Consider the following 115,343-nt stretch of genomic DNA (forward strand, 5'->3'; position numbering starts at 1 on the left):
CCCTGCTCGCGGGGGTCGGGGTTGCCGCACCGGCGGCCGCGCAAGGTGTTATAGGCACCGGCTCCGGGCGAGCCGGGGCCACCGTGGCCGCGGTGGTGGGGCTGCTCGGCGTGGTCATCGGTGGGCTGGCTCTGGCCCGCTCCGTCGGTCGTACCGGCGCCGGTAGCGGGCGAGACAGGGCCATCGTGGCCCTGGTGCTGGGGCTGCTCGGCATGGTCCTCGCTGGGCTGCACCTGGCCACCTCCACCGGTGGTATCGGCACCGGCAATGGGCGAGGCGGGGCCATCGTGGCCCTGGTGCTGGGGCTGATCGGCATGGTCCTCGGTCGACTGGCTCTGGCCCGCTCCCACCGCAGCGGCTGACCGGCTGACCCGGCCATGGTGCCGGGTCAGCGCCCGTGTTGCGGTTCCTGCCCCTCCAGGGCGTGTTCCGGCGGCTTAACGCCAGTTCGGAAGCTGGTCCGGTGAACTTCGCAGCCCGAACGGGCTGCGAGCGAAGGCGTACATCAGGAGCAGGGCGCGCTTCTCGAGCTCGACGAAGCGAGAATAGCGCACGAGCCGAGGGAAGGCGTCGGCCAAGTGTTCGAAGACGTAGTCCTGATAGCTACCCCGCCGATGGCTCGTGAAGCTCGATCGGGTTGCCGTCGGGATCTTCGAGTTGAATCTGCGCGCCCCCCACGCCGCGTTCGATGTCGTTTCGGAAGGGTGCGCCGGCCGCGCGGAGTCGTTCGATGATCGCGGCGAGGTCGTCGACGTAGAGGACGATGCGGTTCCAGCCGCCCGCGACCTGAGCGCTGCCGTCGGGCATCGGGCGCGCGCCGGAGCTGCCTGGGCCGCTCAGGAGCAAGCGCAAGTCACCGCGGGAGACCGTCGCGAACGCCGTGCCGGCCTGCAGGTCGAGCGTGAAGCCCAGTTGCTCGGTGTAGAAGCGAACGGCGCGATCGACGTCCGTGTTCTGGTAGCGGACGACGGCCGAGTTGGCATCGGGGCCTTCCGCGGCCGAGGTCGATTCCTCCGGCGCCTGGTGAAGCTCGACCGGGTTGCCGTCGGGATCCTCGAGCTGAATCTGCGCGCCCCCCACGCCGCTTTCGATGTCGTTTCGGAAGGGGGTCCCGGCCGCGCGGAGTCGTTCGATGATCGCGGCGAGGTCGTCGATGTAGAGGACGATGCGGTTCCAGCCGCCCGCGACCTGAGCGCGGCCATCGGGCATCGGGCGCGCGCCGGAGCTGCCGGGGCCGCTCAGGAGCAAGCGCAAGTCACCGCGGGAGACCGTCGCGAACGCCGTGCCGGCCTGCAGGTCGAGCGTGAAGCCGAGTCGCTCGGTGTAGAAGCGAACGGCGCGATCGACGTCCGTGACCTGGTAGCGGACGACGGCCGAGGTGGCATTGGGGCCTTCCATGGCCGAGGTCGATTCGGTGGTACGGGACATGCAGCCTCCGAGAGAGAGAATGACGAGGATGAGGATGATCTTGACGATGATCTTCATGCGCCGATTCTGTGGCCCGCGCGCGCCGCCGTATTGGACAAATTGGAAGCCGCGGGCCCGAGCGACTGCGACGTGGTCCTCCTTCACCGGTAGGTGTCAAGGTTGGTGCTGCGTGAGTGGGTGAACCGGTGATCTTCACCGGCATCCGGCGTGGTCTTCACTGGCATCAGCTTCGGATTTCAGCGCCCCTCGACCACGTGGCCGCCCGCCGCGCGTCGCGCGACCCGGCTCGGCACCAGCAGCTCCGCGAGCGCGGGGAACGGCCTCGCGAACACCTGACGGACCCTCGTCAGGCAGGTAGGCCCCTGCCAGCGCGGCGGCCCCCGCGCCGATGATCAGCGACTCCGTCGGCTGCCTCATCCCATCCAAGGGACCGCGTTCGTTCCAAGGCCTGCGGGGCCGACCTGATTGCCCCGGGCATGATCATCTGACGTACACTGTCCCCCGGCCCAGCCCCGACCTCACGCCAATCGCCCCGCTCGCGGACGGAGAACGAGATCCGTCGGGCTCAACCCTTTTCCGCCAATCGGCCGTCCCACGGCTCTCCGGCCAATACGCGTACTTCCGCCGCCGCTTCGAGATGAGGCATACGTGTTGCAGTCGCGTCCCGTGTGCGACAACTGGGCACATCGGATGCGCCCCTCCGACGACGGTGCCCAAGAACCATGGGGAGCTGTCATGCGTAGTCTGCTCATAGGTGTACTATCCAGCATCGCGCTCGTGTCCGCCTGCGCTGCTGAAGTGGACGTGACCGAGCCTGATCCTGGCGCGCAGGAGCCCGAAGCATCCGATCGTGACGCAACGCAGGACGAGGTCGGCGTCGCGACCGCGGCGTTCTCACGATCTGACGCTCACGTCCGGATGGCGTACCGCGGTGGCACCGGGGGCAGCTGGTTCGACATCCCGTGTGCGCACGACGAGGTGGCGATCGGATTGTACGGGCGGAGCGGCGCGCTCGTCGACCAGGTGGGTCTCGTCTGCGCGCCGCTCCAGGCAAATGGCAGCATCGGTCCCTACTCCACCCGCGGCTCCGCCGGTGGCTACGGCGGCGGGCCATTCTCCACGCTGTGTCCAAGCGGGGAGGTGCTGGTCGGCCTCGAAGGACGCTCCGGGAAGTATGTGGACCAGATCGGGATCCAGTGCGCCCCGGTGGACGACTGGTGCAGCTGCGGCGGCGTCCGAAACGGCTATTACGCGGGTGGGGGTCCGGGCGGAGGCGCGTTCACCGATACCTGCCCGAAGGGCTACGTCATTACCTCGCTTTCCGGTCGAAGCGGCAGCCTCGCCGACGCCATCCAAGGCGTTTGCACGTATTTGCAGCAGTAGCTCAGCCCTGCGACGGACCGTGCGCTCTCACGAGTCCTCCCCGGATGCCCCGGTCGAAAGGGCGCTGGCCTGAATTCGTCCCTGAATCCACGACAGCCGTAGGCCCTTGGCGAGGGTGCACGAAGGCGTCTTCAGCTCGGCGAAGTCGTCGGTGTACCAGGTCGCTCCTCCACGTGCTGCGCGCCAACGTTTGATCATCCCGGGAGCCGCAAGGAGGTGGAAGGGTGCTGCGCCGTGGTGTCCGCGGTCGCAAACCGGGACGTTCAGATTGCGATTGCTCGGCGCGCCCGGGTGCGCTCTCCTTCGATGCAGGAAGCGGGAGACTCTCCCGCGAGCGCGCCGCGATGAAGCCCTTGTACGAAGCTCGTGCGCCAGAGATCGTGACGGAGCCCGAGCAGGTGGACCAGCTGCCGGCGCTGATCGAGCGGATCGCGGAGCAGACGCGGCGCGACGCCGAGGGCCGGCGGGTGGAGCTGCCGTCGGGGCGCGTCGTCGAGGTGCGATCCGCGGCAGGGGACGAGGAGCGGGTGACGATCCGGAGCGCCTCCGGGGAGATCGAGCTCGACGTGCGCCTCACCGAGCGCGGACCGGTGCTGCGGATCCGGGCGGCGGAGCTCGAGCTCGAGTCGGCGGGCGCGGTGCGCGTCGACTGCGATCGTTTCCACGTGCGCGCCGAGCACGGGATCGTGCACGAGACCGGCGGCGACCTCGCGCAGACGGTCGCCGGCGACGTGACGACGCGGGCGCGCGGCGAGCTGCGCGCCGAGGCCCGTCAGGTGAACCTCGAGGCCACGCGCGGCGACGTGCAGATCGCGGCGAACGATGACGTGCAGCTGCTCGGCGAGCGGATCAAGCTGAACTGCTGAGCGCCGCACGCGGACGCCGCGCGGTGGGCGGCGCCCGCGCTCACCGAGGGCGTACCGCGGGCGGCGTCTGCGCTCACCGACAGCGTGCCGCGGGCGGCGAGGGCGGGGTCGACCGCGCGTCAGAGGGCCGAGAGGGCGCGCTCGACCTGCTCCGCCAGCGCGGACTGCGCGGCGACGCGCCGCTGCCACACGCGCTTCAGCCGCAGGCCGAGCGGCGCGTCGAGCCCCTGCTCCGCGATCTCGAGCGAGAGCTTGCCCCGCCGCTCGGCCCTGACGAGGCGGGCGTACTGCTCGGCCCCGAACCGGTCCGGGTGGCGCCGCTCCCAGGTGCTCGCGTACGCGTCGTCGAAGCGCTCGCGCAGCGCGCGGTCCCCGTGCTTCAGCGCGCGCTCGAGCTCGTCACGCCAGCGCCGCTCGGCCTTCCGCCAGGTGCCCTCGTCGAGGTCGTGCGCGGAGAGCACCTCGCCGCGCAGCGCGCCCCGCTCGGCGAGCTCCGCGCAGACGGTGGCGTACCGCTCGATCGTGACCGACTCTTCCGGGCGCGCTGCGCTCGGCGCCGGCGGCTCCTTCAGCGGGGCTGGTGGTTGCGGCGCCGACGCGGGGGCCGAGGCGCGCGGCGCGGCCCCCGCGGGGGCGGGCGGCTGCGATGGAGCTCCGGCGAAGTCGAGCGCCGCGAGCACCGCTCCCGCCGCTGGGCCGGGCGTCGTGGCCGCGGGCGGGGTGGCGGGCAAGGTGCCCGACCCCGGTGCGCTGCCGGGCCCGTCGAGCGCCAGCGTGCCGCCCGCGGACGCCTCCCGCCGCCGCGGCTCGCCGGAGCGCGACGGCGCGGCCGGCGCGGCCGGCGCGGCCGCCGCGGGGCGCTGGACCGGCGGGCGCCGCGGCGGGACCGCTGGCGCGCTCCCGATGCCCACGCCGGCGACGGCCACCAGGCGCTCCCGCTGCGCCGGGTCGCGCAGCTCGACGTGGGCGCGCCAGGTGATCGTGCAGAGCCGCCGATCCGCGTCGACGTGGAGGCCGTCGGCGTGGAACGCGAGCCGCGCCGGGGCGTCGGGATCGGCGTCGTCGAGGCCGTACACCGCGCCGGCGACGCGCGCGTCCGGCAGCGCGCTCTCGATGCGCGGGCGATCCGGGTGGAAGCCCTCGAGCACGACGACCGTGTCCGGCTGCAGCGCGGAGACCCACTGGTCGCGCGGGGCGCACTGGAAGTACGACCAGTCGAAGGCGCCCGGCACCTCCATCACCTCGGCGTCGAGCCTGGCGCGGGCGCCGGCCGGGAGGCGGCGGCTGCGCGCCGGCCACGCCGCCGCGAGCGGACCGAAGCCGGCGGGCCTCTGCGGATCGACGGGGTCGAGCACGTTCGGCAGCTCGCCGTCGCGCTCGCTGCACCCCAGGGGGTTCTCGGGCACGCCGACGCCGCCGGCGGCGCGCTCGTACACGATCGGCATCCGCACGAACGGCTCCGGCGCCGCCCCGGCCTCCTTGCGGCGCCCGACGACGCGCACCGTCTTGTCGAGGCCCGGCGCCTCGCGCTGGACGAGCGCGAACCGCGCGCTCATCTCCGCGACAGGGCGGCCGCCCGGCGCGGCGGCGTGCCCGAGGGCGGTCACGTCCACGTACTGGCGGTACGGCACCCGATCGCTCGCCGCGGTCACGTGGGTCATCGGGCCGCGGCGGTCGTGGACATCCTTCGTGTGGAACGGCGCCGCCACCTCCGCCGGCCGCATCGGCGACGCGTCGAGCGAGAAGCTGGCCTTCACGACGACCGTCAGCCGGAGCTTGCCCTCGTGGCGCCAGGGGACCGTGTCCACGGTCGCCTGCGCCGCCGCCGCCGACGCCGCCGGCGTGAGCGACGCGCACGCGACGCCGCCCGCGGTGCCTGGCAAGAACGGCAAGGCGCGCGCCGCGAACTGCGCGGCCTGCGCGTCGTCGACCGGGAGTGTCCCCTTCGGCTCGCTCATGTCCCCGTCGTGCACGGTCGCAACCGCGCCTCCCGAGGTCAAGGGCTCTTCCAGCGATCGCGGGCCGCAACGACCCTTGGAGTCGTCGCCGGTGTGTGGCGGTGCGCGGATGGCTTCATCACCTGGCCGCCGAGCTCGGCCAGAGGCGCGCGCCTGCGGCGGGAGATCCCAACAAAATACCGAGTCGCCGCCCGCGCGCGCCACGTACCATGACCGCATGACGAAGAGGCTCACCGACCCCTTTCACGTGCTGCCGGAGGCGCAGCGCCACGAGCTCATGCGCGACACGGTGATGGCGATCTTCGGCCCCGCGGTGGGTCAGGGCTTCTGGGATCAGATGGAGCCGCTGCTGACCGACACACGGCGCCAGCCAGGCGACGCGGAGGAGCCGGAGAAGAACTTCTGGCAGGGCCGGTGGCGCATCTACGAGGCAGAGTGAGCGCGGAGCAACGGCCGTGAGCGACGACCCGACGCCGCCCGCCGCGCGCGCGCCTGCGCACAGACCGCGCAGGCCGCGCCGCAAGACCGAGCTGCTCCTGCAGGGCGAGCCCGACGGGCGGCGGTGGATCGCCTGGATCTCGAAGCGCACCTACCGGATCCACAACGGGCGCTGCGAGCTCGACGCCCCCGGGCAGCAGGAGGTCCTGCACGACGACGAGATCCCGTACAGCGAGGATCGCAAGCCGCCGAGGGTCTCTCCGCCGATCGCCGTCGACGAGATGCTCCCTTTCCGGCGCGCGACCGACGTCGTCATCCAGGCCTTCGCCCACGCCTACAAGCCCGACACCCGCACGCTCACCGCGAGCGTCCGGTTCGGCAAGCACCACCGCGAGATCGTCGTCCACGGCGACCGCGTGGGTGAGATCGACCGCGCGGGCCGGCCGCGCTTCTCCGAGCCTGCGCCGATCGAGGTGGTCCCGATCCGCTACGACTACGCCTACGGCGGCGTCGATCTGACGGCGCTCGGCCGGAACGGCGACCTCCTCGGCCAGCTCGTCCAGGAGGCCCGCCGAGGCATCGACCGGCTCGCCGACACGGTGTACCATTACCCGAGAAATCCTTGTGGTTACGGGTACTTGATGGAGCTCGACGCCGAGAGCTTCGCGGGGCGGCCGATCCCCAACCTCGAGTTCCCGTTCGACCCGCTGACGCCCCAGCGCCTCGCCGTGGGCAAGCCGTACCGGTGGATCCATGCGCCGCTGCCGGCAGGCTGGGATTACCAGTCCATGGCCTGGTTTCCCAGGCTCGCTTACCTCGGGCTCGCCCCCTATTGCCAGAGCGACGGCAAGCTCCCCGCCGAGGTCGAGCGCGGCTGGGCCGCCCGGGATGTCCTCTCGATTCCGCCGCTCTATCAGGACCCCGGCGGCCCGCTCCGGCCGGAGTACGCGCAGGTCGCGTCGCCCGGGATGAGCGTCTCCGACCTCGCGCCGGACGAGTACTTCGAGCTGCATCACGTGCACCCGAACCGGCAAGTCTACTCCTTCCACCTGCCCGGCGAGGTGCCCCGGGTGATGCTGGAGCTCGCGCCCGGCCGGGCGCTCACCGAGGCGGAGTCCCACCTCTGCTCGGTGCTCGTGCGGCCGGTCCCGGGCGAGGTCGTGGTGGTCTGGAGCGCCCGGGCCCCCGTGGCCCCGGATTTCACCGAGGAGCAGATGATGAACCTGCGGCGCGAGGTGCGCTGGACCTCGGCCGCGCGATCGGCTCGATGATCGACCCGATGAAGGAGCGCGGACAATGTCGTACGGCTGCCTGACCGTCACGCGGTGGAACGTGTTCCTCGGCCTCTCGTGGCACGAGGCCCTGTTCTGGTGGCCGATGCCGCCGCCCGGGGCCTACGTGCCCCAGAAGTACTGGCCTCATTTCCAGACGGGGCTCGTCAGCGGCACGCACCTCTTCTCGTTCTGGTCGGAGCAGGACAAGCACGAGATACAGCTCGACGGCGTGCACTGGATGGGGCGGGGGAGCGACGCGAGCCTCGTCGTCCCGCACGTGGACGTGGTCCAGGGGTGGAATCCGCTCCTGCCCTGGACCATCCTCTTCGGGAGCTCCATCTCGGTCTGGGGGACGAGCGGGGTCACGATCGGATGCGATAACCCGATCTTCGGCGAGACGACCTGCGATCTCGCGTGCTCGCCGTTCAAGACCGTGCCGTTCTCGCTCCACCTCGCGTGCAACAGCCCGATCAGCCTGCCGCTCGATTTCACCATCGTCTGGGGCACCGCCAAGGCCGGCTTCACCTGGACCGATTTCATCGCGTGCCTCGTCGACATCGCGATCGAGATCGCGATGGACATCCTGATGAAGTTCGGCGGCCAGATCGCGGGCAAGCTGTGGAAGGGCGCGAAGGCCGCGGGGAAGGGGCTGGTGAAGGGCGCGAAGATGGCCGCCGCCAAGAGCGCGGATCTCGCGCAGCCGTTCTTCAAGCGGGCCGGCAAGGCCCTCGCGCGGGAGAGCGCCGAGGGGACGCTCGCGAAGATCCTCAAGGAGTCCGCCGAGGAGGCGGCCGACGACGTCGCGTCGAAGGTGGGCAAGCAGGCGGCGGAGAGCTTCTCGGACTCGCTCAGCCGGCTGCGATCGCAGAGCGACGAGCTGCTCGAGGAGCTCGCGGAGGCCGCGGACGGCAGCGTGTGGAAGTCGTTCAAGCAGGGCGCCGCGGAGCTCGGCGAGAGCGCCGCCGATCGCATGAAGAAGCTCGGGAAGAGCCTTGGCGCCGCGGCGAAGTCGGTGAAGGACACGATCATCGCCGTGAAGACGTGGAAGAAGGTGACCGAGCAGAACCTCCTGCAGTCGCGGAAGGTGAGCAGCATCCTCAAGTACACGGCGCTGGCGAACGGGTTCAAATACTCGAAGAAGGTCGGCGGGAAACTCTACAGCTCCATCGACGCGCAGTACCACGACCCCGGGGATCTCGACGCTGGGTCGGACGGGTACAGCTTCGGGCCGTTCGCGCTCGGGAGCAGGAGCGGCGTCTACGACGACCTCGGGGACCCCGTGGGGGACACGGATGATGACGACGACGATGATGGCAAGACCAGCAAGACCGTGGTTGGCGATCGGTTCGCCTGGAGGGGCGACGCGAGCGCGAATGTGCGCGTGAGCGAGCGCTTCTCGTGGTCCGATCAGAGCGCGGAGAGCGGCGGGAGCGCGGGTGTGGACGACCGCTTTGCCTGGATCGTGAGCGACGCCGCCACGTCCGGCGCGTAGCTCCACCCACCCGGAGTCAGGCCAGGGATCCGGGCGAACGGCACCACAATTGCCATCAGCTCTTCCTCGACCAGTCCTCGACCCGCACGATCACGGTGACCATCACGGCCGATCATGCCGGCTACGCCGCGAACCATGGGCGCAAATTCGGAGATAAAGGGACGATCACCTACGCCAATGGCGTCGCGACCTACGGTTAGAGCGGCAAACCGTTAGAAAAGAATCCAATCCTCCGCCGCACCATTGCGGAGACCACGCCTTCGGCCGAGCGCGGCCCGTCCCATCACGCCTCCACCCCGTACTTGGCCAGCCACTGTTTCAGGCGCTGGTAGCTCCTGAAGCCGATGAGCGCCGCCGCGCGCGTCTTGTTCTGGTTCGCTTCCTTCATGGCCCGCTCCAGGTAGTGCCGGACGACGTGGGCGATGGTCTCCTCGAGGCTGAAGCCCTCGCCGAGCGGCTGGCCCAGCACCGCATCCCGCGGCGTGTCTTCGCGGACGAACAGCGCCTCGCGGACCTCGACGACATCGATCACCGGCCCGCGCGCCCAGACGAAGGCGCGCCAGAGGGTCCCCTCGAGCTCCCGGACGTTCCCCGGCCAGGGGTGACGGAGCAGGTGGTTCCTCGCGGCGGGAGAGAGCTTCTTCTGGGTGCCTCCGGGGCCCGCTTCGTTGTTGAGGCGTTCGAGGAACTGGTCGATCAGCAGGCCCACGTCGCCCTCGCGTTCGCGGAGGGGCGGCGTGTGCAGGACCAGGATCGCCAGCCGGTAGAAGAGATCCTCGTGGAATCGACCCTGGCCGACCTCACGCATCAGATCCCGGTTGGTCGCGGCGATGACGCGCACGTCGACGGGGACCTCCTGCCTGCCGCCGACGGGGCGGATCTTCTTCTCCTGGAGGGCGCGGAGCAGCTTCACCTGCGCATCGGGCGGCAGCTCGCCGACTTCGTCGAGGAAAAGCGTCCCGCCGGTCGCGCGCCCGAGGTGCCCCTGGTGGTCGGCGACGGCGCCCGGGAAGGCGCCCCGGGTGTGCCCGAAGAACTCGGAGTCCACGAGCTCTCGGGGCAGGGCGCCGCAGTTGACGGCCACGAAGGGGCCCTCGGCGCGCGGGCTCGCCTGGTGGATGGCGCGGGCGAGGAGCTCCTTTCCGGTCCCGGACTCGCCCTGGATGAGGACGGGCGCCATGGTGCCGGCGGCCCGCTGCGCGCGGTGGAGCAGCCGCTTCATCACCTCGCTCCGGTGGACGATGTCCGAGAACGCCGGCTCGTCGGGCCGGAAGCCGTCCGAGAGGCGGGCGAGCTCTTCCTCGAAGGGGATCAGCTCCGCGGCGAGCTCGAAGGGCACGTCGGCGGTCTGGACGCCGGTCTGGGGCGATGACTCGATGAGCTCCGCCTCGAAGCGCGTCTTCGCGACGAGGATCCAGATGGCCGCCATCGCGGGCGTGCCCGGGCTCAGGTGGAAGGTCCGCTTGGCCCTCTTCCCGTACTGCTCGATCGACCAGGCCACAGCCTCCATGACGGCGCGGTAGATGTCCGCGTGGCGCGCCGGGGTGGAGAGCGCCTCCTGCCGGAGGACGATGCTCGCCTTCGTCTTGGTCCTGAGCCATCGCGTGAACGGCGCGACCTCCTCTCCTGGATGGTTGTTCAGCAGGACGAGGTGGTCGAACGCGCGCTCGGCGACGGCGTGCGCGATGGGGCCTTCGCCGACCGTGGCGTCGCCCGACGCCGCCTTGATATCGGTCTTCCCGATCCATGCGAGGAGAACACGGGCCATCGTGCTCGCCAGCGTAACAAACCTTCTGGCAGCGGAGCAACGCGCCTTCTGCTCGCTGCTGTGGTTCCGACGGGAGGCCCGGCCGCCCGGTCGCGCGGCGCTGCTCCGGCCCGGCCTGGAGCGCGACGGTCCCGCGCAGCGCGCCGGGACCGGCTAGCCCTGGCTCGATCGGGACGCGCGATCCGCCGGGTACGGACGTACGTTCAGGCCGGTCCAGCGCATGAGGTGGCCGAGGACGGAGCCGAACACCACGTGACCGATCAAGCTCAGAACGAACGTCTTCGGCGTGAGCCGGAAGAGCAGCTCCTCGCCATGGGGCGCGGCGAGCACCGTGATGATGAGGCAAGTCCAGACGAAGACGCCGTACTTCACGGCAGCCTGGACGACCTCACGCCCTCTGGCGAAGACGGGGTAGACCATGAAGAACGCGACACCCATGCCACCCCCGTTTCCAAGCCAGCGCCAGGCATAACCGAGCGGCGCGTGGCCCTCGTGTCGATGGAGCAGCTGCGCGCCGATGTTCGGGATGAAGTCGTGCCATTGTCCGGTGAGCATCCAGGGCGCCCTCGTGACGTCGTACATCCACACCGCAATGAGCGCCATCAGGTACCCGCGGGCGGCGAGCCGGCCGTAGCGCGGGAAGCGGACGCCGAGGGCGATCGCAGCGAACGCGGCGGGGAGCGCCACGCCAGGACCCGAGAGGTGCAGCGGGACGATCTCGAACATCGCCAGCGCCAGGCAGACGATGGGCATGAACCCGAGCACCCCGAAGCTCAGAGGGACCCAGATGTCCCGGCGAAGCTTGACCCGATCCAGGAGCGCCGCGAGGAGCAGCGACACGTCATCTTGCTCCGCGATCGGAACGCCCGCGCCCGCGTGCGCCGCCACGCCGCGCGCGTCCAGATTCTCCAGCGCTCGCCGCCAGGGAGAAGCCTCGTCGCCGCCGTGATCGCTCCGCGCCCGCTGGCGCGAATCGCCGCTCGCTTCGCGCGATCCCTCGCGCTGAAGTTGCTTGTTCGAGTCCGGGTCGGTCGTGATGAGCAGCATGATGCGACAAATCCACGTGAGCCGGGTTCGCCGCTGGATGTGCTGGTTGTCGCGAAGTCCTGTCAAGGGCTGGTGAGGCTCGTTTCCCTTCTCTCCGTCGATGTATGATATAGAGTCTTCCATGAGACTACTCCAGTGTTGGCGATGGACGTCGCGGGCGCGCGAGCGCTCCGCGTCGCGGCGCCGAGAAAGCTGCGGCAAACCGACCCACCACGAGACGGGCAGCGATTCGATGCCGCTTGTGCGATGCGTGGCGCCGCTGCTCGCCTCGAAGGCGCTGCGAGCGCACGTCGAGATCTTTGCCGCTCGACCCTGACGAACCCCGCGTCGGGAACCACATGGCGATGGCTGCCTGCCTGCCTGCCCGCGTGTCGTTCTGAACAGCGCAGCCGCTCTGCCTCTTCCGGAGCCTGATTCGTTCGATGGCCCCGAGACGGCAGTCCCGGCGAACGAGCAGGAGCAGCAAGCGCGTCGCCCAGCTCGATGCGAAGCTGACCAGGAAGGACGCGGTGATTGCCGAGATCTACGAGGAGCACGCCGGAGTGGTTTTTTCTGGAACCAGGGTGCATTGATCCGGTTTTGAATTTATTTTCCGGATTCAGCCGTCGATTGTCTGGGTCCCAGCGGCGAAGTTCTCGATGGATCCTGTGTTTGCATAGAATCTAGAACGAATTTCTAGATTTCGCCTTATCCGCGTTCTGCGGCCGCCGCACGACGCACGGCCGCGAGCACCTCGGGCGAGGAGAACGTCGGGAGACGCATGCTGCGACTCCGAGACTCCAATGACTCAAGCATCTTACACGCACATTGCGCCCCCTCGAGCCCGGACCCCGAAGCTCCAGGCGCTCGCGCGCGCCGGAGGATCTCGGTAAACTCGCCTCCGTGGCTCAACGCGGCGAAGGGCTCGTGCCCCTGGTTCCCTCGGCCCTCCTCTCGAGCCGCTGGTCGCGGGATAACCTCATCACCCCCGATCCGTCTCGCCTCTACACCGGGCTCTTCTCGGCGCGCGTCGGCGTCGAGCAGCTGCAGGAGCAGGTCGACGCGCTGACCTCGGTGCTCTGAGGCTTCGAGGTGGAGGAGGCGAACCTCGGTGTGCTGTCCTGGAACGTCCGCGGCCGGGATCGGCGCGGCCCCGTCCACCTGGTCCTGCCGCTCGGCATCGACCAGGCGGGCGTCGGCGGACGCAGCAAGGCGCGCGTGCCTGAGCGCTGCTTCGAGCACGCGCGCACCTTCACCGAGCGCCGGCTGGATCGCTATCTCCTGGCTCCGGACCAGCTCGTCGAAGCGCGGGGCGCCGGGGAGGGGGCCTGTTTTCGGCTGCCGAGCGGCTATCTCCCTCTGACCTTCGGTATGGGTCGCGCCCGAGTCGACGTCGTCGGCGAGGACGGTGCCTGGGGGATCGGCCTCGGGGCACGCTCGACTCGAGAGATCCTCGTCGAGCTCTGCGCGGCCATGGCTTACCATTACGACCTCGAGAGCGGGACGATGATCGCCGACGTCGTGATCAACGACGGCGACTTCCTGGTGAAGCGGGATCGCGACGGCAGCTTCGCGCTCCGCTGGACGACGGCGCGCACCCTGGAGAGCGGCGTCGGCCCCGAGCGGTTCTTGCTCTATCTCATGCAGCTCATGGCTTACGAGGACTGGGAGGTCGGCGGCGATCTGCTCGGGCTCCCTGTTCCGCTCACCGATCCCGAGGCCGTGTTCGCCGGCTTCACGCGGGGAAGGGGCCTGCGCTGCTTGGACCTCGGCGAGGGGCCCGCGCGCGGCGTCGCGCAGGCTCAGGCGCTCCTCGATTCGTTTGCACGTTCTCGAGAAGGCAGGGCCTATCGCCCCTGGGTCGAGCGCTACCGCGATCCCCATTCCTCACCGGCCTTGGTGTCCGATGATCCGCGGCGGCCCTGGTGGAACCTTGTCGAGCTGCGGCAACGCCGCGACCGATTGCGGCTAGAGCGCGGCGAGGAAGCTGCCGCGCCGCTCAGCACGCTCATCGAACGGTTGCTCGGGGTGGTCGGCGTCGCGGAGCCCGCGGACACCGGCACGGCGCCCTCGGTCAACGACGTCGATCGCAGGGAGGTGCTCGACCTGCTCGAGAGCGCTGGCGTCAGGGCCGATGCGCGCGCGTCCGCTGCCGACACATGGTTCGAGAGCTGGCCTTACCGGAGTCGCGCCGAGCTCGAAGCGCGCCTGCCGGGCCTCGCCGCCTTGCCACCGAGCCGGCTTCTTTGTCCAGGCGTCGCGCCGGCCGAGGAGGAGGGCACGCTCGCCGCTCTCGATCGCTGGTCCCGCGCTCGCCCGGCCCGTGAGCTGGCCAATCCGGAGCTCTTCGGAGGACGGCGCCTGCCACCGGACGCCCTCGCCACGGCCGCGTCGCTCCTGCCCAGCTTCGAGGCCTTCATGGACGACGCCCTCCACGACCCGCGCTGGGGCTACTACGCCAACCGAGTCGTCATCGGACAAGAAGGTCACTTCTCGACCCATCCCGAGAACCTGACGCCGCACTATGGCCGCTGGGTGGCCGTCTGGGCCTTCGAGGTGTGGAGAGAGCTTCGAGCGAGCGGCAAGCTGCGGCAAGATGAGCCCTTCTCGCTCGTCGAGCTCGGCGCGGGCAACGGACGCCTTGCCCGCGATGTCCTGGATGCGGTCCGGAGCCTGAGCCGATCGAGCGACGACTGGCGGCGCTTCCGGGAGGTCCTCGAGGTTCGCATCTACGAGATCTCGGATCCCCTGCGCAAGAAGCAGCAGGCGCTGCTCGGCGCCGACGCCCGCGTGCTCGTGGGAGACGCGCGGGCGCCGGCAGACTGCCTGCGCCGCGACTTCCCCGAGGGGCTCGTGGGGCTCGTCGTCACCAACGAACTGCCGGACGCCTTCGGGGTCCACAAGGTCCGTCTCTCGGCCAGCGGGGACGCCGAGGCGGTCCTGGTCGTCCCGCGCATCGAGTCACGGCTCCTCGAAGCGCTCCGCCCGGAGCTCCGAGACGCGTGCCGTGAGGCCGACGCGCGTCTGCGTCAGCTGCTCGGCGAGACCCGCCACGGCGGTGAGCTCCTGCTCGATCGGAGCTGTCTGGGAGATCTGATGACCGCCCTCTACCAGCTCCCCGCGGCCCGGCGCGAGCCGCTGATCGACCAGGTCTGGTTCGACGAGGTGCTCGTGCCGGCCGCCTGCTTCGGCTCGCTCGCGGAGGTCCTGCGGCGTGGCGCGTCCGAAATGGCTCGCGCCCTGGCAGCTGAGCCGTCCGGGGTCATCACCTATGTGAACGTGCACGCGACCCGCTTCATCGGCGAGCTCGCCAAGGTCCTGCGCCTGGGCCAGATCCTCACCATCGATTACGGCGACACGACCTGGGGTCTGATCCAGGGGGCCAGGCAGGGCCAGTTTCCTTTCCGGATCTACTGCGATGAAGGGAGCTATCTCCCGCGCCCCAACACCCCGTACTCGCGTCCGGGCGCGCAGGACCTGACGGCCGACGTCAACTTCACCGATCTCTCGCTGGCGGCTCGCGAGGCCGGGCTCGAGCACGTCTACTTCGGCCCTGAACGCGCGATCGCCGGCCGCGAATTTCCTCGAGTCCTCGCGTCCACCGATCAGCGCCCGTTCGCCGAGCTCGTGGGGAACTCGGTCTTCAAGCTGCTCGTCGTGGGACGCGGAGTGTCGTACTTCCCGGAGCTGCGAGGGCTCGAGCCGCTCCCGCTGCTCGCGCACGCCCGAGGCGACGCTCGATGACGGATCCACGCTCGGAGCCTTTTCCGGGATGCCCACGTTCGAAGAGCTTCGACTCGTCTTCACGGACAAGAGCAGGCCGCTCAGGGGGACCGTCCGATGATCTCCACGAGCGCTCGCTCCCTGGTCGCGCCCCGGCAGACGGCGCGCCCGGTGAGGCGCGAGGCGCAGCAATTTCACCGCGTCCGCAGGCCTTGCGCCCGCGCCCCGGCGACGTGGCGGCGCAGCGGCTCCGGGGCGCGGGTGCACGCTGGTCGGCCTCTTGCATGCTCCGTCGAGCGGGCACGGGGGAGCGGAGCTCGCAATGGGGGCGGGCGTACTCATGCGTGCCGAGAGCGCAAGGAGCCTGTTCAATGAAGCCCAAGAAGAACTGCAGGGTCGAGGATTACATGAGCACCGCGGTCATCACGCTGAAGGAGGCCGACACGATCAGCGCCGCAAACCTCGAGATGAAGCTCGCGGAGATCCGGCATATTCCCGTGGTCGACGCGAAGGGGCACGTCGTCGGGATCGTCTCCGATCGCGATTTGCTCCGCCACGTGAGCCGCCTCGACGGCAAGCCCATCCCGATCGAGTCGATCATGACCCGGCGTGTCCGCACCGTGCGAGCGACGACCCCGGCCGCCGATGCAGCCCAGATCCTCCTCGATCACAAGATTGGCTGTCTGCCCGTGGTCGGCGACGAGGAGCAGCTCGTCGGGATCATCACCGAGACGGATTTCCTGAGCATCGCCCAGCAGGCGCTGCGAGGCATCGACGTGACCCACGGCGCCGGAGATCGCTAGGCCAGCGACGCTTCAGAAAGCCGGGGAGCAGCTCTTGCCGTCGGTGGTGATCGGCTTGTCCTCGGGCTCGGCCTGCGTGAGGTCGATGGCGTGGAGATCCGTCACGTCGTCATGGCGCAGGCAGTAGACGAGGGACGTCGCGTCGGGAGCGATCGTCACGCTATCGATGTAGGTGCCGGGCTCGGCGAGCACGAGGGGGGACATCATGGCTGTGGCCATGTCGTAGACCAGGAGGGCGCTTGTGGCTACCGTGGTGTCGTCGGCCGGGATATCGATGGTTCCGGCGAAGACAAAGCCGCTTCCGTCGCCGAGCCAGCTCGCTGGCGTAAGGGAGGGCCGCACCTGGCCTGCGCCGTAGCCCTCATCGACGAGCTTCACGGGGCTGGTGCCACCCGCTCTCGGATAGAGAAAGATGCCCTGATCTTCCGAATTCACGCACACGCTGTGAATGAGGAGGATTTCGCCGGTGGCCGGGTTGACCGAAGGTTCTATCACCGTGCAGCTCAACACCGTGGGGAAGGGCTCCGGCAAGCCACCCCCCGCCGCCACGCGCCACGGGAACGAGCCTCCTTGGAGGCTCGTTCCCTCGTACCACCAGTTGCCAAAGTCGTAGATGATGCCGGTGCCGTCGGCCGTGAACATCGGTGCGTCCACCGAGATTTGGAAGTTCGTACGGCCCTCGCCGTCGTTGGGAAACACCGGCGTGAGGCGGCGGAAATCGGTCCCGTCGGTGGCGAGGCTCCAGAGGCGGCGGGTCGCGAGGCGGGTGTCGTTGTCTTCCTTGGTGGGGCCGTAGAGCGAAGCGAGGACGATGCGGGTGCGGTCGGGCGAGAGGGTGTGGCCCCAGATCTCCCAACCTTCACTGCCGTCGCCGCGCAGATCGGTGACCACGCGCTCGGCGCCGGTCGCGAAGTCTCGCGCGATGAGGTGATCGTGATCGGCCGTCTCCGCGCGCACGTAGAGGAACGTGCCGGCGGGGAGGGCACCCGCGCCGGTGGACGAGCCACCGCTGCCGGAAGCGCCCATGCCGCCCGATGTGCCGGTGCTGCCGGAGGAGCCGCTCGGACCAGCGCCCCCGGCGCCGGAGGTGCCCGCGCCGCCGGAGGTGCCCGCGCCGCCGGAGGTGCCCGATGTGCCGGTGGGCGACGCGGTCTCGATCGTGCACGCCGACGTCGAGCCCGCGGCGATCGCAACGAGACTGAGAACTAGCCAACTGTTCTTCGTTGGAATCATGCGACCAGCCTAACAAACTGTACTCACGCGCATTCGCCTTTCGATCCGGCTGGATCTCAGGCTCGACCAGGTGCGCTCGACGCCTCCCCGGCGTGCGCCCTCAGTCCTCGATGCGCAGCACGCGCCGAGCTGGATGCGGGAGTTCCGCACGTCCGGATCTGTGGAGGGGCCGGGGGGTAGTCGACCCCGGCCTACCCGACTAGGGGATTTCGGGGTCGGTGTGCCTTCGCCACTCGTCCCGCGCGCTTGAGTAGGCGGTCCGGGCGGCGAGCTCGCGCTCCACGCCGGTGATGGCGGGCATCTTGCGATGGCACAGCTCCCCGGGAAGGGTGATCTCCACCTGCGTTCGTGCTTCACGCAGCGTGCCGGGCCATCCGCCGGCGGCGGGGCGGCCTTCTCGATGGAGGTCTTGACGCCAACGCCTGGCCCACGCCTGGCCCAGCGCGTTTGCGCTCTGCTCGATGAATCGTTGCCGTACGGCCGCCTGCGCCGAGCCGTCCTGGTCGGCTCCTGGCTCGGACGGGGCGCGCTCGGCGCCCTGGCTCGGCGCTGCGCGCTTCACTCGGTGACCGCAGGCTGAGGCCCCGGGACGATCCCTGCGATGTCCGGATCCTCTCCCGGCGTCCCGCTGATGGCGGAGCCCTTTCCCGTGCGGCGCGCGAGACGGTTCGCGTCTTTCTCGCGCTGCTTCTCTTGCCTCTCGCGTTCCTTCTGCCGCTTCAATGCTCCCTGTCTCTGCATGCCGAACCGGCCTTTCGGCGCCTCCGGGCGCGTTCTTCAGCACCTCATGGGTGCGTCCTGAAAGCGCAGGCGTGGCGGCGCACGAGCGCCGCCACGCCGCGCCCGTGATCAGTACCGGCCGCGACCGCCGCCGCCGCCGCCGCCGCCGCCGAAGCCGCGCGCCGGACGCTCCTGCGCTTCGTTGACCTTCAGCGCGCGGCCATCGAGCATGGCGCCGTTCAGCTGCGAGATGGCGCTGTTCGCGGCCTGGGCCGTGCCCATGGTCACGAACGCGAAGCCGCGCGGCTGCCCCGTCTCGCGGTCGGTCGGCATCGCGATCTCACGGACCTCGCCGGCCGCGGCGAACGCGGCCTCGAGGGTCTCGCGGGTGGTGTTGAACGAAAGATTTCCTACGTAGAGACGATTTCCCATGCCATCCTGCTCTTTTACGGCCTTCTGGTGCGCTCTGCGGCGCATTCGGCCTGCCATCCGACGAAGCCGTGACGGATCGAACGGAGACGTGCGGCGCGGAACTCCCGCGCGAGCACACGGTGCGTCGTCCAGTCGTCCGAGCGAGCTGCAATCTCCCCCACGAGAGAGGGAAGAGGGAAAGCGTCGTTATAGAGGGCCAGGGACGATCGTGAGGAGGGCATCCTAGCCCGGTGCATCGTCGTCCGCAAGCGCGCCGTTCCGTCTTCGAGTCGGGTCCTGAAACGGGCCCGAACGCACATGCCAGGCTGCGCCGTGACACCGTCCACCTCTTGCGCCTCGAGACGAGCCTCGACCGCCGGCCTCACCGGTCGTGCGCGATCCGGTAACTCCCCGGGATCACCGCCGGCGGTGGCCCGTCGTACAGCGTCGCCGTGCGCCGCTCCTCCTTGCGGACGTGGTACTCGAACACGCAGCGCAGGGAGAAGAACACCCGCCCTTCCCCCGCGACGATCCCTATCTGATCGAGGTGCATGGGAAAGACGACCTCTCGCTCCTCGAGCTGCACATGGATGTGCATCCGCAGGTCGGGCATCGCGAACGCGAGCTCCCCGCCGCGCAGGCCGTGCGTGAGCCGGATCCCGTCGCCCGGCCTCGGCTCGCCGCCTGCCTCGATCATCATGCCCGGGTGCCCCATGTTGAAGAACGTGGGGAGGATGTCCCTGTGCCTCACCTTGAATTCAGGCGCCCTGTCGGGCGTGAGCCGGCTCGGGTCCGGCGCGGCAGCGCTCGTCGCCGCCTTCACGCGGAGCGCGCCCTCGCCAGGGTAATACCCCAGGCCGACGGGATCGGGGGAGTCGCCGAACGAGCGGAGCAGCCGGTTCGGGTCCTCGAGGTTGGGCAGCGGCTTCCCGAGCGCGCTCTTCGCGTCGAGGTAGAATCCTCGCCCCGCCGGGTTGGGCGTGAAGGGCATGTCGAGCCCGTAGTCGGTAGGGCAGGTCCCGCCGAAGGCGCGCCCGTAGTCGAGCTCCATCGAGACGAACGACTCCGGCTCGCTCGGGACCAGGGCGCCGCCGGCCCCGGGCACCCAGGAGCGGTCGCCGAAGACGGCGATCCGCCGCCGGAAGCTCCGCCCCACCTCGAGCTCGACGTCGAGGCGCGGCCTCGCAGCGCCGCCAGGCTGGCGCACCTTCCCGCCGAGCAGCACGTCGATCCCGCCCATGTAGAACGGCTTGTCCCCCGGCATCTTGCCGAGCGCCGTCGCGACGGGCTCGCCCGAGATCGGCCACGGCTCGTCGGGCGTGGCGACGAGCGCGCCGCCGGCGACCCGGAAGGTGGGCCGCGCGATCGCGCAGCCCAGCATGTGGTCGTCGCTGCGCGCCGACGCTGTCCTGAGGAGCACCGCCGGGTGCCTTGTCTCGTTGCGAAGCTTCACGGATCGAGCCCTCTCCGCCGCGGCGCCGCGCTCAGCAGTTCAGGCGCACGGTGCCGCCGTCGAGCTTCTCCGTGGCGCTCCCGTTGGTCACGTAGATCCCGTCCGAGGTGATCTCGATCTTCGCGGACTTGCCCTCGGCGTCGGTCGAATTGCCGATCTCGAGGACGATCTTCTTCTGGGCGCGGATCCGGATCGTCGAGTCGGCGAACAGGGCGAGATCGGGTCCGCCGATCTGGACCTCCTGCTCGGACTCGACGCGCACCTCTCCGGCGCACGTCATCTCCAGCGCGCCGTCGGTGACCGCCCACTCGAGCGAGCCCGCGCTGAGCGTGCAGTGCCCGTCGACGACCTGCTGCATCGTGCCGCCGACCGAGAGGGTGAGGTTGCCCGCCACGCGCCTCGACTCGTCGTCCAGGGACGAGATCGCGTGCGCCCCGGTGACGATGACCGTCCGATCACCGCTCACCTTGACCGACTCGTCCCCGCCGACGCACGCGCTGCGGTCCCCGGCGACGATGTCGCGGCGGTCTCCGACGACGCTCGCCGTGTGATCGCCTGCGACCGAGAGCCAGCTGTCGGCGCCGACCGAGGTGGTCCGATCCGCGGCCACCGTCCTGGTCTCGGCCGCACCCACGGTCACGGTGCGCGCGCCCGCGACCGTCACCGTCTCCGCGCCGCCGACGGTCTTCGTGCGGTCGCCCGTCACCGCGAGCGCGTCGTCGCCGCCGACGTTGCGGCGCGCGTCGTTCAGGGCCTCGACCTTGAGGTCGCGCTGGGCGCGGAGGTAGACCTCTTCCCGGCCTGACTGGTCCTCGAAGCGGAGCTCGTTGTACCCGCCGCCTCCCGGGGTGGTCTGGGTCCGCAAGGCCGACTTGGTCTTCTCGGCAGGGAGCGCGTACGGGTAGGGGCTCACGACCGTGTACACCCGCCCGGTCACGATCGGCCGGTCCGGATCGCCGTCGAGGAACTCGACGAGCACCGCGCTCCCGACGCGCGGGATGTGCATCGCCCCGTAGCCGGCCCCCGACGCCATCTGCGCGACGTGGACCCAGCACGCGTTCTCCGAGGCGCTGCCGTTGCGATCCCAGTGCAGCCTGACCCTCACGCGCCCGTCGCTGTCCGTCTCGATCTCGGCCCCCTGCGTCCCGACCACGGTCGCGGCCTGCGGTCCGGCGATGCGCGGCTTTGGCGTCCTGCACGGGGGCCGGAAGGCGACGCCGGCCGGGACGCACTCGAACGTGCAGCGGTACCCCTCCTTGCTGTCGAACCGGGCCGCGTGCTGGAGCCGGGTGACGAGGTACTCCGCGTTGAAGCTCTCCCTCGGGTGATCCTCGAGCCGGAACCGCGCGCCGGGCGCGAGCCGCACGGAGAAGGCCTCGCCCTGCCCCACGGCGGCGGTCGCCTGGAGCGCGTCGAGGCGCACTTCCGCCGCGGGGCTGGCCGGGTACGCGAACACGGCGAGGTCCGTGTGCCGCCCCTTCTCGGCCGCCGTGTCCACGACCGAGGCGGGGTTCTCGAACGGCACGTCGCGCGTCGTGACCTTCCCCGGCCGGACCCGCTGCGCGAAGCGGAACGAATCGATGCCTTCTCCGGTGTGGATCGCCCCCGTCACCGGCCGATACCGGAGCTCCTTCGGGGAGATGGGCGAGTGGACCTGCGCGGTGTCGGAGATCATCAGGGTCGCGCCAGCGTCGGTGTGCTCGAAGTAATAGAAGATGCCTTCTTCCTCCATGAGGCGGCTGAGGAACGCCCAGTCCGATTCGCGGTACTGGACGCAGACGTCGCGCGCCTCGTAGCCGCGCTGGAGCACGATCTGGTAACGCCGGACGCCGCCGAGCTTCAGCACGCGCTCGATGACCTCGGCCGTGGTGACGCCCTGGAAGATGCGGCAATCGTACCGCTGGTCGAGGAGCCAGACCTCGGGCACCAGCGTGGCGCGGTAGGCGGCGCGGTGCTCCGAGGTGTGGACCTGCTCGAACCGGCTGACGATCCCGTGCAGGTGGCGGGCGACGGCGCCGTGATCGAGCGTCAGCACGGCCGACTCGGCGACGAGCGCGTCGAGGTCGAGGTCGGTGTCGGCGCACTCGACGGTGATATCGAAGGTGTAGAGCTCCGACATCGCCTCCGCGCCTGAGAGCTCCTTCACCTCGAGCGAGGTCTTGAGTCCATCGATCGTGAGTCGTGCGCGGACGAGGGGCGGGGCCACGGCCATGAGAACCTCGGAAGAAGTTCGGCCATCAGACCCGATGTCGCGCCGATGTGCAAACACGTTGTGCGGCCGCCCGCGCCGGGCGAGCTGTGCGGTGCAGGTGCGAGCCCGGGGTTCCGCGCGGTCGCGCCGGCGCTACCGAGGGGGCGGCGTCTTCGAGGCGCAGCAAGTGAACTTTGCGTAGGTCGACTCGTGGGCGGCGCAGCGACCGTCGTACCCGGTGTCGAACGCCGCGAGCTCCGCGCCGTCGCTCGCGCACGTGGCGTAGGCCCGTTCCTTGAGGGCGGCCGTGTCGATGCACGAGGTGCCGTCGCCCAGCGAACCACCCCAGCAGGCCTCGGGCGGAGGAGGCGGCGGCTCGGCGCCGCAGCACTCGAAGAAGGCCTTGCTGGTCTCGTAGCCGGCGCAACGCGGGTTGTTCTCCTCGTACGTGAAGGAGGTGAACTCGGCGCCTGCGCTCACGCACGTCGCATAGGCCCGATCCTTCATGGCCGTGCGGTCGACGCAGGAGAGGCCGTCGCCCAGCTCGCCCTTCCAGCACGTGCTCGGCGGAGGAGGCGGCTCGTTACCGCAGCACTCGAAGACGGCCTTGCTGGTCTCGTAGCCGGTGCAGCGCGGGTTGTCTTCCTCGTACGTGAAGGAGGTGAACCTGGCGCCTGCGCTCACGCACGTCGCATAGGCCCGATCCTTCATGACCGAGCGGTCGACGCAGGAGAGGCCATCGCCCAGCTCGCCCTTCCAGCACGCGCCGGACGGAGGCGGCGGAGGAGGAGGCGGCTCGCTACCGCAGCACTCGAAGTAACCCCAGGTGGTCTCGTAGGCTGCGCAGCTCGGGTTGTTCCGCTCGTAATCGAAGAAGGTGAGGTCTGCGGCCGAGCGCGAGCACGCCGCATAGGCCTGGTCCTTGAGCGCGGAGGGGTCGACGCAGGATCTGCGATCGCCCAGCTCGCCCTTCCAGCACGCGCGCGGCGGAGGGGGCGGCGGCGGCTCGCCGCCGCAGCACTCGAAGGTGGCCTTGGTGGCCTCGTTCGGACCGCAGCGCCCGGGGTCCGGCAGGGCGTCGAGCCAGGTGAGCCGGGCGCCCGCGCTCACGCACATCGCGTAAGCCCGATCCTTGATGGCGCCCATGTCGATGCAGGAGGACCCGTCGCCCAGCTCGCCCTTCCAGCACGAGTTCGGCGGCGGAGGAGGCGGCGGCTCGCCGCCGCAGCACTCGAAGACCACCTCGCTGCTCTCGTGGTCGGCGCAGCTCGGGTTGAGGGTGTCGCTCACGAAGCTCGCGAGCTCTGCGCCCATCCTCGCGCACCTCGCCTGGGCGTGATCCCGGAGCGTTGCCGTGTCGTGGCACGTGAACCCGTCGCCCATGTCCCCGAGCCAGCACGCCGACGGCGGGGGAGGCAACGGTCCCCCGCCGCCCTCCGACCCCGGGTCCTCGCCGCCGCCCGTCCCAGGATTGGCGTCCCCGCCTTCCCCGCCCGTCGAGCCCGCTGGTGGATCGGGATCCGGCGCCAGGGTGATGGTGCACCCCGAGCCGACGAGGAGACTGGATATCGAGACGCTGAGCAATAGACCTATCGCAAGGGAAGTCCGCATCGTGATCCTCCGTGAAAGCCGGCGTTGCGCCGGACAGCTCCGAGCGCGCGCCGCTCGAGCTCGGGTCAGCGCGCCCTCTCCGTCGTGTCGCTCTCCATCTATCAACCGCGACGAGGCCGGCGGTTTCCTCGGGCGGGCGATTTCGCGATCAGAAGGGGCAGCAGGTGTAGCTCAGGCTCGTGGCCGTGGCGTCGGTGCAGGCGACGTGTTTGTCCCCGAACACGCGACGGAAGAGATAGTGGCCATTGCCCCTGCAGAGCGCCGTGGCCTCGGCATCCAGCTTCTCGTACGGCTGGCATGCCTCACCGAAGTCGATCTCGCTCGTCCAGCACGACGGCGAAGGCAGCGGATCCCCCAGGGGACAGCACTCGTAGTAGACCCTGGTCGTCTCGTGATCACCGCAGGCCCCGTCGGGCTGCTCCTGATCGAGGGAGCGGAGCTCCGTGTCCCTTTCCCTGCACATCATGTAGACCTCGTCCTTGACATACGTCGTGTCGAAGCACGTGACGCCGTCGCCGAGCACTCCTTTCCAGCACGTGGTCAGCGCCATCCTCCCGCACGTGTACTCGGCGTCGAGGTAGCTCCCGTGATCGCAGGGGTCGAGCAGCGTCAAATCCGCGACGATGAGGCCCTGCGCCTCGCACCGTGCCCTGGCCTCACGCCGCAACGCGTCCGCGGTCTGGCAGAGCGCCTCGTCCCGCGGGGCTGCCGGATCTTCGGTCGCGGGTCCTTCGGCGTCCGTGGCACGGGTGCCTTCTCCGCTCTCGCCCTCGTGCGCGGCAGCTTCCGCGGGGACGCCTCCGGAGCCTCGGCGCAGCGCGGCGTGAGGGCCGCGCTGCGCGAGAGGAGATAGCCCTTCCGGGCCATCAACCCATCTCCGTCCCAGCGTCTGCGGGGGGGTCAGCGGCTCGACGCGCCCGCGCGCCGGCGGAGGCGAGGCGCGGTCGACAGGGAGCCGGCTGTCGTCCAGGAGCCCTGGGGTGTCGTTCGCGTCCCGCGGCGGCACGGCGCTGCGCGGCACGGGCGGCGCCGGAGCGAGCCGGCGGGGAGGTTCCTGGAGGAGCGGGGCGCGGATCCGGGGAGGCGGCGCTGTCGGGCCGTGGGCCGGCGTGCGCTCCAGGAGCCCGCCGTCCGCGGGAGGCGGATCGCCCGCGAGCTCGATCGCTTGTTCGACGGGGCGCTCTGTGAAGATCGAGCCGGGTGTGAGGCCCTGGAGCGCGGTGCCGAGGGCGACGATGCTGGCGCTGGCGCCCAGCGCCAGCACGAGCGAGCGCCCCCCGCTCCCGCCCATGAAGGGCCGCCGCCCGCGCCGGTCGAGCTCCGCGACGAGGCGCGCCTCGAGCCGAGGCGACGGCTTCACCGCGGCGAGCTGCTCGTCCACCTCGCGCAGCAACGCGAGCAGATCACGGTTTCGCGTCATGGCCCACCTCCCATCCGGCGTCGCGGAGCTGCGCAACCGCCTTTTGAATCAGCTTGCAGACGTATCCCTTGGAGTGGCCGAGTATCTTCCCGATCTCCTCCTGCTCCTTGCCGTCGAGATAGAACATCGAGAAAGCGACCTGTTCTTTGGGAGGCAGCGTGCCCAGCGTCTCGAGCGCGCGGCGCAGATCGTCGCGCGCGATCGTCACTTCATCGAGGGGGCTGCGCTCGCCCTCGCCTTGCCCGAGCAGCCAGCGGATGGGCGGGAGCGCGAGGAATCGGTCCCGTCGCAGCCGGTTCAGGCAGCGATTCGAGGTCGTCCTGTACAGCCACCCCTCGAGGTTGTCTCGCTCGGTCAGGGTCTCGAGCGCCTTCATCAGGTCGAGGAAGACGTCCTGCGTCACGTCCTCTGCCCAGGCCACATTGCCGCGGCCGTAGCGGAGCGCGAGGCGGTACACCTGGCGATGGTGGTTGCGGTAGAGCGCGCCGAGTTCGTGCGCCTCTTCGCCGGAGCGCTGCGTCACGGCGGGTGGGAGCTTCCGCTCCGGAGGCACGGCGATGTCGTCCGGCGGAGCGCTCCGGCCTCCGTCCCCGGGAGGGGGGAGCAGCTCCTCCGCCCGGGTCTGGCCCTCGAAATGAGGCCGCGCGGCGAGGTTCACCGGCGCCTCCGAGCGAGGGTCCCGTCCGCCGTGAAGCCCCACGAGCCGACCAAGGGTTGCGCCATCTGACACCCTACACAATCGAGGTCGGCGCTGGTTTCCTGTCGGCGGTCTCAGGCGCCGATTTCCCCTCCACGGGGTGCTCCTGGTACCCTCCTGCAACGTCCGCGGTAGAATCGGCGGACGCCACGAGAACCGCTGCGGATCGGTGTCGTCGGGCCCTCGAGGCTCCGCGAGCGCGCCTCGCTCACCCGGTGCGCAGCGTCTTCATCGCTCCGGCCCACGCGAGCAGCTGATCGAGCAAGGTGCCGACGGACTTCTCGTGGCGGGGGCGGGGCTTGAACACGCTGAAATTCTCGAAGTCGTCGAACAGAGAGAGCATGACCTGCGAGCGCACGTCGGCGATCTGGAGCTCGGCCATGACGAGCCGGAGGTGCTCGACGGCGCGTGAGCCTCCCGCGCTGCCGTAGCTCACGAAGCCAGCCGCCTTGTTGTTCCACTCCTTGTACAGGTAATCGATCGCGTTCTTGAGCGCGCCCGAGGTGCCGTGGTTGTACTCCGGCGTGACGAACACGAAGGCGTCGAACGAATCGATCTTCGCCGCCCACGCCTTGGTGTGAGGCTTGGTGTACTGTCCCATCGACGGGGGCGCCGGCTCGTCGAGCAACGGCAGGTCGAAATCCTTGATATCGACGAGCTCGTAGTCGGCGCCGCCCTTCTTCGTCGCCACGTCGTGCACCCACTTCGCGACAGCCTCGCCGTTGCGGCCCGGCCGCGTGCTCCCCAGGATGATCGCCACCTTCAACATGTCTGCTCTCCAGGGCAATAGCCACTCTCCGCTCGAGCCAGCAGGCGGCGTGATGCGCATTCCCACGACGCCGCGGTGGAGAGGAGGGGGCTCACGAGGTTGCTACCAGCTCGGCTACTACCAGCCAGGCAGGCTTCCCGCCAGCCAGGTGTCGTGGGAGCGCGCGATCCCTGGACCCGCACCGCCGCTCGCGCGGCCGCATGCGCCAGGGTCGTGCGCCCTGGTACGGGCAGGCTGGCCCCGCCATGGGACTTGCTGCGTTATCGTCCAGGCTCGTCCCGGGGGTGGGGGTCGGACATCACGGGGCGGGATCGCCGGCGCCGAGCCCCGAGATCGCCTGGCGTACGATGCCGCCCGGGACCCAGACCCAGACCTCGCGGGAGTCCACGTGAGCGATGTTCTGGATGTCGAAGAGCTCGGGCGGCGTCGTGAACGACCAGTGATGGGCGTCGGACAGGCGGTAGACGTGGATCACCTTCTCGCCGATCGCATAGACGGCATAGAAGCCCTCCCCGGCGGCCGAGATGGGGTATCCGATGATCGGGCCCGGCCGGCGCTCCTTCGGAGCGAGAGCCGCCTTCGTCGCCGCGAAGGGGCTGGTCCAGAGGCTGGACGCCCCGTAGAGCCCGTCGTCGGAGTAGGGCTCCGCCTCCAGCCACACGAGCGTCTGGCCGTCGCTCTTGATGTCGGCGATGACCCGAGGCGACTCCGCCCGGAGCAGCGGTTCGATGGTGTGGGTCTGGCGGCTCCAGATCCACCCCTCGGACGTGGCGTCTTCGAGGGTCGCCAGGCCGAGCGCATGATCGCCGACTGGAACCATCTGGCGGAACGATGGCGCGTCGTTGCCTGGCTGGCGACCGAACCTCTTGGCCTGGCCGCTGATCCTGTCGTAGATGTTGACCGTGCCGGACGCGGGCCCCGATAGCGCGAGGGTGTCGTCGGTCGTGTAGAGGCCGTGGCTCGGCGCGTCGACCGGGATGGGTTGGCTCGCGGTGGCGAGCGCGTCGTAGCCGGAGACGAGGTAGGCCGAGCCGGGCGCCTCGACGCTCACCCTCTGCGCGCCGAGCCAGACCCGCTCATGACCGACGCTGGGCACCGTCGGTACGCAGTACTCCTGTGTCGGGTCGGCCTCGGGCACGGTCGGCTCGAGGTCCTTGTAGCGCCATGCGGCGAGCGGTGTCCCGTCGGCGTCGTAGACGCCGGTCCGTCGCTCACCCCGGTACTCGAAATACAGCCCGACGCGGTAGCCGTCGCCCCATCGAACGACGGTCGGCGAGGCGGTCCATGGATACTTGCCGGCGTCCCAGTCGACGACGAGCGACGTGCAGCCCGGAGCGCTGCCCGGGCACTGCTCCCAGCGCAAGGACGGCAGCGCCTTGCTGGGCTCGTCGGCGACGTCGACCTGGCACCTTTCGAGCCAACCCGTGGCTCTCCAGGTGCTGTCGCCTGGATCTTCGGGCGCATCAGGGGGAGCGTCCGGGCCAGCGTCACCCGGGACGCCGGCGCCGGTCGCCGCCTCGCCTGCAGTCCCGGACCCGTGCGTGCTGGCCTGGGTCGCGTCAGCGGTCGCCGGATGTCCGTCGGTGCCGCCGGTGCCGTCGACGCTCGGAGGCTCGGGCGCGCCGCGAGAGCAGCTCGCCGAGAGGGCCGAGAGGGAGAAGAAGAATGGCACGGCGCGCGCCGCGAGACGGGCAAGGAGGTCGTGTTGCATGGCTCAGAATACCGTGGAAGCGCCGGTCAATCCGCTTCCTGAACTGTCGTCAGCAGCGTTAGCAACCGCGTTGGCAACGGCCGTGCCGGCCGTGGCTCTCCTCGGCGGCTCTGGTGCCTTGGCGGACGCGCTCGGGGCGCCGCACGCCGCAGATGCTGTGGATATCGACCGAAGAAGGCGCTTTCCATCCCGCGCGCAGGGCCAGGGCTCTGCCGGCGCCTCGGGGGTGACCGCGGCGCTCCACGCGCCACGCCCGTGACATGTCACGCCGCGACCGTGACGTGTCACGCCGCGACCGTGACATGTCACGGGCGTGCGACGCTACCGCGCAGAAAAGATCAAGGCGATTCATGGCAGCTGATCTCAAGCCACCCCCCTCCGATTTATCGCGTCCGGTTCATGGCATGACACGGCGCGCGCCGTCGCGAACGCGCCGTCGCGCGGCCTGTCTCCTGCGTGGACACGCCCCGGCGTCGGAGATTTGCTTGTGCCGTTTATAATTTGTATTTACTTGCGGCCTTGGTCCGTTCGTGAACAATCTGCGCGACGGCGCGGTCGAGATGATCGTCAATCCGGGCGATCGCCGCGGTCGCGTCGAGACTCTTCCTTTTGGCTGTGGCAGCGTGTGATCGAGGGGCAGCCTCGCGCGCGGCCGGCAGTGGAGATCAAGAGCCATGACCGACAAGAAGCAAGCAGCACCTTCGTCCAGCTCGACCCGTACCCGTCGCCAGGTGCTGAAGCAGGCGGTGGGCCTCGGCGCGGGGCTGGCCGCCACGAGCTTGCTCGGTGGCGAGGCGTCGGCCGCGCCGCGCATCCGCTCCGGGACCTTCACGACGAGCGACGGGGTCGCCCTCAACTACCTGGAGGCGGGGAGGGGGAGACCGCTGCTCCTCCTGCACGGGTGGTCCCAGTCGGCCGCGCTGTACAGGGCGCAGATCCTCGCCTTCGCGCGGCACCACCATGTCTTCGCGCTCGACTGGCGCGGACATGGCGAGTCGGAGAAGCCCGAGCACGGCTACCGCATGGCGCGCTTCAGCAGGGATCTTTACGAATTCATCCGCGGGATGGGGCTCAAGCATCTCTCCGTCCTCGGTCACTCGATGGGCTGCGGCGCGCTCTACGGCTACTGGGACAACTACGGGGGACGCTACATCGACCGCCTGATCCTTGTCGACGTGGGCCCTGCGATGACGGCCTGGCCCGACTGGTCCGCGGAAGAGGCGGTCGAGGCGGGGGCCCTGTTCACCCCGCAGACGCTCCACGAGACGGCGGCCGCGCTGCGCGGTCCCGACGGGATCGCCACGACCTACGGGCTCGTGGCCACCATGTTCACCCCCGGCTATCCGGCGGATCAGCTCGCCTTGGTCGTCGAGCAGAACCTGAAGCTCCCGCGCGAGTACGCCGCCAAGCTGCTCGTCAACCAGGCCGAGCAGGACTGGAGGGACGTGATCCCGCGGATCGACGTGCCCACGCTCGTCGTCGGCGGAGAGGCGAGCATCTTCAACCCCATCTCCCAGCAGCGGGTCGCCGACCAGATCCCCGGCGCCGAGCTCCTCCTCTTCGGCGCGGACGAGGGGGGCAGCCACTTCATGTGGCTCGAGAACCCCGAGAAGTTCAACGAGGATGTCCTCGACTTCCTCGGCTGAGCCGCGCCGCCCTTGAGCGGCTGTCGCGCGCGGCTGCGCGGCGGCACCTGCCTTCGCTGTCGATACGATGACTCGGCGCCTACTGCTTCTTTCTGCTCGACCAGTTCTCGATCGGCAGGCCCTGAAATCGCCGAAAATCTCGGGTATTCACCGTTACCAGGATCAGGTCGTTGCTCTTCGCGATGGCGGCGATTTGGCCGTCCACGAACGGTGCCGGCGTTCCCCTTCCATCAAGCCGAGCGCGCTCGTCGGCATGCCATGCCGAGGCCGCGGCATCGTACGGCAGGATGGGAAGAGACAGGTAGACGACCTCGCGCAGGTACGCCTCCAGCGCCGTGCGCCGCTTGCCTGAGGGCAGGAGCCGACAGCCGTACCACAGCTCGTGCCACACGGGGGCGGCGAGCGCGCTCTCGTGCGCGTGGGCCTCGATCTTCGCGAGCATCGCCTCGTCGGGCGCCTGCTTCATCGGCTCCGAGATCGTGGAGGTGTCGAGCAAGAAGCGCGGGCTCACAGCTTGACCTGTCGACCCGGCGAACGGTCGCGAACGGACGCGGCGAAGTCGCGCTCCAGGCCCACCTCATCGAGGTCGTGCCTCTTCCGGAATGCACGGTACGCGTCGCCGAAGCTCGGTCGATCCGAGCGCAGCCGCTCGAACTCCTCCCGGGACAGGACGACCGCCACGGGGCGACCTCTCCGGGTGAGCTCGACGACCTCACCCGCTTCCGCTTGCTCGATGATAGAGGGGAGATGGGCCCGAGCTTCTGCGACGGAGTAGCGATGCGCCATTCCATAGATGTACACCAAGTTGTACATTCGTGCAACCGGGCGAGATGGCTCGGGTTGCGCAGCTCGGCGGCAGGACCGGTCTTGGCGCCGGAGCACTCCCTCCGACGATCCCGCCGACGATACGTGGGTCGCGACCAACGAGTCGGCACAGGGGGCCACGGGCGTGTGCAGTCAGCCTGCATGCGCGTGCTGCCAGACTGGAGATGGCGGCGGCTGTGCCATTCGCGTCGCCACACGTCGCGAGCGCCTGCCGTTGCCCCTGCGCTCCCAGCCTGGTATGGGTAGGGTGGCTGCCATGAGCTGGACCGAGGACGACCAGAGCAAGCTCGACCGCCTCCGTGACAGGGAGCTTTCCGGCACGCTGACACAGCCTGAGCAGGAGGAGCTCGCGGCGCTGATGGCCCGGATCGAGGCGGAGGAGGCGGCGGTGCTTGCCCCGGAGATGGCTCGGTTGCGTGCCGAGGCCGGCGAGCTGGCGGTCGAGCTGGCCAGCGTCGAGGGCGAGAACGAGCAACTGGCCCAGCTCATGGCACAGCAACAGGCCCTCGTGACCGACACGCGCAGGTTCCTCGAAGAGTTCGATCGGCGCCGCGCGTCCATCCTCGACGGACTTGCCCGCGTCGCCGGCGGGCCGCTCCCCGCTGCATGAATGGCCGTCTCCACTGAAGCGCGCGCAATCGTGCGGGCCACCTTCGGTGGACGGTGTGGTTACTGCGGCGTTTCCGAAACGTCGGTGGGGGGGCGAGCTGGAGATTGATCACTTCTACCCGCTCGCGGCGGGTGGTTCCGACGACATCGAGAACCTCGTCTACGCTTGCACCGCGTGCAATCGGTTCAAGGGCGATTATGCCCCCGCACACGGCGCACCGGACAGCTTGCGGCTTCTTCGCCCTCAGCGTGACGATCTCGGCGCGCACGTCGAGGAGACCGTCCACGGTCGGCTGATCGGGCTGACGCCTCGCGGCTGGTTTCACATCCAGCGTCTTCATCTGAACCGCCCGCTGCTCGTCGAACGGCGCCAGTTGCACCGCGTCCTTCAACAGCAGAAAGCCGACCTCTCGCGGTCACGAGAGGCGGAGTCGCGTCTGCGGCGGGAAAATGATGCACTCCAAGGCGAGATCGCTCGCTTGCGGGCAGTCGTGGTCGCTTTGCTTGGTGGAGGCGAGAGGTGAGACGACGCGACCGCGGCGCCCGTCCCGGCCTCGCCGCTGGCCGCATTGGACATCCAGTGAGAGCGCGCGCATCGTGGCGGCCATGAAGGTCTTCGTTACAGGGGGCTCGGGGTTCATCGGAGGCCATCTCATCGAGGGGCTCGTGCGCGCCGGTCACGAGGTGAGCGCGCTGGCGCGCTCGCCGAGGAGCGCCGACGTCGTGCGACGATATGGCGCGACGCCGGTCGCGGCCGACCTCGGGACGCTGAAGGGCGGGGACCTCGCGGGCGCCGAGGCCGCGGTGCACTGCGCCGCGGTTGTCGAGGAGTGGGGGACGCGCGCGCAGTTCTGGGAGGGCAACGTGGAGGGGACGGCGCGGGTGCTCGCCGCGGCGCGCGCCGCCGGTGTGCGCCGGTTCGTCCACGTCGGCACCGAGGCGGCGCTCTTTGATGGCCACGATCTCATCGATATCGACGAGACGCACCCTTATCCCGAGAGGCAGCGCTTCCTGTACTCGGAGACGAAGGCAGAGGCGGAGCGGCGCGTGCTCGCCGCGAACGAACCCGGCGGCATGACCACCGTCTCCATTCGCCCGCGCTTCGTCTGGGGCCCACGGGACGCGACGGTGCTGCCTGTCGTGCTGCGCATGGCGCGGGAGGGGAGCTTCGCGTGGCTCGACGGCGGCGGCGCGCGCACGTCGACGACCCACGTCGCGAACCTCGTGAGCGCGCTGCTGCTCGCCCTGGAGCGCGGCCAGGGCGGGCGCGCCTACTTCGTCGCCGACGACGGCACGCGCACGTTTCGCGACTTCCTGACGGCGCTGGCGCGGACGCAAGGGGTGGCGCTGCCCGGGCGCAGCGTCCCGAGCGCCGTCGTCCTCCCGCTCGCGGCCGCGATCGAGGGCGCCTGGCGCCTCCTCGGCGTCCGCCGGGCGCCGCCAATGACCCGCTTCGACGCCGCCATGATGTCGCGTTCGGTGACCGTGAAGACCGACCGCGCCCGCGCCGAGCTCGGGTATGCGCCTGTCATCGGCGTGGAAGAGGGGCTGGAGCAGCTCTCGGCGGCGCGCTGAGGGGTGCTTTTAGTTCGCACGAGCGCCGCGGCGCTGCGCAAACAGCCAGCGCCAGGTCGCATCCTCGGCGTAGACATCGACGAACACGGCGTGCCCGCCGCGCGCGAACTCCGTGAGCGTGAGCGCCTCGTCCGCGGACGCGCCGGTGCCGGGACGCCAGACGACCCCGTCGCCATCGAACACCGCGGTCGAATCGGACCCGGGCGGATAGCTCAGCATCGGATTATCGCTCCGGGTACCCCGCAGCGCGGCGATGGCGGACACCCAGGTCGCGGACATGTAGTTCGGCACGATCTCGTCGTCGAAGGCGTGGAACGCGCGGACCGGCAGCGTGCGCAGACCCGCCGCGAGCTCACCCGTCGGCGGGCAAGCTCCGCAGATGGGCAGCGCCGCCGCCAGCCGCTCCGGATGGACAGCGGCGTAGCGCCAGGTTCCGCATCCACCCATGCTCGGACCGGTGAGATAGATGCGGTCGCGATCGATCTCGCGCGCTGCGAGCAGGTAGTCGAGGAAGGCGTCGATCTTCGCCGCGTCCCATTCGCCGGGCGACTGCGGTGCGGCGAGCAGCACGCCGGCGTCGACGAGCGGGGACGCCATGCCGAACAGGCGCGCGCGCGCCAGATAACGCAGCGGCGGCAGGCGGTGGATGATGGCGCGCGGATCGCTACCGTCACCGCGGCTGCTCCCGCCGTGCAGTACCACCAGGAGCGGGCGCGGCCCCGGCTCCGGCGGCACGTACTCGACATATCCGTACGGCGATGCCGTCGACCCGATGGGATGCGCCTGCATCATCAGGGCAGGGATCACGTAGCGCAGCGCGAGCAGCGCGAGCCCCGTCGCTGCGACGACGGCCAGCGTCGCCCTCCTCGCGCGGCGAGCCCAGCGCGGTCCTGACACGCGGCCGAGCCTACACTGCGCCGAGCAGGGGGGCCATCAGCGTGCTGCGCTCCTTCCGGCGCGAGCGTAGCTCGCCCACGGGTGGTGGTGTACTTTGGCCGAAGGTGGCGTCTTTTGAACCGCCAAGTCGCCAAAAAAACGCCAAGAAAATCATAAAAATCTTGGCGTCTTCTGGCGTCCTTGGCGGTTTTATCATTCCGGCAGGGTAGGGTAAGTACCCCACCACCCGCCCCGGATGCCCAAAGCTCGCGTCCGGCCGCCCGGCTGCTCGCCAGGCGCGCCTCGCGCGGCGAGGGAGCGTGCCAGTGCCTCGGCGCGCTCACGCCTGCGAGGTTTGCTGGTAGAGTGACGTTCTCATGCCGCGATCACCGGCACGATCAAGCCCCTCCGCCCCGCGCTGCATGAGCGCGCGGGCGACCCCGACAGACGCTGAGCCGAGGAGACCCACGTGAGCGCTCGAATCCCTCTGCAGCCCTTCCCCCAAGGCTGGTTCCAGGTCGCCGCCTCGGACGAGCTGTCCACGGGCGCGCCGATGTCGCTCCGCTGCTTCGGGCAGGATCTGGTGCTGTTCCGGACGCAGGACGGACAGGCCCGGGTCCTCGACGCCCACTGCCCTCACATGGGCGCGCACCTCGGGGTGGGCGGCCGCGTCGAGCAGGGCGGCATCCGGTGCCCGTTTCACGGATGGGTGATCTCCGGCGAAGGGAAGTGCGTGCACATCCCTTATGCGGACACGATCCCGCCGAAAGCGAGGACCCGCGCCTGGGAGGTACGGGAGCTCGACGGCCTGATCCTTGTCCACCACGCGCTCGGCGGCGAGCCCGCCGCCTTCGAGATCCCGCCGCTCGCCGAGGCGCGCTCGACGGAGTGGTCCCTGAACCTGATCAAGCGCTGGAGGGTCCGGACGCACATCCAGGAGACCCTCGAGAACATCGTGGATCCGGCCCACTTCGTCGCCGTGCACGGCATGCTCGAGCCGCCCCGGACCGAGATCGAGATCGACGGCCACATCATCCGATCCAGGTCGGCGGTGAAGCAGAAGGGCCCGGGAGGGCGGGTGGTCGACGGCACGATCACATGGGAAGGCCACGGCATGGGGTACGGGACGATCCGCTTCACCGGCATCGTCGAGCTCCTCTTCGTGAACACGGTCACGCCGATCGACGACGAGCTCGTCGACATCCGCTTCGCCTTCTGGCTGCGCAACGACGGCGCGCAGCGCCTCGGCCAGGCCCTCGCCGCGGAGGTCTGCCGGCAGCTCGAGGAGGACATCCCGATCTGGGAGAACAAGATCTACCGAGCTCAGCCCGTCCTGTGCGCCGGGGAGAAAGGCATCATGACGTTCCGCAAGTGGAGCAGCCAGTTCCTCTGACGCGCGGGGCGCGGCGGCGGAGCCTATCCGAGCGGGGCCACATCGACCGGGAGCTGGTTCAAGGGCCGCAGCACCTTGCCATCGAGGAAGGCGCGGATGTCCTCGGCCGCCTGCCCATAGACCATGCGATAACCCTCCTCGGTGACATAGCCGAGGTGCGGCGTGATCACCGTGTTGTCGAGCGCGAGCAGCGGGTGATCCGCGGGCAGCGGCTCGGGCTCGAAGACGTCGAGCGCCGCGCCGGCGATGCGCCGCGCGCGCAGGGCGGCGAGCAGCGCCGCCTCGTCGATGATGGGTCCGCGCGAGGTGTTGACGAGGAACGCGGTCGGCTTCATCCGCCCGAGCTCGGCCGCGCCGACCAGCCCGCGGGTGCGCGGGCTCAGCACGAGGTGGATGCTGACGACGTCCGCGCCGGCGAAGAGGTCGTCCTTCGCGACGAGTCGGGCGCCCACCTCGGCGGCGCGCTCGGCGGTGAGGTTCTGGCTCCAGGCGACGACCTCCATGCCGAAGGCGCGGCCCACCTGCGCGACCTGGCCGCCGAGCTTGCCGAGCCCGACGAGCCCGAGCGTCTTGCCCTTGAGGCCGAGGCCGAGCGTCGTCTGCCAGCGGCCCGCCCGCGCGGCGCGGTCCTCGGCCGGGATGTGCCGGAAGAGCGCGAGGATGAGCCCCCAGGTGAGCTCCGCCGTCGGGTAGGGCAGCATGTCGGTGCCCGAGACCTGGACGCGGCGCTCGGTCGCGGCCGCGAGGTCTATCGAGGCGTTGCGCATGCCCGCCGTGACCAGCAGCCGGAGGCCGTCGAGCCTCTCGAACAGCGCACGCGGGAACGGCGTGCGCTCGCGCATCAGCACCACGGCCTGGAAGGGGCGCAGCCGCGTGGCCAGGGCCTCGAGGTCGTCGAGGTGGTCGGTGAAGGCCTGCACCTCCGCCGCCGGGTGGAGGCTCCGCCAGTCGGCCATCCGCAGCGCCACGCCCTGGTAGTCGTCGAGGATCGCCACGCGCATGGGTGCTGCCTCTCGCATCTCGGGTGAGCTCGACTTCTAGCCGATCCCGATGGCCTCTGTTCCGGATCCCTCCGCGAGGGCAGACTGAGGAAGGTCCCCGCGTGCTCGTGCCCGCTCCCAGATCGCCCCTCTCCGGCACCGGCGCCGTCGGCGTTGGATTCCGCCCCGAGCTCGCGGCCGATCTGCTGTCCGCGCCGGGCGCGGTGGACTTCGTCGAGGTCGTCGCCGAGGCCTGCTTCGCGAGCCCGGCCGCGCGGCGCGAGGCCTCGGCCATCGCGCGCATCTGGCCGGTGGTGCCTCACGGCGTGAAGCTCTCGCTCGGCAGCGCCTCGGGCATCGACATGGATCGCGCGCGCCGCCTCGGGGCGCTCTGCCGGGAGCTCTCGGCCCCGGTCGTGAGCGAGCATGTCGCGTTCGTGCGCGGCGGCGGCCGGGAGATCGGCCACCTCACCGCCCTGCCGTACACGCTCGAGGCGGCGCGCGCCGTCGCGAAGAACGTCGCCGCCGCCCGGCGGGCGCTCCCGGACATCCCCCTGCTGCTCGAGAACGCGGCGTGCACGCTGCGGTTCCCGGGCGACGCCCTCGGGGAGGGGGACTTCTATGCCGAGGTCGTCGCCCGCACCGGGTGCGATCTGCTCCTCGACGTCGGCAACGTCTATGCGAACGCCGTCAACGCCGGCGTCGATCCGGGGGAGCTCCTCGGTTCCTACCCGCTCGAGCGCGTGGCGATGGTCCACATCGCCGGCGGCGCCGTGGAGCACGGCTTCTACTTCGACACGCATGCCCATCCGGTCCCCGCGCCGGTGTTCGCCCTGCTCGCCCAGGTTGTTGCTCGCACCGGGCCGCTCCCGATCCTCCTCGAGCGCGACGGTGACTTCCCGCCCTTTGCCGCGCTCGCGGCCGAGATCGCGACCGCGAGGGCGATCGCCCGGTCCGCGCCGTCCCGACCGACGTTGACCCGACCCACGTTGGCGGGGCCCACACCGGCCGAACCCACGTTGGCGCCGATCCGACCGGGGTTGTCCGCCTCTTGTGCCACCTTGCTGCAAAATTCTCACGACGCTTCACCCTCCGGGGCGTCGGCGCTCACCGAGGTCCAGGCCCGCGTGGCCGAGCTGCTCACCTCACCCGTCGATCCGCCGCCGGAGGCCGTGGCTCCGTTCGACGCCGAGGACGTCGCCCGGTCGCGGGCGATCCTCCAGCGCAAGCGCGTCGACGACGCGCTCCCGCTCTTGCCGCGGCTCTCGTCTCACCGCGAGGCGGCCGCGCGCCTCGGGGTCCGGTGTGTCGAGGCGTCGCCGCGGGCCCCGAGCCTCACGGCGGTCGCCGACGCGCTCCGCATCGCCGCGGCGGCGGTGGACGACGCCCGGCTCGCGCCCGAGGCGATCGTCGACCGCCTGCTGCTCCGCGCCCGCTTCGTCGGGCCCTCGGGCGACGGGAGCGTCAGGCCCAGGCTCCTGCCGTTCATTCGGCGAGAGCGGCTGCCGGGAGGTCGGGTAGTCTGGGCGATCAAGGGGATTGGCTCGAGCGCCGAGGTCCGGCTCATCGAGCCGCGAAGGTAGACCATGAACGAGGGATCCATCGCCACGGGGAGCGCCGTCTCCAGGTTGCCGGCGCCGGTGCAGGCGCGGCTCGTCGAGCTCAAGGAGAGCCTGGAGCGGACGCTCGGCGACGAGCTTTCGTGCCTGCTCGTGTACGGGAGCGCGGCGCGGGGCGGCTACCGCGACGGGCAGAGCGACGTCGATCTGATGGTGGTGCTCAAGGAGGCCTCCCGCCAGAGCCTCGACGCGATCGCCAACGCGCTCCAGATCGCGCGCTACGCGGCCCGCATCGAGGCGATGATCCTCACCGCCGCCGAGATCCCGCGGGCCGCGGACGTGTTCCCGCTGCTCTACGACGACATCCGCCGGTGCCACGTGCTCCTCTCCGGCAGCGACCCGTTCTCGGCGCTCGTGATCGACGGCAAGAACCGCCGCCTGCGGGTCGAGCAGGAGCTGCGTGAGGCGCAGATCCGCCTCCGGCGCGCGGTCGTGGACGGGATGGGCGCGGACGACGCCTTGAAGGGCGCGGTCTCCCGCAAGGTGAAGCAGATCCGCGGGGCGCTCCACGCCCTGCTCGGCCTGCACGGGATCGAGGGCGGCGACGATCTGGGCACGGTGCTCGCCGGAGCGGGCAAGCTCCTCGGCGTCGACGTGGCCCCGCTGAAGCGCGTCCACGAGGCGCCGGGCGCGGCCTACGCGGCGCTGGCGGAGCTGCTCGCGCGCGCGGTCGACGACGTCGACCGGCTGGAGCACCCGGAGGCGGCGCGATGATCCACGAGATCTTCGACTTCTTCCCGTTCGACATGGCGTCGGGGCCGGCGTTCCTGCTCTTCTATCTGGCGCTCTCGGTCTCTGGCCTCGTCGTCGCCATCCTGGTGCGCAGCGCCGTCGGCGCCTCCCTGGATCGAGCGGGGCAGGCGAGCGTCCCCGCGGGGGGCGCGCCGTACCGCTCACCGGCGTGGCGGCAGCGGCTCTCGGCGGGCTGGATCCCGCAGCCGGACGAGTACTGGGCGATCGCGTACCTCCGCGACGGGAACAAGGGCGTCGCCGCCACGCTGATCGCGGTCGCGATGGGCGCGGGCTGGCTCGTGCCCGCCGGGGACGCGAAGGACGCGCCGCAGGCGCTCCACCTCCTGGTCGGCTCGCCCCCGCCGGACCGGGTGCTCGCGGCGTTCTTCAGCTCGCTCTCGTCGAGGGGCGCGCACGGCCAGCAGACGGTGACGCTCTCGCTCGATCAGGTGCGCGCCTCCGCCGACCAGATCGCGGCCCGCTTCGAGCAGGAGCTCCGCCTCGAGCTCACCGCCGCGGGGATGCTGCGCCCGCGGGGGACGATGACGGCCCTCTCGGCCGTGGTGTGGGCGGTCGGCGTCGGCCTGCTCGGCGTGGGGCTGATCCGCGCCATCCGCGCGGAGGAGCTCGACCGGCCCTACTCGTTCCTGGTGGTGGAGATGATCGCGCTGCTCGTCGCCACGTGGATCGTTGCGCGGACCGCGAGCGCCTACAGCACCATGAAGTCGGACTACCTCAGGTGGCTCGACGACTCGACCGTCTCGCTCCGCTCCGACGTCGCGAGCGGCCGCCGCCGGCAGGCGGTGGACATCGGCTTGACGGTCGCCGCGAGCGGCACGGCGGCGCTCGCGATGTCGCCGCTCTTCGGGCCGATGGTCTACGCGATGACCCCGCCCCCCCCGGTCTCGACGGGGGGCGGCTCGTCCGGCGGATCGAGCTGCAGCTCGTCGAGCTGCGGTGGCGGCGGCGGCTGCGGCGGCGGCGGCGGCTGCGGCGGTGGTGGTGGCTGCGGCGGGTGACGCCCGCTTCGAGGTGCTCGACGCCCTCGGCCTGTGCCGGCTCACCCGGCGCACCGGCGATCTCGACGGCGCGGTGCCGCTCCGGGTGGCGAAGGCGTGTGTGCCGCTGCTCGAGGGCAACGCGTTCGGGCTCCAGATCACGCTGGCGCGGCCGATCGAGGTGCGGCGGCGCCTCGGGTCGCTCCGCGCCGAGCCGGCGGGAGAGCACCGCGAGGCGCTCGCCCGCGCCCACCGCGCCGCGCTGACGCGGCTGGTCTCGCAGGGGTTCCTGGCGCCGGAAGGGGCCTGGCACCGGGCGCTGCGCGGCGGCCTCGCCTGGACGTGCCGGAAGGGGCTGGGGCCGCCCCGCCTGCGCCTGTGGACCGGGCTCCTGGTGCGCCCCGACCCGGGCCTGTGGCTGCGCGTCGCGGGAGCAGCCAACCGCAGGAACGCGCTCATCGAGGTGAGCGAGGCGTACCTCGCCGACGACGGCGCGTTCGTCCCGCTGGTCGTCGAGCTACGCGTCCGCGACGAGGCCCCGCAGCGGCTGCAGCTCGAGGGGGAGATCGGCTGCATCGCGCCCGTGCTCGCCGACGTGCAGATCGAGGCGTGCTCGCTCGCGGACGCGCCCGAGGTGGGGCGGGCGCACGCGGAGTTCTACGACGCGAAGTACTTCGCGGTGAAGAAGGGCCAGGTGACCCGCAAGTACCGGCGGCTCGTCGGGGGCACGGCGGGTGGGCGGAACGCGAGCGCGGGCGAGGGGAGCGCGGGCGGGAAGGGCACGGGCGAGGGGAGCGCGGGCGGGGGCGCGGGCGAGGGGAGCGCGGGCGGGGAGAGCACGGGGGAGGGGAGCGCAGGGCCGGCGCGCGTGCGGCTGGTCGTCGCCGGGCCGGCGGCGCCGGAGATCACCGAGGTGACCGAGGTCACGACCGCGGCCGGGCCGGATCCGGTCCCCTGGCGCGGGGGGGCTCGGCGGCTCGCGTCGATCGTGGTGAGGAACGCCGTCCCGTTCCGCGCGACGTTCGACGGGCACACGCTGGCCGTCGCGCCGGAGGCGCCGCGCCTCGCCGACGGGGCGGCCGCGGTGGAGCGCGCGTTCGCGCGGACCTTCGGCGACGATTTCATCGCCGCGAACCGCGGGGCGCTCTGGTACCTGACGAAGTACTTCACGCCGCATCCGCCGGGCGAGCCTCACTTCTTCGTGAAGCCGTGGGCCTTCACCCGGACGCCGCCGGGCTGGTCCAGCCTGCTCGACGGCGTCAACGGCGACGGCTACGACGTGATGCGCGGCGTGGTCGCGACCGACGCGTTCTTCGCGACCCCGGCGGTGTTCCACGTGCGCCGGCTCGGGGCGCCGATCGAGGTGCCCGAGGGCGCGCCGTTGCTCCGGATCGTGCCCATCCCGCGCGACCTGCTCCGGGCCGGCTTCCGGGAGGCCCGGTTCCTCGATGCGTGAGCGGAGGCGTTCATGATGGATCGATGGATCTGGCCCGGGCCGGAGGGCGGTCCGGCGCGGCTCTTCGACGAGCTCGCGGCGCGCGGCTTCTCTGTGCTCCGCGGCGACGCGGCGCTGGCGCCGGAGGAGGCCGCGCGGGCGCCGTGGGGCTTCGCCGAGCGGCTCCTCGGGGCAAGGCCGCTCCTTGTGGAGCGGCAGCCGATCAAGGCCGTGCCGGGCGGCAGGTCGTTCGCCGCGAGCTCCGCTGCGGCGCCGCTCCACACCGACAGCCAGTGCTTCGCGGGCGCGCCTCCGGCGGTGCAGATCATGGCCTGCATCAGGCCGGCGGAGCGCGGCGGCGGCTGCCTCCTGCTCGACGGCTGGCCGCTGCTCTCGGCGATCGAGCGCGCCGATCCCGGGCTCTTCCGCGCGCTCTTCACGGTGTACAGGCGCATCCCGTTCGTCTTCGGCGACTTCTTCGGGCCCACGGTGTCGCTCCGCGGCGGCGCGCTCGCGCTCACGCACGCGCCGGTCGTGCCGCCGGGGGACGCGCTCGCCGCGCGCCTCGCGCGGTTCATCGAGGCGTCGCGACGCGAGGTGATCGAGCTGTCGCTGGGCCCGGCGGACATCCTGGTCGTCGACAACCGGCGCATGCTGCACGGGCGGCAGGCGTTCGAGGGGGCGCGCGAGTTCGTGCGGCTGCTCGTCTGGACGGAGGCGCGGCTCCCGTCGCCGCCCGCGTACAACGCGCTCGCCGCGGAGGTCGCCGAGGCTGCCGCGCGCCGCCTCGCCGGAGCGCCGCGGGCCACGCGGCGGCGGCTCGGCCTGGGCGCGCCGCCGCTTCCCGAGGCCCGCCGCCGCCTCGGCCTGGTCCTGGAGATGCTGCGCGGCGTCCCGCCGGGCGTGCTCGCCGCGCGCGAGCGCATCCCCGAGCCCGAGCTCTACCGTCTCCGCGACGCGGCGCTCGCCGCCGCGGAGGAGGCGCTCTCGGGCGACGCGGAGGGCGCGGACGACGGCGCGCTGGGCGAGGCGATCGGGCGGATGAGCCGGGGGTGAGCCGCGCTTGCGCCGGGCGGCACCCGGATGCTGTGCGGAGGAGAGCCGTGTCCATCGGGCGGAAGCTGCGTGGACGGCGCTGTGGACGTCCGCCGGGTCGATGCGGTCGAGGCTGCGCTGGCCTGTCCATCGGCTCCGCCGAGCGGCATGGTACAGTGTGGCCATGAGCGCAGGTGATGAGGCTGCGGAAGCGCGGCGGTTGGCTCGCGCGGGCTGGATGATGCGGGTCTTTCGACCAGGAGAGGACGAGGCGCAAGCGGAAGCGGACGCCCTCTTCTGGAGCTCCATCCCCATTCACCAGCGTGCCGAGGTCACCTGGAAGCTAAGTCAGGAGCTGTTCGAGCTGGCCTTCCCGGGATCCGCCCATGAACGAAGACTTCCTCGATCTGATTTCCGCCCTGTGCGCCGTTGACGCGAAGTTCTTGGTGATCGGGGCCTACGCCGTCGGCGTGCATGGCCGCCCGCGCGCGACCAAGGACCTCGATATCTGGGTCGAAGCGAGCCCTGAGAACGCGGCGCGGGTGATGGATGCTTTGCGTCGGTTCGGGGCACCGCTCTCGGAGTTGACGGAGCAGGAGCTCGCTACGCCGGGCATCGGGTTCATGATGGGCGTGCCGCCGCGACGTATCGATGTCCTGACGCAGATCTCCGGCGTCGAGTTTGGCGAGGCGTGGCCACGCCGCGTCGAGGTAGCGTTTGCAGAGAACGTCCGTTGTCCGGTCATCGCGATCGAGGACCTCATCGCGAACAAGCGCGCCGCAGATCGACCTCAGGATCGCGCTGATGTCGAGGCGCTGGAGCGCCTCCTTCGGCTCCAGCGCGGTTGATTGACGTCCAAACCGCGCCGAGAGACTTGCGCCATCCGAAACGGGCTGCCTCGAGCTACCTGACGCGTGGCTCGACGAGAACGCCGAGGACGGCTACCTGGGCGTTCTTCTCGCGCAGCAGTTCCCCGATCTCGTGGTCGTGGGCCGCTGAGCGCGCGACGCCATCTCGACACGCCGCCGCAGCCCGAGTCCCGCGGCCGCTTCGGTCTGGTCCTGGAGATGCTGCGCGGCGTTCTGCCGGGCTTGCTCGCCGCCCCCAAGCGCATCCCCGAGCCCGAACTCTACCGCCTCGGCGATGCGGCGCTTGCCGCCGCGTCGCCGAGGTGCTCGCGGGCGATCCGGAGGGCGCGGACGACAGCGCGCAGGCCGAGGCGATCGCGCGGATGAGCCGGGGGTGAGGGGCCGGCGGCACTGCCGCCCGGCTCGCCATCAAGGAGGCCGGTCGGCAGGAAGGCCGCCACTCGCGGGCATGCGGCGAGCGGGACCGTGGCGCGAGTGATACTGGATAGACTGGATATCGAGCCCTGGAACATACAAACGTGCCAAGAACGCATCCGCGTGCCCCGCGTACGCGTCGCGCCGGCGGGCCCATGCCGCCCCGCTGGTGATGGGGCAGCGGCCTTCCGGTGTTGTCCCCAAGCTCGGAGAGGGTAAGATGCCGGAATGTCAAACTTGATCATTCCGCAGACCCCGGCCGCCAGCCTGACGACGTCCGTGGCGAGTCTGGCGCGCCCTGTCGCCGATTTTCTCGCGTACCACGACCTTCCGACGGAGAACGTCCTCAACCCCGTCGATGAGCGCAAGACAGTCATCGATGCCTTTGAGAACGCGATTAGTGTCCTTCCGAAGGCCGAGCGCGAGAAAGCCTATTACCTGAGCAAATTTGTTGTCGCAATCTCCGTCGGGATCTTCGATGCTGCACTGTCCTATCTCTGGGATGAAACGATTCTTGCTTTGCGACGCCTCGTGGAGCAGACCGATCTCCCATATTTTTTCGACGTTGCAGAGAAGAGTCCTAGCCGGCGAAGCCGCCTGATTACGGCTGAGGATCTTCCGCGCATTGACGATGCTGTGCTGATCGAAACGTGCGTTCGGATCGGCCTGCTCACGGGGGTCAACGGCGAGCGTTTGCGGCACATTAATTTTATGCGTAACCATGCGAGTGCTGCTCATCCAAATGTCGCAGAGCTGAACGGTGCAGAAATGGTCGGGTGGCTGTCAAATTGCCTCCGACATGCAATCACCGCCAAGCCGGATCCTGCCGCATTGCAGATGCATCACTTCCTGGTGACTGTGCGGGAGCGGGCAATCGAACCGGCCGACGTGACTCTTCATGAGCAGGAGTTGCGCAAGATGCAGGCCGACCGCGTTGATGATCTTCTTTGGACGCTTTTTGGCATGTACGCGGACCCGAACCTGGCCGCCCAAGCTCGGACCAACATTGATCGCTTGGCGCCGATCGTGTGGAAGCTCGCATCGGACCAGCGCAAGTTCAACGTGGGAGTTCGACACGCGGAATATGCGCGTCGTAGCGACGTCCCGCGCCGTGATCTGGCGATGGCATTCCTCAAGAATGTCGGCGGAGAGGCCTACCGGGCAACCGATATTTTAACCGCGGATTTGATTGAAAAGATCCGGGCGCTGCGTGCGGCACACAATGGCCAGAGAAATTTCTACGAGGAGGCAGCCCCCGCTGCAGCTCTGGAAGAGTCCTTGCCTCGAAATGGGGTCGTCCCGAAACCGGTGCTGTATGACTGGGTATCAATTGTTGCGCAGTGCTACATTGGAAATGGACTTGGTTACTACGAGGGGGTCGACCGCGGCGCCTTGGTGTTCTATGAAAAATACATCGAACGTTTCGGCGAACGTGAGATCGTTGAGTTTTTTGCGGGCGATGGCCGACCCGGTTTTCGTGGCCGACCTGACGCAGCCGAAAGCCCAGTCGCGTCTGTTGACCCTCGCGAAGATACTTCGCGTCAAAGCACAGGATACCTATATTCAGCAGGCGCTCGATCTCATCATCAAGACCAATCCTAACGTAGTCCGGAACGTCGGTAACGTGACGACGTACAAGGGGCTGCTCGGAAATCTCCCGACTCTTCCGTAGATTACGGGTGCCGCCCAAATTCGCGCTGCACCCGGCTGTCTGTCCCGTTGCGCGAAGCCCGGCTGGGTGCCCGCCGATGAGCGGGTAGCCGTTGGGCGGCGTGAGAGGCTCGACCCCTCGACCAGTGCACCGATCCTAGAGCGATTCGCGATTGGGTTTGGTACAGACCGTGCCCCTCGAGCTGGGCGTTGGCGGATCCCGAGCGCGACTTTTGCGAGGCGTGCGAGCCCGCGGCGCACGGCTCCGAGGCGTGCCCCTGCGCTGCGGTCTGGGACGAGGAGGTCGGTCGAGGTAACCCGCATGGCGGAACCAGCCTTCGGCGTCCTTCGGCGTCACCTGGTGGAGGGCCCTGTCCATCGCGTCGAGCACGCCCACCACGGTCCGCTGCCCAGCGGTGCGGAGGGTCTGCTTGATCTTGCTGCCACACTCTTCCACCGGCGAGAAATCCGGCGAGTAAGGCGGCAGCGGGTGGTAGTCGGCACCCGTCGCCTCGATGGCCGCGCGGACCTCGGGGTATAGATGTGGCTTGAGTCGATCCACGAGCACGATGTCGCCAGGCCGCAGCACCGGAGCCAGATATTCCTGGGCGTACGTCTCAAATCGAGGACGATTCATGGCGCCTTCGAAGACCACCGGCGCCACCACCCCCTGCAGCCCCAGCCCGAGCACCAGCGTCAGGTTCGGGTCCGCGTTCGCCGGCGCCTTGCCGTAGGCCCGCTGCCCGCTCAGGGCGTAGCCATAGAGCCGGGTCATGCCCAGGTTGGCGCCGAACTCGTCGACGAAGATCAAGCGGCGCGCATCTGTGGTCCCCGCCCAATTTTGAAAACTCGCGCGGGCCTGTTGAACGTCCGGGCGGTCTTGCTCGCTGGCACCCAACGTCCTTTTTTTCGGGTGATCCCCATCCGGTGCAGCGTACGGCTCATCGTCGAGACGCTGACGTGCACATGGTGACGCTGCTCCATCTGCTCGATCAGTTCCGCCAATGTCCGGTCGTTCTTCTCTTCCAGCAGCTTAATCAGTGCCCGCTCGTCCGTCTCGTCGAACTTCCGTGGCGTGCCGCCGCCGTGCGGACTCGGCGCGAGGTCGCCCGTGGCGCGCAGCTGCGTGAGATAGTTCTGCACCGTGTTCGGGGCGACCTCGAACCGCTCGGCCAGCTCCCGGATACTTCCTTCACGGTTCTGGTAGGCGTCGATGATCCGCTGCCGCAGATGGATGCTGTACGGGCCCATGCGGTAGGCAGCAGCATCAGCGATGCCACCGTCCCGCCCGACCATGCTCAGCTTGTACCAAGCTCAACTGCAAATCGCTCTAGCCATAGGAGAAGCGGAAGGCGCCGCCGCGCGATCAGCGCACCCGGCCGCGCCCCCGCGCGCGCTTCGGTGTTGGTGCGGCGCGGCCGCCGGGATACGCTCTCGAGGCATGGCGTCACGTCCTCTCGGAACGGCTTCGCTGTGCGGGCTCCTCCTTGCCTGCGCGGCGTGCCGCCCGGCGGTGCCGCCGCTGCCGGCGCAGGTCCGCATCTCCATCGACGGCGCCGTCATCAGCCCGGCCAAGGCGGACGGCCGTCAATGGGACGGCATGGGCGCGGTCCCGGCGGAGGCGCTCACCGCCATCGGCGGCCTGCTCCGCACGAAGCACCCTGTCGCGGCGGCCGCCAGCGTGGCCGGCTTCGCCGCGGAGGCGGCGGGGGCAGGGACCGAGCCGCCGGAGCCCTTCGGCTCGGCGGAGCTGTTCGCGGGCGGCCGGTCGCTCGGGAGGCGCGCGCTGGACCGCCCGGGGCAACGCGACACCTGCACGCCCGGATGGAAAGGCCCGCCGACCTGGTACCGCGTGCCGCTCGCGCCGGATGTCCACCTGAGCGGTGAGCTCATCGACAGGGACCTCGTGAACGACGACTTCATCGGGAGGTTCGCGATCAACCACGCTCACCTCGTCGAGGCGCTCCGAGCGCGCACGGTCTATCCGGTGGCGGTCGACAACCAAGCCGCCGGACAGGTGCTGTTCGTCTGGATCGAGGTCTGGCCGGACTAGACGCCTGCGCGCGCTAGGGAAGCGCGGCAGGCACCGCTTCGACCCGCGTGCTGACGACCCTCCGGCGCTGCGCGCCGATGTTCGCGAGATCGAGGAGAAACGTCAGCTTCGGCAGCTTCAGGCCAGGCGACGGCGCGAGATGAGGCGACCTGAGGTGATCGTCCAGCGAGTCTTCGCGGATGATCGACCTGCCGGCTCCAGGTTTCATCGTCGGCGTCGGGATCCCGTGCGACGTGCCATCCGGCATGACGACCCGGCTGGTCACGTGGACGGTCACCCTGCTCCCGGCGGCAAAATCGCCGTTCATCGCCAGCGCTCGCCCGGAGAATCGCTTCAAAACGGCCTGGGCGACGCGCCGGAAGTCGTCGCCGTTCCCCGTGTTCGCCTTGAGGAAGCGCGCCGAGACCAGCCGTCCCTTCGCGTCCAGCGTGAGCTCGAACGAGCTCTCGGAGTCCGGCGGCACGACGGATGACGACACCTCCTCCGCGACAGCCGAGGCGAGCACGCCCGCCGCGGGGAAGACCAGGACCGGATCTCGCCCGCCCTTGTCCGTGCCCCTCCCCGCGGAGCGCTCGGGGACGGGGCGCACCGGGGCGCGGGGGCGCTCGGCAGCGCGGGGATGCACCGGGGGCTCTACCGGCAAGACACCTGGCAATGCCCAGATCGGCGCGCTGCCCAGGCCTGGAGGTGCCGCGGCGGGGGGAGGCGCGTCGGGCGCGCCCGGGGGCGTGTGGGCGGCGTCCGGCGGCGCGTGGGCAGCCTCTGGCGGCGCGTGGGCGGCGTCCGGCAGCGCGTGAGCCGCGTCCGGCGGCGCGTGATCGTGGGTCGCCGCGCCGGAGCGCGATGCTCGCGCAGGCGGCGCCTCGGACAGCGCTCGGCCCCGCTCTCTCGGCGCGGCATGCGAGAAGCCGGGATCGACGCCCGTTGCCCGGGCGAGGACATGGCGGGGCTCCGTCGCTCGGGCTTCCGGCGTCCTGGGTTCGTCCAGCAAGACATCGGTGTCTAGCACTAGGAGCGGTTCGAGCTGGTCGCTCGCGCCGGCCCGCGCCGGCGCCTCGAGGCCCTCCGGCACGAGCACACAAGCCGCCATGACGCCGCCCGCGTGGAGGAGGAATGCTGCGAGCAGAGAGAGGGAGCCCCGACCGCGCACTGGCCGGCGCGAGGGTATCATGTGGGCGCGCTTCCGATGGTCTCACGCCGACGTCGGAAACTGGCTCCGCGCGCCGCATCGCGCGGGCGCTCCAGCCAGTTCCGCGAGGCGCCCTTCCCGACGTGCGACGCTCGGTCGCTCAGCCGCGATTCCGTCTCGCTCGCGCTCCGAAGAGGAGGGCTCCGATCGCCGCAAGATGGATCCCGAAGCGCCAAGGCGGCGTTCCGGGTTCGGACCCGGGGACCGAGACGCTGCAGCTAGAGTCCTCCGTCACGGGCGTATCCTCGTCGGTGCCGCCGCTCGCGCTGCTCGAAACCTGCCCGCCAGTCGTCGCAGAACCGCCTGTCGTGACGCCTGTCGTGCCGGCACCACTTCCTGGCACGCCCCCGCCGTTTCCGCTTCCTTCCCCTGCGCTACCGCCGTTTCCGCTTCCCTCCCCTGCGCTACCGCCGTTTCCGCTTCCTTCCCCTGCGCTACCGCCGTTGCCCGCGGTCTCACCCGCGCCACCGGCCCCACCCGCGCCACCGGCTCCGCCCGCCCCACCGCTCGTCGCGCTCCCCTCGAGGAAAATGCGCTGGGCGAAGTTGTAGAAGCTGCGGTTCCAGACGGTCTTGGTATGACCTTCGTTCGCCTCGATCTGGTAAATATGGTCGATGTTGTTCTGATCCAGGAAGTCGTGATAATTTCTGCTATTGTTGATCAGGTTGTCTGCGCTGCCGCAAGAGATGAAGATGAGCTTCACGTTGTTCTTGACCGCAGCCACATCCTTGATGGTCTGACTTGGCTGCTGGGTGTTGGGCGCAGCCGAATACGGTCCGATGTAATGGAAGACATCGGTGTTGGGGAACCCGAAGTTGAAGGTCTGCCCCCCGCCCATGGACAGGCCGGAGATGGCCCGCGAGTCGGCGTCGGTGGCGACGGAATACGTCTTCTCGACCCAGGGGATCAGGTCCTTGAGCAGGACGTCCCCGAAGTTTGCGAAGCGCGCGAAATCGTCCCCTCCGTCCATCTTGCCGCTGGGCATCACGACGATCATGGGTTTGGCCATCTGCTTCGAGTACAGATAGTCCATGATGTTGTCGGCGTTGCCTTCGTTGCTCCCCTGGCCGATCCAGGAGACCTCATTGCCGCCGATTCCATGATGCAGGTAAACGACGGGATATTTCTGGTTCGTCGAATACCCCGGCGGCATGTAAACCGTCACCTTCCGCATCCCGTAGTTTCGGGTCGGATAGCTGACGGAGACGTCCAGCTTCCCGTGGGGAATGCTGTTGTCCCTGGTATCGAAGCCCCTGGGCGGAAGGGGAAGATTGGCGGGGTCGCTGGCATACGCCGCGGCGGGGAGGACAGAAATGACCGAGAGCGAAAGGACGGCAGGCCAGTTCTTCAACTGCATGAGGACCTCCAACGTGCGTAAAATTCAAAATCGAGTGCCATGGCCCGCGCCAGTTCCATGAACCGCGCTACAAGCGCTTCGGCGCATTTTGCATTGCCACCGTGGTGTCCCAAGCAAGCGGCACGTGCCGGTGCGCCGGTCGCGCACCGCGCTGCAGCGGGCATGCAAAACTACGACTCAGGCGTTCCTAGGAGCAACAGGGCGAGGGAATCCAAACGCGATCCGAGGGGCTAGAGAATCCAAATGCGATCCGAATGTCAAGCGCCCCGTGTGAACGTTCTCATCGTACAGCCACGCCGCATGTGCCTGTTGACATAGGAAACTTTATGCGATTCGCCTCCTCCTGGAAAAGTGACGCTGTCGAGGGCCTGCTTCGTCAGGTTGATGTCTGTCCGCTTTTCGCCGCCCTTGCCCTCACTGAATTCGGAGCGGGGGACGAAGACATCGCAGGCAAGGTGGAGACGTTCAGCGCTGCCAGCGACGATCCTGTCGTCAAGCGAGATCTTGTCGTTCGAGAGGTGCCCCTCCAGGTGTATGCTGCCGGTTGCCGCCCGTGGGACTTCGGGGCGATTTCCGATCCCAGTCTGGAAACTGTCGTAGGTTGATCGCCCCACCATTCCCCGGGCGGCTCTTTGCCATGCCCCCCGTCCCTACCGCGCCCCCCGCACGCTTTCACACCGAGCGCGTCGAGCGCGAGGACCTCGTCATGTTCATCAACGCCTGCTTCGCGTGCACCGGGCAGGCCGAGTTCTATGGCACCTCCGGAGGCCAGGCCGTCTCCATCGAGTTCCTCCACGAGTACATCCTCGGCAATTACCGCCGCCTCTACGCGCGCACGCTCGCCGCCGGCATCAACCACTTCAACCAGGCGCGCATCGCCGTGAACCTCCTCGCGACCGGCGCAGAGACGCCCGCGCCCGACCGGCGCGAGGAGGGCTCGCTCATCGCGGCGGCCCTCCGGGACCTCCCCCCGCAGCGCGCGCTCCGGGCGCTGCGCGAGCTCCGGGAGCGCCGCGTGAACAACCGCCGCGCGCGCGCCGTCATCCGCGGCTACCTCGCCGGCCGGCCCGACCCGGCGTTCGACGCCGTGAAGTACCGCGCCCACCTCCGCGCGCTCGCGGTGCACGCCCACCTCCAGCTCCCCGGCGAGATCGGGCCCTTCCTGTTCGAGCCCAAGCGGCGTGCGCCTTTCGAGACGCCGCTCCTCGAGCGCGCGCGGCAGGCGCGTTATGCGAAAGAGGCGATCTTCGACCTGCCGCTGACCGTCGCCGAGGGGCTCGCCGCCGCCCGCGGCGTCTCCCGCGATGAGCTCCTGCGCCGCGCCGCGCCGCGCATGACCGAGGGCGAGCGCCTCCGGCTCCAGCGCGCCGCCGGGCGAGAGGACGTGGACCTCGCCGTCGACCTCGGCCGCGCCCCGCTCACGCGCGTCGCGCTCTATGCGCTCTCGCTGCCCGAGAAGGTCCGGCGCGAGCGCCGCGACGAGCTCCACGCGGCGCTCGAGCGCGCCGCCGCCCGCGCGCTCAGGAAGAGCCCAGCCGCGCTCGGGCGCGTCGCCGCCGTGCTCGACAGGAGCTACTCGGCGTCCGGATCGAGCGAGAAGCGCCGCCGCCCGCTCGCCGTCGCGCTCGGCGTGAGCTACCTGCTCCGCGCCGCCGCCCGCGAGTACCGCGCCTTCTGGACCGCGCCCACGCCCGACGAGATCCTCGTCGGCGCGCGCGGCCAGACCGATCTCGCGACGCCGCTGCTCGACGCGCTCGCCTGGCGACCCGACGTCGTGGTCATCCTCTCGGACGGCTTCGAGAACGACCCGCCCGGCGCCGCCGCCGAGGTCGCACGCTGCTTCCGGGCGCGCCTCGATCCGGGGCAGCGCACGTCGATCGTCCACATCAACCCCGTGTTCGACAGCGAGCGCTACGCGCCCCGCGCGCTCGGCCCGTCGATCCCGACGGTCGGCCTGCGCGACGCCGAGGACCTGCCGACGGTCCTCGGCTTCGCCCGCTTTGCCGAGGGCACGGCCCCGCTCGCGGAGCTCGAGCGCTACCTCGCGCAGCGCGCGGCCGCGCTGCTCTCGCGGCACGCCCGGACGCCGGGCGCCGCGGAGCCAGCTGCGGACGCGGGGCCGGCAGACGCCGTGGAGCTGGCAGACGCAATCGAGCCGGCAGACGCCGTGGCGCTGGCAGACGCAATGGATCCGGCAGACGCCTTGGAGCTGGCAGCAGCCGCCGAGCCCGCAGAAGAGGCGTCCGCCGCGGCGCTCGAGGTGCCCTGATGGCCAAGGCGCCGGCCCTGCTCCGGTCGCTCTCGCTCCGGGGCCTCTCCGCGACGCACGCCCAGGTCTTCGCGGGCGTGCGCCTGGTCCCGCTCCTCCGGGACGCGCCGCGGGACGACCTGCGCATCGCCGGCCGCAGGCACGAGGACGCCTGGTCGATCGTCGATCTCGGCGACGGCACGGCCTACTGCTCCTACGTGCCGCACGCGCTCGTGATCGGGTGGACCGAGGACGGCTCGCCGGTCGCGTCCTTCGGCGCGGCGCTCGCGGGGCCGGAGGTCCGGAACCCGCTCAGCAAGTGGGGCTGCGGCGTCCAGCTGCTCCACCGCATGGCCCGGCGCGAGGCGCGCGGCGAGGACCCGGCCGAGCGGAACCGCCTGCGCCTCCTGCCGCTGCACCTCGCGATGGAGGGCTTCCTCGCGCTGCACTTCAACGCCCCCGAGATCGCCTGGTCCGAGTACTCGCGGCGGGCCATCTCCCGCGGCCTCGACCCGCGCACCGAGGTGTCGCTCTCCGGCCGGGCGATCCCGAGCCTGGAGGACGCGCTGCGCGTCTTCGAGATCCACGAGGGCCAGTGCGGCGTCCTGCTCTTCGTCGGCGAGCTGCTCGCGTCGGTGTTCGTTGTGTCTCACCCCGACGACTACCGCGCGCTGCACCGCACGCTGATCGAGGACTTCTACGAGCAGACGCTGCTCTACGCGGCCCGCCACAACGGCGACAGCCAGGCGCTCGAGCACACCTTCGACGCCGCGCAGATCGGCTCGCTCGACGACCTGCGGGCCGCGCTCGGCCGGGCGCGGGCGGAGGCCGGCGCGCTGCACGTGGACACGGCCGCGGGGCTCCTCGGCCGGCCGATCGCGGCGGAGCGCGTGTACAGGGCGGGGCCGTTCTCGCTGCAGCGGTTCATGACCGAGCTCGATCCGTCGCTGGACAACCACATCGGCGAGGCGATCGTGCGCGAGGACGGCACGCTGGAGTACGCGAAGACGTACCGGCTCGCGGCGGGGCAGGTGAGGCGCGCCCGGCTCCTCCAGCAGCTCGCGGCGCACGGGTGGAACCTGAACGCCACGGCGGCGGCGCTCCGGACCACGCGCGACCAGCTGATCCGGCGGATCGAGGGCGAGGGGTTCGGCTACCTCATCGCGGAGCACGTGCTCAAGGCGGCGCTGAAGCGGACGAGGTGAGCGCGCCGTTCCCGGCTCATTCACGTGCGGGCGCGCGGCTGTGGTCGCGCTGCTCCCGTACGCATCGACGACGACCCCCCCTGGGCGCGAGGCCGGTCCGTGCCATGCTGCGCACCTCGCGCTGCGGAACCGAAGGACGCTTTACATGAGCCTGCAGACCACCCGCGACACCTGCCTTGCCCGCGACGCGAGCGACCCGCTGCGCCACCTGCGCGACGAGTTCGCGCTACCGGACGGTGTGATCTACCTGGACGGCAACTCGCTGGGCGCCCGCCCCAAGGCGTCGCTGGCCCGTGCCAGGGAGGTGATCGAAGCGGAATGGGGCGACGGCTTGATCCGTAGCTGGAACACGGCCGGCTGGGTGCACCTGTCCCGCCGTCTGGGCGACCTCCTGGCGCCGCTGATCGGCGCCGGCAGCGGCGAAGTGGTGGTCACCGACACGACGTCCATCAACCTGTTCAAGGTGCTGGCCGCCGCGCTGCGCCAGCAGCAGACCACCGCGCCCGAGCGCCGGGTGCTCGTGTCGGAGCGCGACAACTTCCCCACCGACCTGTACATCGCCGAGGGCCTGACCGAGCTGCTGAAGATGGGCGGCGGCGCAGCCTACGAGTTACGCCTGATCGACTCGCCCAGGGAATTGCCGCAGGCGATCCGCGACGACGTGGCGGTGCTGATGCTCACCCATGTCAACTACAAGACCGGCACCATGCACGACATGGCCGCCGTCACGGCGCTCGCGCACGAAGCCGGCGTGCTGACCGTGTGGGACCTGGCGCATTCCGCCGGCGCCGTGCCGGTGGACCTCCACGGCGCCCGCGCCGACTTCGCCGTCGGCTGCACCTATAAATACCTGAACGGCGGACCCGGCGCGCCGGCCTTCCTGTGGGTGGCGCCGCGTCATCAGAGCCGCTTCGGGCAGCCGCTGTCGGGCTGGTTCGGCCATGCCCGGCAGTTCGCGATGGAACCCGCCTACGCCCCCGCCGACGGCATCGGCCGCTTCCTGTGCGGCACCCAGCCGATCACCGCGCTTTCGCTGGTGGAGTGCGGGCTTGCCATCTTCCGCCATACCGACATGGCCGCGCTGCGCGCCAAGTCGCTGGCGCTGACGGAGCTGTTCATCCAGCTGGTGGAAGCCCGCTGCGGCCAGCATCCGCTGATCCTGGTCACCCCGCGCGACGCCGCCCGCCGCGGTAGCCAGGTCAGCTTCGAGCACCCGCAGGGCTACGCGGTGATGCAGGCGCTGATCGCCCGTGGCGTGATCGGCGACTACCGCGAGCCCCGCATCATGCGCTTCGGCTTCACCCCGCTGTATACCCGCTTCGTCGACGTCTGGGATGCGGTGGAAGCGCTGCGCGACCTTCTGGAGAGCGGCGCCTGGGACAAGCCGGAATTCCACCAGCGCGGCGCGGTGACCTGATCCGCCCGTAGCCTGGACGGGAAGCCGCCGGGGACGCGCTGGCCCGGCGCTCGCAGCCCGCTGCGATCGGGTAGCATGGGAGGTTCTGAATCGGGCACCCTCGGGCTGCGGACGAGACATCTCTGAGGAGCACGGCTCATGGGCAAGACGGCCAAACTGTTTTCGGTTCCGAAAGAGCGGCAGATGGAGGCGCTCTGCGCGCGCGGAGCCGAGATACGCGACGAGTTTCGAGCGTGCTTCTCCGTGTCGCCCGGGCACCCGAAGACGCACGAGGAGGCGCGAGAGGCCGAAGCTCCCCATTTCGACGGGCTCTGGGTCTTCGGGGATGGGCCCGGCGTTGAGGTGGGCGACACAGGCGCGCACGTCGAAGCCGAGCTCCTCTGCAATCGCGCGCTCGGGGAGCGCTCCTACGTGCAGTACGAGGTCCGCATCGAAGCGCTCGATCTCCGGTACAAGGGCGACTACGCGCCGTATTACAGGAGTCGCGGCAGGATCCTGAAGCACATCGGGAAGCGCCTCGAGCTCTTCTGCGCGTACTCGCTGCTCGAGCTCCACGAGCTGGTGCGGAGCCGCGGGGTCGAGGACACGACGCTCGGCGCGCTCTTCTCGCCCAGGCACGTGAAGGCCATGTTCGCGGCGTTTCGCGTGCCGATCCGCTTCACCGGCGACCTTGGTTGAATTTAACCGCCAAGACGCCAAAAGACGCCAAGAGAAATTAAATACAAGAATTTTGGCGTCTTATGGCGTCTTGACGGTTCGAAATGCTGCGCTTCCGCGCAATTCAATCCGTTTGTCGCGCTAGGCGCGCGCGCTCACGAGCCAGCAGGCCGCGGTGAAGCGGGCCGCGCCCTCCTGGACGTACGCGTCGAAGGCAGCGCGAACCGCCTGGGCCGTCCGGGCGCGCGTCGGCTCGTCCGCGTCCCGCAGCGCCTGACCCACCGGTCCGAGCCGGGTGACGTAGGCGAGCAGGTCCTTCTCCGCGACGCCGATCGGCACGTCGATCGGGCGAATGTCGACGTCGGTCCAGCCGCTCGCGTCCAGGATCCGCTGCACCCGCTCGCTGGCCGCAAAGGCGAACGGGCCGGGGGCGTCGGGGGCGGGGACGCGCAAGCTCGGCAGGAGCGGGGCCGCGGCGCGCGCGGCCTCGGTCATGAACGGGTTCTCGTCCGCGCTGCGCCATGCCACGAACGAGAGCTTCGCCTCGCGCCGGGCGGCGCGCCGGATGTTGGCGAACGCCGCCGCGGGATCGTCGAAGAACATCACGCCGAAGCGCGAGATCACCGCGTCGAACGTGCCCTGCTCGAACGCATGGGTCTGCGCGTCCGCCTGGACGAACGCGGCGGACGCCAGCCCCTCGACGGCGGCGCGTGCCCTGGCGGCCGCCACGAGCGGCCCGGAGATATCCACGCCGAGGCAGAGGCCCGCTGGCCCGAGGCGCCGCGCCATCACGAGGGACGTGGCGCCCGCGCCGCAGCCGACGTCGAGGACGCGCCCGCCCTCGCCGGGGAAGCCCTCGTCGATGAGCGGCGCCACGAGCGGGGCCATCATGCCGTCGAGCACTTCCTGCATTTCCACCCAGGTGCGCCCGCTGGCCTCGTTCCACAGCGTGGCCTGGTCGCGATTCGGTTGATGGGCTTCGGACATCGGCGTCTCCTTCGGTTTGCAGTCGGAACTCATGTGCCGTAGTCTGCAAGCTCAAGTCAACTTGAGGTCAAGCGTGAAACAGCTGGACATCGCGGAGGTGGCCCGGCGCTCGGGCGTGCCCGCCTCCACCCTGCGGTTTTACGAGGAGAAGGGGCTGATCGCGTCCACCGGGCGGCGGGGCTTGCGGCGCCTGTTCGACCCCGGGGTGCTGGAGCGCCTGGCGCTGATCGCGCTCGGCCAGGTGGCGGGGTTCTCGCTGGACGAGATCGCCCGGATGTTCTCGCCCGACGGCCGGCCGCGCATCGAGCGAGAGCGGCTGACAGCCAAGGCCGAGGAGCTGGACCGGACCATCCAGCGCCTGGTCGCCCTGCGCGACGGCCTGCGCCACGCGGCGGCGTGTACCGCGCCGAGCCACATGGAGTGTCCGCGCTTTCGCAGCATCGTCCGGCTCGCCGGCGCCGGCCGTCTCGATCCCCCTCCCGGTCCCGGAGCGGCGCGTGCGCAGGAGGGCGGCAACCCTGTCCGTCGGAGCGTGGCGCGCTCCCGGGCTGGCGGGACCGGGGCACGTACCCGGTTGCGGCCTGCTACCGTCGCGCTCGAGGCGAGCGAGGGCAGGAACGGGAGCGGGCGACGTTGAAGCAGGGAGAGGAAGAGGAGCGGCGGGCGGTCCGGGAGCGTGCGCCGCGACGGACGCTGGTGGCGAGTGCGGCCGTTGCCGCCGCGGTGGCCGTGGTGGTGGCGGTCATCGTCGTCCGGGCGCTGGAGCAGCGGGCCGCGGCACGGAATGCGGAGGCTGCCGCGCGGAGGGCGGAGGAGGCGCAGCGGGAGGCGGCGACCCAGGCGGCGCTGATGCGAGCATCCTCGCTGATGGCCGGCGCTCGTGAGCTGCTGGCGCGAAATCGGCCAGAGTCAGCGGTGCAGCTGCTGCTCGAGGTGAGAGACGCGGAAAACGTACGTGGCTGGACCGAGCTGACACGTGATGTGCTCGCCTCGGCTCCTTTGATGCTCACGATGCGCGGCCATCGGGGCAACGTGCTGCGTGCTGACTTCAGCCCCGATGGGAAGCGCATCGTCTCGGCCTCGAGCGACAAGACGGCGCGGGTGTGGAACGCGGACGGCAGCGGCACGACCGTGGTGCTCCGGGGCCACGAGGGCGCCGTCATGTTCGCGGCGTTCAGCGCGGATGGGCAGCGTGTGGTCACGGCCTCGGACGACAGGACGGCGCGGGTGTGGAGCGCGGACGGCAGCGGCACGGCTGTGGTGCTCGGGGGCCACAAGGGCGCGGTCGTGTTCGCGGCGTTCAGCGCGGATGGGCGGCGTGTGGTCACGGCCTCCCACGACAGGACGGCGCGCGTGTGGAACGCGGATGGCAGCGGCACGGCCGTGGTGCTCCGGGGACACGAAGGCGAGGTGAGCTCCGCGGAGTTCCGCGCGGATGGGAAGCGTGTGGTCACGGCCTCCCACGACAAGACGGCGCGCGTGTGGAACGCGGATGGCAGCGGCACGGCCGTGGTGCTCCGGGGCCACGCGGCTGCGGTGATCTCCGCGGAGTTCAGCGCTGACGGGCAGCGTGTTGTCACGGCCTCGAACGACAAGACGGCGCGGGTGTGGAACGCGGATGGCAATGGCAGTGGAGCGCCGGTGGTGCTCCGGGGCCACGAAGGCGAGGTGAGCTCTGCGGAGTTCAGCGCTGACGGGCAGCGTGTTGTCACGGCCTCGAACGACAAGACGGCGCGGGTGTGGAACGCCGGGAGTGCCGGGAATCGCCCTGTTCACGCGGATGAGTCCGAGCACGCGCAGACCGGTTGCGACCACGACCACGCGGAGGACGGAGGCGCGCCTGTCGTGCTCCGCGGCCATGAGGTAGGCGTCGGGTACGCGGCGTTCAGCGCCGATGGGCGGCGGGTAGTCACCACCGGGTTCGACAGGACGGCGCGGGTGTGGAACGCGGACGGCGGCGGCGTGCCCATCGTGCTCCGTGGCCACGAGGGCGACGTGAGCTCCGCGGCGTTCAGCCCTGACGGGCGGCGCGTGGTCACGGCCTCGAACGACACGACGGTGCGTGTGTGGAGCGCGGATGGCAGCAGCATGCCTGTCGTGCTCCGGGGCCACGAGGCCCCGGTCTGGTCGGCGGCGTTCAGCATCGATGGGCAGCGCGTGGTCACGGCCTCGAACGACAAGATGGCGCGTGTGTGGAGCGCGGATGGCAGCAGCATGCCTGTCGTGCTCCGGGGCCATGAGGCCCCGGTGTGGTCGGCGGCGTTCAGCGTCGATGGTCGGCGGGTGGTCACGGCCTCGCACGACAAGACGGCGCGTGTGTGGAACGCGGACGGCAGCGGCGCGCCCGTCGTGCTCCGGGGCCACGAGGCAGGGGTCGCGTACGCGGCGTTCAGCGCCGACGGGCGGCGGGTGGTCACGGCCTCGAACGACAGGACGGCGCGTGTGTGGAATGCAGACGGCAGCGGCACGCCCGTCGTGCTCCGGGGGCACGAGGACTGGGTCAGAGTTGCAGCGTTCAGCGCCGATGGGCGGCGGGTGGTCACGGTCTCGCACGACAGGACGGCGCGGGTGTGGAACGCAGATGGCAGCGGCGTGCCCGTCGTGCTCCGGGGGCACGAGGCCCCCGTCTGGTCCGCGGCCCTCAGCGCCGACGGGCAGCGGGTGGTGACGGCCTCGCACGACAGGACGGCGCGTGTGTGGAACGCGGACGGCAGCGGCACGCCCGTCGTGCTCCGGGGCCATGACAGCTCGCTGCTCTCGGCGGCGTTCAGCGTTGATGGGCAGCGGGTGGTGACGGCCTCGCACGACAAGACGGCGCGGGTGTGGAACGCGGACGGCAGCGGGGCGCCGGTGGTGCTCCGCGGCCACGAGGCAGGGGTCAGCTTCGCGGCGTTCAGCGCCGACGGGCAGCGGGTGGTGACGGCCTCACACGACAGGACGGCGCGTGTGTGGAACGCGGATGGCAGCGGCACGCCCATCGTGCTCCGCGGCCATGAGGGCTCGCTTCTCTCGGCGGCGTTCAGCGCCGACGGGCAGCGCGTGGTCACCACGTCGGACAAGACGGCGCGGGTGTGGGCCATCTCTACCGACGCGCTTCGGCAGGCCCTTCGCGCCGCCACCAGCGACTGCATCTCTCCTGAGATGCGCCGGACCTACCTCGACGAGAGCGACGAAGACGCCCGCCGGGGCTACGAGTCCTGCGAGCGCTCGTACGGTCGGGTCCCGTTCTACGCAGACGTTGACCTGCCGTGAGCCGCAAAGGTGCCTGCTCGACATCGAACGACCGGCCGGCCGCCCGGCAGCGAATCGGGCAGCTGCGGGGCTCGCCGGTCGTAGAAGGACGCGGGGACGGGCTCGTCGGGAAGCACGCCTACGACGGGATGCCATCTTCTACAGCGCGCTCGCGTCGGTGACAGCCCCTGGGAGAGCGAGCCACATCGTGCGGTCCAGAGGAGGGGCATCGGCTCAGGTGCCGAGCGCGATCCAGTTGACGTCGACGCCGTGCACCTGGCTGCCGAACCAGGTGCTGAGCAGCACCGTGAAGCCGGCGCGATCGATGTGGCGCGCGCGCACGCGCACGCGCACCGCGTCGCTGCCTTCCACGTCCAGACCGGCGATGCCGATGTGCACGACCGGCGGGCTGTTGAACTCGCGCTCGAACTCGACGCGTGCCGAGAACTCCCGATCGATGCCCTCGCTGGGCGGTCCGAGCAGGTTCCAGTGCGGCTGCGCCTTGCCAAAGTGGTTCGTGCCGGCGAGCATCTGCAGAGGGGTCACGGCGGTCGTCATGGCGGCGCATCGGAGTCGAGGCGCCGAGCCGGGTCAATCGCCTTTGCACGAGGCCCCTCCCGAGGCGGTGGACGACACGCGACGGAAACTCGGGAGATCACCGGAGCGCCTCGTGAGCGCTCTCGGCGCGCCGTCAGGTCGTGCTCCGCGGTGGATGCTCGGCAAGCGATGAGCGCCTGCCCGTGCTCGCGATCGAGCGCTCGCGCCGAGGCGCTGCTCGGTCTCCTTGCGCAGGGGGTCCGGCGTGTCGCTGGGCGCATGGCGGCTGACGATGTCAACCCGCATGGTGGGGCGAGATGGCCCTGGATCGGCCAACCCTCTCCGGACTCCCTAGCTGCTCAGCGACATCGTCGGGCTGACGTGCGAACGGCCGCTCGCCGGCGCTCGCCCCGTTTCCCCCGCATGAGCGTCGATCGCGCGGAAAATCGATACGGCTCGCCGGAATGCCGCCGGCGCATTCAACATGCATTGCATTTGCGCTCCTATTTTTTCTCACGCCGGGAGCCGGTCACTCAGCGTGGATCCTGCGGTAGCCTGCGCGCGCGCATGCGGAAGCCGACACCCCGAACCACGAGAACCACGGAACGCTACAGAAGAGCGCCAGCGAGACGGGCACGCCCATCGATCTGGTGATCGGCGTGGCGCCTGGCTGGGCCGAGCCCTGGTCGCGAGCGCAGCGCGTCCGCATCCTCGAGCTCCGCTTCAACGATGTCCTCGTCGCCGAGGGGGAAGGGCGAGCGGCGTTCGCGATCGCACGGCACGAGATCCAGACCGTTCGCCTGGCCCCCGGGCACACCGAGCAGAGCGCGACGCAGGATAGAGCGTGGCGCGAAGAGAGAGGTTGAACCACATCCCCACCGCGCATTGACCCACCCGAATGCCCCTGGCACCCTGTCGCCTCCATGAACGCTGCCCTCCCCAGCACCCTGGAGCTCCTGCTCGCGGACGCCACCGAGCTCCGCCCCACCCTCGCGGCGGGCCTGCCCGAGGTGACGGCGGGCATTGCGCCGCGGCCGGACAAGACGTCTCGCCGTGTGGACGCGCTCGTGCGCGAGATGCCCGACGCAGATCCCAACGATCTCGCTCTCCAGCGCTGGTCGGTGATCGCGCCCGAAGGCGCGCTGGGCGACGAGGCGCTCCAGGCGATCGCGCCGCTCCTCCGGCTCAGGGAGGCGGAGCAAGGCGCGCCGGTGACACCCTACCGCGTCGAGCCCGGAATGGGCATGGCGGAAGCGCTCCGCTGGAAGACGGATGTGCTGCGCGACGAGTCGATTCCGGAGGAGGAGAGGCCCCGGTATCTGCTCCTCCTCGGGGATCTCGACGCCGTCTCCGCCGAGCTCCAGCACGTCCTCGCGAACGGCGCGTTCGTCGGCCGCCTCCACATCGCGGGCGCCGACGGCAAGCCGGATCCCAGCGGCTATGCCGCGTACGCAGACAAGGTGGTGCGCTGGGCCAAGGAGCCTTCTGGCCACGACCTGCCCGATGCGCTGTTCTTCGTCGCGGACGACGGCACCGCCGCTACCCAGCTCGGCCGCAGCCTGCTCATCGGGCCTTGCGTCACGATGGCGCAGAGGCAAGGCAGGCGACCGTTCCCGGCCGCGAACGTCATCGAGATCCCAGGCGCCGGCAGCGCAGACGATCTCCTCCGCGCGGGGAGCACCCCGAGGCCTTCCGTGCTCCTGTCCGTGAGCCACGGGCTCGGCCGGCCCCGCGGCGGGTGGGCCTCCGTCGATCAGCAGCATGCGCTCCAGGGGGCGCTGTGCATCGGAGCACACGGCAGCTCCTCGCCGCTGCTCACGGCGGACATGCTGCAACACGCGCCCTTCCTCCCAGGTGGCCTGTGGTTCTGTCTGGCCTGCTTCGGGGCCGGGACGCCGAAGGAGAGCGCGTTCTATCCCTGGCTCTCGCTCCTCGCGCGCGAGGGCGCCTACGGCGGCCAGGTCCAGCGGGTGCTGGCGAGCTTGCCTCAGGGCGGCGAGCGCCCGTTCCTCGCCGCGCTGCCGCAGGCCGCGCTCCGGAATCCAGAGGGGCCGCTCTCGGTGATAGCGCACCTGGATCTGGCCTGGACCTTTGGCTTCGTCGATCCCAGCAGGATGACCCAGAGCCGCGCCTCCCGGATCTTTAGCAGCATCCAGGCGATGGCCCGCGGCAGCCGCGCCGGCGTGGCGCTCGACGCGCTGATGCGCTCCTACCGCGAGGTCAACGATGAGCTGCTCGCCGGCTACCACGCCGAGGAGGACGCGCGCGTGTGGAAACGGCCCTCCCCGGTCGATCCCATGCAGCGCGGCAGCGCGTTCATGCTGCGCAACGATCTGCGGGGTTATGTGCTCCTCGGCGATCCCGCGGCGCGGCTGCCCCTGAAGGGGAGCCAGGCCCCCCACCCGATAGCGACGTAGTCGGCAATCGCGCGGCAATAGCGCGCCGCCGCGCGTGTCGCTCTTCTGCCTCGCGCAGATGCGAGCACGCCCACGCCACGCCCACGACGTACGCTACAGCCGTCGATGGGAACGCTGTGGACGGGCAGAGTCCTGCTTCCTCATGGCCTGTCGCTCTGCATCGCGAACCAGGCCCAGTCCATGTAGCGCCGCTCGCCCGTCCGTCACTCACGGAACCTCCGATGTGAGGGACGGTGGCTTTCGTCGCGGGCACCGGCGCGCGCCGTAGACAAGGCGCTGGAGCACAGGCATCTTCAACGATGCGGCATGGTGCGTCTGCTGCGCCGCACGGGCCGCGGGGGAGGTATGGATGCACGCAAACTTGGACGCATTTCCTGAACCGCTCGCGGTGCTCGACGCGAACCTCCGGTTGCGGGAGGCCAACCTGGCCTGGCGCAACGCGTTTGGAGAGGCGGCGCTGCTTGTGCCCGAGGCGGAGGAGGCCGCTCGCGCGGTGCTCGGCGGGGTCCAGAGCCGGGCGGAGATCGACGCCGCGGCGAGCACCGGGGCGAGCCCGCAGCGCTGGACGCTCCTGCGGTGCTCGAGATCCGAGGGAGAGCCGCTCGTCTTCGTCCACGCTCATGCGGCCGACGACGCCGCGCAGCGCCGCCGCGAGGAGGCGCTCGCCGAGGAGCTGGAGCTCCTGCGCAACTTCATCGATCTCGCGCCCAACCTCATGTTCATCAAGGACCGGCGCAGCCGCTACGTCATGGCGAACAGCGCCCTCGCGAGCTGCTACGGGATGACGCCTGCGCAGGTCGTCCACGCGTCCCAGCACGAGCTCACCACGAGCGCAGATGAGGCCTCAGGCTTCACCAGCGTCGACCGGCAGGTCATCGACACGGGACAACCCGTGGTCATCGAGGAGAAGGAGACGCGGCCGAACGGCGACGTGCACTGGTACGAGACGGTCAAGAAGCCCATCCTCCGCAGGAGCGGCGAGGTGCAGGTCGCCTGCTTTTGCGTGGATGTCACCGAGCGCCAGCGGGCGCAGGACGCGCTCCAGAGCTCGGCGCGCGAGCTCGAGGCCATGGCCGCGGCGGCCCGGCGCGAGGCGGACGAGAAGTCGGCGCTCGCGGCGGAGCTCGACCGGCGGCTCGCCATCATCCAGGCGCAGCACCGGCAGATCCTGGCGCTCTCCGCGCCCATCCTGGAGGTCGCCGATGGCGTCGTCGGCGTGCCGCTCATCGGCGCCATGGATGAGGAGCGGACGGCCACGCTCACCGAGCGCCTTCTCAACATCATCGCGACGCGGCAGGTGCGCAGCGTCGTGCTCGACCTCTCGGCGCTCGAGACGATCGACACCCGCACCGCCGATCGGCTGGTGGGCATCGTCCGCGCGATAGGCCTGCTCGGCGCGCGCGCGGCGATCACGGGGATCCAGCCGGCGGTCGCGCACACGATGACCTCGCTGGGCATCGATCTGTCGAGCATGGTCACGATGCGCACCCCGAAGGACGCGATCCGCCTCTTCTCGACGACCAGCCCAGCCCGCTAGTTCGGCGGGCTCGTCACATCGGCTCTTGAAGGTCCTTGTAGCTCGGCAGCGCGCCGAAGTTGAACCCGATGCCGAAGTTGTAGACGAGCCCCGGCCCCTCGAGGCTCTTCATCATCGTGAGCTCCGGGTGGATCGCGAAGCTGTCGGAGGTCCGGAACTGGAACCCGACGCTGCCTCGGAGGACGAGGCCATCCGCGGTCGCAGCGGCCTCATCGTCGTTTGCGATATTGCCCGAGGCGAGGCCGTAGGTGACGCCAGGGGTCAGCACGATCGAGAACCAGTCCGTCGGGTTCACGCCGAGCATCACCGGCGCGTGAAGGTAGACGATGTGGACCGATGCCTCGTCGGACGCGAGGTAGAAGTACTGAACCCCTGGATCGACGGCGAGATCAAAGACGCCGCGGACCGGGTTCACCTTGAGATCGACGCCGAACGAGCTGAGGTTATGGACGTGGGCGCCGACGTCGAGGATGTCCGTCAAGCCGGAACGGAGCTGATACGAGGGCAGCGTCGGCACGAACCCGCTGGTCGTCCTCCTCCTCGCCTCCACCTGGCCGGTCTCTGGATTCACCTCGTCCTCGGTGCTCTCGCCGATGTAGCCTAAGCTCTCGAGTGACACCGAATGCGCGACCTTGCCGGGCGCCACGGTCCGCGGGGTTCCGTAGGTGTTCGGGTTGGGGCAGCCCGAGAGCAGGGCGCCGAAGAGCAGGACGGCCGGAAGCGCAAGGAGACGAGCAGATGGATTTCGCATAGCCGACCATCCTATCCATTCCACACTCGCGATGTCCAGGCACCTCGCGGAGAAAGCAGCATCGCAGCGGCATGGCCTCACGCGGGGTTCACGCTTGAACCAGGCAAGCGGGACGCCCGCTCGACGCTGTCGTGGAGTGTCCTCGTGCAGCGTGGGAGCGCTGTTGTTTCAACAGGCAACGGCCGTGATCGGTCGACTCGCCACTCCCTTGTTGGGATCTGGCCATGGAGCGTATACGTCGGCGGCCCCACGCTCCTTCCTTCGCCCAGCGTCGACGCAGGGCCCGAGCTTGACTCGAGGACCCGAAGCAGAATCCGGCATGGGGTGGCGCTCACCGCAGCTGGGGCATCCGCTGCAGGTGGGGCACGCCGGCGAGGGATCCGGCCAACACGCGGGCGTGCCGCCGCACCTCGTCGGCGCCGAGCGGCCCTCCGTGGCCCAGGTAGAACGTCTGTATCCCCTCGTCGACCAGCCGCGTGAGCTCGACGCCGACGGCGCGCGGGTCCAGCTCGAACGGGGGACGGATGGCGTGGCCGAGCCGCGCGAGCCCGCCCAGCATCAGCCCCGAGGCGACCAGATCTCCGACCAGCGCCTCGCGCGACTCGAGGACGACGGAGAGTGAGCCCTGGGTGTGCCCGGGGGTATGGCGCACGCGACCCGCGACCCCGTAGGGAGCCAGATCGAGCGTCTCGTTGCCGGACAGCACGAGGTCGGGCGCGACGGGCGCGTAGCGCTCGTGCACGAGAGGGGCCCGGACGAACAAGCGGCCGAACCAACCCGTCGGACAGAACGTCATCGGGGCACGCCCGTTGAGGTGCTCGACCTCGGCCTCGTGGGCGACGACGAGCGCCCCGGAGCGCTCGCGCAGCTCGGCGGCGCTCCCGGCATGGTCGACGTGGGCATGAGTGACCACGATCGCCTTCAGGTCGGACCAGCCACGGCCCGCGCGCGCCAGCGCCTCGCCCATCCTGGGCGCCGCGTCCGTCACGCCGGCATCGACAAGCACGCAACCCGTGGCGCCGACGAGCAGGTGGGCGTTGAGCATGCGAAAGGGTAGAATGGGCACGCGAATGATCTGGGCGGCAGACATGATGTTCCTCCGGGGTCGAACGCCTGGCCCCAAGGTGGTGTGTCGAGGCGGCCCTCGCCTGGCCCGATTCGACGCGGCGGATGGTCCACGATGGAACTGACCCACGTGGCGACACCTCCGGAGTCGATGCTCGAGCGCGCGGTGCGGACCGGCCCAGGCGAGCTGCTCTGGCTCGGCGCCGAGCCGTTCGAGGTCCGCTGCGAGCCCAGAGTTTCCACGGGGCTGCTCAAGATCGTCGCCGTGGCCGAGGGGAAGGGGGTGATCGCGCAAGGAGGGCGCCGGGCCATCCTGCGCGAAGGGACATTCGCCTGGCTTCAGTCGGACACCCCCTTCGAGCTGACGATGAGCCGGGGCCGGCGGCTGCTGCTGCGGCTGCCGCTGTCGGCGGTGCAGCAGCGGCACCCCGGGGTCGACCTACGGACGGCCGTCACGCGCGGTGAAGAGCACGCGGGCGAGCGGGTCGTGGCGGGGCTCTTGCGGCAGATCCTGTGCGAGAGCTCGTCGCTGTCGGAGCGCGATTGCGTGGCGGCCGTCGGCGTGGTGCTCGAGGCGATCGGGATGTGCGGCCGCGCGCCCGAGCTTCCGCAGGCGAGGGTCGAGCGGGCGCTGGCCGATATCGAGGTTCGCCTCGGCGATCCGACGCTCCAGCCGGCGGATATCGCGCGGGCGCAGGGGGTGAGCCGCCGTTACCTCGACGGCGTGATGGCCGAGCAGCTGGGCTGCTCGCTGGCCGCGCACATCCGGCGGCGCCGGCTCGAACGGGCGGCGAGCGAGCTCTCGCTCCGCCCGCTCGAGGCCGTGTCCGAGGTCGCCGCGCGCTGGGGCTTCCGCGACACGAGCCACTTCACGCGCCTGTTCCGGGGCCACTTCGCCACGACGCCCGCGGCCTACCGGCGCGCGGCGCTTCACGGCACGTGCGGGGGCGGCGGGCGCACGGCCGGCGCCGCGTCGCTGGCCCGGGGCTCGTCGGCCGCGGAGTAGCCCGCCCTACGTCGGCACGGGGCGCGCGTCGTGGGGGCCCGCCTCGCCGGCAGGCGCCGGCTGACTGCGCTCCAGCGCCTCGATGCGCCCGAGGAACGCGCGCCCCTTGGCCGGATCCGTCATGTACACGAACGCCGCGAGCCCCTTGAGCTGCGCGAGCGTCTCGCCCTTGCCCGGCCTCCCGAGCTCCCGGTTGCGGATCGCCGCGCGCAGCGCGCGCACCCGCTCGCGCGGGACCCGCGCCTCCGGCGCCCCCTCGCTCGCCTGGTTGACGACGAGGCCTGTCACCTTTTGCCGGCTGCCCTTGCGCATCACCACGGTCTTGCTCGGATGCAGCCGGAAGCCCTCCGAGCTCAGGATCTCCCGGAGCCCGCGGAGCAGCGCGCCCACCGGCGCGCGCGGCCGCGCGGCGCCGGCGACGCCCGGCGCCTCGGGCGCGCGGAAGGAGAACGTGAGATCGTCAGCATACCGCGTGTAACGAAGCCCCAGCTTGCGCGCGAGGCCGGACGCGCGCCGATCGAGCCGCAGGCAGATCGCGTTCGTGATCGCCGGGGAGGTGGGCGCGCCCTGCGGGAGCACGCGCGGGCCGGTCGCCACGTAGAGCGTCTGCCCTCGGAACTGCACGACGTCCCGCGGCGCCTCCGTCGAGAGGAGCGCAACGAGCGTCGCGGGACCCTCGGCCACGCCCGCCTTGCGGAGCAGGCCGCGCACCCGGCGCCACGTGATCGTCGGGAAGAAGTCCTTGATGTCCACCTTGACGATCGTGTCGGCGCCGGCGTGCGCGGCGGCGTTCGTGACGATGGATCGGCTCGCCAGGAAGCCGTGCGCCGCGGCGTGGACAGGCAGCTTCTCGAACAGGTTGCGGAGCGCCCAGCGCTGCGCGCGCTTCAGATCGCGCTTCGGCGACGAGATGGTGCGCGCGCTGCCGTCGCGCTTCGGGATGTGCCACCGCCGGTAATGGGTGCCCGTGTCGACCTCGCGGTGGTACGCGAGCCAGCGGAGCCGCGGGATCGACAGCCCCAGCGCGCCCGCGAGCTCGGCCGCTCCCGGCAGGTCGGGGAGGCCGTGCGCCCGCGCGCGCTCGCTCAGCCCTGGCACATCGAGCCTGTCTGGCCCGCCACGGTCGCTCCAGTGCACGCCCGCGCCGAGGTGGTTGACGTGCGTGGCGACGTAGGCCTCCCAGGCCAGGCGGCGCAGCGAGCGGCGCTCCCGGGCCTCGACCTTCTTGCGCTCCTTCCACTGGGCGCGCTCCCGGTCGGACATCGCCTTGGGATCGCCGGTCGCGAGGGCGCCCTTCGACGTGAGCTCTGCGCTCACCCACGCGTCGATCCCGCCCGCCTCGTCGATCGCCTTCCAGCGGGCGACGCGCTCCTCGTGGGCGAGCCGGCGCGCCTCTGCGCCTGCGCCGCGGGCCGCCGCGCCGCCGGGGGCAGGCGGCGTCGTGATGGGGAGAACGACGGGGGCTCGGGCTTGAACGGTCGCGTCGATCTTCGCGGTCATGTCTCGGTGGGAGCGTGGTGGTGAGTCACGATGGGAGCGATCTGTCCTCGGGACGCCGGACCGTCGATCGCTGTCTCATGTCGCCAAGAGAGGCTCCAAGCGCATCACCTTCATCGCTTGGTGCACGGTAGCCTCACCGGTTCTCCGGCTAGACGAGCCCTACGGCGTCGGGAGAAACGGCGTTTGCGAGGTTGTCTCAGCTCTCCCGACGCCGTAGGGCTCGTCTAGCCGAAGAGAACCAAGAACAGGCTACCTTGCGGAGAGTGACTGGCGGTTCCTCCAGAGCGGCGCGACGCCGCTCCTACGCTCGAGGCGTGGAGGCTGGTGCGTTCAGAACCTCTCCTGGCAACACGAACAATCTCTTTTTCTTGACCTCCTTTCCTCTCTCATGCTGACGACGCGTCGGCGTCCACGAACCCGGAGGACGTCAATGCATCCAGTCTCTTGAAATACGCGTCGCGCGCTTCGCCGTCCGTGTCAAACCAAATGCGCTGGTGTCGAGGCGCTTCGGCGCGCGCCCCCCACGACAGGTGTACTACGCGGTCGTCCAGGGAGACACGGTAGACGACCTCCGCGCCCGAAGCCTCGCGCCGCACGTACGTGCGGGTCTCGGCGCGGATGAGCGACCGCCCCTCGGCCGTCTGGCGCAGGGCGTCCCGCTCGGCGCGCTCGCGGGCGTAGGCGACGCGGAGCGCGATCATGTGCTCGCACGGACCTTCGCGGAGGCCGCTCCGGCGGAACGTGGGGCAGCTGCACCACGCGTCGGAGACGCGGCCCTCGAGATCCATCGTGAACCGCGGCGCGAAGTCGCGGTGCGCCTCCCGGTCCGCGACCTCTCCGTGGATCTCGGTGCCCTCCCCGGCGATCTCGTGCACCTTGGTCGGCCTCACCGCGCCGGGCGCGCCGAGCAGGCGGTGGGCCGCGGCCTCGCGGGGCGAGCTGTAGCGGATGTCGCGCTCGTCCACCGGATCGGCGAACAGCTCGCGCGGGCGGTAGACGCGGCGCGCGACGTCGTAGAGCACCCGGCCGCGCAGGCACTCGAGCTGGAGCGCCGCGCGGGCGTCCTCGGCGCCGCCGCCGGCCGCGAGCGCCGCGAGCGGGAGCGGCCCCCGCTCGCGGAGGAGGGCGATCTGCCTGGCCGCGAGCGCGTCGAGCGCCGCGCGCGCCTTGTCGCCGCCTTTCCCCTCGCGAGGCATCAGGGCGTCGAACGAGGCGGCGCTGGCCCAGCTGCTGTCGGTCCAGCCCGTGAGCGCGATCGTCAGCGTCGCGCGGCCCAGATCGAGCACCCAGAAGACCGGCAGCCCGGGGCCCCGGAGCTCGGCGCGCACGCGCTGCACGTGCGGCAGGAGCCGCGACAGCGCGAGCAGCCGCTGCCGGCCGAAGGTCCGGACCACGCGCGCCGGGCCCTCGTACGGCGGGCCGTGGCCCTCGATCAAGATCTCCCAGGGCTCCAGGATGAGGCGCGGCGGCTTGCCGGGGACGAGCTCGAAGCGCAGGCCGCGGGGCGGCTTCTTCGCCTTGCGGGTGCGGAGCACGAACAGCGCGTTGTAGAGATCGATCGGCGCGAGCTCGCAGGAGACCGCGGGCAGCGTCGCCGCCGACTGCACCTGCAGGAAGCCTCGGAGCCAGGTCGTCGGGACCTCGAGCGAGCGCTCGAACGAGGCTGCCGCGGCGTCGCCGCGCGCCGCGCCTGCGTCGAGCTCCACCTTGGCGTAGGCGCGCAGGCGATCGATCTGCTCGACGATGCGCGGCGAGAGATCGACGAAGGCGGTGCCGTGGGCCGCCTCGCGGCCCTCGAAGAGATCGCTGGAGAAGGCGAGCCGGGCGTAGGCGCTCTCGTCGCGCGAGAAGACCTCGATCGAGACCTCGTCCGGGTGCACCGTGAGCACGGGATCGAGCGCGCCGGAGGCCCGCGGCTTCGCGGCGGAGCCGTCGCCCTGGGTCGCCGCGTCGTCGGGGAAGGCGCCCTCCAGGAACGCCTTCTGCGCCTCCCAGATGGCCGCCGTCGCCTTCTTGCCCTGCTTCATCAGGTAGGCGAGGTACGCGGTCCGATCCCGGCCCTTGTACCGGAGATCGCTCTCCAGGATGGTCGCCAGCGCGGCCATCGCGTCGCGGAAGAGCGCCGCGTCGCGGACGGTGCCGCGGACGCCGACCGGGCCGCGGGCGCCGTCGAGGGAGAGGCGCACGCTCGAGTGGAGCGGGGCGGCGGCGAGCTCGCTCGGCGCGGCGTACCGGAGGAGGATCGGGCGGGCGAGTGCGGCCGTCATGCGTTGACTCCTTCGGGGGTCTCGGGCGATGCGGGGGAGGGCGCGGTCGCGAGCCGCGCCGCGCGGGGATCCGCCGCCTTGCGCTTCGCGCGGCGGTACGCTCGGTACGCGGCCTTGCGGACGGCGACGTCGGCCTTCTCTTTGGCCTTCTCCTTGTCGAAGGCGAGCGCGGCGAGCGCCTCGAGCGCGCGCTCGCCGCCGGCGCGGCCGAGCGCCGCGATGGCGTCGAGGCGCGCGGAGGCGTCGCCGCCGCTGCCCTGCGCGAGCGAGATCAGCGGGGCGAGCGCGGCGACGTCATGGCGCGCGAGGATCGACGGAAGCGCGAGGCGCCGGCCCGGCTCGGTCGCGGCGAGCGCCGCGAGCGCCTCGGGCGAGGCGACGCGCGCGGTCGGCCCGAAGGCGACCGGGTCGAACGGCCTCACCGCCACGGCGATCGCGGCCGAGCCGTCCGGCGCGAGCGCGGCGAGCGCGGCCGACGCCGAGGCCCGGACGCCGGCGTCCATGTCCTTGAGGGCCGCCGTGAGCGCCTCCACCGCGCCCGCGGGCGGCGCGGCCCCTGCGGACCTCGCGGCCGACTCGAGCGCGCCGAGGGCGCGCGCGGCCTCGCGGCGGACCTCGCCGGGGGCGCTGTCGTTCGAGAGGAGCGCGCGCAGCGCGGGCGCCATCGCGGTCGCGCCGGCGCGGCCCGCGGCCCAGAGCAGCTCGCGCCACGCCGCGGCCTCGGCGCTGCGCTCGTCGCCGTGCGCGGCCGACCAGCGCTCCGCGGTGCGCTGCGCCGCTGCGGCGAGCGCGCCCGCGAGCGCCCCGCGATCGCCGGCCACGGTGCCGGCGGCGATGAGCCGCGCGGCCTCCTGCCGCGCCGGGGCGCGCTCGTCCTCGAGCATGCGCAGGAGCGCGGCCACAGGCAGCGCGCCGCGGCGGAGCAGGCCCATGGCGAGGCGCTGCCGCAGGTCCTCGTCCTTGAGCGCGGCGAGCCGGGGCAAGAGCTCGGCCGGGTCGGCCTCCGCGGCGAGGTAGCTCGCCGCCGGGCCCGCGATGTCGTCGTGCTCGCTCCCGACCGCGAGGAGCTCGACGCGCGTCCGCTCGCCAGGGAAGAGCTTCTCCAGCGCCTTGCGCGCGTTCTTGCGGACCTCGCTGCTCCGCGCGTCGAGCGCGCGGGCGAGCGCGGGCTCGGCCGCGCCGTCGCCGAGCAGGCCGAGCTCGTTCACCGCGACGACGCGGAGCCTGTCGGGCGTGTCGCCGGCGCGCACGAGCTCCTCGAGCAGCACGCGGGCGCGCTCGCCGCCGATCCAGCGCACGCCCTTCGCCGCCGACTCGCGGAGATCGATGGAGTCCGCGTGGAGCGCCTGCTCGACGCGCTCCGAGGCGCGCTTGCGGAGCTCGGCGCTCCCGAGCTTCGGGGCCATGCGGCCGAGCGCCTCCGTGGCGGCGGCCTGCATGCTCGGCTCGATGGGCGCTTCCTTGGTGCCGCCCGCGGCCACCGCCTCGAGCTCCTCCAGGGCGCGGGCGTCGCCGAGCGTGCCGAGCGCGAGCAGCGCGCGCTCCCGCTCCCCGGGCTCGCCCGCGCGCACGACGAGGAGGAGCGGCCGGAGCGCCGACGCGAGGCCCCGCTCGGCCACCCCCTCCGCGGCGGGCAGCACGAGCTCGCGCGCGCCCGCGCGCAGCACGGCCTCGAGCGGCCCCGAGGGCGCGCCCTTGTCCTTGACGCGCTTCGCGTAGGACGTCACGGCCGCGACGCGCGTGGGCAGATCGCGATCCGCGAAGAGCGCGACAAGGAGGTCGTTCTGCGCGGGATCGTCGCCGAGATCGAGCTCGCGCGCCGCGGCGAGGCGCAGCGCCGGGTCCTTCGCGCGCGCGGCGGCGGCGAGGAAGGCGAGCGCGAGCGCCGTCTCGCGCTTCTCGCGCTCGCGCCCCTTGTCGACGATCTCGAGGCACGCCTTGAGCGCGGCGCTCCGGACCTCGGCCGCCTCGTCGTCGAAGCGCGCCGCGAGCGGGGCGGTGGCCGCGGGGTTCCGCGTGCTCCCGAGCGCGCTCGCCAGCGCGGCGCGGTCCGCCGGCGTGGCGGCCTCATCCATGCGCGCCGCGAGCGCCCGCACCGCCGCGTCGCTCGCGAGCGCGACGAGCGCCTTGCGGGCGCGCGCCGCCGGCGCGGCCGCGCCCTCGCGCAGGAACGCCGAGAGCACGTCGACCGCGCGATCGTCGCGGCTGCGGGCGAGGAGCTCCGCGGCGCGCAGGCGCAGGTCGTCGTGATCGCTCTCCATCGCGCGGCACAGGGCGGGCACGATGCGCGGATCGCTCGACGACGCGAGGCGCTCGAGCACGCCGAGGCGCAGGTCGGCGTGCTCGCTTCCGAGCGCCGCGAGGAGCGGATCGAGGCTGCCCTTCGGAGAGAGCCGCTCCAGGAGCTCGAAGGCGTAGCGGCGCACGTCGGGCAGCGCGGAGCTGAGCGCGCGCACGATCTCGGGGCGGGCGTCGCTGCCCCGCGCGGCGATCTCGTCGAGCGCGGTCCGCGCCACGTCGGCCGACGCCGAGGCGAGCCCGAGCGCGAGCGGCTCGCCCGCCCCCGCCGGGAAGAGCGCCTTGAGCCCCGCGAACGCCGCCTTGCGCACGAGGTGGTGCGGGTCGTCGAGCGCCCGGACGAGCGGCGGGACGGCCGCCGTGCTGCTGACGTGCCCCTTGGCGCAGACGTCGACGATGCGATCGATGGCGTCGCGGCGCGTGCGGTGCGCCTCGTCGTCGCCCGCCGAGACCTGCCGGAGGAGGCCCATGTACGCGCCGAACGCGAGCCAGCGCAGCCGCCGCTGCTCGCCCTCCGGGACCGCGTCGCCGGCCGGCTTGTCGCTGTGCTTCTGGCCGCTCTGCCCGCTCGGCTCGGGCTGCGCGAAGAGGCGGCGGAGCCACCCCTTCGCGGGCTTGGTGTCGCTCTCCTCCGCGGCGCGCGGGGTCGTGTCCGCCACGACGTGGGCGCCCGCGGGGCGCAGCGCGGCCACGCGCTTCGCCTCGCGGAAGTACTCGACCGGCTTGCGCCGGATGCGGAGCACCTGCGCGGCCGCGTAGCGCTGCTGCGGGTCGTCGCTGGCGAGCGCCTCGGCGAGGCCGACGAGGATGCGCCCGCGCGCGACCTCGGGCGGCCAGTCCTTCGTGCCGGCGGGCTTCTCGCCGTCGGCCGCGCGGCCCTGCTCCGCCGTGTCGGGGCGCGGGGGCATCAGCGCCTCGATGAGGTGGGCGAGGTACAGCTCCGGATCGGTGCGGAGCTCCAGCGCGCGCGCCGCGGCGAAGCGCACGTCGGAGCGCTGCGACGAGAGCGCGCTCGTCAGGAGGTCCGGCGGGTCGCCGCGGCGGAAGGCCCTGAGGTCGCGCGCGAGCACGATCGCGAAGACGATCTCCTGGACCTCGCGCGAGCTGTCCTCGAGGCCCTGCAGCATGCCGCCGTAGCCCTCGGGCCCGAGCGCCGCGAACGACATGATCGTCGCGACGCGGATGGGCGGGTGCTCGTGGCGCAGCGTGCCCGTGAGCACCGGCAGCGCCCGCACGTCGCCGAGCCGCGCGAGCCCGTCGGCGGCCCACGACCGCACCGCGACGTCGGCGTGGCCCATGGCGTCGAGCAGGTAGCCCTCCTCGCCGCGGCGGGCGGCCATCGCGAGCCCGCGCGCGGCCTGCTCGCGCACGTCGGGGTACTCGTCCTTGAGCAGCTCGGTGGCGAAGTACTTGACGAGGCGCGGCGATCCCAGCGTCGCCAGCGCGGTCGCGGCGCGGGCGCGCAGCGGGCCGAGGACCTGGATCGGCAGCTGCTTGAAGAGGGACTGATCGGCGAGGAGCGCCCGCATCGGGTTGATCAGCTGCTCGTCGCGCCGGACGGCGCAGAGCTCGGCCGCCCGCACCCGGAGGTCGAGGTGGCTCGACTGGAGGCCGATGTGGAGCGGCCCCGCCTCGCCCGGCAGGAGCTTGTCGAGCGCCTCGATCGCCGCGATGCGCGGCCCCGCGTGCTCGTCCTCGAGCAGCTTGCTCAGGGCGCTGCGCGCGGCCTCGCCCACCGGCACGCGCGTGGCGAGCAGCCGGAGCAGGGAGTTGCGCGTGTCGTCGCCCGCCGGCATGCCCGCGGCCCCGCGCGCGCCGCTCTCCCGGACCGAGGGGTGGATCGACGCCATGGCGGCGAGGTGCGGCTCCGCGGCCTCCTTGCCGCGCAGCTTGACGACGGCGTCGTACGCGGCCTGGGCCACGCTCGCGTCGCGGTCGCCGATGGCCGCGTGCAGCCGCTCCGCAGCCCACGGCTGCTCGCCGTGCGCCTTGAGCTCCTCGACGGCGCGCAGGCGCAGGTCGGGGAAGCGCGCGAGCTGCGCGCGGTCGAGCGCCGTCTGCGGATCCGAGGCGTGCCACGACCAGAGCGTCCGGAACGCCTCGCGGCGGACCTTGGGCGACTCGTCCTCGATCGCGTCGGCGAGCAGCGCCTCGGCCTCGGGCGGCCTCGGTCCCTTGCCCTCGCCGGCGAGCGCCACGAGCCGGTCGAGCCCGCGGACGCGGATATCCTCCTGCGACGACCGGAGCGACGCCTCGGCCACGGTGAGCGGGGCCGACGGCTGGAGCCGCGCGTAGGCGTCGTGCGCCGCGGCGCGCACGGCCCCGTCCGCGTCGTCGAGCATCCAGATGAGGCGCTTCTCGGCGCGGGTGTCCCGGAGCTCGGCGAGCGCGGTCGCCGCCTGCCGTCGCAGCGATGGGTCCTGCTCGCGCGTGAGCTGCAGCAGCGCGCCGAGGGCGCGCGTGTCGCCGAGCTGCGCGAGGCCGCGCGCTCCCCGCACCGCCGTGTCCGGGGTGCGGCACGCCATCGCGGTGAGCAGCGGCTCGAGGTCGGCCTCGGCGGGCTCGGCCCCCGGGCTGCCCACGCCGGGGATCCGGGCGCGCGCCGCCTTGATGGCCGCCTCGTCGGCCGCCTTCGCGGCGTCCTTCGCCCCCTCCTTCGCGTTCGCCGCGGGCTTCTCCGCGCCGCCCGCGCCGGCGCGCCGCAGGACCTCGGCCGCGCGCCGCGCGATGTCGATCGCCGCGCGGCCCAGATCCTCGTCGCGCGCCTCGAGCGCGTGGGCGAGCGCGCGCCGCTCGATCACCTTCGCCGCGAACGCGATGCGGCGCACCTCGGCGTCCTCGTCGTCGAGCGCGCGCGCCGCGAGCGGCGCGAACTCCGGCGCCGAGAGCCAGCCGGCGAGCGCCGCCCGGATGAGCGCCTCGACCCGGAGGTCGGCCGGGCCGCGCTCGAAGGCGGCGCGGAGCGGCTGCAGGCCGTCCGGGTAGATCTGCTGGAGCTGGTCGAGCGCCGTGAGCCGCACGGAGGCGTCGCGGCCGGCGAGCTTCTCGGCGATGAGCCCCGGGATGAGCGGCGAGCTGCCGTAGAGCTTCCGGAGCTCGAGGAGCGCCCGGCGCTGGACGTCCGCGGCGCGGGCATCGAGCGCCGCCCGGAGCGGGGCGAGCGGCGTGTCGCGCTCGATCGCGCGGAGCGCCTCGAGCGCGGCCATGCGGACGTTCGGGCTCTCGTCGTCGAGCGCCTCGCGCAGCTTCGCGCGCGCGCCGCGGCGCCCCTTCGCGCCGAGCTCGCGGGCGGCGAGCGCGCGCACCTCGGCGTCGCGGTCCGAGCGGAGCACGGGAAGCGCGGCCTCGAGCGCCTCGGGCTCGTCGAGCGAGGCGAGCGTCTTGACGGCGCTCTCGCGCGCCGGTCGGGCGCCCGAGAGCGCCTGGGCGAGCACATCGAAGCCGTGCGCGAGCTCGGCGGTGCCGTCCGCGGGCGCGCCGGCGGCGTCGATCGGGAAGCGCCATACCGTGCGCCGGTCCCCCGCGGCGAAGACGGCGCCGAGCCCGTCCTTCGCGTCCGCGCCGCCGCGCGCGGCCTGCCCGCGCGCGCCTTTGCGCGCGGCGGCCGGCGCGAGCGCCAGCGCGTGGAGCGCCAGCGCGCTCGTCTCCAGCGTGCGCGGCTTGCGCTTGTCCTCGAGCCGGTGGATGCGGATCGCGCCGTCCGCGCCTGCGGACAGCAGGCGGTCGCCGCTCTCCTTGCCGTCTTCCTGCGGCGGCGGGGTGGGCAGGCACAGGAGCGCGCGGACGCCGCCCGCGTGACCGCTCCCGTCCGCGCCGCGCACCTCGCACTCGACGTCGCCGACGAGGTACCAGAGGCGCACGGTGCCGTCGTCGCCGCCCGACGCCAGCCGCCCGTCGCGCGGCGTGAACGCGAGCGCCGTGACCGGCCCGTCGTGGCCGGGCATGGCGCGGACGGCGCCCGTCGACAGCGTGACCACGCGGACGATGCCGTCGTCGCCTGCCGCCGCGCAGAGCTCGCCGGCGGGATCGAAGGCGACGGCGCGGAGCGGCGCCGCCGAGAGCGCGAACGACGCGATCTCGACCGCGGCGCCGGGCTGCGGGGCAGGGGATCCGGCGGCCTCGCCGACGCGGAACACCCGCAGCGCGCCGTCGACCCCCACGGTCGCGAGGCGCGCGCCGGCGTTCTGCGACACGCCCGCGGCGATCGCCGTGGCGCCGCCCGGGTGCGCGTCGATCGCCCGCACGTCGGTCCCGCCGCCCGCGACGAGGCGAAGCGCCCCGTCGGAGCACGCCGCCGCGAGCAGGTCGCCCGCGAAGGCGAGGCCCAGCACGTGCGCGGGCACGTCGATCGAGCGCACCGGCTTGTTCGCCACGTGATCGAAAAGCGTCACCTGGCTCGCGCTGGCGGGGGATGGCGTGGTCTGCGTCTCGCGCGTCCCGTGCGTCTCGCCCGGCACCGGCGCGCGCACGCCGCCGACCGCGAGGAGCCGCGGGCCGATCGCGAGCGCGCGGACCTTCTCGTAATGGCCGATCGCGTGGCTCATGCGGTCTCCTGTCCGACGCCGGGGAGCGCCCGGCCTTCGCCGACGGCTCCCAGGCCTTCGATCTCGAGCCCCGGGTGCGCGTGCTTGAGCCGCAGGAGCGCCGCCAGGCACGCCTGCCACTCGCCCTTCGCGATCGACCCGGTGAACTCGGCGATGACGGGGGCGACGAGCGCCGCGAACGCCGCGTCCTCGACCGCGAGATCGCGCACGACCTCGATCACGTGCCGCTTGGCCTCGCTCGCCGAGAGGCGCCTGCGCGAGCCCGCGTCGTCGCCCGGCTCCGGCGACCGCCCCGCGGGGATCCCGGACAGCACGTACCGCAGGAAGCGCCGGAGCGCCTCGACGTCCGCGAACCGCCCCGCGTCGTCGGGCAGCTCCGCCGCGGGGCGCGCGTCGTCTCCGCGCGCCCCGCGCGGCCGCCAGCCCGGCGGCAGATGGCGCGGCCGGTGCTTCTCCCAGAGCATCCGCACGGCGAAGAGGCGCACCTCGCGGTCGGCGCTCTGCATCAGCCAGCCGAGGCGCTCCGGGCCGCCGAGCCGCGCGTAGTGCTTCAGGATGAGCGAGAGGCCGAGCTCGCGCGCGCTCTTCTTCAGGCTCTCCGTGAGCGCGAAGACCTGCGCCGGATCGAGCTCCTCCGGCGTGAGCGCGATCGCCGGATCGGCCGACGGGTCGCCGACCTTGCGGAGCGCGTCGAAGGCGATGTTGCGCACCTCCTTCGCGTCGCTGTGCGCGAGCTCGTAAACGCGCGTCTGGTAGCCCCACGCCCGGAGCTCGGCGCGCGTGATGAGCGCGGCGAAGCGCCGGACGTCGTCCCGCTTGTCGGAGAGCGCGGGCCAGATGCGCTCGGCGGTGAACGCGCCTCGCTTGAGCGCCGGCTTCAGCTCGAGCTCCTTGGCCTCGCTCTGCTCGGGCCCGAGGACGGGGTGGTGGCAGCGCAGGTACGTCTGCGCGAACACCCGCATCGGCTCGGGCTCCTTCTCGCCGAGCGCGAGCGCGAACAGCCTCGCCGTGCCCGCCTCGCGGTCGCCGCGGCCGCTCGCGTCCTGCCCCGCGTCGAAGTCCTGCGGCTTCATGTGCGAGAGGAGGTAGCGGCGCGCGAAGCCGTTCAGCGTCGGATCGGCGCGCCGCGCGAGCGCGAGCAGCCAGGGCAGCGTGAGCTGCCGCGGCGACACGATCTTCGGGTTGCCGAGCACCTCCAGCGCGACCGCGCGCGTCTCGGCGCTGAAGACGAGCCCCTTCAGGCGCTCGATGCCCTCGGCCGTCAGGTCGGGCAGGGCGTCGGCCTTCTGGAGCCAGGTCGCGACCGTGGACCCGAGGCGCTTGCGCGTGAGCGCGCCGAGCAGCCACGGCGTCCCGATCGCCGCGATCGGGTACTTGCCGAGCGCGTCGAGCGCGGACTTCGTCGCCTGGTAGTCGTCCTCGTGGCGCGGGTCGTCGAGCGCGCGCACCCAGAAGCCCGCCCCCGGCTCGCCGGGCCGGTACTTGGCCTTGAAGTACGCGGCGGCCCACTTCTTCTGCTCGGACTCGCCGTAGAGCATGTCGATGAGGAAGCCCTCGGGCAGCTCGGCGCGGTCGAAGCTCTCGCTCAGGGCCTTGCTGGCCCACGCCTCGGTCTCGCTGTGCGTGAGCAGCCGCCCCAGGAACGCGTGGCCGAGCGCGCGCGGGCTCTTGCCCTGGAGCGCCGACGCCGCGAAGGCGCGCGTGTCCTTGTGCTCGGAGTCGAGCAGCGCGGCGAGGCGCTCCGGGTCGAGGTCCGTCGCGTGCGCGCGGGCGTACTCGATCGCGAACGTGCGCGCCTTCGGGCTCGGGGAGCCGAGCAGCGCGAGCGCCGCGTCGTGCAGCCCGAGGCCCCGCAGCTTGCTCTGGTGGAGCTCCGGCGAGCCGAGCAGCGTCTCGATCAGGAACTCGTGCGCGCTCGCGAGCGGCCGGTACGCGAGGCGCGAAAGCCACGCGGGCGTGACGCTCCTCAGGGTGTCGGCGAAGTCCTTCTTGAGCCCCTGGATCGCGAACTTGGCCGGCGGATCGGCCTGGCAGGCCGAGAGCAGGAGCATCAGCGGATCGGGCGATCGCTTCCACGCCTCGTCGAAGGCGCGGTGCTTCACCATGTCGTTCGGCGGGACGTTGCCGTGGAACGAGCGCCCGTCGTACTTGCCCGTGCCGTGCGCCCAGATGTGGTTCGCGACCCAGAGGTCGCTGAAGCTCGTGCCCGGCGCGTAGTGGCGGAGGACCTCGACCGCGAACTGCGGGTAGAGCTCCGGCGTGCTCCGCCCGAGCTCGCGCAGGAAGCGCCACGCGCGGCGGCGCATGTAGATCAACGTCCCCCTGGAGACCTCGCGCCGCCGGCTGCGGGAGAGCTCGACGTCGAAGCGGAAGGCGAGCGCGCCGAAGAGCTCCGCGTCGAGCCGCGCCTCGGCCAGCTTGTAGATGCGCTTGAGCCCGCCCCACGCGCCGAAGACCAGCGGCGCGCTCGTGGCGATGTCGCGCAGCGCGCTGCGCCCTGCGTCCGTGCCCTCGTCGTAGATGCGCACGAGCAGGTCCGCGAGCTCGAGCCGCGGCGGCGGCGCGGCGTCGACCTGCGCGAGGAAGCGCTTCCACGCGTCGGTCGACTGCTCTCGCCGCTGCTCGGGGGAGCGCATGCCCTGAGCGCGAGAGAGCAGCTGCAGGAACGCCGCGAAGGTGAGCGCCCCCTCGCGCGGCGGCGTCTCCGGTTTTGGATCCGGCTGCTCGAGGTACGCCTCGACGACCTCGGCCAGGGTGGGTGAGCCGCTCGTGGCGAGCTGCTTGACGTTCGCGATGTCGATCGGGTTCGGTGAGCTCGTCAAGGCGCCCTCCCGCGGCGGGATGGCCTGGGAGAATCGCGAGCCCCGCGGTGCAGGTCAAGCCAGAGTCGATCTGACGATGACGGAAGCGTCGTCGCTTCCCCCCGGTGTGCGCCTGTGGGTGGGGCGTGTTCGCCGATGCCGGGGTGCCGCGCGGCGCCCGGAGCGTCGCCTCGAGGCGCGCGCCGGACGCGCAGCTCGGGCCGCGACGCTCACTCGGCGCAGCTCAGGCCGAGCAGCTCACGCCGCGCGCATCCGCGCGACCCGCTCGGCGACGTGCGGGTCGCCGCCCGCGTCGATGCTCGCGAGGAGGTCCTTCAGCGAGCGCCCGCGGTGGGCGAGGTGCGCCTCGAGGTGCGGCGAGAGCGCCTTCCAGCGCCGCGCCCACCCGGCCTCGGCGCTCATCGAGCCGTTGTGTGGCCGATCGACGAGCAGGGCGCCGAGCCGGAGGCCGAGCTCGGGATCGTCGAGCTCCTCGAGCTGCCGCTTCAAAAGGGCGAGCGCTCCGGCGGCAGGAGAGGTCGCCGGCGGGGCCTTCCAGGTGTCGCGCACCGCGCGCGCGAACGCCGCGGCGTCGAGCTCCGAGAGCAGCTCGATCGCGCGCACGAGCGGCAGGCGATCGCGCGCGCTCGGCGCGACGACGCGGTCGAGGAGCGCGTCCAGGGCGGCGGACAGCGCCCCGTCGGTCGCGGGATCGAGCCCGCCGAGCGACTCGAGCGCGCGGCGGGCGCGTCGGACGGCGCGCCCGAGCACCCAGCTCCGCCGGCCGCGCGCGGCCGAGACCGCGGCGAGCGCGTGGACGGCCGCCTTGCGCCGCGCCTCGGTGGCCTCGCCGGGCTGGACGCGCGGCGGCAGATCGAGCTTCGGCGGCTGCGCGGGCGCGGCCGCTCCGGGGGGGGCTGCGGGGGCGCCGCCGGCGGGCGCGCCGCCGCCGGCGGCGGCCACTTCCTGGTAGCCCTCCCTGAGCTTCTCCGCGATCTTCTTGTCGCACTCGCGCTGCGCGGCCTCCGCCGTGGGGAACGCCTTCTCCTTGCGTTGCCCGGCGGTCCCCAGCCGCCCGTAGACGACGATGAAGGTCGTGTCGTCCACGTCGGCCATCCAGAACTTGGCGCTCGTCCCCTGCACGAACTCGAACCGGCGCATGCGGGCGACGATATCACGTCGCGCTGGCGGCGCGCCTCAAGAGGGCGGCGGCGAGGGCGGCTGGCGGATCAGCACGAACGGCGCGACCACGAGCGACAGGAAGCGCAGATCGCGCTGCTGCGGCCAGCGCGCGAGATCGGCGGCCGTCGGCTTGGTGAGCTTGCCGGCCGCGATCCACGCCTCCACCGCGGCCGTGTCGTTCGCGGCCATGGCCTCGCCGACGTCCAGGAGGTCGAGATCGGCGGCGACGACGATGACCGCGTCGCGCGCTGTATGGGTGCGGAGATCGGTCCAGAAGACCTCCCCGAGCGTCTTGGCGAGCTGTTCGCGCATGGGGGCAGCATAGGCCCCGGACAGCGGCCGCCAAGCCTGCGCGCCGCCGCCCGGGCGGGGGAGGGCGGCGGCCGCCGGCCGCGGCGGTCCGGGCAGGCGGCGCTGCCCGAGGCGCCGATCGCGCCCTACCAGCCCATGTTATGGTGGACCCAGCAGTCGATCTGCTCCCAGCCGACCCGCGCGCGGTAATGGGCGTTCAGGATATGGCCCGTGTCAGGGACGATCGCGGTCGTGACGCTCTCGGCGCTGGCATAGAGCGCCGCGTCGGAGTCCGCGTACGACGCCGGCTGCAGCGCGTCGGTCTCCCCGAACTGGATGAACACCGGGCTCGTCACCTCGTCGATGCCGGCGAGCGTCGGGTCCTCGGAGACGGCGAGGAGGCTCAGGAACTGCCCGCGCGTGAACGTGTCGGCGATGGTGGCGTTGTCAAAATCGATGAGCGCCGGGTTCGCGTTCGCGGTGTCGTAGAAGATGGCGGTGCGCATGTCCGGCGGGATCGCGATATAGGGCGTCTGCAGCAGCGCGGAGATCCCCTCCGGGGGGACCGGGATCGGGTGAGGCGTGAAGGCGAGGCCGGTGTTCACGAGGACGTCGGCGTCATTGTAGGTGCTCTGAACGAACGTGTTGATGATGGCGCCGTTCGAGTGACCGACGAGCGCGACGCGCGTGAAAGGCGTCCTGTAGACGCCGCCCGGCGTGCGCATCTCGGTGATGATCTGATGGACGCTGTCGGCGGTCTTGGCCAGGTCGAGGGAGTCGCCGTCGGGCCGGCTGCTCTCTCCGGCCCCGAGCATGTCGAGCGCCAGGACGGCGTATCCCTCCTTCGCCATGTGCCGGGCATAGGAGTAATCGTGTCCGCCGAACGACGGGAGATCCCAGTACTCGTGCGTGTAGGTCAGGCCGTGGACGAGCACCTGAAGGGGGCGGTACTTGGCGTGACCCTGATAGTAGAGGTATCCGACGACGTCGTACGTGTTGCCGTCGGAGAGGGTCACCGGGAACACGAGGCGCTCGACCTTGGTGGGCTGCCTCGACGACGACGCCTCGGCATCGACCGGAGAGAGCGCGGCGGCCGCGAGCGTCGCCGAGAAGAGTACCGTGCTGAGTGCGCGATAATACAAGTTCATGAATTGACCCTCATGGTTACGGCAGGTGATTGGAGGTGAGGCAACGTCTATCGCGGTGCGATAGCCCGTGGTCTCTCAGCTCCAGCGCCGCCATGCCATGTTCGCAAACATTGGACCAGAAAGCGTCTACGTCAACAGGATAGCGCACGATCTCCGCCCGCGCCGCCGTTCGCCCCCATTTCGGAGCGATGTTTGGTCTCCAGCGCGTTGACCGTGGGCTCGCCGGGCCCTCGCGGCCCGTCGTGAGGAGTGGACGCTGCACGAGTCTTTGCGGGATGCCGCAATGATTTGCACGGGGGTGACGCCGGCTGCCGGTCTCGGCACATGTGCCACGGAAGGCGTCATCACGACGACTTCTGTGCTGGCGAACAAATCTCCCCCTGCTTTATCGCTCTTGCCGGACGTCATGGCCAGGAGACGCCATCGCGGCACGGAAGTCGTTGGATGAATCGATATGGGATTTTTGTGGCTCCGCTGCATTGCGCTCGCGGGGGCACGGGCGATCGCGCCCCCGCGGGTGATCCCGGCGATCCTCGGCGGCGCGGGCGCGCAGCCGCGCCGCCCCTGGTGAGCGCGAGCGCTGCTCGCGGCGCGATGACGTCAATGCCGCTCAGAAGGTCGCTTCGGCGCCGATGCTCGGCAGGATGATGGGTCCGAGCGTCTCCGGCTCGCATCCGCGCAGGAGCGAGCACTCGTATTGCAGCGTCTCTTTTCCAGCGGTGGCGTTGAGCACCTCGACCGTGAGCGAGAGGGTCCGTCCTTCGCGGAGGATCCACCGCTTCTCGAGCCGCACGTCCAGCCGGAAGAACGCCGGCAGTCGCTCTGGCAGGCTCAGCCGGCGGACCACCTGGGCGATCCGCTCGCGCAGCTGCTCGCGGCGCCGGATGTCCTGCTCCGTGTCGGGGCGGTCGTCGTTGCCATCCGGGCGCTGCCCATCGACGCCGTCGTTGTCCCAGAGGTCGTAATCGACCGTCATGGGAATGCCGCTGTAGAACACCGCCCTGCCCCCGAGCTTCCAGCCGCGGCCCACGTCGACAGCGCCCGCCATGTTGAGCACATGGCGGCGGTCGAACGCCGAGTCGAAGCTCTCCCGGCCGACATGGCGGACGGAGCGGGAGAGGGTGTAGGACACGAACCCTCCGATGCGCTTCGACAGGCTGCGGTGCGCGTGGATCTCCAGCCCGTGGGCGCTGCCGTCGCCGCGCAGCTCGGCCCGCTGCGCGAGGCCAGCGTCGGTGCCGGGAGGCCGGTTGCCGAGGGCGTCGCTCAGGTCGAGGAAGCCGCTCCGGAACCCGGTGATCGTGGCCTTGATCTCCCCGGGGAGGCGGAGCTCGACGCCGGCGCTCGCCAAGAGCCCCGTCTGCACGCCGCCGCGCAGGCCGCCCACCTGCATGCCGGGCACCGCGCCGAGGAAGCTCGGCGGCTGGTGGGTCACGCCGAAGGCGCTCAGCAGGGCGACGCGCGGGGTCGCTTGCAGCCGCGTCGCGAGCCGCGGGTCCACCGTGGCCCTCGTCGCGCCGCCGGACGCGAAGAGGTCGCCGCGCAGGCCCGGGATCACCTCGAACCCGGGCGCGACGCGGACGACGACGTCGGCCCAGAGCCCCGCGGCGAGGTCCTCCCGGCTCGTGAAGAGGCGCGCGAGCGCCCTGTCGTTCCGGGTCGGGAAGTCGCCGTCGTTCTCGCGGATGTCGATGTCGAACCGCTCCAGCTGCGCGTCGGCGCCGGCGCGCGCCGTCAGCCGCTCGGAGACCGGCGCGGACAGCTCCACGCGCGCCCCGACGAGGCGGGCGCGCCCGGCCCGCTCCCCGTCCTGGTTCTCGCTCTCCTCGTGGCCGAGCGTGATCGCGTGCCGGAGGCGGCCGCCGCGCGCGAAGAACCTGTCGTAGCGGAGGTCGAGCCGGTGGAAGTCGCCGGCGAGCACCACGTCCTTGTCGCCGTCGTCCTCGATCTGGGCGAGGTAGTCGTGCGACCCGAAGGCGAAGAGGCCGACCCGGTCGTACGGCGAGGCGTCGTAGGTGACGCGCGCCTGGTAGTCCCAGTAGCCGAGCTCGATGCCGGGCGAGAAGAGCGCGAGCAGCGCGCCCGGGTACGCGTAGCGCCCGCCGACGAGCGCGGTGCCGCGGCCGTCGGCCCAGGGCGCCTCGACAAGGGCGCCGGCGTCGAAGAGCCGGAGGTTGGCCTCGCCGTGGAGCAGGCGCGACGGCTCCCGGGTCTCGCCGGCGATGACGCCGCCGGTGTAGCGCCCGAAGCGCGCCGGGAAGCCGCCGGGGTAGAGATCGACCCGCTCGACGAGCGCCGGGTGGATCACGCTGGGGCCGAGCGCCACGTGATAGAGCAGCGGGACGCGCACGCCGTCGATGAAGTAGCCGACGTTGCCCGGCGGCGCGCCGCGCACGAAGAAGTACGGCACGCCGGACGCGATGGGCGTCACGCCGGGCATCGCCTCGATCGCGCGGAAAGGATCGCCGAACGCGCCGGGCACCTGGCGAACCTCCTCGCGCGTCATCGACGTCGTCATCGGCGCCCCGCGTTCGCCCACCACCACCACGTCGATGGCCTGCGCGGCAGCCGGCGGCGAGGGCGGCACCGTCGCGACGCTCCCGCGGGGCGGCGCGGGCCCGGCGGGCGCGGCAGGAGGCGCGGCCGGCGCGGCAGGAGCCGCGGCCGGCGCCGCGGCGCGAGGATCGCGGAACCTCACGGGGAACAGGATGCGCGCGCCGATGGGCCGCCCGTCGCGCCGGGCGGGCTCGAACCGCCACGACGGCGCCGCGCGCGCGGCCGCGCTCGCGAACGGCTCCTCGCCCTCCACCTCGACCGCGCCCACGGTACCGTCCGCGTACACCGTGATGCGGGCGACCACGGTCGCGTCGCCGACGCCGCCGGGCGGGTAAGGCGGTTCGGTGGGGCCGAGCGGCGACGGCATCGTGACCCGGGCGCCCTGCGTGGCCGCCGCGGGCGCCGCAGGGGCCTGCTCCTGCGCGGGAACCGCCGTGGCCTCGCCGTCGGTGAAGGCGACGAGGGCGCCGGTCGCCGCGGCCACCGCGACGGCCGCGGAGCCGCGCGTCCTCCGGCGTCGCAGATCGCTGTGCTCCGGCTCCTCCATCGGCGCTCCGGAAACCATGGAGAGTCGCGGCGGCACGCTCAAGCAAAACGTACCGGCGCGCATTTCGGGCCGAGCGCTGCGCGCCTCGCCGAGGTCGCGCTGGACGACCGTGCCGTCCCTGCCGTAGATAGCTGGCAGCGTCGACGTGGGCTCGAACAGGAAGCGACAACAGAAGTCCTGGGGTTCGCGCGTGCTCGTCGCGCTCCTCGTGACCGGGCTCAGCGCGGTGGGGGTCAAGTGCGGCCTCGATCGCGTGCTCGAGGAGCTCGGCCTCGATCTCGGCGGCGACCGCCCCTCCAGGCCATCGCCGACGCCCGGCCGATCCGGCAGCGCCTCGCCGCCGAAGGGCGCTCCGCCGAAGGACGCGCCCTCCTCGCGCCCGCCCGCGCCGAGCCCGCATCTCGATCTCGGCGTCCCGGCCCGCGCGGGAGCGCGCGCCGCGCGGGCCGACGCGTCCGACGATCACCTGATGATCAAGCCCCAGTACGCCCTCTCCTACAACCGCTCCAGGAACGTGGCGAACTGGGTCGGCTGGCGGCTCGACGCCGCGTCGTTCGGGGACGCGCCCCGCCATCGTGGCAAATTCCTGGCCGACAGCGCGCTGCCGGACGGCTGGTACCGCGTGCAGCACGACGACTACACCGGCTCCGGCTTCGATCGAGGCCACATGGTCCGTTCCGAGGAGCGGACGCGGAACCCCGACGACAACAAGGCGACGTTCCTCCTCACGAACATCCTGCCGCAGCGGCACGAGCTCAACGCCGGTCCGTGGCTGAGGCTCGAGGAGGCGTGCCAGGAGCTCGCGCAGAAGGAGCGGCGGGCGCTGTTCCTGATCGCCGGCGGCCTCTTCGACGAGCGCGAGCGACCGGCCGCCACCATCGGCAAGGACGTCGCCGTGCCGGACGCGTTCTTCAAGGTCGCCGTGGTCCTCGAGCCGGGGCAGGGGCCCGGCGACGTCGGCCCGGCGACGCGGGTCATCGCGGTGGTGATGCCGAACGAGACGGGCATCCTCGATCAGGGCTGGGGGCAGTACCGGACGACGGTGGACGAGATCGAGCGGCGCGCGGGCTACGACCTCATGACCGCCCTCCCCGAGGCCGTGCAGCGGACGCTCGAGGCGCGCGTCGACGACGGGCCCGCCGGCGGCCGCTGAGCGGCGCGCTCAGGTCTCGACGACCTTCGTCACGAGGCCGAGCCACGCGCCCGACGGATGGCGGCCGACGACGTAGACATCGATCGCGACGCGCCCGACGCGGTAGACCCGGACGTCGGTCAGGTGGCGCTCCAGCAGGTCCACGAGCCGCCGGTACCGCCCCGCCTCGGCCAGCGCCGCGTCGCCGGCGTCCCCGGGCACGTCGATCACGGGCGCGAAGAGGTCGCCCGCCGTCGTGACCTCGACCGGCGTCGCCGCGCCGAGGCCCTCGGCCGCGAGCAGCGCGGCCGGCGAGGACGCGTCCCCGCGCGACCGGAACGGGCGCAGCTCGTGATCGGACTCGCTGGGGAACAGCAGGCCCTGCGCGGCCTCCGCGAGGGACGCGAGGAGCTCTTCGGGCGAGATGGATGAGGCCTGCATGCGGATCTCCGGGCGGCTGCTCGGCGAGGGCAAGCTCGCCGTGGGGTGATCATTCCACCGTGGAGCCAGCGGAGAATCCGCTTGCTCCCTGGGCTTTGGCGATGGTACCCGGACCCGCCCGCCCTGCGGATCCGATCCACCCTTCCGCTTTCCTTCGCCGCGTTGCATGCTCGGGCGAGACCCGAGCAAGGAACAAGGATTCAAGTGCCATGTCCAAGATGAAGCTCAAGCCCGGCGTGATCACTGGCTCCGCTCTTCAGGAGCTGTTCGAGTACATGAAGAGCGTCGAGTGTGCGCTGCCGGCCGTGAACGTGATCGGCTCGCACAGCACGACCGCCGCGCTCCAGGCGGCCCGGGAGGCCAAGTGCCCCATCATCATCCAGTTCTCGAACGGCGGCGCCCACTTCTTCGGCGGCAAGTTCCTGGACAACAAGGGTGAGAAGGCCGCCATCGCGGGCGCCGTCGCGGGCGCGCACTACGTGCGGAACCTGGCCGAGGCCTACGGCGTGCCGGTCATCCTGCACACCGATCACGCCGCGAAGAAGCTCCTGCCGTGGATCGACGGCTTGCTGGAGCACGGCAAGAAGTTCTTCGAGAAGAACGGAGAGCCCCTGTTCTCCTCTCACATGCTCGATCTGTCCGAGGAGCCGCTCCACGAGAACCTCGAGATCTGCCAGAAGTACCTGCGGCAGATGGCGGCGCTCAAGATGACGCTCGAGATCGAGCTCGGCGTCACGGGCGGCGAGGAGGACGGCGTCGACAACAGCGGCATCGACAACTCCAAGCTGTACACCCAGCCCGCGGAGGTGCTCGCCGCGTACGACGCGCTGAAGCCGATCGGCAACTTCACGATCGCCGCGTCGTTCGGCAACACGCACGGCGTCTACAAGCCGGGCAACGTGCAGCTCCGGCCGCCCATCCTGAAGAACTCCCAGGACGCGATCCAGAAGGAGCGCAAGACGGGCCCGAAGCCTGTCGACTTCGTGTTCCACGGCGGCTCCGGCTCGTCGCGCGAGGAGATCCGCGAGGCGGTGTCCTACGGCGTCATCAAGATGAACATCGACACGGACACGCAGTGGGCCTTCACGCAGCCCATCAAGAAGTACATGGACGACAAGGGCGCCTACCTGAAGTCGCAGCTCGGCAACCCCGAGGGCGAGGACAAGCCCAACAAGAAGTACATCGACCCGCGCGGCTGGCTCCACCTCGGCGAGAAGGGCGTGGCGGCGCGCCTCGTCGACGCGTGCAAGGACCTGAACTCGTTCGACAAGTTCGAGTTCTGATCCGCGGCGAAAGCGAAGGCCCCGCTCACGCGGGGCCGGAGCGACGCCTGTCCCACCGCGCCGCGGCGACACCGCGGTGCGTCGATCGACCCGCAAGCGGCTGGCTGCTCACGAGGGCGACGGGTGCGCCGTGCTCAGCGAGCGCACCGGCGCCGTCACCGCAGGGCGGCGGCGAGGCAGCCGGGAGAGCGGCAGGCCGAAGAGGCCGAGCGCGGTGAGCTCGATCCCCAGCACGGGCAGGAAAGCGAAGCCCGAACCCCCGGTGGCAAGGAACTGCGCGAGGGCGATCGGGGCCGCGATCGACAGGAGCGCTGTCGGGTACGTGACGCCGTGAAGCAACGCGAGCAGCACGCCGACGATCCCCACCGTGAGGCAGCCGTCGACGCTGGGGGTCATGTCCAGCGCGCCCGGCGTGCGCAGCGCGGCGCGGATCCACAGCAGGGAGCCAGTCGCCAGGAGGACCATCGCGATCGGCAGGTTGGCCGAGGAGCGGGTCGCCATCTTCGGTATCTGGAAAGCCATGGTTCCGGCCATGACAGCACGCGATGTGCCATCACGGCTCCCGGGCGGCCGCGGGCGGCCGGCGCGTTGCGTGATGCAGGGAGTGCGGGGCGGCGCACGCCTTGCGCGCCACGAGCCCCCGGTCCCATCAGGGCGAGGGCGGGCCGGGCTCCTCGCCGGCGCCGGGCTCGCCCGCGTCAGCGCGCTCGTGCGTTCGTGGTGGACGCGCCGGCTCGAGGGGCGCGAGCCGGATGCCCAGGTTCAGGAGCTTCACACAGTCCTGCTCGCACGTGGGCCGCCCGCCGGGGAGAAGCGAGCAGTGTGCGACCTCGACGGACTCCTCGGAGCGGCCGTCGACGACGAGTCGGCACCGCACGGGAGCCCCGGTCCGTGGACAGACCAGGGTGGTCTCCGAGGTGTGGTAATGCCGCCGGGCGAGCAGGCTTCTCGTCCCGACGATCAACGCTGCGACGCCTCCAGCAGCCGCCAGCAGCACGACGAGCCAGTCTGCCATCGCGACCCCCTGTGAAGAGCGCTGCGGCGTCCACCGCAGCAGGTACGACGCAGCAAGGGGTGCGCCATGCGCTGCGCCGAGGCGTGGGCCCGGCCGGCGCGGCAGGGCCCGTCCCTCATGCATCGTAAATGCATTCCGCGCGCCTCTCGGCGCAGGGCGTGCGCCCCGGAGCCCGGGGCGAGGAGCAGCAGCCCGCCCCGCCGCCGAGCGACGACGTGAGGAGCCATGAAGGAGCATGGGAATCGACGGCAACAGGCGCGAGCCGGGTGCGGTCCTGGCGGCTCGCCATGGCGGCGCCGCGGGTCGACATCTTCCGGCTCGATGATTGCAAACCTCCTTTCATCGGCGGATGCCGCGGGAGGAGGGCGCCATGGCCTGTCATCTGGAGGAATCGGACAAGCTGGTGTGGATCGAGGTCGAGGGGGGAGGCACCGAACCACGGAGGGTGCGCTGCCCGCGGCGGGCGGCGACGGTGGACGCGCGGGAGTGCTTCGCTTGCCCGCGCTACGCGACGCTCGCGATCCATCCGAGCGGGAAGAAGGTCTACCTCGTCTGCGAGCCGTTCGACGAGGAGCCGGTCGAGCCCTCGTAGCGGCGCGCGAGCCCGGGAGCGCCCCTCACGACCTCCCGTCCCCGATGGCTGCGCTCACGCGCGGCGCGGGCGCCTCAGATCGCGCAGCTTCTCCAGCTCGAAGAACCCCGCGAACGCCACGCCGAGAAGCGGGTACGGGAACAGGATCGCCATCGTGAGCAGCACGCCGAGGTGGAAGAGCCAGGCGGCGCCGCAGAAGACGACCGCGACGCGCCGGCTGAACAGGGCGAGCGGCGCGCCGAGCTCCATCGCCAGGCTGGCGAGCGCGAGGGGCGGGAACAGGAACGGGTAGCGGACGAGCGCGCCGCCGAGCGGCGAGTGCGTGTCGCCGAGCGCGATCTTCCGGACGTTGTCGTAAGCGATGTAGTTGCGGAGGATGTCGCTCGTCGCCCAGTCGAGGCCGCTGTTCCGGAGCTTCGTGACCCCGGCGATGAAATACGACATCACCGTGATCGCGCAGAATAGCCGGATCGGCCAGCCATAGCGGCCGTCCGGCGCCGGCGCGGGGGCACGCTCCGACGACGCGCGCGCCGCGCGCGCGTCGAGCGAGTGCGCGTCCGCCGCGGCCCCGAGGCCGAGCGCGATGACGTGGAGCGCGAGGAGGTTCTCGGTGTGGAACACCATGCCCCAGGAGCTCCGGTAGCTCAGCACCCAGAGCAGGAGCGCGCCGAAGACGGGCCCGGCGACGCGGAACCGGTAGCCCGCCACGAACGCCGCGCCGGCGGCGATCGCCGCGCCAAGGAGGCTCTGTACCGCCCAGAGGGGGAGCGGCGCGGACAGCACCGAGACCACGCCGACGGGCCTGAAGCTCTCCGCGGGCAGGTGGCTCACCCGCTGGAAGTGCACAGCGCGGACGCAGAGGTACACGAGGGCGAAGCCGCCGACCAGGAGCCGCAAGAGCGCGAGCCGCTCGGCGGGCGCCTCCGCGAAGAAGGCGCGGTCGAACCGCGCAAGGAGCCGCCTCATCGCGCGCCCACCTTGCACGTCGCGTGGAGCTTGGCGTCGATCGGGGCCTCCTGCCCCTCGAAGAACGCGACGGCATCGAAGGTGTCGGTCCGGATCTCGACCGCGACGACATCCGCGTAGCCGTCCTGCGCCGCGACGCGCGACGCGATGCCGCGGCAGAGCGCGCGGGCCGCGCGGGCGCCCTGGCGGATGCTCTGCGCCAGCGTGGCCTTGGCCTGCAGCACCTCCTCGCTGCCCACGAGGCGCGGCGGGATCGGCCGCCGCCCGCCCCGGGAGTCCACGCCGACGGCGCGCTCCACGGCGGTCCGCGCGTCGTGGCGGCCCCACGAGAACATCGGGTAGGTCGACAGCGGAAAGCTGTCGACCGGAGGGCGGCGGAACAGCGGGGCGAGCATGAGGAGCAGGAACGCGGCGGTCACGCCGTACGCGTATGCCCGGCGCTCGCCGAAGCGAGCGGCCCCGCGCGGGTTCGATCCACCGCCGGCCCCGGCGCTCACGGCGCCGCCCTGCGGGCTCGGTCCACCGCCGGCGCCAGCGCTCACGACGGCCTCTCCCTCGCCGCCCGCGCTCACAGAGGCCCCGCCGCCGGCGCGCTCCGCCCTGGCACGAGCCCGAGCATCCGGCCCCCGTGGCCGAGCGCGGCCCAGGCGTGCTGCACGTAATCGATGCGGATCCGGGGAGACGCCATGCTCTCGCTGAAGCCCCCCTCGATGATCACGTCGCGGCTGCACGCGAAGCAGGTCGCGGGCGACCACTGCTGCCGCACGAGGAACCCGAGCACCCGCCGCATCAGCGCCTGGTCGGGCGCGAGGTCCTCCCCGCGCGCCTCCTTGACCGCCATCGCCGCGGCCAGCGCCTCGCCGAACCCCGCCGTCGCCGTGTTGTGCGGCGGCAGCACGTTGCCGAACCCGTACCCGCCCACGAGATCGGGCGTCACCTTGCTGTCCTCGTCGAGCACGAGCCGCGACTTGAACGCCACGTAGTCGAGGCAGAACCGCTCGTAGTCGTCGCGGCGGTGGTGACCGAGCGCCGCGCGCGCCGCGAGGCAGTGCCAGTTCTCCTCCATGTACACGAAATCACTGGCGAAATGGTCCCAGTAGCGGTTCGCGTAGTAGTCCATGGCGCGATCGACGGCGGCGCGCACGGCGGTCGCGGGCGGGTACTCGGGGCTCGGCTCGCGGGCGGCGAGCGCCTCGAGCAGCGTCAGCGCGAGCACCGACTGGCCTCCCTCGTAGAGCTGCGTCGGGCCGAGGACGGGCGCGACGCGCGCGAGGTCGAGCTGCGGCGCGAAGCCGCCGTCGTCCCGCTGCGTGGCGAGCACCATGCGGGCGAGCCGCCCGATGAGCGCGTCGTGCGTTCCGTGCGCGTCGCGGCACGAGAGGAACGTGACAAGGCTCAGCGCCGTGGGGTTGAGGCCCGCGATCGTCCCGGGGCTGTCCTTGGGGTAGAAGAGCGCGCCGACGGAGTCGGCTTCGCCGGCCCTGCGCTCGAGCTTCGCGAGCAGCCCGAGCGAGCGCTGCACCACCTTCGCGAGCTCCGGCGACGCAGGCACGCCCTCGGCGCCGACCCCGAGCTCGCACAGGGCGAGCGTCGTGCCCGCCTGCCGCGCGATCGAGAACCCGTCGAACGAGGCGCGCCCGGTGAAGGGGTCGACGATGTAGCGGAACATGCCGTCCTTCCGCTGCGCCCCGAGGATGTAGCGCTGGGCCGCGGCCGCCGCCTGCTGCGCGGTCGCCTCGGTGAGCGGGACCGACGGCTCTCCGATCCGCGACAGGAGGTGGAGCGCGCCGTCGGCGTCGACGGCGTAGCTGAGCGTCTCGATCCGCACGAGGCCGTCCCGCAGCGCGGCGCCGCCGGCGGTGGGGCCGCCGGGCGGCTCGGGCTCGCCGAGGGCGCGGCGCAGGACCGCGAGATCCACGCCGAAGCGGAAGTCGGGGACGCCGGCCAGCGGCGCGTTCGTGTTGAACGCGTCGAGCGCGAGGAGCTGCCACGGCATGAGGCACCGCTCCGCGAGGCAGAGGCCGTCGAGCCCGGGGCGCAGCGACAGCCCGTCGAGGCCCGGGCCGGGGGAGGCGAGCGGCTGCGTGGCCGAGACGACGTCGATCTTGAGCGGGCCGCGCAGGGCCTCGGCGAGCGCGCCGCGCAGCGCCGCCGCGGCGTCCTCGCCCGGCGCGGGCTGGAGGCAGCGGGTCGCGACGGCGGCGCGTTCGGGGTCGCGGCCGCCGGTGAGGTGGGTGACGACGAGGGTGGGGCGGTCGGGCTCCGGGGGCGCGGCGCACGCGGCCGGCGCCGTGGTCATGAGCGAGGGCGCCTTGGCCGGCGGCGGCGGGAGCGCGTCGAAGGAAGCGAGCGCCTCGCGCAGCGCCGCCCCGGTGCGCGACGGCGCGCCGCCCGGCACGGGCACGACGTCGGCCTTGGCGACGCGGTGGCGGAAGAGCAGCGAGAGGGCGGCCAGGACGACCAGCGCGGCGAGCGCGGCGAGCGCGCGCGAGGGCCGGCGCTTCGCGCGGAGCAGGCGGAGGCCGCCGGTCGAGGCGACGCCCCAGCACGCGAGCGGCAGCGTGAGGAGCGCGACGACCGCCCAGACCGCGAGCAGCGCCGCCGCGATGCCGGTGCCGAGGCCGCGGTTCAGCGAGGCGACGTAGACGGCGGAGGAGAGCAGCCCGAAGCTCAGGAAGGTGAGGTAGCCGAGCGAGCAGAACGACGTCGCGCGGAAGGCACGCGGCGCGAGCGGGTGGGGGAGGAGCGAGAGGACGGCGGTCGCGGCGTGGAGCAGCGCGAGCGCGGCGGTGACCACGGCGAAGAGCGTCCACGGCCGGAAGGGGAGGGAGAGCGCGGCCCAGGCGAAGACGGGGGCGTGCAGGGCGCTGAGCAGCCCGACGGCCCAGCGGCGCCCGGGCGGGCGCCGGGAGGCGGCGCCGCGGCTGGCGAGCGTGGGGGATTCGGCCGGGGGGGTGCTGTCCTGGAGCGGCCCCGAGGGCGGGGGGGGATCGGTGTCGGGCGCCTGCATGGTGCGGCGACGCTTAACACGGCGCCTGGCGCGCACGATCGCCGCCGTCGCCTGACCGCAGTTCGGGGGGCGAGCGGTCTCAAGGCGCTCGACACCGGCGCCGTTGGCCTGGAGCGGCGGAGGCGCGACACAACTGTGTCCGACTCAATTGTTGACGCAGCTGATGAGGTCGCCGGCGTCCGCGCAGATCGCGGACATCTCTGTTCCTCCGTTCCTGCAGGAGAACCAGGCGACGTTGGCGAGGTGGTGGAGGCCGAACGCCCTGCCCGTGCCGGCGTCGATGATCGGCGACCCGCTCGATCCGCCTTCGCTGTCGCACGAGTAGCCGATCTGCGATCCAGAGAGCGTGCCGGAGTAGGTCTGATCGATCGCGTCGATCTGGCAGCGGAGGGTATGCGCGTCATCCCTCCAGAAGCCGATCTCTTTCGGGCGCCCGCCCGGGTGCTGGATGAAGTTGATGAGGTTGCCGACGCTGGGGGCCTTCGTCGTCGGGGTGAGCACGCCCCAGGTCGTCTGGGGGTCGCCCGATAGCTGGATCAGCGTGTAATCGAGGCCACCTCTGGAACGGGTGCGGGTCCGGCTGTTCGTCTTGAGGAGGGTGCTGCCACCGAAGCGCTGATCGGTTGCCATGGTCGAGCGAAGGCAGTCCATATACTGGTAACCGAAGCGGGCCTCGAGGCTGGTCGCCTCTGTCTGGGTGCTGATGCAATGGTTGTTGGTGATGAGCGTGTTGCGGTTTTTCCCGGCGATCAGCCAACCCGTGCACAGGTACATGCCCCCGTCTCTCACGAAGCTCAGCCGCGCCACAGGTCTTTGCTGGGCGTTGAGATCGTGGCACGCGATGGCTTCGCGACCCTCCGTGGCACACACGACATCCGGCGTGCCTCCGCCGGGCCTCCTCTCGAGGGAGACGCTGTGCGGCGTCGCCTCGCCCGATGTCACAGGAACCGGGGCGATCGCGAGCGTCCCGTGGCCGATGTCCGCGATCGAGAACCCGTGGCCACCGCCGGTGCTGCTATGCAGCTCGACGATCGCCGTCTCGCCGTCGATGGCGAACGCCCAGACGTCGCCGTCCCCGTTCGGGCCGCGATCCTCGTACCGGAACGACTGCGCGCCGTCGGGGCTCGAGACGGTGACATAATCACCCTTCGCGAGAGAGAAGTCGTTGAAGTGCACGCGCACGAACGTGGCGCCCGGCGAGGTGATCGCCTGCTTCCAGCCACCCGCGTACGGGTGGGACGTCTCGGCCGCATACGCGATGACGTCACCCGCCCGGAGCGGCTCGGGCGCCGTCTCGAACCCGTCAGCGTCGTCGGTTCCGCCTGCGCCGGGAGCGTCCACGTTCCCAGCACACCCCGTGAGAGCGAGGAGCGACCCAGCGACCAGCATCATTCTGTTCATTACAACCCCCCTTCGTCCCGGCTCGCCGCGTGGAAGCGGCGCAAGCGGGCGAACCGCATAGGATAAGAGAGGATGGCGAGCCTGGCAAACACGCCTGCCCGCCGAGCGCCGGGGGTGTCAAGGTGCGGCTGTGGTGCTACGCCTCGAAGATCTCGCGCACGCGGCCGAGCTCCGCCGGCTCCACGAGCACTTCGAGCCTGTCGCCGGCCTCGAGGATCGTATGGCCTCGGGGCAAGTGCGTCGCCACGGGCATCGTCAGCGCCACGAACGCGATGATGACGATGGCCCGGGTCGTGACGGCTGGGTCGTAGAAATGGAGGGCGGAGGCCGAGATGATGCACGTCATCCCGAACACCGAGGCCTTCGATGTCACCTGGAGGCGCGTGAACAGGTCCGGCATGCGCAGTGATGCCTTCGAAGAAAGTTTCCGAGTCTCGCTAGCTGGCCACCCGCCGCGGGATGGTAGCCGGGGGGCCGATACGCCCCCCGGAGGCCCGGACGGACGAGCTCCGCGGAGGGTTACTCCTGCTCGATGAGGCCGCAGCCGATGCGGCCGCCCGCGTCGGGGTCTGCCGCGGCGTGCACGACGATCGCGTACTTCGTCACGTCGGTGTCCGCGTCGTCGCCGACGGTCCAGACGTCGGTCTCGCGCTTGACCGTGTGCGTGCCCTTGCCGCTGGCATCGCACGTGAAGCTGCCGAGTCCTTCGCCGTTGGGCACCCAGTGGGCGCCCGCATCATTACCGTTGCTGCCGCAGCTCTTGTTCTCGTGGATGTGAGCGGAGTGCTCGCCTTCAGGGCAGCCTGACAGCGTGATGGTGAGCGTCACCTCCTCTCCGGTCTGCGCGAAAGCCGCGGTCCCGGTCAGGCCGCTCGAGTTCAGCCCCTGGATCTCCGCCTCGGCCCGCAGGGACGCGCCGCCGCCGTTTCCGCCGTCACCGCCGCCGTTTCCGCCGTTTCCGCCGTCACCGCCGCCGTTTCCGCCGTCACCGCCGCCGCTCCCCGACGCGGATGTGCTCGTCGAGGCGTCGCCCCCGCCCGAGCCGGCCGTGGACGACGTGCTGCTGGTGCCAGCGGGCGATTCCCCGTCATCCCCGCACGCGGCCAAGAGAGTGCTGGCCCCAAGGGCGAGCAACGAGAGCTTCAACCACCGTGACATAAGTCTCCTTTTCTCGGCGTGACCCGAACAGGCAGGCAGTTGCCCCCCGGACGCGATCAAGCCATCGAGGGCACGAGTATGTCCAAACACGGCGAGCGTCCAAGCAGTTCCGTCACAAAAATCATGCATCGGTCGCCTATCCGGCGACGAAATTCCGTTGATCGTAGAAAGATGTGGCCCCGCTGCCCTGCTTCGGCGCTCCGGCGCGCGCGGTGGGGGCTATCCAGCCCTGAGCGCTCGCGTGGAGGAGGCTGTCCTGGCAGCGAGACGATCGTAGTCTCGACCGAGCCAAGCGAGAAAGTCCTGGTTCCAGGGAGGGCCGTCTGGCCAGCCTGCACGGATGCGATCGGCGAGCTCGAGATCCCAGCTCCCGAGGCCCTCGCGGATCTCGTCCGCCTGCGTGAGATGGTTCTCGAGGAGCGCCTCCTCAAGCCCGATACCATCTGGGTTCCAGGCGCGGATGCCCTCGCGGATGAGCGAGAGGCGCGCGTCCCAGGGGCCCTTGCGGTTCCAGAGATTGAGCGTGAGGATACGGAGCCGGTTCATCAGGGATCGAGCTAGGCCTCGAAGATCTCGCGCACGCGGCCGAGCTCCGCCGGCTCCACGAGCACGTCGAGCCTGTCGCCGGGCTCGAGGATCGTCTGGCCTCGAGGCACGACCGTCCCGCCCTCCCGGTGAACGGCGCGAATGAGCACGCCGGCAGGGAGGCCGAGCTCGGCGATACGCTTGCCGACGACGGCGGCCCCGGGCGCGAGCTCGAACGTGCGGGTCCTCGGCTCCGTGCCGGCGAGGGTGTGGGTCGCCGGATCGTAATGCGCCGCGAGCTCGTTCACCACGGTCTCCGGCGAGAGGGGCGTGCTCGTCGTGTAGCCGGCGCGAGCGAGCAAGTGCGTCGCCACGGGCATCGTCAGCGCAACGAATGCGATGATGACGATGGCCCGGGTCGTGACGGCCGGGTCGTAGAAATGAAGGGCGGAGGCCGAGATGATGCACGTCATCCCGAACACCGAGGCCTTCGATGTCACCTGGAGGCGCGTGAACAGGTCCGGCATGCGCAGGATGCCCACGGCCGCGAGCAGCATGAAGATGCATCCGACGATGAGGAGCGCGCCCTCGACGAACTCGAGAATCACGACGTCTCCCCCTGCCGCTCGAGGTAGTACGCGAACGCGATGGTGCCTAGGAAGAAGATGAGCGACAGCACCATGACCGCATCGAGGAGGACGCCGTGATCGGTCACCATCGCGTAAAGGGCGATGCCCCCGCTGCCGACCGTCGCCATGAGGTCCATGGCGACAACGCGGTCGGGGAGGCTCGGCCCGAGCAGGAGGCGGATGAACGCGACGACGAACGCCACCGTGACGACGGCGATCGCGACGAGCAGGAGCGGGGTCATCGGAAGAGCTCCTTCACGCGGCGCTCGAGGTCGCTCTTGATGGTCGCGCGCAGCGCGTCGGCGCTGTCCACGAACATCGCATGGACGAAGAGGACCGTGCGGTCGCCCGAGACGTCGAGGCCAAAGGTGCCTGGCGTCAGGGCGAGGAGGATCGTCAGCACGGTGATCTCGAGATCGGTCGTCAGATCCAGGGGGACCGCGACGATGCCGGGGCGGCTCTTTCGCCTGATCGAAATGACGTCGCGGGCGACCCTGAGGTTCGCCCGCACCATCTCTTTCGCAAAGAAGAGCATGAACGACAGCACCCCTGGCAGCTTCTCGAAATAGGTCGTGGGGCCGAGCAGGCGCCGGAGCCAGAGGAGCAAGAGGTACCCGAGGAGGAAGCCGAAGACGAGGCCCCCTGCGGTGGCGCGGCCGGTCAGGCCCACCCAGACGATCGCCAGGAACAGATTGAGGACGAGGGCTCTCATGGGCGACCCTCCCCCAGCACGGCGCGCACGTAGTCGGTCGGATCGGCGAGCTGCGCGGCGGCCCGCCGGACGACGGCGAGGAGCGGCTCGGGCGCCATTCCGAGCGTGACGCCCAGCGCGGTCAGGAGGACGACCGGCACGTACAGGAGCGCGCGGCGCCGCGCCCCGCTCTCGCGCGGCGCGAGGTCGGCCTCGGCGGGCGCGGGCTTCCAGAAGGCCTCATTCCATATCTTCGTCATCGAGATGAGGGTGACGAGGCCGACGGCGAGGCTCGTGGCGACGACGGCCGCGGCCCCCCGCGAGCCGACCTCGAGCCCCGACCGCACCAGGATGAGCTTGGCCCAGAACCCCGACAGGGGCGGTATGCCGGCGAGGGAGAGGGCCGTGACGAGGAAGCAGGCGGAGAGCCCGGGGCTCCGCGCGAGGAGCCCGCCCTGAAGGTCGAGGGAAGCGTCTTTCCCGCCGGATCGCATGATCCCGCTGATGAGAAAGAGGTTCGACTTGATGATGGCGTGGTGCAGGACGAAGAAGATCGCCCCCGAGAGGGACGACAGCGTGAACAGGCCGAGGCCCATGACCATGTAGCCGACCTGGCTCACGCTGTGAAACGCGAGGATGCGCCGGACCTCCCGGTGGGACACCGCGCCGAGCACGCCGACGGCCATGGTGAAGGCCGCGATCCCGAGGAGGAGCGCGTGCGTGGCCTCCCTGTCGCCCACGAAGAGAAGGGTGAAGCTGCGCACGAGGGCGTAGACACCCACCTTCGTCAAGAGCCCCGCGAACAGCGCGGTGACCGTCACGGGGGGCGTGTGATACGAGTCCGGCAGCCAGAAGAAGAGGGGGAAGACAGCGGCCTTGATGCCGAACGCGACGAGGAAGATCATCGCGAGGGTGAACCGGATCGGCGGCGCGAGGCTCGGCAGCTTGAGCGAGAGATCGGCCATGTTGAGGGCGTGCACGGATCCGTAGAGGATGCCGAGGCCGGTGAGGAACAGGGCGCTCGAGATCAGGTTCATCGCGACGTACTTGATCGCGCCCTGCATCTGCGGCCGCTCGTTGCCGAGCACCAGGAGGACGAAGGACGCGATCAGCGTCACCTCGAACCAGACGTACAGATTGAAGAGGTCGCCTGTGACGAAGACCCCGTTCGTCCCCATGAGGAGCACGTGCATGAGCGGGTAGAACCCGTGCGCCCGCCGTCCGCGGTCGATGTCCGACAGGGAGTAGATCGACGTGACGACCGCGATGACGCCCGAGAGCAGGACCATCAGCGCGGAGAAGAGGTCGGCCACGAAGGTGATGCCGTACGGCGCGGGCCAGCCCCCGAGCTGGGTCGATTGAATGCCTCCCCGGTGCACGGCGCGGAGCAAGGCGAACCCGACGGTGAGCTGAAGGACACTCCCGACGAGCCCGAGCGCGCGCTGCCTCCCCACGCGCCGGAAGGAGAGGAGCGAGAGGGACGCCGTGGCCAGGGGGACGAGGACGGGCAGGACGAGGAGCACCTTCATGGGCGGGTCGATTCGAGAGAGTCGATGTCGTCGCTGCCCATCGTCCGATGAACGCGATGCAGGAGGACGACGGCGAACGCGACGACCGCGAAGCTGATGACGATCGCCGTCAAGATCAGCGCCTGGGCCACGGGATCGGCCGGCGGCGCGTGGAAGGCCCCCTCGCCCTTGGGGATCAGCGGGGGACGGCCGCGGACGACGCCGGCCGCCGTGAGAATGAGGAGGTTCGTCCCGTGCCCGAGCAGCACGAGGCCGAAGGCGAGCTTCACGATGCTGCGCCGGAGCATGAGGAACAGCCCCGACGCATAGAGCCCGCCGACGACGATCGCGAGGAGGACCGTCATGAGCTCATCTCCGCCGCCATAAGGAGGATCATGAGCACCATGCCCATCACGGCGGCATACACGCCGACGTCGAACAGCACCGGCGTCCCCACCGCGACGTCGCCGAGCCCCGGCACGGGGACGGTCGCCCATACGCCTTGCAGGAAGGATCCGCCGGCCACGAGCCCGATGGCGCCCGAGAGCAGGCTCGTCGAGAGCCCGAGCCCCATGAGCGTCTGAGGCGCGACGCGGAGCAGCTTCCGCGTCGAGGGGACGTCGTGAGCGAGGATGTGGAGCGAGAACGCCGCTGCGATGATGAGCCCGCCGAGGAACCCGCCCCCGGGCTCGTTGTGACCGCGGAGGAGCGCGTAGATCGAGACGATGATGAGGAGCACCATCAGGACCGGCGTGGCGGCGCGCAGGATGACGGAGGGCATGGCTCAGGCCCCCTTCCGCGTGCGGGTCGCGAGCAGGGCATAGACCCCGATCCCGGCCACGCAGAGGACGGTGGACTCCCCCAGCGTGTCCATCGCCCGGAAATCCACGAGGATCACGTTGACGATGTCCCGGCCGTGGGCCTCCGGGTATCCCTTCGCCACGAAGAACTCGCGCAGGATCGGCTCCGGGGAGAGCGTCGACGACATGAGGATCAACAGGGTCACCGTGGCCCCGAAGATCACGGAGACGATCGCGTCCGGGATCCACACGCGCGCGGGGGATCGGGGCACGAAGCGCGGCAGGTGGTGCAGGACGAGGACGAAGATGACGACCGTCAGCACCTCGACCATGATCTGCGTCAGCGCGAGATCGAGCGCGCTGAAGATCACGTAGACGAGCATGACGCAGAGGCCGATCGCGCCGAGCGCGGCGACGACGGCGAGGCGCGATAGCGTGCGCGTCGCCATGGCCGCGGACGCGAGGATCACGCCCGCGAGCACGAGCTCCGGGAGCTCCACCGTGAGCGACGGGATGGTGAAAGGGAGGCTCCGGAGCAGAGGCGTCCCGACGAGCACGACCGTCGTCAGGGCCGTGATGAGCAGATAACGGCGCAAATGCCCCGTCTGGAGCCGCGCTGTCAGCCACTCCGCGAACCGGAGGAGCCCCGCGAAGGCAGCGTCGTACACGCGCGCGGGGCCCCAGGCCCCGAGGCGCGCGGCGGCGTCGAGGAGGCGCCCTTCGCGGCCGGAGAGAGCACGGAAGAGCCCGAGGCCGGCGAGGAGGGTCGCGACGCTGAGCCCGAGCACGGGGGTCAGGCCGTGCCACAGGTGCAATTCGAGCGGCGCGGGCCGGCCGAGGATCGCTGTCGCCGCCGCGCTCGGGAGGTCGCCGAGGAGCGCCGGCGCCACCCCGAGGACGAGGCTCGCCGCCGCGAGCGTGGCAGGCCCGAGCCACAAGGACAGCGGCGCTTCGTGGGGGAGCGCGGGCGCCGCCGGAGGACCCCCGAAGAAGGGGCGATGGCCGACGACCAGGCTCACCACGACCAGGAGGGCGCTCGACAGGACCGCGGCCCCGGCGAGGACCGCCGTCATCGAGGGCGGCCCGAGGACGGCCTCGTAGAAGAGCTCTTTCGCCAGGAAACCGAGGAGGGGCGGCGCCCCAGCGCTCGAGATCGCCGCCAGCACGGCCGCCGTCGCGGTGATCGGCATGAGCCGCGCGAGGCCCCGCAAGCGGGTGACGTCGCGGGTCCCGGTCTCGTGGTCCAGGGTCCCCGCGGTCATGAAGAGCGCGCCCTTGTACAGCGAATGCGCGACCAGATAGACCACGGCCGCGGAGACGGCCGCCCGGGTCCCGATGCCGAGGAGCATCGTGAGCAGGCCGAGCACGCTCACGGTCGAATAGGCGAGGATCCGCTTGAGGTCCTTCTGCGTGACCGCGAGCGCCGCGCCCGCCACCATCGTGGCGGCGCCGAAGCCCGTCACGACGAGGTACCATTGTCGCGTCGCGCCCAGCGTTGGATGCAGGCGCGCGAGCAGATAGACGCCGGCCTTCACCATCGTGGCCGAATGCAGGTAGGCGCTGACCGGCGTGGGCGCCTCCATCGCCCGAGGGAGCCAGAAATGAAAGGGCACCTGCGCTGACTTCGTGAAAGCCCCCGCGAGGACGAGGAGCAGGATCGGCAGGTAGAGGGGGGCTTCGCGGACGACGCCGCCCGAGAACCGCGAGATCTGCGTCTCTCCCGTGACCACGACGAGGAGGACGAGGCCCGCGAGCATGGCGAGCCCGCCGCCGCCCGTCACGAGGAGCGCCGTCAAGGCCGCTTTGCGCGCCTCCGGCCGCTCGTGGTCCCACCCGATGAGCAGATACGAGCTCACGCTCGTGAGCTCCCAGCACACGAAGAGGAGAATGACGTCGTCGGCGAGCACGAGGCCCGCCATGGATCCCGTGAACAGGAGCAGGTAGGCGTAAAACCGCCCGAGCCGCGGGTGCGAGCGCAGGTATTCGCTCGCGTACACGAAGATCAGCGCGCCGATGCCGCAGATGAGCCCGAGGAACACGAGCGAGAGCCCATCCAGCCTCACCGCGAGCTCCACGCCGAGCGACGGGATCCACGGCAGCGACGCGTGATGGGCCTCCCCCTCGGCGAAGGTTCTCGGGACGAGCTGCGCGGCGAACACGAGCACCGCGAGCGGGAGCGCCGCGAAGAGCCAGCCGGCCGGGCGCCCGAGCCCGCGGTAGAGGGCCGGCGCCAGCAGCGCTCCGACGAACACGCTCAGGACAGCCCACAGCATCGCGGCAGGTCCCCCTTCGATGCCGGCGAGGGGCCGAGGCGTTCGGGCCCATGGCCTGCCGAGCGGGCTCGACGCGCTGTTTGCCCTCGTTCCCGCGGCGCCGGCGAGCGCGATCGGGCGAGCGCGCCGTGCCGAGCTGCTCGCCTCGTCGCGGCCGCGCGCTCGATGGCGCTGCCGCGATGCGCGGCGGGCGCGGAGCATCGGATGCGGCATGGATGCGCAGCGCGCCAAGGCGAGGCCCGCCGCCTGCCGCCCGCTCGCGGCGCTGCTCCTCGCAGCGCCGCTCCTCCTGTCGAGCTGCGGCCGGGCGCCCGCCGCCCGCCGGGTGGAGCCGCGCGTGCGGGCCGTCCTGGAGGCGCACGGCGCGCCTGCGCTGCCGGCGCCGCCGCCCGCGGAATCGGTCCCGCTGCTGCTCGTCGCCGACGCCGCGCCGAGCGCGCCCGCGCCCGCGAAGCGCCCGCCGGGAGCGGCGCTGCCGGCGCGGGAAGCCGTCGTGTCGGCGGCCGTGCCGTTCGCGCCGGGCGCGCTGCGCGACGTCCGGTTCATCCGCCTGCGCGACGCGCGCGGCGCGGCGGTCCCGCTCCGCGCGAAGCCGCTCGCCGTCTGGCCCAGGGACCGCTCGATCCGCAGCGCGCTCCTCGTCTTCGGCGCCGCGCTCGCGCCCGGAGAACGAGCGATCTACACGCTGGATTTCGGCGCCCCTTCGCCATCATCACCTTCGCAGCGCGCCGACCGCCCAGCCCTCCCGGCCGCCCCGGCCCCCGGGCTCGCCCAGGTCCCGCAGCCCTTCCAGGTCCCTCCGGCGGCCGTGCTCGACGAGGCGCTCCTGCCGAACCCGGACGGGCCGATCGCGGCGGTGCTGCCGCCGTCGTGGTACGCGGCGAGCCTGGTGTCCGGGCCGCAGCTGCCGGCCATGGACGATCGCCGCTTCCCCGGGTTCGAGGCCCGCATCGAGGGCGCGCTCGCCCGCATGACGCCCGCCTACGACGCGTACGGCGTCACCTGCTCGGCCCCGTACCGCACGTACTACGACGGTCCGCACGCGCTCTACCAGCGCTTCCTCCGCAACGGCGACGCCGCGCGCTACCGGCGCGCGCGCGCCGAGGCCGTCTGGTACCGGCAGCACGAGCTCAGGTTCTCGCCCGATCGCCGCCTCGCGGTCCACGTCTGCGAGCGCGACGACTGGAGCCCGGCGGCGCCCCTCTCCTGGCCAGTCCTCCGGCGCATGCTCGGCCAGGGGATGGTCGACGACTACCTGCTCACCGGCGACCCGGCGGCCAGGGAGGCGGTCCTCGCCATGGGCGAGGCCCTCCGGCAGAACCAGGCCGCGCTCACGGGCGGAAGGGAAGACGTGCTGCGCGTGACCGAGCGCAACATGGCCTGGGTGATGATGACCCTGTCGAGCTACTACGCGCTCGACCCGCGGCCCGAGCTCCTGTCGACGCTGCGCGGGCTCGCGGACCGCACGGTCGCGTGGCAGCGGCAGGGCGCGTCGGGCGCGTTCGAGCACGACCTGACCCGCGCCGACCCGTCGGAGTGCGAGCGCGGCCCGCGCGGCGGCTCGCCGTTCATGACCGCGCTGCTCGTCGACGCGCTCATGGACTACCACGCGCTCACCGGCGACCCGCGCGTCCGCGAGGTGGTCGCGCGCGCGGCAGGCTGGCTCGCCGAGCGCGCCATCACCTCGGACGGGCGCGCGTTCCGGTACCTGTGGGGCTGCGAGACCGACGCGTACGACGACAGCGGGACCGCCGACCTCAACCTGCTGATCGTGCCCGTGTTCGGCGCCGCCTACGCGCTGACGCGCGAGCCGCGGTGGATCGAGGTGGGCGACGCGCTGGCCGACGTCGGCGTGAAGGAGATGCTGGTGAAGGAGCCCAAGCACTGGAACCAGGCGATGCGCGCGTTCGGGCGCTACCTGGGGTACCGGGCGGCGCTCGCCGGCGCGGCGAGCGGAGGGCAGCGATCTGCCGGTCGTTAATCGTCAATAATGGCCGTTCCTGCGCCCGGCCGCGCCGCCGTTGCGGGCGTTGTTGCCGTTGACGTGCAGGCCCGCAACGCCGTCGCCGGCCTGCCGGAGCGCATAGCCGATGCCGCTCTGGAGCGTCCCCTTGGTCACCACGGCGCCGAGATCGACGCCCAGATCGATGAGCGTCTGCGCCAGCTCGGCGCGGATGCCGGTGATCACCGTCTTCGACCCGAGCAGCCGCAGCGCCGTCGCCGTGCTCATCAGCGTGCTCGCGACCGCCGAGTCGAGCACCGTCACGCCGGTGACGTCGATGATGACGACCTTCGCCCGGTTCGTCTGGACGCCGTTCAGCGCCGCCTCGAGCGCCTGCTCCGCTCGCGCGGAGTCGATCGTCCCGATGAGCGGCATCACCATGATATGATCGGTGATCGGGATGAGCGGCGTCGAGAGCTCGGCGAGCCGGGCGCTCTGCGCGTCGATGACCTCCGCCTGCAGCGCGGCGCGCTCCTCCTCGGCCCGCGCGCGCTCCTCCTCGGCCCGGGCGCGCTCGACGAGCTCCCGCTGCAAACGCTCGTTCGTCTGGCGGAGCTCCTCCGTCTGGCGCGCCACCTCGGTCTCCAGGCGCTCGTTCGAGCGGCGGAGCTCGGACGTCATGTCCGCCAGGTGCCCGTACAGCAGGGCGTTCTTCACGGCCACCGCCGCCTGGGAGGCCAGGAGCCCGAGCGTCTCCAGCTGCGTCGCGAGCAGCGGCTCGGGCGCCGCGTCGCCCTCGATGTAGAGGACGCCGATCAGCTCGCCCTGGCACATCATGGCCAGGCAGAGGATCGACCTCGGCCCCTTCCCGGCGAGGTACCGCGCGTCCTCCGGGCGAGCGTCGCGGCTCGTGTCCCAGACGAAGACCGATTGACGGCTGCTCGCGACCTCCTCCACGAGCGACACCGCGAGATCGGCGCCCGGGCCCACCGGCGTCGAGAGCCCGAGCACCACCGTGTCCGGATCGCTCGTGATCGACGCCTCGATCACCAGCCCGGACTCGCGCGAGAGGACGAGGACGCACTTCCGCGCGCCGGCGTGCTCCAGCGTGAGCCGCATCAGCCGGTCGAGCACGTCGTCGAGGACGATCTCGCCCGAGACCGCCTGCGCCGCGCGGATGACCGTCGCCATCTGCGCCTGCGCCTGTGTGAGCCCCTCGAGCGCGCGCTCCAGCGCCACCGTGCGCTCTCCCACGCGCCTCTCCAGCTCCTGCGTGAGCCGCTGCAAGGCCGCCTCCGCCGCGATCCGCTCCTCCACCTGCGCGGCGAGGCGCATCGTCAGCTTCCTGAGCTTTGTGTGCACCCGGACGCGCGCGAGCAGCTCCTCGTCCAGGAATGGCTTGGCGAGGTAATCGACGGCGCCCAGGTTCAGGCCCTTCACCCGGTCCGCGGACAGGTCCGTGCTCGCCGTCATGAAGATGACGGGGATCGCGGCCGTGGCCGGGTCTCCCTTCAGCCGGCGGCACGTCTCGAACCCATCCATCCCATCCATCTTCACGTCGAGCAGGATGAGATCCGGCATCCCCTCCCTGGCGAGCCGGAGGGCGCGCGCGCCGTCCACCGCCACCGCGACCTCGAAGCCTGAGCCTGTCAGGGTATCGGACAAGAGACCGAGGTTCCTCGGGTTGTCGTCCACGATGAGTATCGTTCCGGCTTCACTGGCATCCATCGTTCTAGCCTCCAGGAAGCGCGCGCTCCCATTGCCACGATCAAGGCGCACGCCGTCCAAGCAACGTCAATCGCTCAGGTGCATCTTGATGAAATCTTCAACGGCTTCCATCTTGAAATCCTGCATCAGGCGGCGCAGGTGCCTGCAAAACGGCGCGAGCTTCGGATCGGCGCGATCGAGCCTGTCGAGGTGCTTCTGGAGCTGGTGGGAGAGCCCCCTGTGCGCGAGATCGAAGAGCAGCCGCAGATCCTCGGCGGCGGGGGCGGTCATCGGGAGATCTGCGCCGCCGGGGAGCGCGGGTGAGCTCGGGTCGCGGTGGGCGACGGCGGGGGCCTCGCCCATTGCGCCAGGATCGCCCTGCTGCTCGTAGATCCACGAGAGCCCGAGGTGCCGCTGGATCTTGTCGAAGAGCTCCTCCAGCTGCAGCGGCTTCGGGAGGAAATCGTCGGCGCCCGCGGCCAGGCTCTTGTCCTGATCGGAGAGGAAGACGCTCGCGGACGACGCGAAGATCTTCAATCCTGCTCGATCCGGCGCCTTCCGGAGCAGCTGGATCATCTCCCAGCCGTCGAGCTCCGGCATCGCGAGGTCCGTGATCACCAGGTCGAACTCGCGCTCCGACGCCGCCGCGAGGCCCTCCTTGCCGTCCGTGGCCTCGGACGTCTCGAACCCGACGGACTGCAGCATGTTCACGAGCACCGCGCGGTTCTCGGGCTGGTCGTCGACGACGAGCACCCGCCGCCGCCTGCCCTCGTAATCGACGACCGCCGAGGCGGGCCGGAGCGCCGTGGGCTGGGTTCGCCGGGGCGACTCGGCGAGTATCACGTCCATCCAGAACACGCTCCCCTTGCCGGGCTCGCTCCTCACCTCGATGGAGCTGCCGAGCAGCTTCATGATGCGCTGGCTGATCGCGAGCCCGAGCCCCGTCCCGTCGACGCGGCGCTTGCCGTCGCTGGCCTGCTTGAACGGGAGGAAGATCTGGTCGAGCTGATCCGGGCTGATGCCCGTCCCGGTGTCCTCGATCTCGAAGCGCACCCGGTGCGTCCTGCGCGGCGCGCTCTGGATCGCGGCGGAGTCCGGCGCGGAGCCGTGCGGCGGGCGCGGCCCGTCGCCCAGCCGCTTGATCGTGAAGGAGACGCTGCCCTTCTCGGTGAACTTCACGGCGTTGCCGAGCAGGTTGATCAGCACCTGCCGCAGCCGCCGCTCGTCGGCGACCACGTCGGCGGGGAGCTCGGGATCGGGCGTATACACGAGCGCGATGCCCTTCTCCTCGGCGCGGATGCGGCAGATCTCGGCCGTCGAGCGCAGGAACGAGGGGAGGTGGAAATCGTTCGCGTGGGCCTCCATCGCCTGCGCCTCGATCTTCGCCAGATCGAGGACGTCGTTGATCAGCGTGAGCAGGTGGGCGCCGGAGCGATGGATGACGTCGATCCCGCGCAGGTCCTGCTCGCTCAGCCCCCGCGAGCGCCGGAGGATCTGCGCGTAGCCGAGGATGCCGTTGAGCGGCGTCCTGAGCTCGTGGCTCATGTTGGCGAGGAAGTCGCTCTTCGCCTTGTTGGCGGCGTCCGCGGCGACCTTCGCCTCCTTCAGCTCGGCCGTGCGCTGCTCGACGCGGTGCTCGAGCTCCTCGAACGACCCCTGGATCTGGCGCGCCATCTGGTTGAACGACTCCGCCAGCGTGCCCATCTCGTCGTGGGATCGCACCTCGACCGCGGTGTCGAGCTTCCCGCTCGCCAGCTGCGACGCCGCCTGGGCGAGGCGGGTGATCGGCCTCGTCAGGACCTGCGCCATCAGGACGGCGACCGCCGTGACGATCGCGGCGATCAGCGAGGCGAGCAGCAGCGCGTCGCGCGTCGTCTTCTCCTCGATGGGCTCGAGGAACGCCGCCTCCGGCCGCACGAACGCCACGGTCCACGGCGGCTTCTTCATGCCGTCGAAGGCGCTCACGCGCGCGAGGGCCACCGCGCTCATGGGGGCGTCCCGCGCGGCCATGCGGGCCTGCAGGAAGCGGCTCGCCGTCGAGGTCGGGTCCTGCTCGCGCTCGAACCGGCGCAGCCCCTCGTCGAAGGCCTGCACGTCGGTCGACAGCTCCGCGGCCGGCCTGTCCGGCAGCCGCCGCTCCGCCTTGAGCCGGCCTTCGAGCTCCGGGGCGAGCGGCACCAGCGACTTGAACACGAGCTCCGGTGAGCGGCCGTGCGCCAGGCGGACGTGGTGCTCGTCGAGGAGGATCGCGAACGCGTCCGACGCCTCCAGCAGGCGCGTCTGCGAGAGGATGATCCGCTGGACGGCCGACAGGTTGTAGGTGCACCGGAGCACGCCGATCGTCTTCTTCTTGTTCAGCGCGTCGCGGACGGGGCTGCTGAAGACGAGCTGGGGCACCTCGCCGGCGAACACGACCGACGACGCGTACGGCAGGCCCGTCTCCATCGCGCGGACGAAGTAGTCCCTCCTCGATTCGTCCCTCTCCGCGGGCGTCTGCACCGTGTCGAGGACGTTGTGCCCGCGCTCGTCGAGCAGCGCATAGGAAAGGATGTTGATCGTGTCCTTCCGGATGAGGCCGTGCAGCGTCCTCGACGCGAACGCGTGCGCCTCATTCCCGCTCCTCCGGGCCTCGTCGTCGAGGCTCAGGTAGCTGGTCAACCCGGGCAGGCGGGCCTCGACGCGGACCGCGTCCAGGTTGCTCTCGATGAAGTCGTCGACGCTGGTCGCGGCCTGCGACGCGGCCGCGGCGAGCGCCTGGTTGGCGCTCTCGGTCAACACCATTTCGTTCGTCCGCTTGTTCAGGAGCGTGAGGATCGAGAGCGGCGCGAGCGCGACCGTCAAGAGCGCCACGATCAGCTTCATGCGGAGGGTGATGAGCGGGGCCTGCTGCTGCATTGCGCGACTCATGGCGTTCTTCGAACCTCCGTGGCGATGCTCTCCAGGCGCTCCGCGGGCCGCGGCGGTCACTCGCGGCTCGTGGCGGGCGGCAGGAAGGACGAATCGAAGATGTTGTCGAGGTCCGGGCGGCGCCCCAGCTGCCCGTCCTGGACGAGAAAGTCGATGTGCTTGTTGACGAGCGGGGCCAGCGACGTGGGGTCGTTGTTCGGGGCGAACCGCCGCCGGACCTCCTCCAGCGAGAAGAGCTCGTATCCGTCCGTGCTGATGTCCGAGGCCGGGATCTTGAGCGCCTTCGCGATGATCTCGTTGCCCTCCTGCGGGTGGGCCTTCCAGAACTCGACGGCCTGGAACCACGCCCGGATGAAGGCGCGGACGTCGTCCGGGCGGTCGCGCAGCACCGTGCTGCGGAAGAGCGTGAAATCGGCGAACAGCGCGGGCGTCTCCTTGCTCGAGAAGATCGCCTTGGCGCCGGACTTCGCCGCCTGCGTGACATAGGGCTCCCAGGTGTGCCCAGCCTGGATCGTATTGTTCGCCAGGAACTGGGCGACGTCCGTCTCGCCCACGTTGACCAGCGTCACGTCGTCGATGGCGAGCCCGTTCCTCTCCAGCATCTCGCTGACCAGCATCTCGCCCATGGCGCCGGTCTTGGCCGCGATCTTCTTCCCCTTGAGATCGGAGATCGTCTGGATCTCCGGCCGCGCCATGATGACGTCGGCGCCCGCCGTCTGGCCGGAGTAGAGGACGACCCGCGCATCGGGCTCTCTCGCGAGGATGCGCACGACGACCTCCATGGTCCACGGCAAGCCGTCGACCTTGCCCGCGGTGAAATCGGAGATCATGCCGTAGAGATCCGGGTTGAAGACGAGCTCCACGTCGACGCCCTGCTGGTCGAAGAAGCCCTTCTCCTCGGCGATCGACAGCGGGAAGTACCCGAGCCAGTAGCCGTGGCTGAAGCGGAGAGGCGGCCGCGCCTCCTCGCCCCGGTCGCCGGGCGAGGGATCCGGCTGGCACGCCGAGGCGAGGACGGACAGCGCGGAGACCGCGAGCCAGCCGATGGTGCGTCGCGCAGCCGATGTCTTCATGGTCTCACGGGGCTCCTTCTCGGGGCGTGTCGTGCGGGCAGCGCGCGCCGCGCGGCGGCGCGACAGCGCGGAATGCGCACCGATCGCCGCGCGCCTTGCTCCCGGCGCCGAGACGACGGCCCGACTGCGAGGCCCCCCTGCATGTTGCGCAGCCTACCATGAACCGCCGCGGCGCCGCGATGCTCTGCGACCGGATCACGGCGATCCGGGGGCCCGGCTCGAGGTCGCCGGCGCCGTCTGCCCGACTGGACTGCCTCGCACCGTCGCGACACCTCGGTAGGTAGCTCGGCGCAGGTGTGCCGAAGGCATCGATTGCTGAAGCAAAACCATTGCGATATTGCAATGCGAGCCAGCCACGACTACCTTTAAACTTACCCTTCGCCCCTATCGTCTGCTTGCCATTCGAAATCAGTTGAAGAGAACCCCACTCATCGGAGGTGACTCATGGCCTCGTACTTTGTCGTGCGCGATGTCCTCTCCCGTCTCGTCGCGGCGTCGGCGCTGCTCGTCGCCCTCGCGGCCGGCCGATCCGCCGAGGCGGCGTCGTCTTTCACCCTCTTCGAGAGCGGCCATGTGCGTCCGCTCGCGCTCTCGCCCGACGGAAAGCTGCTATTCGCCGTGAACACACCCGACAACCACCTCGAGGTGTATCGGGTCAAGGATCAGGGTATCGAGCACCGCGCCTCCATCCCCGTCGGCCTCGAGCCGGTGGCCGTGGCGGCGCGGAGCGATTCCGAGGTCTGGGTCGTCAACCACCTGTCGGACAGCGTGAGCGTCGTCGAGCTGACCCAGGGGGCGCGCTCGGGCCGGGTCGTGCGGACGCTGCTCGTGGGCGACGAGCCGCGGGATATCGTGTTCGCAGGTCCTGGAAGGCGCCGCGCGTTCATCACGACGGCGCACCGCGGACAGAACATCCCGTTCGATCCCCAGCTCACGACGCCCGGCGTGGGCCGGGCGGACGTATGGGTCTTCGACGCTGATCGCCTCGGGTCGACGCTCGCCGGCGCGCCCCTCACGATCGTCACGCTGTTCAGCGATACCCCGAGGGCGCTGGCGGTGACGCCGGACGGCAGCAAGGTGTATGCGGCGGCCTTCCACTCCGGGAACCGCACAACCGCGATCCACGAGGGCATCATCCCGAACGGCGGAGAGGCGGCGGGGGGCGTGCCGGGGCCGGCCACCAACGCGGAGGGGATCCCGCACCCGGAGACGGGGCTCATCGTGAAGTTCAATGGTTCCCACTGGGTCGACGAGCTGAACCGCGTCTGGGACAGCTCCGTCCGGCTCTCGCTGCCCGACAAGGACGTGTTCGTCATCGACGCGAACGCGAGCCCGCCGAGGCAGCTGCCCGGCGCCGCCGGGTTCTACAGCGGCGTCGGCACCATCCTCTACAACATGGTGGTGAACCCGGTCAGCGGGAAGGTATACGTGTCGAACACCGAGGCGGGGAACGAGAAGCGCTTCGAGGGGCCCGGGATCTTCGCCGGCCAGACGGTACGAGGTCACCTGCACGAGAGCAGGATCACCGTCCTCGGCCCGGCGGGCAGCGTCACGCCGAGGCACCTCAACAAACACATCGATTATGACGCCTGCTGCGCCCCGGTCCCGAACGCCGAGAACCAGAAGAGCCTCGCCCTCCCGCAGCAGATGGCCGTCACGAGCGACGGCAAGACGCTGTACGTGGCGACGATAGGCTCGTCCAAGATCGGGGTGTTCAGCACCGCCGCCCTGGAGAACGACACCTTCGTGCCGAGCGCCTCCAGGCAGATCCCGGTGCCCGGCGGCGGCCCGACGGGGCTTTTGCTCGACGAGGCGCGGCGGCGCCTCTACACGATCACGCGCTTCGACAACGCGATCTCGATCCTCAGCACGACGACCAAGTCCGAGATCGCGCACGTGCCGATGCACAACCCGGAGCCGCCGAGCGTGGTCGCCGGCCGCCGGTTCCTCTACGACGCGTCGTTCGAGTCGAGCCACGGCGACTCGTCGTGCGCGAGCTGCCATGTCTACGGCGATTTCGACAGCCTGTCCTGGGATCTCGGCAATCCGGACGGGGTGGTCGCCGACATCCCGGGGCCGTTCGAGTCACACCCCCTCGATTTCGGGATACCCGACACCCATCACCCGATGAAGGGGCCGATGACGACGCAGAGCCTCCGCGGGATGGCGAACCACGGGCCCATGCACTGGCGCGGCGATCGCACCGGGGGCGACAACGAGCCGAGCGCGCACCCGGACAGCGGGACGTTCGACGAGGTGACGGCGTTCCTGGAGTTCCAGGCCGCCTTCCCGGATCTCCTGGGGAGGAGCGAGCTCATCCCCGAGGCCGACATGCGGGCGTTCGCCGATTTCATCCTGCAGGTCACCTATCCGCCCAACCCGAACCGGGCGCTCGACAACTCGCTCACCCCTGCGCAGCAGGCCGGGCGCAGCTTCTTCTTCAACAACGTGTCCGACTTCAGCGAGGAGGGCACCTGCGTCTCGTGCCATGTGCTCGACCGCCACGCGAACGAGGAGTTCGGCGTCGATGCGCCGGGCTTCTTCGGCGGCGATGGCCGGTACACGTTCGACCTGGAGACCGAGGCCTTCAAATCGCCGCACTTCCGCAATCTGTACCAGAAGGTCGGCATGTTCGGGATGGCGAACAACGAGCTCTTCCCGGGCAGCGACGCGCACCTGGGCGACCAGGTCCGCGGCTTCGGCTTCAACAACGAAGGGGGCGTCCCCACGCTCTTCCGCTTCGTGAGCTCGGCGACCCCCGACATGGGGTTCAACCAGTCGCCGCTCACCCCGGGCGGGTTCCCGCCGGGGCCGGAGGGGGACGTGATGCGGCGCGAGGTGGAGCAGTTCCTGCTCGCGTTCGACAGCAACCTGGCGCCGATCGTCGGGCAGCAGGTGACGCTCACCCGCCACAACGCGGCCGCGGTCGGGCCGAGGATCGATCTGCTCCGCGCGCGGGCTGATGCAGGGGAGTGTGATCTGGTGGTCAAGGGATCACACGACCACGAGGCGGCGGGGTTCCTCTACGTCGGCGCGGGCCTGTTCGTCGGCGACCGGCTCTGCGACGCGCCGATCCGCGACGCGGCGCTGCGGCACCGGGCCTCGCGCAATCGGGGCGAGCTCACGTACACGTGCGCGCCGCCGGGCTCGGGGGTGCGGATCGGGCTGGATCGCGACGGCGATGGATTCCGCGACGGCGACGAGGAAGACGAGGGCAGCGACCCGGCAGACCCGTCGAGCACGCCCTGAAGGTCGCGCCGCGCCCTTCGCTCGCGCGACTGCCCACATGACGGAAGCGCTGCTCGCGCTCGGCGTGGCCCGGCGACGAGCAGCGCGAGGGGCGGCGCTACCCCGCCGGCCGGAGCCGGAATGCGCCGCAGTCGGGGTGTTCGATGCGTCCGGCGAAGAGCGAGCCGTCGAACGCGAGGTCGCCCTTCATGCCCACGGTGACGTAGTTGGGCGGGCGCTCGATCCAGGCGCCGGGCGAGAACGATGCCGTCCGCGTCTCGGCGTCGTAGCGGCCGCTCATGAGGTATTTGCCGGCGGCGCCGGACTCGGCATGATGAAAGCCGAACACGGCCTTGATCCTGTCGCCCTTGACCTCCAGGATCCGGAACGTCATCTCGGTCGTGCCCTGCGGGCAGTCGTAATCGCCGATCCAGGTCCGTGTCCGCTCGAACGGGTTGTCGCCCGGGAATTCCTCCGGCACCCAGCCGTCGGCCGCCGTTATCGCCGCCGCCGGGGGCGGATCCTGGAGGACGATGTAGACCGTCTCGGCGGCGGGCGGCGGCTCCGGCGCGCGCGGCTCGGCCAGCGTGGGCGCGGGGCCGCACCCGGCCAGCAGGAGGGCCGCGCATGCGGCGCGGCGCAGGGCCGAGCGCCGTCGGGGGGCGGGGGCGTTCGCGGTACCCATGCGCGGGAGGGTACCATGGAGAGGGCCGAGCGCGGAGCGTGCTTCAGCGGCGGCAGCCGATGCGCTCGGTCGCGACGACGACATCGTCGTAGAGGATGGTGTGTGTGTCGGAGACGGTCATGCCGAGCTCTTCCATCTCCGCCCGCCGGCGGGCGTCGGAGTCGCGCTCGTAATAGGCGTCGAGCATGAATTTCTTGAAGCGCACGTCATCGCTCGATCGGAAGTCGAAGCCACCGAACGGCTCGGGCTGGGTGCACGCGCTGAAGTCGCACCCTCCCGTGTGGAACTGGGCGCGGAGCCAGGTGCCGTCGGGGTAGCCGGGGCGGTAGTCGCCGATCGCCACGCCGTCGATCCAGAACGCGAGCGCGCCGTCGCTCTGGCCGACCGTGTTGGCGCGAGCGTGCATCTCGACGCAGAACCATCGGTCGCGCGGGAACGACGCTTGATCCGGCGGCTGAAAGACATTCCCGTAGTAGTACGTCGTGCCTTGATCGCCGGCGCAGCCAGGGGTGGCGGTCCCGTCGTTGCAGCGCCCGGAGCGCATCTTGTACCAGT

93 protein-coding genes and 1 pseudogene (2 of these 94 only partly in view) are annotated in these 115,343 nt (G+C 71.2%); 38 read left to right on the forward strand and 56 right to left on the reverse strand.

Annotated features, from left to right (window positions below):
• Positions 1-362, forward strand: the 3' portion of a protein-coding gene (locus tag WME97_RS10030) for a DUF6223 family protein (protein ID WP_437555350.1). It extends 46 nt beyond the left edge of the window; the window shows 362 of its 408 coding nt (coding positions 47-408); its start codon lies off the left edge, out of view; the stop codon is at positions 360-362.
• Positions 363-603: 241 nt separating this feature from the next.
• Here the strand turns inward: WME97_RS10030 and WME97_RS10035 are convergent, their stop codons facing one another.
• On the reverse strand, positions 604-1,485 hold the full coding sequence (locus WME97_RS10035) for a VOC family protein (protein WP_437551504.1): 882 nt from the start codon (positions 1,483-1,485) through the stop codon (positions 604-606).
• 678 nt (positions 1,486-2,163) lie between these two features.
• Here WME97_RS10035 and WME97_RS10040 point away from each other — a divergent pair.
• Positions 2,164-2,811 (forward strand): hypothetical protein, encoded by a 648-nt coding sequence (locus WME97_RS10040; protein WP_437551506.1) that lies wholly within the window; start codon positions 2,164-2,166, stop codon positions 2,809-2,811.
• Positions 2,812-3,155: 344 nt separating this feature from the next.
• The gene (locus WME97_RS10045) at positions 3,156-3,677 is read left to right on the forward strand and encodes a hypothetical protein (protein ID WP_437551508.1); all 522 of its coding nucleotides are present in this window, start codon (positions 3,156-3,158) and stop codon (positions 3,675-3,677) included.
• Positions 3,678-3,796: 119 nt separating this feature from the next.
• Here the strand turns inward: WME97_RS10045 and WME97_RS10050 are convergent, their stop codons facing one another.
• A complete protein-coding gene (locus tag WME97_RS10050) occupies positions 3,797-5,635 on the reverse strand; it encodes a DUF2169 family type VI secretion system accessory protein (RefSeq protein WP_437551510.1) in 1,839 nt (612 codons plus the stop codon).
• A gap of 217 nt (positions 5,636-5,852) precedes the next feature.
• On the opposite strand from WME97_RS10050, the gene WME97_RS10055 reads away from it, so the two are divergent.
• Genes WME97_RS10055 through WME97_RS10065 form a run of 3 tightly spaced genes read left to right on the forward strand, consistent with a single transcriptional unit; the run spans position 5,853 to position 8,839 of the window.
• On the forward strand, positions 5,853-6,074 hold the full coding sequence (locus WME97_RS10055; RefSeq protein ID WP_437551512.1) for a hypothetical protein: 222 nt from the start codon (positions 5,853-5,855) through the stop codon (positions 6,072-6,074).
• 16 nt (positions 6,075-6,090) lie between these two features.
• Complete coding sequence (locus WME97_RS10060) at positions 6,091-7,344, forward strand: DUF2169 domain-containing protein (protein WP_437551514.1); 1,254 nt, start codon at positions 6,091-6,093, stop codon at positions 7,342-7,344.
• A gap of 25 nt (positions 7,345-7,369) precedes the next feature.
• A complete protein-coding gene (locus tag WME97_RS10065) occupies positions 7,370-8,839 on the forward strand; it encodes a hypothetical protein (RefSeq protein ID WP_437551517.1) in 1,470 nt (489 codons plus the stop codon).
• Positions 8,840-9,122: 283 nt separating this feature from the next.
• Here WME97_RS10065 and WME97_RS10070 read toward each other — a convergent pair whose 3' ends face one another.
• Together WME97_RS10070 and WME97_RS10075 are read right to left on the reverse strand one after the other, a co-directional pair.
• Positions 9,123-10,607: a sigma-54 interaction domain-containing protein gene (locus WME97_RS10070; protein ID WP_437551519.1), complete on the reverse strand. Its 1,485-nt coding sequence runs from the start codon at positions 10,605-10,607 to the stop codon at positions 9,123-9,125.
• Between the two features lie 153 nt (positions 10,608-10,760).
• Positions 10,761-11,654 carry a hypothetical protein gene (locus WME97_RS10075; RefSeq protein ID WP_437551521.1) on the reverse strand — a complete coding sequence of 298 codons (894 nt, stop codon included), beginning with the start codon at positions 11,652-11,654 and terminating at the stop codon, positions 10,761-10,763.
• An 882-nt stretch (positions 11,655-12,536) separates the two neighbouring features.
• Here WME97_RS10075 and WME97_RS10080 point away from each other — a divergent pair.
• From WME97_RS10080 to WME97_RS10090, 3 genes are all read left to right on the forward strand, one after another.
• On the forward strand, positions 12,537-12,716 hold the full coding sequence (locus WME97_RS10080) for a hypothetical protein (RefSeq protein ID WP_437551523.1): 180 nt from the start codon (positions 12,537-12,539) through the stop codon (positions 12,714-12,716).
• A 9-nt stretch (positions 12,717-12,725) separates the two neighbouring features.
• Positions 12,726-15,377, forward strand: coding sequence for an SAM-dependent methyltransferase (locus WME97_RS10085; RefSeq protein ID WP_437551525.1), 2,652 nt, complete (start codon positions 12,726-12,728; stop codon positions 15,375-15,377).
• Between the two features lie 350 nt (positions 15,378-15,727).
• The gene (locus WME97_RS10090; protein WP_437551527.1) at positions 15,728-16,159 is read left to right on the forward strand and encodes a CBS domain-containing protein; all 432 of its coding nucleotides are present in this window, start codon (positions 15,728-15,730) and stop codon (positions 16,157-16,159) included.
• A gap of 12 nt (positions 16,160-16,171) precedes the next feature.
• Here WME97_RS10090 and WME97_RS10095 read toward each other — a convergent pair whose 3' ends face one another.
• From WME97_RS10095 to WME97_RS10140, 10 genes are all read right to left on the reverse strand, one after another.
• A complete protein-coding gene (locus WME97_RS10095) occupies positions 16,172-17,392 on the reverse strand; it encodes a hypothetical protein (protein WP_437551529.1) in 1,221 nt (406 codons plus the stop codon).
• A gap of 558 nt (positions 17,393-17,950) precedes the next feature.
• Positions 17,951-18,133 carry a hypothetical protein gene (locus WME97_RS10100; protein WP_437551531.1) on the reverse strand — a complete coding sequence of 61 codons (183 nt, stop codon included), beginning with the start codon at positions 18,131-18,133 and terminating at the stop codon, positions 17,951-17,953.
• Positions 18,134-18,241: 108 nt separating this feature from the next.
• Positions 18,242-18,544 (reverse strand): RNA recognition motif domain-containing protein, encoded by a 303-nt coding sequence (locus WME97_RS10105; RefSeq protein ID WP_437551533.1) that lies wholly within the window; start codon positions 18,542-18,544, stop codon positions 18,242-18,244.
• Between the two features lie 361 nt (positions 18,545-18,905).
• Positions 18,906-19,976: a DUF2169 domain-containing protein gene (locus WME97_RS10110; protein ID WP_437551535.1), complete on the reverse strand. Its 1,071-nt coding sequence runs from the start codon at positions 19,974-19,976 to the stop codon at positions 18,906-18,908.
• Between the two features lie 31 nt (positions 19,977-20,007).
• On the reverse strand, positions 20,008-22,188 hold the full coding sequence (locus tag WME97_RS10115; protein ID WP_437551537.1) for a type VI secretion system Vgr family protein: 2,181 nt from the start codon (positions 22,186-22,188) through the stop codon (positions 20,008-20,010).
• A gap of 132 nt (positions 22,189-22,320) precedes the next feature.
• On the reverse strand, positions 22,321-23,778 hold the full coding sequence (locus tag WME97_RS10120; protein ID WP_437551538.1) for a hypothetical protein: 1,458 nt from the start codon (positions 23,776-23,778) through the stop codon (positions 22,321-22,323).
• A gap of 148 nt (positions 23,779-23,926) precedes the next feature.
• A complete protein-coding gene (locus tag WME97_RS10125; protein WP_437551540.1) occupies positions 23,927-25,198 on the reverse strand; it encodes a hypothetical protein in 1,272 nt (423 codons plus the stop codon).
• Positions 25,182-25,856: an RNA polymerase sigma factor gene (locus WME97_RS10130; protein ID WP_437551542.1), complete on the reverse strand. Its 675-nt coding sequence runs from the start codon at positions 25,854-25,856 to the stop codon at positions 25,182-25,184. Before WME97_RS10130 ends, WME97_RS10125 begins: the two co-directional genes overlap by 17 nt.
• Positions 25,857-26,103: 247 nt before the next feature.
• Positions 26,104-26,664: an NADPH-dependent FMN reductase gene (locus tag WME97_RS10135; RefSeq protein ID WP_012234515.1), complete on the reverse strand. Its 561-nt coding sequence runs from the start codon at positions 26,662-26,664 to the stop codon at positions 26,104-26,106.
• A 298-nt stretch (positions 26,665-26,962) separates the two neighbouring features.
• Positions 26,963-28,375, reverse strand: a complete 1,413-nt coding sequence (locus WME97_RS10140) for a hypothetical protein (protein ID WP_437551544.1) — start codon at positions 28,373-28,375, stop codon at positions 26,963-26,965.
• 674 nt (positions 28,376-29,049) lie between these two features.
• Between WME97_RS10140 and WME97_RS10145 the strand changes: the two genes are divergently transcribed.
• Entirely contained in the window at positions 29,050-30,021 is a 972-nt protein-coding gene (locus WME97_RS10145; protein WP_437551546.1) for an alpha/beta fold hydrolase, read from the forward strand.
• A 79-nt stretch (positions 30,022-30,100) separates the two neighbouring features.
• Here the strand turns inward: WME97_RS10145 and WME97_RS10150 are convergent, their stop codons facing one another.
• On the reverse strand, positions 30,101-30,517 hold the full coding sequence (locus tag WME97_RS10150; RefSeq protein WP_437551548.1) for a type II toxin-antitoxin system VapC family toxin: 417 nt from the start codon (positions 30,515-30,517) through the stop codon (positions 30,101-30,103).
• Between the two features lie 11 nt (positions 30,518-30,528).
• On the reverse strand, positions 30,529-30,834 hold the full coding sequence (locus WME97_RS10155; RefSeq protein WP_437551550.1) for a type II toxin-antitoxin system Phd/YefM family antitoxin: 306 nt from the start codon (positions 30,832-30,834) through the stop codon (positions 30,529-30,531).
• 268 nt (positions 30,835-31,102) lie between these two features.
• On the opposite strand from WME97_RS10155, the gene WME97_RS10160 reads away from it, so the two are divergent.
• From WME97_RS10160 to WME97_RS10170, 3 genes are all read left to right on the forward strand, one after another.
• Positions 31,103-31,456, forward strand: coding sequence for a hypothetical protein (locus WME97_RS10160; protein WP_437551552.1), 354 nt, complete (start codon positions 31,103-31,105; stop codon positions 31,454-31,456).
• Between the two features lie 46 nt (positions 31,457-31,502).
• Positions 31,503-31,979, forward strand: a complete 477-nt coding sequence (locus WME97_RS10165; RefSeq protein ID WP_437551554.1) for an HNH endonuclease — start codon at positions 31,503-31,505, stop codon at positions 31,977-31,979.
• An 82-nt stretch (positions 31,980-32,061) separates the two neighbouring features.
• The gene (locus WME97_RS10170) at positions 32,062-33,030 is read left to right on the forward strand and encodes an NAD-dependent epimerase/dehydratase family protein (RefSeq protein WP_437551556.1); all 969 of its coding nucleotides are present in this window, start codon (positions 32,062-32,064) and stop codon (positions 33,028-33,030) included.
• 9 nt (positions 33,031-33,039) lie between these two features.
• On the opposite strand, the gene WME97_RS10175 is transcribed toward WME97_RS10170, so the two are convergent.
• Positions 33,040-33,927, reverse strand: a complete 888-nt coding sequence (locus WME97_RS10175; RefSeq protein WP_437551558.1) for a hypothetical protein — start codon at positions 33,925-33,927, stop codon at positions 33,040-33,042.
• Between the two features lie 448 nt (positions 33,928-34,375).
• On the opposite strand from WME97_RS10175, the gene WME97_RS10180 reads away from it, so the two are divergent.
• A complete protein-coding gene (locus tag WME97_RS10180) occupies positions 34,376-35,299 on the forward strand; it encodes a Rieske 2Fe-2S domain-containing protein (RefSeq protein WP_437551560.1) in 924 nt (307 codons plus the stop codon).
• A 23-nt stretch (positions 35,300-35,322) separates the two neighbouring features.
• Here WME97_RS10180 and WME97_RS10185 read toward each other — a convergent pair whose 3' ends face one another.
• Positions 35,323-36,300, reverse strand: coding sequence for a D-2-hydroxyacid dehydrogenase family protein (locus WME97_RS10185; protein WP_437551562.1), 978 nt, complete (start codon positions 36,298-36,300; stop codon positions 35,323-35,325).
• A gap of 101 nt (positions 36,301-36,401) precedes the next feature.
• Here WME97_RS10185 and WME97_RS10190 point away from each other — a divergent pair, with 101 nt between their 5' ends.
• The 7 genes from WME97_RS10190 (at position 36,402) to WME97_RS10220 (ending at position 44,983) form a co-directional block, all read left to right on the forward strand.
• Entirely contained in the window at positions 36,402-37,862 is a 1,461-nt protein-coding gene (locus WME97_RS10190) for a multinuclear nonheme iron-dependent oxidase (RefSeq protein ID WP_437551564.1), read from the forward strand.
• 3 nt (positions 37,863-37,865) lie between these two features.
• Entirely contained in the window at positions 37,866-38,612 is a 747-nt protein-coding gene (locus tag WME97_RS10195) for a nucleotidyltransferase domain-containing protein (RefSeq protein WP_437551565.1), read from the forward strand.
• Positions 38,609-39,649, forward strand: a complete 1,041-nt coding sequence (locus WME97_RS10200; RefSeq protein ID WP_437551567.1) for a hypothetical protein — start codon at positions 38,609-38,611, stop codon at positions 39,647-39,649. Before WME97_RS10195 ends, WME97_RS10200 begins: the two co-directional genes overlap by 4 nt.
• Positions 39,588-41,084, forward strand: a complete 1,497-nt coding sequence (locus tag WME97_RS10205) for a hypothetical protein (protein WP_437551569.1) — start codon at positions 39,588-39,590, stop codon at positions 41,082-41,084. Before WME97_RS10200 ends, WME97_RS10205 begins: the two co-directional genes overlap by 62 nt.
• 12 nt (positions 41,085-41,096) lie before the next feature.
• Positions 41,097-42,119, forward strand: a complete 1,023-nt coding sequence (locus WME97_RS10210; protein ID WP_437551571.1) for a TauD/TfdA family dioxygenase — start codon at positions 41,097-41,099, stop codon at positions 42,117-42,119.
• A gap of 365 nt (positions 42,120-42,484) precedes the next feature.
• The gene (locus WME97_RS10215) at positions 42,485-42,946 is read left to right on the forward strand and encodes a DUF6036 family nucleotidyltransferase (protein WP_437551573.1); all 462 of its coding nucleotides are present in this window, start codon (positions 42,485-42,487) and stop codon (positions 42,944-42,946) included.
• Between the two features lie 663 nt (positions 42,947-43,609).
• Positions 43,610-44,983 (forward strand): hypothetical protein, encoded by a 1,374-nt coding sequence (locus tag WME97_RS10220; RefSeq protein WP_437551575.1) that lies wholly within the window; start codon positions 43,610-43,612, stop codon positions 44,981-44,983.
• Between the two features lie 205 nt (positions 44,984-45,188).
• Here the strand turns inward: WME97_RS10220 and WME97_RS10225 are convergent, their stop codons facing one another.
• Complete coding sequence (locus WME97_RS10225) at positions 45,189-45,842, reverse strand: transposase (RefSeq protein ID WP_437542332.1); 654 nt, start codon at positions 45,840-45,842, stop codon at positions 45,189-45,191.
• Positions 45,839-46,327, reverse strand: a complete 489-nt coding sequence (locus WME97_RS10230; protein ID WP_437541932.1) for a helix-turn-helix domain-containing protein — start codon at positions 46,325-46,327, stop codon at positions 45,839-45,841. Before WME97_RS10230 ends, WME97_RS10225 begins: the two co-directional genes overlap by 4 nt.
• 145 nt (positions 46,328-46,472) lie before the next feature.
• Here WME97_RS10230 and WME97_RS10235 point away from each other — a divergent pair, with 145 nt between their 5' ends.
• Entirely contained in the window at positions 46,473-47,084 is a 612-nt protein-coding gene (locus WME97_RS10235) for a hypothetical protein (protein WP_437551577.1), read from the forward strand.
• A gap of 13 nt (positions 47,085-47,097) precedes the next feature.
• Here the strand turns inward: WME97_RS10235 and WME97_RS10240 are convergent, their stop codons facing one another.
• Together WME97_RS10240 and WME97_RS10245 are read right to left on the reverse strand one after the other, a co-directional pair.
• Positions 47,098-47,709: a hypothetical protein gene (locus WME97_RS10240; protein ID WP_437551579.1), complete on the reverse strand. Its 612-nt coding sequence runs from the start codon at positions 47,707-47,709 to the stop codon at positions 47,098-47,100.
• Between the two features lie 664 nt (positions 47,710-48,373).
• Complete coding sequence (locus WME97_RS10245) at positions 48,374-49,630, reverse strand: alpha/beta hydrolase (protein WP_437551581.1); 1,257 nt, start codon at positions 49,628-49,630, stop codon at positions 48,374-48,376.
• Between the two features lie 326 nt (positions 49,631-49,956).
• Here WME97_RS10245 and WME97_RS10250 point away from each other — a divergent pair, with 326 nt between their 5' ends.
• The 5 genes from WME97_RS10250 (at position 49,957) to WME97_RS10270 (ending at position 55,178) form a co-directional block, all read left to right on the forward strand.
• The gene (locus tag WME97_RS10250) at positions 49,957-50,235 is read left to right on the forward strand and encodes a hypothetical protein (RefSeq protein WP_437551583.1); all 279 of its coding nucleotides are present in this window, start codon (positions 49,957-49,959) and stop codon (positions 50,233-50,235) included.
• 32 nt (positions 50,236-50,267) lie between these two features.
• The gene (locus WME97_RS10255; protein ID WP_437551585.1) at positions 50,268-51,899 is read left to right on the forward strand and encodes a hypothetical protein; all 1,632 of its coding nucleotides are present in this window, start codon (positions 50,268-50,270) and stop codon (positions 51,897-51,899) included.
• The gene (locus tag WME97_RS10260) at positions 51,899-53,083 is read left to right on the forward strand and encodes an ARPP-2 domain-containing protein (protein ID WP_437551587.1); all 1,185 of its coding nucleotides are present in this window, start codon (positions 51,899-51,901) and stop codon (positions 53,081-53,083) included. The genes WME97_RS10255 and WME97_RS10260 overlap by 1 nt, the downstream gene beginning before the upstream one ends.
• 151 nt (positions 53,084-53,234) lie before the next feature.
• The gene (gene kynU / locus WME97_RS10265) at positions 53,235-54,500 is read left to right on the forward strand and encodes a kynureninase (RefSeq protein ID WP_437555352.1); all 1,266 of its coding nucleotides are present in this window, start codon (positions 53,235-53,237) and stop codon (positions 54,498-54,500) included.
• A gap of 183 nt (positions 54,501-54,683) precedes the next feature.
• Positions 54,684-55,178, forward strand: coding sequence for a hypothetical protein (locus tag WME97_RS10270; RefSeq protein ID WP_437551589.1), 495 nt, complete (start codon positions 54,684-54,686; stop codon positions 55,176-55,178).
• A gap of 120 nt (positions 55,179-55,298) precedes the next feature.
• On the opposite strand, the gene WME97_RS10275 is transcribed toward WME97_RS10270, so the two are convergent.
• Positions 55,299-56,144, reverse strand: a complete 846-nt coding sequence (locus tag WME97_RS10275) for a class I SAM-dependent methyltransferase (RefSeq protein ID WP_437551591.1) — start codon at positions 56,142-56,144, stop codon at positions 55,299-55,301.
• 73 nt (positions 56,145-56,217) lie between these two features.
• Here WME97_RS10275 and WME97_RS10280 point away from each other — a divergent pair.
• Positions 56,218-56,613, forward strand: a pseudogene (locus WME97_RS10280) (helix-turn-helix domain-containing protein); the annotation flags it as partial.
• A gap of 398 nt (positions 56,614-57,011) precedes the next feature.
• On the forward strand, positions 57,012-59,396 hold the full coding sequence (locus WME97_RS10285; RefSeq protein ID WP_437555354.1) for a WD40 repeat domain-containing protein: 2,385 nt from the start codon (positions 57,012-57,014) through the stop codon (positions 59,394-59,396).
• Positions 59,397-59,609: 213 nt separating this feature from the next.
• On the opposite strand, the gene WME97_RS10290 is transcribed toward WME97_RS10285, so the two are convergent.
• Positions 59,610-59,933 (reverse strand): H-type lectin domain-containing protein, encoded by a 324-nt coding sequence (locus WME97_RS10290; RefSeq protein WP_437534569.1) that lies wholly within the window; start codon positions 59,931-59,933, stop codon positions 59,610-59,612.
• 638 nt (positions 59,934-60,571) lie between these two features.
• Between WME97_RS10290 and WME97_RS10295 the strand changes: the two genes are divergently transcribed.
• The 3 genes from WME97_RS10295 to WME97_RS10305 all read left to right on the forward strand — a co-directional run bounded on the left by WME97_RS10295 (position 60,572) and on the right by WME97_RS10305 (position 63,866).
• On the forward strand, positions 60,572-60,778 hold the full coding sequence (locus tag WME97_RS10295) for a hypothetical protein (RefSeq protein ID WP_437551593.1): 207 nt from the start codon (positions 60,572-60,574) through the stop codon (positions 60,776-60,778).
• 57 nt (positions 60,779-60,835) lie between these two features.
• On the forward strand, positions 60,836-62,329 hold the full coding sequence (locus WME97_RS10300; RefSeq protein WP_437551595.1) for a hypothetical protein: 1,494 nt from the start codon (positions 60,836-60,838) through the stop codon (positions 62,327-62,329).
• 349 nt (positions 62,330-62,678) lie between these two features.
• A complete protein-coding gene (locus WME97_RS10305) occupies positions 62,679-63,866 on the forward strand; it encodes a PAS domain-containing protein (protein ID WP_437551597.1) in 1,188 nt (395 codons plus the stop codon).
• A gap of 13 nt (positions 63,867-63,879) precedes the next feature.
• Here WME97_RS10305 and WME97_RS10310 read toward each other — a convergent pair whose 3' ends face one another.
• Both WME97_RS10310 and WME97_RS10315 read right to left on the reverse strand, forming a co-directional pair.
• Entirely contained in the window at positions 63,880-64,617 is a 738-nt protein-coding gene (locus tag WME97_RS10310) for a hypothetical protein (RefSeq protein WP_437551599.1), read from the reverse strand.
• A 331-nt stretch (positions 64,618-64,948) separates the two neighbouring features.
• Positions 64,949-65,707, reverse strand: a complete 759-nt coding sequence (locus WME97_RS10315) for an MBL fold metallo-hydrolase (RefSeq protein ID WP_437551601.1) — start codon at positions 65,705-65,707, stop codon at positions 64,949-64,951.
• Positions 65,708-65,797: 90 nt separating this feature from the next.
• Here WME97_RS10315 and WME97_RS10320 point away from each other — a divergent pair, with 90 nt between their 5' ends.
• The gene (locus WME97_RS10320) at positions 65,798-66,688 is read left to right on the forward strand and encodes a helix-turn-helix transcriptional regulator (protein WP_437551602.1); all 891 of its coding nucleotides are present in this window, start codon (positions 65,798-65,800) and stop codon (positions 66,686-66,688) included.
• A 6-nt stretch (positions 66,689-66,694) separates the two neighbouring features.
• Here WME97_RS10320 and WME97_RS10325 read toward each other — a convergent pair whose 3' ends face one another.
• From WME97_RS10325 to WME97_RS10360, 8 genes are all read right to left on the reverse strand, one after another.
• Positions 66,695-68,188, reverse strand: a complete 1,494-nt coding sequence (locus WME97_RS10325) for a reverse transcriptase family protein (protein ID WP_437551604.1) — start codon at positions 68,186-68,188, stop codon at positions 66,695-66,697.
• A 386-nt stretch (positions 68,189-68,574) separates the two neighbouring features.
• Entirely contained in the window at positions 68,575-70,455 is a 1,881-nt protein-coding gene (locus WME97_RS10330) for an SWIM zinc finger family protein (RefSeq protein WP_437551606.1), read from the reverse strand.
• Positions 70,452-77,297, reverse strand: a complete 6,846-nt coding sequence (locus WME97_RS10335; protein ID WP_437551608.1) for a HEAT repeat domain-containing protein — start codon at positions 77,295-77,297, stop codon at positions 70,452-70,454. The genes WME97_RS10330 and WME97_RS10335 overlap by 4 nt, the downstream gene beginning before the upstream one ends.
• Positions 77,294-80,119 (reverse strand): hypothetical protein, encoded by a 2,826-nt coding sequence (locus WME97_RS10340; RefSeq protein WP_437551610.1) that lies wholly within the window; start codon positions 80,117-80,119, stop codon positions 77,294-77,296. Before WME97_RS10340 ends, WME97_RS10335 begins: the two co-directional genes overlap by 4 nt.
• Positions 80,120-80,356: 237 nt before the next feature.
• The gene (locus WME97_RS10345) at positions 80,357-81,259 is read right to left on the reverse strand and encodes a WGR domain-containing protein (protein WP_437551611.1); all 903 of its coding nucleotides are present in this window, start codon (positions 81,257-81,259) and stop codon (positions 80,357-80,359) included.
• Between the two features lie 36 nt (positions 81,260-81,295).
• A complete protein-coding gene (locus WME97_RS10350; RefSeq protein WP_437551613.1) occupies positions 81,296-81,592 on the reverse strand; it encodes a DUF2288 domain-containing protein in 297 nt (98 codons plus the stop codon).
• A 125-nt stretch (positions 81,593-81,717) separates the two neighbouring features.
• On the reverse strand, positions 81,718-82,719 hold the full coding sequence (locus WME97_RS10355; RefSeq protein ID WP_437551615.1) for an alpha/beta hydrolase: 1,002 nt from the start codon (positions 82,717-82,719) through the stop codon (positions 81,718-81,720).
• A 610-nt stretch (positions 82,720-83,329) separates the two neighbouring features.
• A complete protein-coding gene (locus WME97_RS10360; RefSeq protein ID WP_437551617.1) occupies positions 83,330-85,822 on the reverse strand; it encodes a TonB-dependent receptor plug domain-containing protein in 2,493 nt (830 codons plus the stop codon).
• A gap of 145 nt (positions 85,823-85,967) precedes the next feature.
• Here WME97_RS10360 and WME97_RS10365 point away from each other — a divergent pair, with 145 nt between their 5' ends.
• Positions 85,968-86,975, forward strand: a complete 1,008-nt coding sequence (locus WME97_RS10365) for a DNA/RNA non-specific endonuclease (protein WP_437551619.1) — start codon at positions 85,968-85,970, stop codon at positions 86,973-86,975.
• 9 nt (positions 86,976-86,984) lie between these two features.
• Here the strand turns inward: WME97_RS10365 and WME97_RS10370 are convergent, their stop codons facing one another.
• Complete coding sequence (locus WME97_RS10370; protein WP_437551621.1) at positions 86,985-87,395, reverse strand: nuclease A inhibitor family protein; 411 nt, start codon at positions 87,393-87,395, stop codon at positions 86,985-86,987.
• A gap of 209 nt (positions 87,396-87,604) precedes the next feature.
• Between WME97_RS10370 and fbaA the strand changes: the two genes are divergently transcribed.
• On the forward strand, positions 87,605-88,678 hold the full coding sequence (gene fbaA, locus WME97_RS10375) for a class II fructose-bisphosphate aldolase (protein WP_437551623.1): 1,074 nt from the start codon (positions 87,605-87,607) through the stop codon (positions 88,676-88,678).
• 108 nt (positions 88,679-88,786) lie between these two features.
• On the opposite strand, the gene WME97_RS10380 is transcribed toward fbaA, so the two are convergent.
• A complete protein-coding gene (locus tag WME97_RS10380) occupies positions 88,787-89,200 on the reverse strand; it encodes a hypothetical protein (protein WP_437551625.1) in 414 nt (137 codons plus the stop codon).
• Between the two features lie 127 nt (positions 89,201-89,327).
• A complete protein-coding gene (locus tag WME97_RS10385; protein WP_437551627.1) occupies positions 89,328-89,693 on the reverse strand; it encodes a hypothetical protein in 366 nt (121 codons plus the stop codon).
• Positions 89,694-90,063: 370 nt separating this feature from the next.
• On the opposite strand from WME97_RS10385, the gene WME97_RS10390 reads away from it, so the two are divergent.
• Positions 90,064-90,285 carry a hypothetical protein gene (locus WME97_RS10390; RefSeq protein ID WP_437551629.1) on the forward strand — a complete coding sequence of 74 codons (222 nt, stop codon included), beginning with the start codon at positions 90,064-90,066 and terminating at the stop codon, positions 90,283-90,285.
• Between the two features lie 54 nt (positions 90,286-90,339).
• Here WME97_RS10390 and WME97_RS10395 read toward each other — a convergent pair whose 3' ends face one another.
• From WME97_RS10395 to WME97_RS10460, 14 genes are all read right to left on the reverse strand, one after another.
• On the reverse strand, positions 90,340-91,251 hold the full coding sequence (locus WME97_RS10395) for an HTTM domain-containing protein (protein WP_437551631.1): 912 nt from the start codon (positions 91,249-91,251) through the stop codon (positions 90,340-90,342).
• Positions 91,248-91,793, reverse strand: a complete 546-nt coding sequence (locus WME97_RS10400) for a hypothetical protein (protein ID WP_437551633.1) — start codon at positions 91,791-91,793, stop codon at positions 91,248-91,250. Before WME97_RS10400 ends, WME97_RS10395 begins: the two co-directional genes overlap by 4 nt.
• 26 nt (positions 91,794-91,819) lie before the next feature.
• Entirely contained in the window at positions 91,820-94,261 is a 2,442-nt protein-coding gene (locus WME97_RS10405; RefSeq protein ID WP_437551635.1) for a hypothetical protein, read from the reverse strand.
• Positions 94,262-94,405: 144 nt separating this feature from the next.
• Positions 94,406-95,662, reverse strand: coding sequence for a trypsin-like serine peptidase (locus WME97_RS10410; protein WP_437551636.1), 1,257 nt, complete (start codon positions 95,660-95,662; stop codon positions 94,406-94,408).
• A gap of 136 nt (positions 95,663-95,798) precedes the next feature.
• Positions 95,799-96,062 (reverse strand): monovalent cation/H(+) antiporter subunit G, encoded by a 264-nt coding sequence (locus tag WME97_RS10415; RefSeq protein WP_437551638.1) that lies wholly within the window; start codon positions 96,060-96,062, stop codon positions 95,799-95,801.
• Between the two features lie 119 nt (positions 96,063-96,181).
• Entirely contained in the window at positions 96,182-96,820 is a 639-nt protein-coding gene (locus WME97_RS10420; protein ID WP_437551639.1) for a superoxide dismutase family protein, read from the reverse strand.
• A 219-nt stretch (positions 96,821-97,039) separates the two neighbouring features.
• The gene (locus WME97_RS10425) at positions 97,040-97,366 is read right to left on the reverse strand and encodes a hypothetical protein (RefSeq protein ID WP_437551641.1); all 327 of its coding nucleotides are present in this window, start codon (positions 97,364-97,366) and stop codon (positions 97,040-97,042) included.
• Positions 97,367-97,377: 11 nt separating this feature from the next.
• Entirely contained in the window at positions 97,378-97,953 is a 576-nt protein-coding gene (mnhG, locus tag WME97_RS10430; protein ID WP_437551643.1) for a monovalent cation/H(+) antiporter subunit G, read from the reverse strand.
• Positions 97,950-98,216 carry a monovalent cation/H+ antiporter complex subunit F gene (locus tag WME97_RS10435; RefSeq protein ID WP_437551645.1) on the reverse strand — a complete coding sequence of 89 codons (267 nt, stop codon included), beginning with the start codon at positions 98,214-98,216 and terminating at the stop codon, positions 97,950-97,952. Before WME97_RS10435 ends, mnhG begins: the two co-directional genes overlap by 4 nt.
• Positions 98,213-98,686 carry a Na+/H+ antiporter subunit E gene (locus tag WME97_RS10440; RefSeq protein ID WP_437551647.1) on the reverse strand — a complete coding sequence of 158 codons (474 nt, stop codon included), beginning with the start codon at positions 98,684-98,686 and terminating at the stop codon, positions 98,213-98,215. The genes WME97_RS10435 and WME97_RS10440 overlap by 4 nt, the downstream gene beginning before the upstream one ends.
• The gene (locus WME97_RS10445) at positions 98,683-100,194 is read right to left on the reverse strand and encodes a proton-conducting transporter transmembrane domain-containing protein (protein WP_437551649.1); all 1,512 of its coding nucleotides are present in this window, start codon (positions 100,192-100,194) and stop codon (positions 98,683-98,685) included. The genes WME97_RS10440 and WME97_RS10445 overlap by 4 nt, the downstream gene beginning before the upstream one ends.
• On the reverse strand, positions 100,191-100,538 hold the full coding sequence (locus WME97_RS10450) for a Na+/H+ antiporter subunit C (protein WP_272101619.1): 348 nt from the start codon (positions 100,536-100,538) through the stop codon (positions 100,191-100,193). Before WME97_RS10450 ends, WME97_RS10445 begins: the two co-directional genes overlap by 4 nt.
• On the reverse strand, positions 100,535-100,954 hold the full coding sequence (locus WME97_RS10455) for a Na+/H+ antiporter subunit B (protein ID WP_437551651.1): 420 nt from the start codon (positions 100,952-100,954) through the stop codon (positions 100,535-100,537). The genes WME97_RS10450 and WME97_RS10455 overlap by 4 nt, the downstream gene beginning before the upstream one ends.
• 3 nt (positions 100,955-100,957) lie before the next feature.
• Positions 100,958-103,246, reverse strand: a complete 2,289-nt coding sequence (locus WME97_RS10460) for a putative monovalent cation/H+ antiporter subunit A (RefSeq protein ID WP_437551653.1) — start codon at positions 103,244-103,246, stop codon at positions 100,958-100,960.
• Positions 103,247-103,457: 211 nt separating this feature from the next.
• Here WME97_RS10460 and WME97_RS10465 point away from each other — a divergent pair, with 211 nt between their 5' ends.
• A complete protein-coding gene (locus WME97_RS10465; protein WP_437551655.1) occupies positions 103,458-105,227 on the forward strand; it encodes a hypothetical protein in 1,770 nt (589 codons plus the stop codon).
• A gap of 3 nt (positions 105,228-105,230) precedes the next feature.
• Here the strand turns inward: WME97_RS10465 and WME97_RS10470 are convergent, their stop codons facing one another.
• The 3 genes from WME97_RS10470 to WME97_RS10480 all read right to left on the reverse strand — a co-directional run bounded on the left by WME97_RS10470 (position 105,231) and on the right by WME97_RS10480 (position 110,875).
• Positions 105,231-106,916 (reverse strand): response regulator, encoded by a 1,686-nt coding sequence (locus tag WME97_RS10470; protein WP_437551657.1) that lies wholly within the window; start codon positions 106,914-106,916, stop codon positions 105,231-105,233.
• A gap of 66 nt (positions 106,917-106,982) precedes the next feature.
• Complete coding sequence (locus WME97_RS10475) at positions 106,983-109,802, reverse strand: ATP-binding protein (protein ID WP_437551658.1); 2,820 nt, start codon at positions 109,800-109,802, stop codon at positions 106,983-106,985.
• Between the two features lie 56 nt (positions 109,803-109,858).
• Positions 109,859-110,875 (reverse strand): ABC transporter substrate-binding protein, encoded by a 1,017-nt coding sequence (locus WME97_RS10480; RefSeq protein WP_437551660.1) that lies wholly within the window; start codon positions 110,873-110,875, stop codon positions 109,859-109,861.
• 444 nt (positions 110,876-111,319) lie between these two features.
• Here WME97_RS10480 and WME97_RS10485 point away from each other — a divergent pair, with 444 nt between their 5' ends.
• Positions 111,320-114,124: a hypothetical protein gene (locus WME97_RS10485; protein ID WP_437551662.1), complete on the forward strand. Its 2,805-nt coding sequence runs from the start codon at positions 111,320-111,322 to the stop codon at positions 114,122-114,124.
• A 97-nt stretch (positions 114,125-114,221) separates the two neighbouring features.
• Here the strand turns inward: WME97_RS10485 and WME97_RS10490 are convergent, their stop codons facing one another.
• Positions 114,222-114,788, reverse strand: coding sequence for a hypothetical protein (locus WME97_RS10490; protein ID WP_437551664.1), 567 nt, complete (start codon positions 114,786-114,788; stop codon positions 114,222-114,224).
• A 43-nt stretch (positions 114,789-114,831) separates the two neighbouring features.
• Positions 114,832-115,343: the end of a hypothetical protein gene (locus tag WME97_RS10495; protein WP_437551665.1), read on the reverse strand. Its footprint extends 649 nt past the window's final position; the window shows 512 of its 1,161 coding nt (coding positions 650-1,161); its start codon lies beyond the right edge, outside the window; the stop codon is at positions 114,832-114,834.

It is taken from the genome of Sorangium sp. So ce367 (genome assembly GCF_051520455.1).
Taxonomy (GTDB): Bacteria; Myxococcota_A; Polyangia; order Polyangiales; family Polyangiaceae; genus Sorangium; species Sorangium cellulosum_B.

What these genes read in the sequence shown, in the direction of transcription:
- WME97_RS10100 (WP_437551531.1), bottom strand. Translation starts at nt 18,133, where the DNA reads ATGCAGAGACAGGGAGCATTGAAGCGGCAGAAGGAACGCGAGAGGCAA.
- WME97_RS10350 (WP_437551613.1), bottom strand. Translation starts at nt 81,592, where the DNA reads ATGCGCGAACAGCTCGCCAAGACGCTCGGGGAGGTCTTCTGGACCGAT.
- WME97_RS10300 (WP_437551595.1), top strand. Translation starts at nt 60,836, where the DNA reads ATGAACGCTGCCCTCCCCAGCACCCTGGAGCTCCTGCTCGCGGACGCC.
- WME97_RS10325 (WP_437551604.1), bottom strand. Translation starts at nt 68,188, where the DNA reads ATGACCGCGAAGATCGACGCGACCGTTCAAGCCCGAGCCCCCGTCGTT.
- WME97_RS10450 (WP_272101619.1), bottom strand. Translation starts at nt 100,538, where the DNA reads ATGACGGTCCTCCTCGCGATCGTCGTCGGCGGGCTCTATGCGTCGGGG.
- WME97_RS10270 (WP_437551589.1), top strand. Translation starts at nt 54,684, where the DNA reads ATGGAGGCGCTCTGCGCGCGCGGAGCCGAGATACGCGACGAGTTTCGA.
- WME97_RS10310 (WP_437551599.1), bottom strand. Translation starts at nt 64,617, where the DNA reads ATGCGAAATCCATCTGCTCGTCTCCTTGCGCTTCCGGCCGTCCTGCTC.
- WME97_RS10260 (WP_437551587.1), top strand. Translation starts at nt 51,899, where the DNA reads ATGGCCAAGGCGCCGGCCCTGCTCCGGTCGCTCTCGCTCCGGGGCCTC.
- WME97_RS10125 (WP_437551540.1), bottom strand. Translation starts at nt 25,198, where the DNA reads ATGACGCGAAACCGTGATCTGCTCGCGTTGCTGCGCGAGGTGGACGAG.
- WME97_RS10380 (WP_437551625.1), bottom strand. Translation starts at nt 89,200, where the DNA reads ATGGCTTTCCAGATACCGAAGATGGCGACCCGCTCCTCGGCCAACCTG.
- WME97_RS10230 (WP_437541932.1), bottom strand. Translation starts at nt 46,327, where the DNA reads ATGGTCGGGCGGGACGGTGGCATCGCTGATGCTGCTGCCTACCGCATG.
- WME97_RS10220 (WP_437551575.1), top strand. Translation starts at nt 43,610, where the DNA reads ATGTCAAACTTGATCATTCCGCAGACCCCGGCCGCCAGCCTGACGACG.
- WME97_RS10420 (WP_437551639.1), bottom strand. Translation starts at nt 96,820, where the DNA reads ATGTCACGGTGGTTGAAGCTCTCGTTGCTCGCCCTTGGGGCCAGCACT.
- WME97_RS10370 (WP_437551621.1), bottom strand. Translation starts at nt 87,395, where the DNA reads ATGCAGGCCTCATCCATCTCGCCCGAAGAGCTCCTCGCGTCCCTCGCG.
- WME97_RS10050 (WP_437551510.1), bottom strand. Translation starts at nt 5,635, where the DNA reads ATGAGCGAGCCGAAGGGGACACTCCCGGTCGACGACGCGCAGGCCGCG.
- fbaA (WP_437551623.1), top strand. Translation starts at nt 87,605, where the DNA reads ATGTCCAAGATGAAGCTCAAGCCCGGCGTGATCACTGGCTCCGCTCTT.
- WME97_RS10045 (WP_437551508.1), top strand. Translation starts at nt 3,156, where the DNA reads ATGAAGCCCTTGTACGAAGCTCGTGCGCCAGAGATCGTGACGGAGCCC.
- WME97_RS10115 (WP_437551537.1), bottom strand. Translation starts at nt 22,188, where the DNA reads ATGGCCGTGGCCCCGCCCCTCGTCCGCGCACGACTCACGATCGATGGA.
- WME97_RS10095 (WP_437551529.1), bottom strand. Translation starts at nt 17,392, where the DNA reads ATGATTCCAACGAAGAACAGTTGGCTAGTTCTCAGTCTCGTTGCGATC.
- WME97_RS10055 (WP_437551512.1), top strand. Translation starts at nt 5,853, where the DNA reads ATGACGAAGAGGCTCACCGACCCCTTTCACGTGCTGCCGGAGGCGCAG.
- WME97_RS10435 (WP_437551645.1), bottom strand. Translation starts at nt 98,216, where the DNA reads ATGACCCCGCTCCTGCTCGTCGCGATCGCCGTCGTCACGGTGGCGTTC.
- WME97_RS10320 (WP_437551602.1), top strand. Translation starts at nt 65,798, where the DNA reads ATGGAACTGACCCACGTGGCGACACCTCCGGAGTCGATGCTCGAGCGC.
- WME97_RS10470 (WP_437551657.1), bottom strand. Translation starts at nt 106,916, where the DNA reads ATGGATGCCAGTGAAGCCGGAACGATACTCATCGTGGACGACAACCCG.
- WME97_RS10390 (WP_437551629.1), top strand. Translation starts at nt 90,064, where the DNA reads ATGGCCTGTCATCTGGAGGAATCGGACAAGCTGGTGTGGATCGAGGTC.
- WME97_RS10485 (WP_437551662.1), top strand. Translation starts at nt 111,320, where the DNA reads ATGGCCTCGTACTTTGTCGTGCGCGATGTCCTCTCCCGTCTCGTCGCG.
- WME97_RS10090 (WP_437551527.1), top strand. Translation starts at nt 15,728, where the DNA reads ATGAAGCCCAAGAAGAACTGCAGGGTCGAGGATTACATGAGCACCGCG.
- WME97_RS10385 (WP_437551627.1), bottom strand. Translation starts at nt 89,693, where the DNA reads ATGGCAGACTGGCTCGTCGTGCTGCTGGCGGCTGCTGGAGGCGTCGCA.
- WME97_RS10290 (WP_437534569.1), bottom strand. Translation starts at nt 59,933, where the DNA reads ATGACGACCGCCGTGACCCCTCTGCAGATGCTCGCCGGCACGAACCAC.
- WME97_RS10255 (WP_437551585.1), top strand. Translation starts at nt 50,268, where the DNA reads ATGCCCCCCGTCCCTACCGCGCCCCCCGCACGCTTTCACACCGAGCGC.
- WME97_RS10335 (WP_437551608.1), bottom strand. Translation starts at nt 77,297, where the DNA reads ATGAGCCACGCGATCGGCCATTACGAGAAGGTCCGCGCGCTCGCGATC.
- WME97_RS10345 (WP_437551611.1), bottom strand. Translation starts at nt 81,259, where the DNA reads ATGCGCCGGTTCGAGTTCGTGCAGGGGACGAGCGCCAAGTTCTGGATG.
- WME97_RS10075 (WP_437551521.1), bottom strand. Translation starts at nt 11,654, where the DNA reads ATGCTGCTCATCACGACCGACCCGGACTCGAACAAGCAACTTCAGCGC.
- WME97_RS10330 (WP_437551606.1), bottom strand. Translation starts at nt 70,455, where the DNA reads ATGACGGCCGCACTCGCCCGCCCGATCCTCCTCCGGTACGCCGCGCCG.
- WME97_RS10210 (WP_437551571.1), top strand. Translation starts at nt 41,097, where the DNA reads ATGATGGATCGATGGATCTGGCCCGGGCCGGAGGGCGGTCCGGCGCGG.
- WME97_RS10035 (WP_437551504.1), bottom strand. Translation starts at nt 1,485, where the DNA reads ATGAAGATCATCGTCAAGATCATCCTCATCCTCGTCATTCTCTCTCTC.
- WME97_RS10490 (WP_437551664.1), bottom strand. Translation starts at nt 114,788, where the DNA reads ATGGGTACCGCGAACGCCCCCGCCCCCCGACGGCGCTCGGCCCTGCGC.
- WME97_RS10275 (WP_437551591.1), bottom strand. Translation starts at nt 56,144, where the DNA reads ATGTCCGAAGCCCATCAACCGAATCGCGACCAGGCCACGCTGTGGAAC.
- WME97_RS10355 (WP_437551615.1), bottom strand. Translation starts at nt 82,719, where the DNA reads ATGAACTTGTATTATCGCGCACTCAGCACGGTACTCTTCTCGGCGACG.
- WME97_RS10405 (WP_437551635.1), bottom strand. Translation starts at nt 94,261, where the DNA reads ATGCAGGCGCCCGACACCGATCCCCCCCCGCCCTCGGGGCCGCTCCAG.
- WME97_RS10245 (WP_437551581.1), bottom strand. Translation starts at nt 49,630, where the DNA reads ATGCAGTTGAAGAACTGGCCTGCCGTCCTTTCGCTCTCGGTCATTTCT.
- WME97_RS10235 (WP_437551577.1), top strand. Translation starts at nt 46,473, where the DNA reads ATGGCGTCACGTCCTCTCGGAACGGCTTCGCTGTGCGGGCTCCTCCTT.
- WME97_RS10070 (WP_437551519.1), bottom strand. Translation starts at nt 10,607, where the DNA reads ATGGCCCGTGTTCTCCTCGCATGGATCGGGAAGACCGATATCAAGGCG.
- WME97_RS10185 (WP_437551562.1), bottom strand. Translation starts at nt 36,300, where the DNA reads ATGCGCGTGGCGATCCTCGACGACTACCAGGGCGTGGCGCTGCGGATG.
- WME97_RS10315 (WP_437551601.1), bottom strand. Translation starts at nt 65,707, where the DNA reads ATGTCTGCCGCCCAGATCATTCGCGTGCCCATTCTACCCTTTCGCATG.
- WME97_RS10465 (WP_437551655.1), top strand. Translation starts at nt 103,458, where the DNA reads ATGGATGCGCAGCGCGCCAAGGCGAGGCCCGCCGCCTGCCGCCCGCTC.
- WME97_RS10105 (WP_437551533.1), bottom strand. Translation starts at nt 18,544, where the DNA reads ATGGGAAATCGTCTCTACGTAGGAAATCTTTCGTTCAACACCACCCGC.
- WME97_RS10475 (WP_437551658.1), bottom strand. Translation starts at nt 109,802, where the DNA reads ATGAGTCGCGCAATGCAGCAGCAGGCCCCGCTCATCACCCTCCGCATG.
- WME97_RS10480 (WP_437551660.1), bottom strand. Translation starts at nt 110,875, where the DNA reads ATGAAGACATCGGCTGCGCGACGCACCATCGGCTGGCTCGCGGTCTCC.
- WME97_RS10395 (WP_437551631.1), bottom strand. Translation starts at nt 91,251, where the DNA reads ATGAGGCGGCTCCTTGCGCGGTTCGACCGCGCCTTCTTCGCGGAGGCG.
- WME97_RS10360 (WP_437551617.1), bottom strand. Translation starts at nt 85,822, where the DNA reads ATGGAGGAGCCGGAGCACAGCGATCTGCGACGCCGGAGGACGCGCGGC.
- WME97_RS10285 (WP_437555354.1), top strand. Translation starts at nt 57,012, where the DNA reads ATGGCCGGCGCTCGTGAGCTGCTGGCGCGAAATCGGCCAGAGTCAGCG.
- WME97_RS10200 (WP_437551567.1), top strand. Translation starts at nt 38,609, where the DNA reads ATGATCCACGAGATCTTCGACTTCTTCCCGTTCGACATGGCGTCGGGG.
- WME97_RS10455 (WP_437551651.1), bottom strand. Translation starts at nt 100,954, where the DNA reads ATGCCCTCCGTCATCCTGCGCGCCGCCACGCCGGTCCTGATGGTGCTC.
- WME97_RS10445 (WP_437551649.1), bottom strand. Translation starts at nt 100,194, where the DNA reads ATGAAGGTGCTCCTCGTCCTGCCCGTCCTCGTCCCCCTGGCCACGGCG.
- WME97_RS10440 (WP_437551647.1), bottom strand. Translation starts at nt 98,686, where the DNA reads ATGAGAGCCCTCGTCCTCAATCTGTTCCTGGCGATCGTCTGGGTGGGC.
- WME97_RS10170 (WP_437551556.1), top strand. Translation starts at nt 32,062, where the DNA reads ATGAAGGTCTTCGTTACAGGGGGCTCGGGGTTCATCGGAGGCCATCTC.
- WME97_RS10155 (WP_437551550.1), bottom strand. Translation starts at nt 30,834, where the DNA reads ATGTACAACTTGGTGTACATCTATGGAATGGCGCATCGCTACTCCGTC.
- WME97_RS10250 (WP_437551583.1), top strand. Translation starts at nt 49,957, where the DNA reads ATGCGATTCGCCTCCTCCTGGAAAAGTGACGCTGTCGAGGGCCTGCTT.
- WME97_RS10425 (WP_437551641.1), bottom strand. Translation starts at nt 97,366, where the DNA reads ATGAACCGGCTCCGTATCCTCACGCTCAATCTCTGGAACCGCAAGGGC.
- WME97_RS10160 (WP_437551552.1), top strand. Translation starts at nt 31,103, where the DNA reads ATGAGCTGGACCGAGGACGACCAGAGCAAGCTCGACCGCCTCCGTGAC.
- WME97_RS10040 (WP_437551506.1), top strand. Translation starts at nt 2,164, where the DNA reads ATGCGTAGTCTGCTCATAGGTGTACTATCCAGCATCGCGCTCGTGTCC.
- WME97_RS10065 (WP_437551517.1), top strand. Translation starts at nt 7,370, where the DNA reads ATGTCGTACGGCTGCCTGACCGTCACGCGGTGGAACGTGTTCCTCGGC.
- WME97_RS10145 (WP_437551546.1), top strand. Translation starts at nt 29,050, where the DNA reads ATGACCGACAAGAAGCAAGCAGCACCTTCGTCCAGCTCGACCCGTACC.
- WME97_RS10460 (WP_437551653.1), bottom strand. Translation starts at nt 103,246, where the DNA reads ATGCTGTGGGCTGTCCTGAGCGTGTTCGTCGGAGCGCTGCTGGCGCCG.
- WME97_RS10305 (WP_437551597.1), top strand. Translation starts at nt 62,679, where the DNA reads ATGCACGCAAACTTGGACGCATTTCCTGAACCGCTCGCGGTGCTCGAC.
- WME97_RS10195 (WP_437551565.1), top strand. Translation starts at nt 37,866, where the DNA reads ATGAACGAGGGATCCATCGCCACGGGGAGCGCCGTCTCCAGGTTGCCG.
- WME97_RS10120 (WP_437551538.1), bottom strand. Translation starts at nt 23,778, where the DNA reads ATGCGGACTTCCCTTGCGATAGGTCTATTGCTCAGCGTCTCGATATCC.
- WME97_RS10215 (WP_437551573.1), top strand. Translation starts at nt 42,485, where the DNA reads ATGAACGAAGACTTCCTCGATCTGATTTCCGCCCTGTGCGCCGTTGAC.
- WME97_RS10140 (WP_437551544.1), bottom strand. Translation starts at nt 28,375, where the DNA reads ATGCAACACGACCTCCTTGCCCGTCTCGCGGCGCGCGCCGTGCCATTC.
- WME97_RS10410 (WP_437551636.1), bottom strand. Translation starts at nt 95,662, where the DNA reads ATGAACAGAATGATGCTGGTCGCTGGGTCGCTCCTCGCTCTCACGGGG.
- WME97_RS10415 (WP_437551638.1), bottom strand. Translation starts at nt 96,062, where the DNA reads ATGCCGGACCTGTTCACGCGCCTCCAGGTGACATCGAAGGCCTCGGTG.
- WME97_RS10135 (WP_012234515.1), bottom strand. Translation starts at nt 26,664, where the DNA reads ATGTTGAAGGTGGCGATCATCCTGGGGAGCACGCGGCCGGGCCGCAAC.